The following is a 115,343-nucleotide window of genomic DNA, read 5'->3' as shown; positions in this document are numbered from 1 at the left end:
ACTACGTTGCATTTGATCTACGCGAATATGGTTGATCACAAAGTTATCTTCCAACATTTTTCGGGTTTCCTTGGATATATTGGTCATGGCATCAAAATCGTGGGCAGATTTCTGCCACAACCATTCGTATACCTGGTTTCCACGAAATGCCTTATCGCCCTGCTCCACAAAAAAATTGCGAAGCTGTTCCTTGGTCAATGCCCGTATGTCCTTTTTTTTGATTTCCACTTCTTAAAGATAAGCAAGAAAAAATCCCGCTGGCCATAAAGCGAACGGGATTCCTTTCCTATGTGATTTTGTTTTTATAGAATCAACATTGCATCCCCGTAGGAATAGAAGCGATAGCCTTCCAAAATGGCCTGCTTGTATGCTTTTTTGATTAAATCGTGACCTGCAAATGCAGAGACCATCATCAATAATGTTGATTTTGGCAAATGGAAGTTTGTGATCATACAGTTTGCAATACTGAACTCATATGGAGGGAAGATGAACTTGTTGGTCCAACCCTCGAAGGTGTTCAATGTATGCTCGGAAGATACCGCACTTTCCAATCCTCTCATAACCGTTGTGCCCACGGCACATACTTTTCTTTTATTTGCTTTGGCCGTATTTACGATCTCGGTGGCTTTCTCATCGATCACCAACTCTTCGCTGTCCATTTTGTGCTTGGACAAGTCCTCTACTTCAACAGGGTTAAAGGTTCCCAAACCAACATGAAGTGTTACTTCGGCAAAATTGATTCCTTTAATTTCCAAACGTTTCAACAAATGCTTGGAAAAGTGGAGACCAGCAGTTGGAGCCGCTACGGCACCTTCGTGCTTTGCATAAATAGTCTGGTAACGTTCCTCATCTTCCGGGGTTACCTCCCTCTTTATATATTTTGGAAGTGGGGTTTCCCCCAATTCCCTAAGCTTTCTTCTAAAATCGGTGTACGAACCATCGTAAAGAAAACGCAATGTTCTCCCTCTTGAGGTTGTGTTGTCTATAACCTCTGCAACCAAGCTTTCGTCTTCACCAAAATAAAGTTTGTTTCCTATACGGATTTTTCTTGCCGGATCCACCAACACATCCCAAAGACGCTGTTCTTGGTTAAGTTCCCTCAACAAGAAAACTTCGATTCTAGCACCGGTTTTTTCCTTGTTACCAAAAAGTCTTGCAGGAAATACCTTGGTATTGTTCAAGACCATTACATCGTCTTCATCAAAGTAATCAACAAGGTCTTTGAACATTTTATGTTCAATTTTTCCAGTATCCCTATGAACCACCATTAATTTGGATTCATCCCTGTGTTCCGCAGGATATTCTGCCAATAGTTCCTTAGGCAATTCAAAATTGAAGTTCGATAATTTCATGTGGACTTTTTTTCGGTTTTTTTAAAGAATGGCAAATATACAACCTCGCGATAGCGGATGTCAAGTAATTTGATGATTAAATGTGGTTTACAGTTCCTCAATGCCAAATCCCAGGATCTTGAGGTCTTTCCAAAAATCGGGATAGGACTTGGAAACCACTTCGGCATCGTTCACTATAAAATTCGCTTTGAGGGCCAATGGTCCAAAGGCCATCGCCATTCTGTGGTCGTTATAGGTATCTACGGAAACCCCGGTAAGTAAAGTTGGCTGGGCTTTAAGCGTCAAACTTTCGGCATCAATATCCACTGTAGCCCCAAATTTGCCCAACTCGGTCTGCAATGCGGCCAAGCGGTCGGTTTCCTTTATGGGCAGGGTATGTAATCCTGTGAGATGGCATCCTATGCCCAAACCAAGACATGTAACAGCAATGGTCTGTGCAATATCGGGGGCATTGGAAAGCTCGTACTCCAAGTGGGTTGACTTAACACCATTGGTTTTTTTGAGGAGAATGGTATTGTTTGAAAACGTGGTTTCCACACCAAAATCCGTATAGATTTCGGCCAAAACACTATCCCCTTGCAAGGAATTTTGTTTGTAAGAGGACAATTGTATCTCCGTACCCGCTTCGCACATGGCTACGATGCTGTAAAAATAACTGGCCGAGCTCCAATCGGATTCTACGACCAAAGTGGTGTCTGTCACAGCTTTTTTTGGAGAAACCTTGATGTTGTTTCCTTCAAAGGAAGTTTGCACCCCAATCTGTTCCAAAAGGGCCAGGGTCATTTTTATATAGGGAACAGAAGTGATTTTTCCAATCAGTTCCAATTCAAGACCATTTTCCAAACTGGGTGCCACCAACAACAAGGCAGATATATACTGGCTACTGATATTGGCCGGAAGAGAGACATGGCTCTTATTCAGTTTTTTTCCTTTAATTTTTAACGGTGGGTACCCTTCCGCTTTTTCATATTGAATATCTGCACCTAACGATCGTAGTGCTTCCACCAATACTTTTATGGGCCGTTCATGCATACGCTGCGACCCTGTAAGTACAACTTCCTTTCCTTCTTGAGAAGCAAAATAAGCGGTTAAAAACCGCATGGCCGTACCTGCATGATGAATATCCACCTCTCCCGTTGATTTGGCCAATCCCTTTTGCATTACTTCGCCATCATCGGAATTGGAAAGGTTCTCTATTTTGATGTTAGGGAACAGTGCCTGCAACAACAATGAGCGATTGGTTTCACTTTTAGAACCTGTGATCGCTATTGTTTTTTGGATTTTACTATCGTTGGGCGAAGAAAGCTGGAGTCTCAATTCTTTAGGGTTTGAATGAATTGTCAAAACTAGAAAAAACAGCCCTAATGTCCCTTTACTAGGACAACTTTATTTAAGCTTTTTGTTATTTTGATGGCGGTCGTGGTCGCGTTTGGTCTTTAGGTCCAATTTTTTGTCGAACGCTTGCTGTAAATCAATTCCCGTTTGGTTCGCTAAGCAAAGTACCACAAAAACCACATCGGCGAGCTCTTCACCCAGATCCTTGGCTTTATCGGATTCCTTTTCACTTTGTTCGCCATACCTACGAGCGATAATACGGGCCACCTCCCCAACCTCCTCGGTAAGCTGGGCCATATTGGTGAGTTCGTTAAAATAACGGACCCCGTGGTTCTTGATCCATTCGTCAACGGCTTTTTGTGCGTTTTCTATGTTCACCTTTACTTATTTTATGTCCTTATTTACCACAAAGGTAAGAACAACCTGATTATATCTTTTCAAAAACCAAATAGCTGTTATTTTGGACATTCACGGCATTTTCAAACAATTTTTTCACATAGGCATATCCCTCACTTGCATATTGAGTGTATTTTAATTGCAGAGCAAATTGAACCATAATCTGTCCCTTTGATTCCATACAATTAAAAAGCAAGGTCCCACTATTGCCCGGCAAACCTAAATTTATTGAAGAAGGAAGTTCTTTTACCCTGTACCCTTTGGGAACTGTGAAGTTTGCATAATACCTATAGGTTCTTAAATAACCGAAATCCACAGGGTAATACCTTGTTTCCGATTCGAAAGGGTTCTTTTTAAAATATTGAACAGTAAATGGGTTTACCAAAATTGTTTCACCACTATTACCACTTTCCACAGTGAACTCATAATGTTCCACCAATTGCTTTTCGTTCGATTTATCTTGATCTATTTGGTAATTATCTATCCTGAAATTATCCTCTTCGCTTTTCTCAATTTGATCCAAGTATTCCACTTCTGTCATTGAGGATAGATTCTCTCTTTTAAAATAGGCTTCATAACCTCTTGATATTTCATCAAAAACCCCGGTACTGGTGCCCGACTCAAAATCCAAATCAACTTGAAGCCTTATTGATCTAATATTTAATTTTTCCGGTTCAATATCAAACCAATAACTGCCTTCATCCATATCCATTACCCGGCCATAATAATTAAGACATCTATATGGAAGCATCCCAAAAGCTAAATTCTTTTCTGTGGCATCCAACAAATAAGTTGTTCCATCAATATCAACCTTGGCCACCAAATAATTAAAATCGGTCATCACCGGATGGCTCCTTTTAGGTAATCCATGCGCACGTGTGGACAACAACATCGCATCGGTTTCAATATCCGCGGCATTGAGCAAATTGATCAAGGTAATATTGATTTCTGCCACATTGCCTGATTTTTCATCAAAGGCCTGTTTCACACTATTATCCCAAAGCACTCCAAATTCTTCGTTCCAAGTGTAGTAAGACTGCACAAATCTATAGATGTTCTTTGCTCTGGTAAGTTTATCTTCGCTCCCCGCAAGAATATCCAAGGGTATATTTCTTTCGAAATAATTCTTCTTCCTTAATTGACCTCCTACATCATTATCTCCACGCAGTTTACGATCCACATCCCTCCATGACTTTGTATACTTAGTATCGATACCATCAAATCCCAATTCTTCAGACAATTCAAATTCGAGTTTTGACTTATAGTTACTTGCCCCAAGCATGTATTCTTCATTTTCCTTAAAGGCTGGAACATCCTGCATCACATATTTGAGTACCTCACAGTCCGCAGGTCTATCTCTCCTATGTGGCAAATAGAAACATCTTTTTGTTAGGGTCGCTTCATTTACATCTAATTTGAGTTCCCCGATCAAGGTTCGGTTATATACATAGTTTCCAGGAATCTTAGCATTATATTCCGAATGGACTTTTGGAATATCGTCTTGAAAATTCCATCCACTGAGATTATATAAAAAGGGTGATTGAATTTCATAGGTGTATTCCAACACCGACCCTTCTTGAACATTGGGAAACGTGAACCTTTTCTCGGACCAACGTTCATTGATATCCACATCATAAATGTTATTTTGGACCAAACTGATCTTTACTTTGCCATTGTGTGTGATTGCCTTAATATTACTGACCTTTTCAGTGGTATTTTCGGAATGATAATAGGGAATTTTAATTTCGGCCTCGGAAAACCCTTTTTTATTAAAAATTTTCTTTTTGGCGTAGTATTTTGTGATCAACATGACATATCCATTGCGGACCTCAAAATAATTTTCCCCTTTTTCATACAGATATACAGCATGAGCCGTAGTATCTTTTTCATATGATTCAAGTTCTAACTCAAAAATGGAGAGTTCTCCGAAACCTAAATCCATTTGCCCGTAGGATATTAAACATTGGAAAAGTAATATTGACAATATGAGTTTTTTTGCCATTCCCTACTGTTATTTATGATTTAGTAAAAACAATTTTTTCGGACTCTTTTTCGACTATGTGACGATACAACTCTTTTAAATCTTGATATGATCGGGCAGGCAGAATACCACTGTTGATACCCACCACTACATTAACGCTGACCACATTTTGATTCGCCTTAATATTGTATTTAAACTGCCCTAAATCATCTGGTAGTGCTACAGCAATAGGTTCCGGCAAAGACTCCACCACATATCCATCAGGAATATTTATATTAACTACATATCTATCCTCCCAAGGGAAGCCAAAATCAATAGGAAACTCTCTTTTATCCGCTTTGAACGGATTTTCCAACGTAGCAAGATGAAAAAGTGGTGAAACATACAATTTACCGGAAATAGCTTCAAAAGCACCCTCTTTTACAAAACCAAAAGATTGAACAACAGGTTTTGACAGATTGCCCTTGTTTTGTATCTCATAATCGGATATTTCAATGTCCCCTTGTTTTTTTTCCAAGGATTCCAAAAATGAGTCCTCTCCAACGCTGAAATACTTTTTACGGAAACTAAATGCATTATATACGGTGAATTGTTCTCTAATTTTACCTGAAACAAATCCATCTTCATGTACATCAACAGTCATCATGGTCACATCCAATGATTTCTTTTTGGGGATTAAGCCTACCTGAGCTGAACTCCCATCTTCTCGAATTAGCCTGCCGGTCCAGTTTAAAGCCCTTAAGGGCATAATGTTCGGAAGACTGTTTTTCTCGGTTGCATCGAAGAGTAGAACATTGTCTTGCATTTCCAATGCAGCAACCACATAGTTAAAACCATCACTTGTTGGAAATAATGGGATTCCATTAGATCTAGTACTTATTAAAACCGGATTGGCCTTTAGACCAGCATACCTAAACATAGAAGTCAGCATTAGGTTTATTTCTGCCGCATTCCCTGTTTCTTCTTTGTATGCCTTCCGCACACCCCCCGACTCACATGTAACTCCAACATAGTTGTTCCAGTTCATCTTGGTCTTTACGAATTCAAAAATTGTGATGGCCTTTTCTTCATCACTCCCCAACCCATTCAATAAGTTTTCCAAATCTTCCCTGAAATAATTGGTCTTCTTCAACTCATTGCCAAAATCATCATAATCGTAGATGGACTTGGCCACTCCTTCCCATGTTAAACTATAATTTTCATAGGGACTATTTGGAAATCGGGTCGCTGCAAGCTCAAACTTAATTGAAGTACGATAGTTATCTATATTGCTTGTATACTTTTCATCCAACAATGCTGGAATATTATCGGTTATCACATGGTGTATATTCTCCATAAATTCCACTTTGTCAGTGTGCTTGGTGGTACCTCTTCCAATATACCTGGCTCCCAAGTCCTTGGTTGTATAAGATATGTTGACAGACCTATTCTCCTTACTTTGATTCACTTCAATCGGATGTGAGCCCTTTCCATATTTTCGAAAAATGAAGTATTCTGGAATTTCCAATTTTATTTCTACATGATCTAAAGGGATTTGATATTGTAGCTTAAATTCATCCATATACCAATATATTGGTGATGAAACCTTGTACTCAATATCCAAAACACTTCCCTCTTTCACATTGGGCATTGTAATGGAAGCCTTGTTTCTGTATTTATTTACCTCTTCTTCGAAAATCCCATCTTTTTTAAGTTTTTCACTTACCAGTTTATCTCCCTCCATATTGAAAGTATAGCCTTTGATGGACGAGATATTTTCCTCCATACCACTAGCGGCATATAATGGCACCCCTAAAGTCGCCCATTCAAACCCATCTTTATTATAAATTTTAATCCGATAATTTACTTCCCGAATAAGACTCCAACCCAAATTGTTGTCGTAAGTATAATGTACCCATTCCTTTTTAAATAAAATGGCCGCATTGGCCTCTGGATCAAGATGGTGTTCCTTAGCCATTACTTCTTCTTTACTGACTTTACCAAACTTAAATTCGTTTGCAAAGCCAAACTGGACTACAATTAGGAACAAAAGGATAAATCTTATTTTCATTTCAATGGTTTGTTTAGTATGATTTTAGCGTTATCGTTACGGGCTACTTTTCTACGAAAATCCCGATAAAGTTTATAGTCTTCCTTGGAGTACCTTCCTGATTTAATCAGCAATTTTCTTTGGTATTTCAATACCCCTGGTTCCACTTGCTCCAAGGATGCATAATAAGAACCAAACTTGCTCTCAACCTCAATAGGATCCAGCAAATTTTCCGGACTAACGCCTTCAGGTAAGTAAATCACGTATTCATCTTCGTCCAAATACCCTCTCGAAATCACCATTTCCATTGATCGGTTCCTAACCCTGGTCGGCACCAACAAATTCCTATTGAAGGCATTTGGGGCAAGTATTAATTGTTCATTAACACTGGACAAGTAATTTTGGGCCTGCAATTGAATTCTTTCGGTAAATTCTATCTTTTGCTTATCATCTGTAAAAGTGATATCCCCCAGTGCAACGTTATTTATATAATCCCAATAGTTTTTATAGAATTCATCCTGATCTTTTCTGGATTCATCCTTTATCCGATATTTTTGATCGTATTGCGTTCCTTTTGAAAGAATTTCCACTTCACCTTCGATATTCCTTTCATTGGTTATATAATATTTACCTGTGGTTTTTTGATAATTCTTCTCATCGGGATTTGCTCTGGTTTTAATCAGTTCCCCTCCTTCAGGGGTAACCTTTAAAACATTCCGATTGTCAGTGAACATACCTAAATGGTTCATGGGTGTGGTTTGACTTGTGCACTCTAACCAAACATCCTCTCCATTTATTGGAACATTAAGAAATACATGGTTTCCCTGCATGGAAGGAAAATCACTATCCAAATTCCTTACTCGACTACCTCCATATACCACAGTATAATACGAATCCACACCTATGGCACTCAACAAAGCCTTGGTATAATTGGTCAACCCTTTACAGTCACCATATTTTACCCTATCCACATCTTGTGCACTTATGGGCATCCATCCTCCTATTCCCAATTGCACGCTTATATAGCGTGTATTACTCTGAACATATTCATAAACTATTCTTGTTTTTTCAAATGGGTCTTCTACCCCTTTAACCATATTATTGACCTTTGCAATGGTGTTTTGATCTAAATTACCTCTGCCAACAAGCAACTTTTCGTAAATCCATTTACCGAGTTCCTGCCAAGTATTGGCGGACCCATTTATACCTTCCAAATGAAAATTGCTCAATGCCACCTTAATTCCTGGTGCGAATTCTCTAAAGGCAGGCGACATGGGTTCCCTTTTTATTGCACCAATATTCTTTGCGGTATAATGCAATCTACTTTTGGTATTCTCCGATTCAATATTATGCCCTTCAAAATTTGATTCTTTATATCTGATATCAATATCACAGTCGACAGTATATATGAATTCACTTTTTTCTGTGCTCACCCCATAATCATCTAAAAAATACCAGGTGGGAGAGAAGGCAGTATTGGGAGTGGAATATGTTTTGGTAAATTCAATTGTATAAGGATACTCGGTCGGTGTATATTTAAGGTAAAGGACCCTAGAATCGGAATAAAGTGTTCCACCGCTAATCGCACTTTGGTCCAAAAAATCCTTTTTCTTGAACTTTCTGATTAACTCACCGTTCAAATTATAAACAAGGGCCTCAATTTTGGAGATCTTATCATTTTTCTCATAGAAGGCGTAGGCATGAACATCATCATTTCCTGCATCGTTAAAAACAGTCACCACCCGCTTGGAAGTAATCTCCATTTGATCCTGAGCGGTCACTAAGACGTTCATTTTATCCAAACGAACAACCGCATCGGCACCTGGCAAAAGGTCCTTGGGAATGGATGTTACACTATAGTTTTGGGAATAAATAAAATTAAAAAAAAGACAAAAAAAGATAGGCGCACGAAATCGCATTAAGTACAGTTACGGTTAGGTTAGTTAACGCTAATGTGATGAATTTCTTACAAAAAGTCAAAAAATATGATACAAAAAAAATATTATTCCTTATTTTTTGTATCCATTGTGATGGTGACGGGACCATCGTTAAGGAGTCCAACTTTCATATCTGCACCAAAAATTCCGGTGCCTACTTTTTTACCCAGTTTTTGTTCCAAAACCTGAACGAATTTCTCGTACATGGGTACAGCGAAATCGGGTTTCGCTGCCTTAATGTAAGATGGACGATTACCTTTTTTTGTGAGCGCATGCAACGTAAATTGACTAACCACGATGATATCTCCATCAACATCCTGAACGGAGCGGTTCATTACATCATTTTCATCATTAAAAATGCGAAGATTTAGAATTTTATTGGTCAACCAATCAATATCCTCTTGTGTATCGGCATCCTCAATACCCAACAACACCAATAGGCCCTTACCAATAGATGAAACAACTTTATCATCTACCGTTACACTCGCATTTGAAACTCGTTGCAGTACTGTTCTCATTTATCTTTCCCTATATGGATTATCCTCTTCCCCCGTCAACATTTGCACGTAGCTGCGATAACGGCTTGCGGCAATTTCATTATTCTCCAAAGCCTCTTTTACCGCACATTTGGGTTCATCCAAGTGGAGGCAATTATTGAATTTGCATTCCGATTTCAAAGCAAAAAACTCTGGAAAATAGTCTCCGATTTCATGCTTATCCATATCCACAATACCAAATCCTTTTATTCCAGGAGTATCTATAATCCGTGCATCAAAAGAAAGGTCGTACATCTCGGCAAAAGTGGTGGTGTGCTGCCCTTGCATGTGTTGCTCCGAAATTTCGGCGGTTTTTAACTTGAGGCCCGGCTCCAAGGCATTTACCAAAGTTGACTTACCAACGCCTGAATGTCCCGCGAACATACTTGTGTTGCCCAGCATCAGCGCTTTTACCTTGTCCACATTCTTGCCTTTCTTAGCTTCAATTTGAATGCACGTATAACCAATTTTGGTATATAAGTCCACTAAATGCTCAACTTCAGACTTTTCCTTTTCACTGTAAACATCCATTTTATTGAAAAGAAGTACTACAGGAATATCGTAGGCCTCTGCAGTTACCAAAAATCGATCTATAAAACTGGTAAACGTAGGGGGGTTGTTCAAGGTGACGAGCAGAAAAACCTGATCTAGGTTGGCCGCTATGATATGGGTTTGTTTGGAAAGTTTGACCGACCTACGGACAATATAGTTCTTGCGATCTCCAATTTTAGAAATAACACCAACCGTTTCGTCCCCAATATTTTCCAAATGGAACTCCACATGGTCCCCTACGGCAACCGGATTGGTACTTTTAATACCCTGTGTTCGGAACTTGCCCTTGATGCGACATTCGTAAAATTCTCCTTCCGAGGACTTTACGGTATACCAGCTCCCAGTTGATTTATAAACAGTTCCGTTCACTATTTGTTCATATTTTGATTACAAAGAAACAATATTACTGCTTTTTCGTCGTATATCTTTGTTAACAGTTTTAACGATCATTAACATTTTAATCATGAAAAAAATCATTTTGGCTGCCGTGGCGATGCTTGCAGCAACATTCACCATGAGTGCGCAACAGTACCATGTAGTAACCAGCGTTGAGTCAATCGTACCAAACGGACTGGGAAGATCTCGAATTATAAATGCCTTGGAAGACAAGGATTACAAAGAATTTACAAGTGTCCAAACTGAAGATGACAATACTCGAAACAAATCCAGCAGGAGCGAAATCCGTGTAAAGAATTTCGAAGAAACCAAACTTTTGAACTTTTATAACATTGGAGGTATCCGTTTTCAGAACATTGCAGCCAACGATGCCCTGATCACTTCAATGATCAACGACATGGTTTCCAATGGATGGGAACTGGCCTTTGTGGTAAGCGGTGTTGAAAGTGAAGGTGGAAAAGGTGACGGACAAGGTATTTTCATTACCCGTTACATCTTTAAAAAGTAAACGTGCCAAAATATAACCACGAATAAAAAAGCCCTCCATTTTGGAGGGCTTTTTCGTGGCAACAAGTTTCATTAATCCTTTATGTAGATTCTTCCGCCCACAAAGGTTTTTTTATGTACCGTTTCCGGGTTTCCGTACACATAAACATCACCACCGGCCTTTACATTGATGTCCACTAATTCCGAAGCAAACACATCAGCCTCACCGCCAGCGGAAATTTTCACATCGGTCGTAGCGGTCCTTAGTTCCCTTCCTTCAAAAATCCCCCCTGTATTAATTACAATTGATTGATTTTTTGCCAAACCAGAAGCTTGGACAATACCGCCAGTCACCGCTCTGATCTCGGCATAGTCCACATCCATTCCAATACGGATGGCCGCTCCTTCTTGGGCCCGGAGCTCAATTCTACTTTTTTGCACCATTTCGTTACAGGTAATCTGGGCACCTTCGTTTCCATCGATCACATCCAGGTCGGTGTAGTAGACTTCGATCATGGTATCCTCGCCCTGAAACTTTTTATCCAATTGCATTCGTAGTTTCAAGACCCCATTTTTGTTTGTCCATTTAATGTCATCAACATTCCAGCCTTTGATCATGATCTTGTTCTCATCAGACTGGATCAAGTTGACCTCGATCAAATCAAAAACTTTGATTTTGTTGAATTCCCCAACTTCCTTATCAATGATTCGTTGCGAAAACATAACCAAGGGAAGTAACAAAAGACTTAGTGTATATATTTTTTTCATGATAGAGTGTTTTTACTCCTGAAAGATGACCTGTTCACTCTTTTGTTACAGTTTAAAACAAAAAAACTATTTGCAGCCCCTAAATAAATCAAGGCCACAAATAGTTCTTGAATCAACCTGATTAAAAATCAGTCTAAGCGTTGATGATTTTTTCTTGGTGGTTAATGGACTCCTGGTGGATTGCCTTGAACATTTTCAAAACAAATTCCTCGCTCAATCCTCTTTGCTCACCTTCCAAGATCATATTGCCCAATATGGCGTTCCAACGATTGCTCTGGAGCACAGCAACGTTCTTTTGCTTTTTAAGCTCCCCTATTCCGTCGGAAACTTTCATTCTTTTTCCCAAAAGATCGATCAATTGGTTGTCCAACACATCAATCTGAGCCCTTAGGTTGCTCAAATTGTTCTTGTATTCGGCTTCCTCGTCTGTCTCTTTTCTAATGCGTAGGTCTTTCATAATCTGAACCAATGTTTTTGGGGTTACCTGCTGAGCGGCGTCACTCCATGCATTGTCCGGATCGTAATGCGTTTCGATCATCAAACCATCAAAGTTCAAATCCAAAGCCGTTTGCGATACATCAAAAATCATATCTCGCTTCCCGGTAATGTGGCTTGGGTCATTGATGATGGGCAAATCAGGAAATTTGGTTTGCAACTCAATGGCCAACTGCCATTCTGGAATATTACGGTATTTGGTTTTTTCGTAGGTAGAGAAACCTCTGTGAATCACTCCTAACTTTTCGATATTGGCAGAGTGCAAACGTTCCACAGCTCCCAACCAAAGCGATAAGTCCGGGTTTACCGGGTTCTTGACCAAAACGATCTTATCGGTCCCTTCCAAAGCATCGGCAATTTCCTGTACGATAAATGGGCTTACGGTAGAACGCGCTCCGATCCACAACAAATCCACATCGTGCTCCAAAGCTAAATCAACGTGTGTTCTGTTGGCCACTTCGGTAGCGGTTTTTAGCCCGGTCTCCTCTTTTACCTTTTGCAACCACTTTAATCCAATGGCCCCTACACCTTCAAAGTTCCCTGGACGAGTTCTTGGTTTCCAGATTCCGGCACGGTAATAGCTCACGTCGGTATCTTTAAGATCGTGCGCTATTTTCAGCACTTGGTCTTCGGTTTCCGCACTGCACGGACCTGCTACTACCAAGGGATGACCCAAATTCATGTCATCCAACCATTTCCTCATTTCCTTTTTGTTTTCCATAATACTCTCTATTTTTTTGTAAGTGGTATTCCTTTTAGTATTTGTTTTATTTTATTGGTATTACTCATTTCTTGGTGGACATTCTCGAAATCGTTGTCCAATATCAGTTGTTTGAACGTGGTTAGGTTCTGTATGTATTCTTCCAACGTTTCCACAACATTGTCCTTGTTCTGTTCAAAAATGGGTGCCCACATATCCGGGGAACTTTTTGCCAAGCGAACGGTGCTCTCAAAACCACTTCCCGCCATGTCAAAAATATCACGCTCATTTTTTTCTTTCTCAATAACCGTCTTTCCCAACATAAAAGAGCTAATGTGTGATAAATGGGATACGTAGGCAATGTGCTTGTCGTGCGCTTCGGGGTTCATGTACCGGATTCGCATCCCGATATCCTGAAAAATGGCCAATGCTTTTTCCTGAAGCTTGAAGGCTGTTTTCTCTACTTCGCAGATGATCATGGTTTTACCCGAATACAACCCTTCCAAAGCCGCCGTTGGCCCTGAAAACTCAGTACCAGCAATCGGGTGGCAGGCCATGAAGTTTCTTCGATTGGGATGGTCGGCAACTTGCTCACAAATCAATCGCTTGGTGGACCCGGCATCCATTACCACGGTTTCCTCACCAACCGCATCCAAAATTGTGGGCAATTCTGTAACCAGTACATTTACCGGGATTCCCACATAAACCATATCCGCGGTTGCCAAAACGCCGTAGTCTCCTTTTTTATCAATGATCTGAAGTTGCAGCGCTTCCTCCAAATGCGCATCACTTTTGTCCACCCCAACGATTTCCGCTTCGGGATGTAGCTTTTTTACATCCTTGGCAAAAGAACCGCCTATCAATCCAACTCCTATAATGACTACTTTCATAATCTAAAATCTTTCAATGGCTTCTTCAATCTTTTCTTCTTTCACACAAAGGGAAAAACGAATGTAGCCTTCTCCATTGCTCCCGAATATGGTTCCTGGCGCAATGAAAATGTCTTTGTCGTGCAATACCTTATCTATAAAGTCCTCTGAGGGTTCGGCACCTTTGGGCAGCTTGCACCAAACAAACATTCCCACCGCATTTTTATCGTAGGTGCATCCCAATTTATCCGCCAATTGAAACATCAACTCTCGCCGTTTGGTATACACCTTGTCCAATGCTTCGAACCACTCAGGCCCGCTTTGCAAGGCCGCGATCGCACCTTTTTGTATGCCATAGAACATTCCTGAGTCCATATTGCTCTTCACTTTCAGCACTGCGGTGATATGTTCTGCACTACCCAGTACCATTCCAACTCGCCAGCCTGCCATGTTGAAGGTCTTGCTTAAACTATTCAGTTCCAGAGTGCAATCTTTAGCCCCGTCGATGGACAAAATACTGGTGGGATTGCTGGAGAGGACAAAACTATAAGGGTTATCGTTCACCAAAAGGATTTCGTTTTCCTTGGCAAATTCCACCAAAGACTCCAGTTGTTCCTTGGTCGCCGTAGCACCTGTCGGCATATGCGGATAGCTGATCCACATTACCTTTACTTTGGACAAATCTTTTTTGGACAGTTCCTCCAAATCGGGGAACCACCCATTTTCAGCTTTCAAGTCATAACTAACCGGTGCTCCACCTACCAAATTGGTAACCGAGGTATAGGTAGGATACCCAGGATTTGGCAACAACACCTCATCACCTTCATTTAAAAAGGCCATACTAATGTGCATAATGCCTTCCTTGGAACCCATTAAGGGCAAAACTTCGGAAGATGGGTCTACGGTCACCTCAAATTTTTGCTGATAGAAATGCGCAATGGCCTCCCGAAGTTGTGGCAATCCTTGATAGCTTTGGTATTGATGTGCCCCCGCTTCGATAATGGAGTCCCGAAGGGTTTCCAGTACCTGCGGTGATGGTGCCAAATCCGGGCTGCCAATTCCCATGTTGATAATGGGCTTGCCATCGGCCATTAATCCCCTGACCTCTCTCAATTTTTTAGAGAAGTAATATTCCTGTATACTATTTAACCTATCTGCCGTTATCATTACAACAATGCATTTTTATATTCACCCAACACCTTGAAATCCTCGGCCATGATCTGCATCAACGATTTGGTTTTGGCAAAGTGCTCGTATTTATCAAAGGTTACATCCACAAAAAAGGCATACTTCCACGGGGTCTCTATCACAGGTAGGGACTGAATCTTGGTCATATTCATATTGCAGTCGCTCATCACATTCAATACCGTTGCCAAACTTCCTCTTTTGTGATCGGTTATAAATCGTAAAGAGGCCTTGTTGATCTCTTCCTCTGGCAGCACCTTGTTCTGTTTTTTAAGAACAATGAACCTGGTTGAATTATTAACAATGGTCTGGATGTTATCCGCTATAATTTCGAGATCGTACAATTCGGCTGCCTTTTTAGGAGCAATCGCAGCTATATGCCCAAGTCCTTCCTCCTTGATTCTTTTTGCTGTCTCGGCCGTATCCACACTCTCCACCAATTTGATCTGTGGGTGCGTTTTGAAAAACTCCTTGCACTGTAGCAATGCCATTGGGTGTGAATGTACCTCTTGGATATCATCAAAAGTTTTACCCTTCATAACCATAAGGTTATGGTGGATGTTCAAGTAGTGCTCCCCGATAACATGGATATTATTATGGTACACCAGGTTGTAATTGGGAATAATAGACCCTGCAATGGAGTTCTCGATGGCCATAATGCCCTTGTCGGCTTCACCCATCAATAAGCTATCGATAACGGCATCAAAAGAGCTACACTCGATCAACTCAATGTTATCTCCAAAAAAATCGGCGGCCACCTGATGGTGGTTGGAACCCTTTATTCCTTGTATGGCAACTTTTAATTCCATTGCAAAAAAAAAGTCCCGATGTATCGGGACTTTATAAATTGGTTATACTTAAAACGTATCTATAATAGTCCCGCTCCTCTCTCAAAAAAGAAGTAAAAATAAAAACGGTTCCAGAAATACGTGTTTGTCATCTCGTTGTTAATTGTCGGCTAATTTAGGTATTCAATTGGAAACACACAGACATTCCTAAATTTTTTTTGAATTTTCTCAAAAAAAGCATTTTTGCTGCACATTATTTTACAGAAATGATACTTTTTTACGAATTCTCATCTTGTCAATAATTTTGAAAAGATTCATAGAATAAAATCCTTGCTTTTGAAACTGAAGGATTAAAGCATCTAAAAGTGTATTTTTGGAATCATTAAATTTATTTTGAATGTCCATCACCGTACAAAACATCACAAAAAGCTTTGGCTCCCAAAAAGCATTGAACAATGTTTCGTTCACCATCAACAAAGGTGAAGTGGTCGGTTTTTTAGGTCCCAACGGCGCAGGAAAGTCCACTATGATGCGGATTTTGACCACTTACTACAAAGCAGATGAGGGTGAAGCCACTGTAAATGGTTTTGATGTGTTGAGCGCTGAAAAGAACGTTCAAAAAAGCATTGGTTACCTGCCAGAGCATAATCCGTTGTATTTGGAGATGTATGTTAAGGAATACTTGGCCTTTAATGCCGATGTTTATAAAGTGGACAAGTCCAAAATAAATGATGTCATCGAACAAACAGGGTTGTCTCCCGAGGCCCACAAAAAAATTGGGCAGCTATCCAAAGGCTATCGTCAGCGGGTTGGACTTGCGGCGGCCCTTTTGCACGACCCGGAAGTTTTGATTCTCGATGAGCCCACCACGGGACTCGACCCCAACCAATTGATTGAAATCCGAAAACTGATCCGAGAAATAGGAAAAGAAAAAACCATTTTACTTTCCACACATATTATGAAAGAAGTGGAAGCCGTTTGCGACCGGGTCATCATCATCAACAAGGGAGAATTGGTGGCCGATAAAAAACTGGAGGAACTTCGTGAAGCCGAAGAACAAATCATTGAGGTGGAATTTGATTATCGCGTAGAAGAACAATTACTGCAACAAATGCCCAATGTTTCCAAAGTGAAAAACACAGGTGGTTTTGTCTACGAAATCACTTTTGGCACTTCCAAGGATATGAGGCCCGCCGTATTCGATTTTGCACACGACAACAAACTCAAGACGCTTCAGCTCAGCAGAAAGAACAAAAACCTGGAGAGCTTGTTCACCGAACTTACGTCCTAACTTTCCTTTTATCCCAACAGATGGAACAACCATCCAAAATGGATGGAAAACCGTTTCAAATATGGTACTTTTGCAGGACAGAAGAAAACGGCCTCTATGAAGAATAACAACGCCAGATTGGAACTTTCCAAAGAAGAAATGAAGAGTTATGGGTATCAAGTTGTTGATGCCATAGTGGAACACCATGCCAACCAACACGAAAAATTACCTGTAGCCCTTGGCTCTCGGGAGGAAATGGACTCTTTGTTCTTGGAAGAGGCACCTGAAAAAGGTTCGGACCCTTCCCAAGTCCTGAACTTTGTTCTAGAAAAGGTAATGACCAACAGTGCAAACTTGGCTCACCCTAGATCATTTTCTTTTGTACCTGGCCCTAGCAACTACGTTAGTGTAATGGCGGATGCTTTGGCCACGGGTTACAACATCTTCTCCGGCGGATGGGCAGCCAGTCCTGCTGCGGCCGAATTGGAAATCGTGACCATTCAGTGGTTATTGAAGATCTTTGGTTTCCCCAAGAGAAAAGGGGGAGGTATTTTTACCAGTGGAGGATCCATGGCCAACCTTACCGCTGTGGCAACGGCCCGTAGGATAAAGTGTGGTGATGATTTCTCCAAGGCCGTTATTTATCTATCCGATCAAGCGCACTCATCCAACATTAAGGCCATTCGCGTGCTGGGCTTTAAAAAAGAACAGATCAGAATTATTCCTACGGATAGCGAGCTCAAGTTTTCGGTAAATAAATTGAAAAACTGTATTGCCAAGGACAGATTGGAAGGACTTTACCCCCTCTGTTTGATTGCCACCGCCGGAACCACTAATACAGGCACAGTGGACCCATTGGTGGAATTGGGAAAAATATGCAAGAAAGAGGATATCTGGTTCCATATTGATGGTGCCTATGGCGGAGCCGCTATTTTATCCCAAAAGGGCAAACAGGCAATGAAAGGCATTGAAAAAGCCGACTCGTTGACCGTGGATCCACATAAATGGTTCTTCCAGCCCTACGAAATGGGTTGCCTTTTGGTGCGAAACCACAAAAACTTGAGCCATACCTTTACCGAAAAACCTGAATATTTAAGGGATATCGAAGGGAATACTTCTGAAATCAATTTTTATGATCATGGGATACAGTTAACCAGAAGATTTAGAGCGCTCAAGTTTTATATGTCTCTGAAAACCTTTGGTTTAAAGGAGTTCCGTGATGCCATTACATATAATATTGATTTGGCGGAAGAAGTGGAAACAATGCTTCGTGGCAGTAAAAGTTGGGAGGTGGTGTATCCAGCTACCTTGGCGGTTATCAACTTCAGGTACCATCCCATCAACAAAAAATACTCGGAGAAGGAGCTGGACAAGATCAACCAATACATTTCGGGAAAAGTTATGGATTCGCGAAAGGCCATGCTTGTGACCACTATTTTAAATGGACAGATCGTGCTTCGGATGTGCCTCATCAATCCCAGAACAACGATGAAGGACATTACCGACACCTTTGACCTTTGTAAAAAATATGCACTTGAAATTGAGGAGCAGTTAGCGAGCAAAGTCTAAGCCATAACTTCAAAAAGAGCATCAATGGCCTCATCCAATATAGACTGTACCTTCGGGTCCGTAGAATTGATCAAGACCGCAACAACTTTTTGGCCATTCGGATACACAAAAAGATTGGTGTAAGCTCCTACGCTGTTACCAACGTGACCAACAAACGGCCTACCCTTTGAATCCTGACTCACCTGAAACCCGAGACCATAATATATGGGTTTGCCATCTATGGTTTGGGAAGTAAGCAACTGTTCGTAGGTTTCGTTCTTGAGTAATTTTCGCTCTAAAATGGCTTGTCCCAGTTTAGCCACATTGTCACAAGTCGACAAATACCCACCTCCGGCCAACTTATAAGTATTGTTAACCTCAACAGCCTCTTGAAAGTACAAAGAGCGCCTGGTATAGAACCGTGCTTTGGTCTTGACTGCCTTCGAACTGAAATCAAAATCCTCTGGAGAAAAGGTGTATTTTAATCCCAAGGGTGTCAAAATATGCTCTTTTACATAGTCCTTGAAAGGAATACCACTAGCTTCTTCCATGGCCAAGGACAGCAACACAAAATCAAAGCTATTGTAGAGGAAACTTGTACCGGGTTCAAAAAACAATGGGTCGTTTTTAAAGACTTCTATTCCATCTTTGATGGAGCATTCCAGGTTCAAAGCGTATTCCTTTCCACGATATCCTCGAATACCTGCAGTGTGGCTAGCCAATTGTCGCAGCGTGAAGTCGTATTTCTTTTTGGGGTAGTAAGTAACATAGGTATAAAGAGATTCGTCCAAATCCACAATACCATCTTCTACCATTTTACCCAGGGCCAATCCCGTGATACATTTGGAAATACTTGCCATACGGAAAACCGTATGTACTGGATGGACCTTAATCCTTTTATCAATATCAGCAAAACCATATCCGTTTTGAAGCAATATTTCTCCTTTATCCAAAATGGTCACGGCCAAACCGGGCACTTTTTTTTCTGCCACAAGATTGTTGAAAAGAACATTGGCTTTTTCCAAACCGTGCAATCCTTCCAAAGATTTCGACTTTGGGAATGGGACAAACAAGTTTCTGATATGTGTAAAAAAACTACCCAAACATTCGATTTGAAACTCGAAATTAATGAGAAATATGAAAGGGCATGAGGATTTATGTCATAGTTTGAAGGGAACTCAATCTTGGAATATCAATCTACCATTGAATAATTCCTCAACATTTACTTCATCAGGTCGATTTACGCTTATCACATCACCTGTCCCGCGAATTATGCCACTTAAACTTTGTTGTGGGTTGACAATCGCATCATTGGAGCCCCTATGGTTGATGGTCACACTTTCCGCGACCAATTCTTCCGCTTCAATCCTAGAATCTCCGGCGGCCACTGTTACATTAAAATTTTCGGTGGCTCCTTTAAGCTTGAAATAAGCAATACCATTGACCACTATTCGAACTGTGGAAGCATTCAAGTTCAAATCAAAGGACCCGTCCGTAGTCTCTGCATCAGGATTATTAAAGCTTTCTGACACCAAACTTAAACTGGGATAATTAAGGACACCATCGCTGGTAATGGGCATTCCTGTACTGCTGCGTATTTCAGAAATATTGGGGGAAGTAATATACACCGTTGTCAAACCATAATCCCGAACATAATTGCAGCTATTTTCATTTCTAAGTACCAGGCGATTGTCCTCCACCACAGCTGAAAAATCGTTCAAGAGGTATTCTCCTGTTTCCACCTCCACCAACTGATTATCGCCTTGCTTTAAAACTACATTCAGGTTTTCAAAAACTGTAATGGAACTAAACTGTGAAACATCCACTGGACGACGAACCATCTCACCGGCATTCTGAAAACAATCGGGAACGTTATCACCATTGCAGGAAATCAGTATGAGAAAAATAGCCGACGAAAAGAACTTAGCGACTGCGCTGGAAACATTTTTAAAACCAAATAAATTTCTTACAACTGACATCTCAATACTATAATCTTATACCTATTCCAAATTCAATGGCCTCTGCCTTGGCTCCGTGCGATTTTAAGGTAACAGCGCCGAATATCTTATCACCAAAATATCGCTTCAACCCGATTCGGTTATAGACCTTACCTTCAAAATCAAAAGGATAATAGACATAATACCCCAATTGGGCAATTACGCTCAATTTGTTCACAAAGAGTTCATGTCCCAAAAACACCCCTACCCTTTTATAGTCCGTATCAGGTGCAACATCCAATTCAGGAAACGATATTGATTGATATCGAATCAATTCCTTTAGAAAGTTGGAGAAGAAAATATCTGTTCCCAATTGAATGGCACTTCGTTTTCCCAAACGCTTATCTGCATAAGCAGAAACAATGGCAAAACCATATCTGCCCATATTGATTACATCGCTTTCGTTAGCTCCTCCCCTTAGTACTAAATTATAACGAATGGGTTCCTTGATTTTTTCTTTAGGTTCTGGTTTTACATACGCATATGCCGCATCCTTATCAAGATTATAGGTTAAGCCCACATTGAATGCAAATGTATTGGTGGAGGTATTCGGCGCCTTAAAATTGGCATTGGAATAGTGGATCAAAGACAATCCGGCCTTCACCCCCAGACCGGCAAAGAGGTTTTCCTTATGATAGTTCATCATCAATAAGGTGCTACTTAAAATGTGACTCCCGTAGGCATTGTTTCGAAAATTTTCATCCTTATGATAGGGATTGGTACTGTAAGCCAATCCTTGTGCTATTCTAAGTTGAAAATTTCGGTTGAAAAGGTAAAAATTGTAATGGCCATAAACGCCGTAAAGCTCACCTAATGTATCGTTGTTGGTGTTTTGATAAACAAAAGTATAGCCCGTATCCGGATATCCAAAATCGGCTTCCCACTCTTTATGTCCATAGGTTTTTCTGCTAACTCCCAATATAACACCCCCAGGGTGGTCCGTGATCAAATGGGAAATATCCGGGTTGTGCAAAAGTATGGAACCGTAAAATTGATTTACATCCAGCACAAAATCTTTTGGAACATCCGGGGTTTGGGACCTCCCAAAAAATGCAATCAAAAACAAGAATAGGCTAAGTAGGTACCTCATGGGGCACTAAAGTAGGAAATTAAAAAAGTTCCTTGGCTATTGCCTTTATATTATCTGATTTTCCCATGGAATAATAATGCAATACGGGCACACCTGCTTCTCGCAATTCTTTAGATTGTTGAATGGCCCATTCCACTCCTACCTGACGTACTTCTTTGTTGTTTTTACAGGCCTCAACAGCATCAATCAAATCTTGGGGAAGGTCTACCCGAAACACCTGTGGCAACAGCTGCAGATGTCGTTTTACAGCTATCGGTTTAATCCCGGGAATAATCGGAACATCGATGCCCATATCACGTGCTGCCTTAACAAAATCGAAAAATTTTTGGTTGTCAAAAAACATTTGGGTTACTACATAATCGGCACCCAGGTCCACTTTTTGCTTTAAACGTTTTAGGTCGGATTGCAAGGATGGAGCTTCCATATGTTTTTCGGGATAGCCAGCCACACCAATGCAAAAACTACTTAAATCATTTGACTCTATAGTATCATGCAAATAGTAACCTTCATTAATATCCTGTATTTGCTTTACCAATTCCGTGGCATATTGATGTCCACCTTTGGTGGGGGTAAAATACTTCTCCTCTTTTCGGGCATCTCCGCGAAGTGCCATTACATTTTCTATTTCCAAATATTGGCAGTCCACCAGAAGATACTCGGTCTCCTCTTTTGTAAATCCACCACAAAGCACATGGGGCACTGTATCAACATCATATTTATGCTTTAAGGAAGCACAAATACCCAAAGTACCAGGACGTGTTCGTGTCAATTTTTTGTCCAATAACCCATCTTTCTCCTTGTAGACATATTCCTCCCGAGAAGTGGTCACATCAATAAACGGAGGTTTGAACTCCATCAAGGGATCGATGTTATTGTACAACTCCTGAATGCTTTTTCCTTTTACGGGCGGTACAATTTCAAAACTGAAAAGCGTTTCTCCCTTGGCTTGTTTTATGTGATCGGTAATTTTCATCGCTTATGCATCAACAATATTGGGAGCAAGCCACTTTTGGGCTTCCTCCAATTTTATATTTTTTCGCTCAGCAAAATCCTGAACTTGGTCTTGCTTTATTTTTCCCAGTCCAAAATACTTGGCCTCTGGATGACCAAAATAGTAGCCGCTTACACTGGCAGCTGGCCACATGGCCAAACTATCGGTGAGTTTTACCCCAATTTTTTCCTCTACCTCCATCATTTCCCAAATGGTAAGTTTCTCCAAGTGGTCGGGACATGCGGGATAGCCAGGCGCAGGTCGAATTCCGCGATACCTTTCCTTGATCAACGCATCGTTGTCCAAGTCTTCGTCAACGACATAACCCCAGAATTTTGTTCGCACCTCTTTATGTAGATATTCTGCAAAAGCTTCTGCAAATCGGTCCGCCAGGGCTTTGATCATAATCGCATTATAATCATCATGGTTCTTTTCAAATTCAGCAGCCAATTCTTGCGTCCCAAATCCCGTACTTACACAAAAACAACCAATATAATCCTGAATTCCAGTATCCTTTGGTGCAATAAAATCGGCCAAGGCAATATTGGGAACCCCTTCGCGCTTTTTCAATTGTTGGCGAAGCGTTCTAAAAATAAAGGTTTCTCCTTCCTTGTCCACTTCAATATCATCATCATTAACCTGATTGGCAGGAAACAACCCGAATATGGCTTTGGCTTTCAGAAGTTTTTCATCCAAAATACGTTTTAAAAGTACTTGGGCATCCTCAAACAGTTCTTTGGCTTGCTTCCCGACCACCTCATCGGTCAATATATCCGGATACTTACCATGCAAGTCCCAACTACGGAAGAAAGGGGACCAATCGATAAATGCTTCCAATTTGTTCAAATCAAAATCTTCCCAGACCTCAATGCCGAGTTGATTTGGTTTTTTAATATCGGATGAGTTCCAATCGATCTGAAGTTTGTTTTTCCTTGCTTCCTCCAAGGTCAGGTACTCCTTTTGTTTTCCACGCTTTAAAAACTTCTCCCTAAAACTCTCATAATCCAACTTGATGGATTTTTTATACTTGACCGAAGTCTCATCCTGAAGCAAATTGCCCACTACCGTTACCGCTCTAGACGCATCATTGACGTGCACTACGGAATTACTGTACTGTGGATCTATTTTAACCGCTGTATGCGCCTTACTTGTTGTTGCACCACCGATCAAAAGAGGTACTTCAAAGTTTTGACGCTCCATTTCCTTGGCCAAAAAAACCATTTCATCCAAAGATGGCGTGATCAATCCGCTCAAACCAATAATATCCACTTGCTCTTCCTTGGCCTTATTGATGATTTTTTCAGGGGGCACCATCACTCCCAAATCCACAATTTCGTAGTTGTTACAGGCCAGAACCACGCTCACGATATTTTTCCCGATATCGTGCACATCGCCTTTAACGGTAGCCATGAGTATTTTTCCAGCTGCCTTGGCGTTTTTTTCTTTTGATGCCTCAATATAGGGGGTTAGGTAGGCCACGGCCTTTTTCATTACTCGCGCAGATTTCACCACTTGTGGTAAAAACATTTTTCCACTTCCGAACAAATCTCCGACCACGTTCATGCCTGTCATCAAGTTGCCTTCGATTACTTCCAAAGGTTTGGCAGCCTGTTTACGGGCCTCTTCAACATCTTCAACAATGTATTGGTCAATACCTTTCACCAAAGCTCTGGTAATACGGTCCTGAAGCGGTTCTTCCCTCCAAGACAGATCAACCTTACTTTCTTTAGCCGTTCCCACAACGGTCTCTGCAAATTCCAGTAAGCGCTCGGTAGCATCATCACGTCTGTTGAGCAGCACATCTTCTACGTGTTCCAACAAATCCTTGGGAATATTGTCGTATACTTCCAACATGGTCGGGTTCACGATTCCCATGTTCATACCTGCTTTAATGGCGTGGAACAGGAAGGCGGAATGCATAGCCTCGCGAACGGGATTGTTACCCCTAAATGAAAAAGAAACATTGCTCACACCTCCACTAACACTACAATAGGGTAGGTTTTCACGAACCCAACGGGTTCCCTCGATAAAATCGACGGCATTGTTTTTATGTTCGTCCATTCCTGTGGCCACAGGAAAAATATTGAGGTCAAAAATGATATCCTCGGGAGGGAAATTTACTTCGTTGACCAAAATATCATAGGAACGCTTGGCAATTTCAATACGGCGTTCGTAGGTATCTGCTTGTCCCACCTCGTCGAAGGCCATTACAATCACCGCAGCGCCATAACGCTTGATCAATTTAGCATGGTGTACAAACTCTTCTTTCCCTTCTTTTAAGCTGATGGAGTTGACCACACATTTTCCTTGCACTACTTGCAATCCAGCCTCAATGATCTCCCATTTGGAACTATCGATCATAATGGGAACCCTGGCGATATCGGGTTCTGAAACGATCAGGTTAAGAAATCTGACCATGGCCTCCTTGCCATCAATCAGACCATCGTCCATATTAATGTCGATGATCTGGGCGCCACCTTCCACTTGTTCGCGGGCAATGTCCAGTGCTTCATCAAACTTTTCTTCCTTTATCAGCCGTAAAAACCGCTTGGAACCTGCCACATTGGTCCGCTCCCCCACATTAATGAAATTGCTTTCCGGGGTTACGACCAAGGGCTCTAGGCCCGAGAGTTTTAGATATCGTTGTTCGTTGTTCGTTGCCATATACTTAAACTATGCTGGAGCCAGAAGTTTTCTCGGTTCATAATCCTTTACAACATCGGCAATGGCCTTGATATGTTCTGGAGTGGTGCCGCAGCATCCTCCAACAATGTTCACTAATCCTTTTTCTGCATATTCTTTAATCTGTACAGCCATTTGCTCAGGTGTTTCGTCATACTCGCCAAAGGCGTTGGGCAGTCCCGCATTAGGGTGAGCGGAAACTGCAAATTGCGACTTTGCTGAAACCACTTCCAAATGGGGCACCAGTTGTTTGGCTCCCAAAGCGCAATTAAAGCCTACGGATAAAATCGGGATGTGGGAAATGGAAATCAAAAAGGCTTCGGCGGTCTGTCCGGACAATGTTCTTCCCGAAGCGTCTGTAATGGTACCGCTGACCATTACGGGCACTTTGATATTGCGTTCATCTTTCACCTCTTCAATAGCGAAAAGCGCTGCTTTGGCATTAAGCGTGTCAAATATGGTCTCCACCAATAAAATATCGGCACCACCATCGAGCAGGGCCTCCACTTGCTGTTTGTAGGCGACACGCAGTTCGTCAAATGTAATGGCACGGAAACCTGGGTCGTTAACATCCGGAGACATACTGGCGGTCTTATTGGTCGGACCAATACTACCGGCCACAAACCTTGGTTTGCTCGGATTCTTTTGTGTGAATTCTTCGGCTACTTGCTTTGCAATCTTCGCTGATTCGTAATTCAGTTCATACACCAATTCTTCCATGCCGTAGTCTGCCATGGCTATGGTAGTACCAGAAAAGGTGTTGGTTTCGATGATATCCGCTCCGGCTTCCAAAAACTTCCGATGGACTTCTTTTACGGCCTCGGGTTGTGTTATGGACAACAAATCGTTGTTCCCTTGCAGGTCACTTGGCCAATCCTTGAATCGTTCCCCCCTAAAATCCTCTTCCTTGAATTTATAGCGCTGCAGCATGGTGCCCATAGCCCCATCCAGCACTAAAATCCGCTTCTTCAATATGTCCTCAATTTTTTCCATAGTATAATTTCCCTTCAAAAAAGGATGTAGCGAGATCAAGAAAGGTGTGTGGATACGGTACTGTATTCGTTCGTTATCCTTCCCCTTACAGGTTAAACTTCCTAAAGGTCTTGAAAAAATTCAAGACAAGGGTAGAATGTAGCACCTTCTCGAAGTCGAGGGTTGCTAAGGCTTCACAGGGTCCAATCCCTCCACCTTTCTTGATAACACTTTCAATTTATAAATGAACTGAACTGCAAAGAAACGGCACTCCTTAGTCAAAAGCAAAAAAAGCCCCTGAATTTTTAGAAATCCAACAATAAAAAATGGATTGATCGCTCAGTCAATTTTTAGTTTGATCATGTGATGTTTTTTAAATCATGATACCACCCGATACTTCGATACGCTGTGCATTGATCCATTTGGCATCTTCCGTGCACAGGAAAGCGACCACACCTCCGATATCATCAGGCTCACCGACCCTTCCCAGTGCCGTGAAATTGGTTACTGCTTTCCGCTTGGCCTCATTGGTCTTGTTCTCTCCTCCTCCAAAATCGGTTGCCACAGCACCTGGTGCGACCACGTTAGCCCTTATTTTTCTATCGGCCAGCTCCTTGGCCAAATATCTAGTGAACACTTCCACCCCTCCCTTCATGGCTCCATAGGCCGACGAATTTGGAAGGCTGAACCTTGCCAATCCCGAAGATATATTGATGATTCTAGCTTCATCATTAAGGTACGGAAGTGATTTTTGTGTGAGGAAGTAAACACCTTTTAAATGAATGTTCATCATCTCGTCAAATTGTTCTTCGGTAGTCGAAACAAACGGTTCATAGATTCCGGTTCCGGCATTATTGACAAGAAAGTCGATTTTGGAAGTTCCCATCCCTTCTTTGAGACCCTTTGCCAATCGCTCATAAAAAGCTTCAAAAGTTGTAATGTTCGATGTATCCAGTTGTAGGGCCAATGCCTTTTGTCCCAATTTTTGGATATTCGCCACCACATCTTCAGCCAGGTCTTTGTTGGTATGGTAAGTAAGGACCACATCTATTCCCTTTTTTGCGATTTTTAAGGCCATATCTTCTCCCAGACCACGGCTACCTCCTGTGATCAAGGCAATCTTAGTTGTTGTCATTTCCAAATATTTTGATTTGAAACAAATGTAAGGGTTAGTATCGCTTTTTTAAGGTTTAGGACGATAATTCCCAAATCAAAAAACACCCTCCAAAATTACTTCTGGAAGGTGTCTCAGCTTCTAAAAACAACTCATATTAATTGATGCTCTGCACGACTTCTTTTTTTGCCTCTTTCTTGGAACCATCAAATCCCTGCACACCTCCAACGGTGGTATACTTCATTACAAACCGTTTATCCGGGTTGATGATTTGATAGGCATACTGGCACATTACGGCCGCCTCGTGGAATCCGGACAGAATCAACTTTAGTTTACCTGGGTAGGTGTTGACATCACCAATGGCAAACACCCCTGGAAGATTAGTCTGGTAATCCTTGGCATTGTTTACCTTGATGGCGTTTTTCTCGATTTCCAAGCCCCAATTACCCAGTGGCCCCAATTTCGGAGACAATCCGAACAAAGGAATAAAGTAATCGGTCTCCACATAGGTGGATTCCTTTTCCTCATCATTATACTTGATGACCACGGCTTGTAGATCTTTTTTACCGTGTATTTCCTTTACTTCGGCTTTGGTGTACAATTGAATCTTACCCAGCTTGGCCAGTTCACGTGCCTTTTCAACAGAATCCAGGGCACCACGGAACTCATTTCTACGGTGCACCAAAGAAACTTCGGAAGCCACATCGGCCAAAAAGATTGCCCAGTCCAACGCCGAATCGCCTCCGCCAGAGATCACCACTTTCTTATCGCGGAACTGTTCCGGGTCTTTGATCATATATTCCACCCCCTTGCTTTCAAAGAGACCGATATTGGGAATCATGGGTTTTCTTGGTTCAAAAGAACCGAGTCCACCTGCAATGACCACTACAGGGGCATGATGCTGTGTTCCCTTATTGGTGGTCACGATATAGTACCCGTCTTCTTGTTTATCCAAAGTTTCGGCACGTTCCCCCAAGGTGAATCCTGGTTCAAACGGCTTGATCTGCTCCATAAGGTTATCAACCAAAGTACCAGCCAAAATTTCCGGGTACGCGGGAATATCGTAAATGGGTTTCTTTGGATATATTTCTGAACATTGTCCTCCAGGCTGTGGCAAAGCATCAATTAAATGACACTTGAGTTTGAGTAATCCCGCTTCAAAAACGGTGAACAATCCTGTTGGGCCTGCTCCGATTATAATGATGTCTGTTTTTATCATAATTCTCCTTTTAATTGCTCTCGACTATGCTCGAGCTGACATTTTTGATTAAACTTTCTCTAGCAATTCTTTTCCCTGATTTTGATATTTCTTTTGAACATCCAAGAGTTGTTGGCGATGGTTCACCACCTCTCCTATGATTATTATGGCAGGATTGGATAGCTGCTGCTCCCTTGCCTTGTCCTCAATAGAAGCAACAGTGCCAACTCCAATCTTTTCGTAATCGGTTGTGCCATTTTGAATGATGGCCACTGGTGTATCTTCTTTCCCTTCTTTCTTGAAAAGTTCCATAATTTCTCCAAGCTTGGACATCCCCATAAGAATGATTACTGTTGCGCTGGATTTTGCGGCCAATGCCACATCGGTTGAAAGCTTGTGTTCCTTGGTTGTTCCTGTAATCACCCAAAAACTTTCGGCAGCACCTCTTTTGGTCACCGGAATGTTTTGTGATGCTGGTACCGATACCGAGGATGAAATCCCTGGCACTACGGCCACTTCCACTCCGGATGCTGCGGCATATTCCATCTCTTCCGCTCCTCTTCCAAATACAAAAGGATCTCCGCCCTTCAATCTCACTACCTGTAATCCCTGTTGGGCTCGTTCAACAATCAAATCATTGATTTGATTTTGCTGATAGGAATAGCACCCCTTGCGTTTGCCGACAAATATTTTCTCCGCTTCCGGCGCATATTCCAATAGCTCTGGAGACACCAAAGCATCATACAGAACAACATCTGCATTTTGTAGGGTTTTGATTCCTTTTAGGGTTATCAAATCCACATCGCCGGGGCCTGCCCCCACAACTGTCAATTTTCCTCTATGCATGTTCCAACTCTAACTTTCTGAACGTTTCCAACCGTTCCAAAACGGTTTTGGCATCTTTCAAATAGCTTTTGGCAAAAGCTTCGGATGGTTCGTTCTTGTTTAATTGAAGGGCCACTTCTCCAAACCCGCCCTCAAAGGCTATTTTTCCTTCTTCCACATACAGCTTATCAAAATCCTTGATGATGCTTGCATGGGTATTGGTCTTTACTTTTTCAGCGGTCAGTAATGCTTTGGCTGAATTCACAATGGATTGATAGGAATAATAGATACTTGCCGCCCATTTTCCTTCTTTGATGGCCTCTTCGGCATTTTCTATCTTCTCTTGGCTTTCAAAGAACAATGTGGCCACTAAATCCACAATGACCCCTGCACATTCGCCAATACCTATCTCTTTTTTATACTTTTCCTCGTTGCCCCAGTCAATAAAATCGTCTTGGGTCAAATTATCCACATCGGTCAAAGGTTTAAGGAAGTCGTAGAAATAATGTTGTCCTTTTTCCTCGTAATAATCGGTAAAGGATGCTCCATTTCCGTTCGCTTCAAAATCGTCCAAAATAAGGCGCAATGCCTGTGGACCTCTTTTACTTGGAATCTTAGCTACTTTATCTGCAAATCTTGCTCGTCCGTCACCATAATTTCCACCTCCCAACAATACTTGAAGAGCGGGGGCCACCAACTTATCCTTCGTTCTTACCGACATTCCCTGAAAGCCGATATGCGCCATATTATGTTGACCACAAGCGTTCATGCAGCCACTGATCTTAATAACAACGTCTGGATTATTGATATACTGTGGGTATTCCGCCTTGATAACCCTTTCCAACTCATCTGCAATTCCTGTACTACTGGCAATACCAAGATTACAAGTGTCGGTTCCCGGACAGGCAGTAATGTCCAAAGCCTTGTTATAACCTGCTTCGGCAAAGCCCAGTTTTTTGAGTTCCTTATAAAAGAAAGGAACCAGTTTCTCCTTAACATAGGGTATCAATATGTTTTGCCTAAGTGACAAACGAATTTCACCTGCAGCATAATCTTGTACCAATTTGGCCAATTCACGAGCTTTATCCGTGTAGAAATCCCCTAATAGTACTTTGATTCCGATAGCCACATAGCCTTCTTGCTTTTGAGGCACCAAGTTGGTCGACTTCCAATGACTAAAAGCTTCTTGGTCTTCGATTGAAATCTCTGGAATTTCAACCTCGGCCACTTTAACTTTTGGGTAGTCTTCGAAATTGATGGGATAGGTTTGGTGGGGAACAGCTGTTTGTTCTTCTTCCAATAATTGTTTAAATCCATCCAACCCGATATCCTTCAGCAAAAATTTCATTCTGGCCTTGGCCCTACTCTTACGCTCCCCGTATCTATCGAATACACGGATTACACGTTCCATTAATGGAATAATTTTATCTGTGGGCAAAAAACTATAAAGCTCATCGGCGTGGCGCGGTTGTGAACCAAGACCACCGGCCAACATCACTTTAAATCCTCTTTCACCATTCTTTTCTTTGGCTATAAAACCAAGATCGTGCATGTAGGAAAGTCCTGTATCAGCATCACTCGCGGAGAACGAAACCTTGAACTTTCTTCCCATTTCCTGTCCGATCGGATTTCGTAGGAAATATTCGAAGACCGCTTGTGCATAAGGAGACACATCAAATGGTTCGTCCACATCGATTCCTGCAGTTTCGCTAGCGGTTACATTTCGAACGGTGTTCCCACAGGCTTCGCGAAGGGTTACCTCGTCCTTTTCGAGCTGTGCCCACAGCTCAGGTGTACGTTCCAAATCAACATAATGAATCTGGATATCCTGACGTGTGGTGATATGCAATCGTCCCCTGGAATATTCATCGGAAACATCGGCGATTCGAAGCAATTGATTGGAGGTGACCTTTCCATAGGGCAATTTAATACGAATCATCTGCACGCCCTGTTGACGCTGTCCGTAAACTCCACGCGCCAATCGTAGACTTCGGAATTTTTCCTCTTCTATATTTCCACCTTTGAACTGGCGGATTTTTTTCTCCAATTCAATGATGTCCTTTTCTACAACTGGGTTTTCTATTTCTGTTCTAAAACTTTGCATAATCTAGTTTTCCTATCGTTTTTATAGATAAATAATAAAATAAATCATCTTAAGTTATTTCATCCATCTACTTCATTTATCTATTGAAGATGAATGCCACACTCTCTGCTTTCTAAAGCTTTTACAGGATCAAAATATGTGCTGTTCTTAGGCAAATTATGTTCTTCCAAATAGCCATCCAAGTCTTCATCTGTCCAATAATAAAAAGGGCTGATTTTAAGAATACCGTCTTTACTATAACTCAAAATATCCTTTGAACTTCTTAATTCCGTTTGTCGTATTCTAATGTTGGAAAACCAAATATCCGGTTTAAAATCCACCAAAGCTCTGCGGAAGGGCTCAAGTTTAACAATCTCAGAAAATTCGGCATGTTCGGGCTGGTCTACTGAAGGAAAGCCTAAACGATGTTCTGTAAAGGCCCTTGTTTCTTTAGGGACGTAGGTGTTAAGATTAAGATTGAGCAAATTTGTCAAATATGCAGCATGCTCATAGGTTTCTGGCAAATTATAACCCGTATCACACCAAACCACATTGATATCAGGGTCTTCCATACTGAATGTATTCAGAAGCACCGCAGAGTATTTACCAAAGCTTGTTGTTACTATTCTTCTGTTTGACAATTGCAATGCCCAACTGATAATCTCTTCAGGGGGTATCCCTCTAAATTGCTTATTGTAATATTCCAAATCAATATTGAACGCCATAAAATATATAATCTATAGTTTTACTAGAGTTTTCAAAAATAAAATTAATTTTAGAACAAAAAGTAAAATAAACTTTAAACTTACTTTTATCCTATAGTTTTAGTAGATTAATAAAAAAATCCATTGCATTTTAAAATTTTGATAAAGATATAAGTCTGTTTAAACAAAAATCAAATAGAGAATTAGTAGTAAAAGAGCAAATAATAGAAAACCAACTATTCCATTCCAAAAATCATTATTTGTATTGGCGATATGATTTTTTGGTTTTTCCTTTAAGAATGAATCAAAATCTCTTTTCTTTTTTTCAAACAATAAGCTGACAAACTTGAAGAACAGATAACGGACATAGGCTCCTGAAATTTCCAAAAAAGCAGTAAACATTTTTAAATCCTTTAAGAATTAAGAGTGTCAGAGCAAATCGGCCAGTGTGTTGTTTCGGTACACCTCTAGAGCACTGTCCCTTACTTGAAGCATCAGTTTATGAACAGAGCACTCCTCTTCATCCGGGCAGTCATCACATTTTTCGTAGAAATTAAGACTAACGCAGGGCACCATGGCAATAGGACCTTCCAAAATGCGCATTACAGTAGTCATTAGAATGTCTTCGGGTTCCTTTATAAGGTAATATCCTCCACCTTTTCCTTTTTTGGATCCCAAAAGACCATTTCTTCGAAGGGTGAGCAAAATACTTTCCAAAAACTTCTGGGATATATTCTCATGCTTAGCTATTTCAGCAATTTGAATGGGTTCCCTATCCCTTACTTTGGCAAGAAATGTAAGTGCCTTTAAACCGTATTTTGTCTTCTTTGAGAGCATCATACGAATATAGGGAAAATTAACAATCTACCCCTCAAATCTAGAGGCTATAAACATTATTCCAAAGCCTGTTCAATATCCGCGATAATGTCGTCAATATGCTCCAAACCAACAGACACCCGCACCATACCATCGGAAATGCCAACGGCATTGCGTTCCTCTGTTGTCAGTTTGCTGTGGGTAGTAGAGGCAGGATGTGTCACGATACTTCGGGCATCCCCCAAATTGGCGGATAAAGACAATAGTTGAATACTATCAAAAAATTCGCGACCTGCTTCCAGACCCCCTTTTACCCCAAAGGCAACCACACAGCCACCTGCTTTCATCTGCTTTTTGGCAATTTCATGTTTCGGGTGTGATTTTAAGAATGGGTATTTCACCCACTCAATTTTATCGTGACCTTCAAGGTAGGTCGCCAACTTCAAGGCGTTTTCACAATGCCTATCCACTCGAATGGCCAAAGTTTCCAAACTTCTGGACAATACCCAAGCATTGAAGGGCGACAATGCGGGCCCGGTAATCCGCGAAAAACGATATACTTTATCCATTAATTCGCCACTACCTACCGTGATTCCCGCCAAAACCCGGCCTTGTCCGTCCATTAACTTGGTTCCCGAGTGAATAACCAAGTCCGCACCAAATTTTATGGGCTGTTGCAAATAAGGTGTCGCAAAGCAGTTATCGACCACAAAAATAAGGTCATGCTTTTTGGCAATGTTTGCCAACACCTCCAAATCCAACACGTCTACCCCTGGATTGGTCGGGGTTTCCGCATAAAGTATTTTAGTATTTGGCTGTATTAACCCTTCAATTGTTGATAGATCATTAGCATCGAAATAACTGGTTTCGATATTCCATTTTGGAAAAAACTGTGTGAACAAGGTATGTGTAGATCCAAAAATACTTTTAGATGAAACCACATGGTCACCAGCATCGAGCAAAGCGGCCAAAGTTGAAAAAACAGCAGCCATACCCGAGGCATAGGCAAAACCATTCTCCGCACCTTCCATCTTACATACTTTTTCTATGAGTTCGTTCGAATTGGGGTTGGAATATCTGGAATAGATATTACGTTGTTTCTCTTCCGCAAAGGATGCACGCATGTCCTCTGCATCTTCAAAAACAAAGCTTGAAGTCATGTAAATGGGGCTGGAATGCTCCAAATTTTGACTACGTTCCATTTGCGTTCTTATTGCCTGTGTCTCGAATTGTTTGTCTTTCTTGCTCATATCTTCTCTGCTATTCTTAAAATGTCACCAAATACACCTCTCGCCGTTACGGCGGCTCCTGCACCAGCTCCTTGAATCACCAAAGGATGCTCCCCGTAGGATTCCGTATAAATCTCAATAATGGAATCGGACCCTTTTACCTGTCCCAAAGCACTTTCTTTGGGCACCGAAATCAGTTTTACCTCCAAAATTCCTTTATCCTGCTGCAAATCTCCATGCAAGTCACCTACATAGCGCAGCACGTGACCAGACTCTTGCTTCTCTTTGATATCCTTGAAAATATTATCCATTTCCTCAATTCGCTCCATGAACTTTTCAAAATCCAAGGTTTGCAACTCTCCAGGAATCAGGTTTTGGACATCAATATCAGAAAATTCGTTCTGAAGATCCAATTCCCTGGCCAAGATCAACAACTTCCTCCCTACATCGTTACCAGACAGATCTTCTCTTGGGTCGGGTTCGGTAAAGCCCCTTCCCATCGCTTCCTTTACAATTTCTGAAAAAGAAACCTCTTTCTCCGAAAAGGTATTGAAAATATAGCTCAGCGACCCTGAAAACACTCCTTTGATTCGGGTAATGTTCTCCCCCGAAAGATGTAACAATTTGATAGTGTCAATAAGTGGAAGGCCTGCCCCCACATTGGTTTCGTAGAGATATTGTTTTTGATTTTTATCCAAAAGTTTTCGAACCGATCTGTATTTCTCAAAACTCAACGTATTTGCAATTTTGTTTGATGAAACCAAATCAAAACCATGCTCGATCAGTGTTTCGTATTGTTCTACAAATGTTTTGCTCGCCGTATTGTCCACCGCAATCAAATTTTCCAGATGGTGTTGTTTGGCAAATGCGGTAATATCTTCAATTTGATAGGGTTGGCCCTCTTTTTCCAAACGCTCTTTCCAATCAGAACCAACTCCCGAAGCATCCAGAAGTACTTTTCTTGAGTTTGCAACCGCAAACACTTTTAAATCGATACTTTTTCGTTCTTCAATGCTTTTTTCCGAGTCCAAAATCTGACTGATCAAGGTACCTCCCACATTACCGTGACCGAACAATGCCAAGTTGATTTTTTTGGCAATCCCGAAGATTTGCCCATGAATCACATTTATGGCTTTGTGCAGATCGGATTTTTTTACCACCATACTCACGTTCTTCCCCGTAACCGTGTTGTTAAAAAGCAATGGAATAACCTGATTCTTGGCTAAAGCATTGAACGGTTTGTGAAAGCTGCTCAAGTCCATTCCCACAATGGATATGACCGAAACATCTTTCACCACAGTAATTTGGTTAATATCTTGAGAGGAGTAATCGGTCTCGAATTCTTGATCGAGTACTTTTTTGGCCTTATCCGCTTCAGATTCATCCACAACCAAACCGATACCTCGCTCGGATGAACCTTGAGAAACAATACCTACGCTGATACCGTTTTGACCAAGGGCTCTAAAAATTCGCATATCCACACCAACTTTACCTAGCAATCCCCTACCCTCCAAATTGATCAGGGCCATATTATCCAGTACCGATAACGACTTTATTCCACCATTGTTGGTTTTTGGACCAATCAAGGTTCCTTCACTTTCATCGTTGAAGGTGTTGCAAATACGTAGCGGAATATTTTTCTCTATCAAAGGGATTATGGTCTTCGCGTGCAAAATATTTGCTCCAAAATTGGCCAACTCGTTAGCCTCACTGTACGATATCACATCTATTACCTTGGCATCTTTCACTAGATCAGGATTGGCGGTAAAAATACCATCTACATGGGTGTAATTGATCAACTCGCCAGCATCCAAAAAGTTGGCCAACAAGGCAGCGGAATAGTTACTTCCATTTCTACCCAAGGTAGTGGTTGTCCCTCCCCGGTTGGAACCAATAAACCCAGTAATTATTGGAATGGTATCCTTTTCCAGTTCATGGAAATACCGAAGCACATTTTCCTTGGATGTGCCTTGATCCACTTCCGCATTACTGAAATTATCATCTGTAGTGATTAATTTTCGAGAATCCAAAAGCTTTGCCTTTAATCCTGATGCGTTAAGGGCGGCCGTTACATATTTAGCTGACAATAGTTCACCAAATGACAAGACCTCATCCTTGGTCTTAAGACTGTAATCACCCGTTAAGGAAACCCCGCTCAATATTTTTTCAATGGCGGCCAGTTCTTCCTCAATATTCAAACCATCAAAATTATTTTTTTGATAGTCCACGAACTTCTTCAAGTCAGCTTTGAAGTCAGCCCCCTTGGCTGCCTTTTCCAATAAATTCTCCAACTGGTCGGTAGCCTTGCCACGAGCAGAGACCACTACTGCAAAGTGCTCTCCTTCTTTAAACCTTTTCTTGATGATGTTCAATACATGGTCAATACCTTCTCCGTTGGCCAAGGATTTTCCTCCGAACTTCAAAATTTTGATTCGTTCGGTATTCTTATGAAAAACAGTCTCCAACAATTTTTCCAATTGTTCAAACTCCATCAAAAAGGCATCATGACCATGCACAGATTGCACCTCACCATAGGTTACGTTGGTGTTGGCCTGTGCCAATCTTTTAAAGGTTTCTTTATTCTCCTCAGCGGTAAAAAACAAATCGGAGTTCACACCTATAATGTGAATTTTGGTATCACTTTCCTGCAATGCCTTGAAGGCTTCTTCCCCATTTCTAGTTATATCGATGGATTTCAGCAGTTGGTTCATCAACTTATACGCCGAAAGCTGAAAACGCTCCTGCAATTTTTTACCGTGGTGCATCAACCAAGATTCCACATTAAAAACCTTGAGTTCCTCGTTGGTACTTCTTTTAAATCTTTCCTTGAACGATTCTGGCGTGCGGTAGCAAAGCATTGCATGCATACGCGCATCGTGTACGGGCTGTTTGGAATTGACCAAAAATTGTTCTTGTATCTGACAGTTGGCAATCAACCAATCTGTCGATTTCCAATCGGATGCGACGGGTATCAAATGCTCCGTAATATTTGGGTCGATAGCAGTCATTTCCCAAGCAATGCCACCTCCCAAAGAACCTCCAATAATGGCAAACAGTTTGTTGATCTCCAATTGCTTCAACCCCCAGAGGAATATTCTAGCTATATCCCCTGCAACAAAATCCTTGTAGTTTTCGATGATAAATCCATCAAAGCCGTTCCCTGGAATATTGAAGGATAAAATGGTATACTTCTCGGTATCGATGCATTTTCCATCCCCGATCAAATCGGACCACCATCCATTTTCCCCTGCCACGTTGGAGTTACCCGTAAGCGCGTGGTTCACCAAAATAATGGGCGCGGTGTGCAAGGGTTTTCCAAAAACTTGATACGACAATTTTATGTCCTGAACGGACCCGCTCAACGTTTTAAAATCCGATATGGCCAAATGCCTTAAATCCATATAAACAACTATAGACCCACAGCGGGTCAAAAATTAATAAATAGTAAAGGTTATAAGAAAGAAGAGGGCAGAAACTACCTGAGATGTTATCTATTCCCAATGGGATAGAACGTAGCACCTTCTTGACAAGCGCCAAGGGTTGCTAAGGCTTCATCGGGTCTATTCCCTCCACCTTTCTTGATAACTAACAATACATTTTTGAACTTCGTGGGACAAATATACTGATGGAAAGGTTGATTTTCCTAATCTTTTGGAAAATTTTCATCAATCGGGTTTCCCCCACGAACTCTCATTTTTTTATTTCAATACCGTAAACTCAATGTTGGAGTCGGTAAAAACGGTATGTGTCTGTGTTTTGAAATCCGACTCGTCCGCCTTAAAGATGTTGTCCACATACGTTTGTGGGTTCAAATCGATAAGTGGGAACCATGTACTCTGGACCTGAATCTGTAATTTGTGCCCTTTTTTAATGGTATGGAACACATCCTGAAGCTTGATGTCCACATCGGTCTTTTGGTTGGGTGTAAATGGTTCAGGATCGGAAAAGCTATTTCTGAATCGACCACGAAGTACTTCACTACGCACCATTAAATGATAGTTGCTCATTTTAAGGTGGTCTTGCATTTCCTCGTTGGTCTCGGCATCAGCTGGGTGTACATCTATTACTTTTACGATCCAATCGGCAGCTGTACCTGTAGTGGCCACTTTTAATTTGGCCATAATATCTCCTGCCAAGGTCAAATCTTCATCCATCGCCTCGGTCTCAAAAACGAGTACATCGGAACGACGTGCCGCAAAACGTTGATCATCCGTCATGTATTTTCTTGGAGTGAAAACGGTCTTCACATCTTCGGAATATGGAACGGGTTTTTTTACGTTACTAACAAACTGAATTCCGGTAATTGCTTTAGGTTCAGAAGTGAGTTCTTGGTCATCGGACAGGTACATCGTCTTCTTCACTGCATTTTCTGGAGGCCAAACATCATATTTTTTCCATTCTTTTTTACCCGTATCAAACACATAGGCTTCGGGCAACCCAGAATCCATATCACCCTCTTCTTTTAGGAAATGGTTGAAGAACTTGGTCTCAATATCCTTCTGGTAGAACAACGAAATGGAATCCCCGAAATAGTAGTTGCCCACTACATTACGTTCTTTGTCCCGTGCCCAACCGCCATGGTCCCAAGGTCCAAATACCATGGTATTGTAGTTGCCTTCATTGTATTTTTCAATGTTTTTATAGGTTTCCAGCGGCCCGTATAGGTCCTCGGCATCAAACCACCCGCCTACGATCATAGTCGCCACACTGCTCTTCACATTTTTTAAATGTTGAATGAGCCCTCTACTCTGCCACATGGCATCATAGTTCGGGTGTTCTTTGAGCTCGTTCCAAAAGTAATCATCGGTCACTCCCTCCGGACGCATGGTCGGGGTATCGGCGGTTTCGTATTCAAAAAAGTGATCTAAATTTTCCAATGGGCCAGCATCCAAAAAGAATTGGTACTGGTCTTCCGTTGGCAAATTGGGTAAAGTATACCAAGCTGTATCAATCGGTGCATCGCCATTGGGACGCGGTGTTCCAAAAAGGGATGTTGCCCTGAAATAACTCAACAAATACGCCCCGTTATGGTGAAAATCATCAAAAAAGAAATCTCCGATACAAGCCTGCGGTGAAGCTGCTTTTAATGCTGGGTGTGCATCTACGGTAGCATAGGTGGCATAATGCCCGGGATAGGAAATACCCCATATTCCAACGTTTCCATTATTGTTTTCCACATTGTTTACCAACCATTCAATGGTATCGTAGGTGTCCGAACTTTCATCTACTTGTTCATCCGAGGTTTTATTGGGAATGTAGGCCCTCATATTTACGTAATGGCCTTCGCTGAGCCATCTCCCACGAACATCTTGGTACACAATGATGTTTCCCTCCTTCATCAAATGTTCGTTCGGACCTATTTTGGTCCTAAAATTCCCTTCTCCATAAGGTCTGGAACTGTAGGGAGTGCGCTGCATAATGATCGGATACTCCTTGGAAGTGTCTTTGGGCGAATAAATAGTAGTGTGCAGTTTTATTCCATCACGCATTTCAATGTCCACCTCTTTTTTGGTGTAGTTGTCGGCCACATAGGTATCGACTTCCTTTACTTCGGTCTTGACGGTTTTTTTACAGCTGACGGTTACCGTCAACATTAAAATACTCAACAACAGGACTCTAACTGAACTTCTCATTTTTACTCTTTTTTGATACGCTAAAGCTACTAAAGTTCATGATAGTATACCAATAAAAAAAGGAGCGAAAAAGCTCCTTTTATATTTCATTTATGTGGTTGTGTCAGAGGCCGAAAGCTTCTTTAACTTGATCAACCATATCCAGTTTCTCCCAGGTAAACAGTTCCACTTCTTTTTCGATTCTTCCATTATAGGGAGATTCAAAAACCTTGGTCACGGTTCTGGGCTCTTTGCCCAAATGACCATAGGCGGCAGTTTCCAAATAAATAGGGTTTCGCAGCTTCAGACGTTCCTCAATGGCAAATGGTCGCATATCGAAGAGTTCGGACGCTTTTTGTGCAATCTCGCCATCTGTCATGTTCACATTGGAAGATTTATAGGTGTCCACAAAAATGGATGTGGGTTCCACTACTCCAATGGCGTAGCTTACCTGTACCAGAATCTCGCCCGCAACTCCTGCAGCCACCAAATTCTTGGCCATGTGCCTCGCTGCATAAGCAGCACTTCGATCTACCTTGCTGGGGTCTTTACCGCTAAAAGCACCTCCTCCGTGAGCGCCTTTACCTCCGTAGGTATCCACCACTATCTTTCTTCCTGTCAGTCCTGCATCCCCATGTGGTCCGCCAATCACGAATTTTCCAGTTGGGTTAATGTGATATTTTATATTGTCCGTGAAGAGTTTTTGAATGCTCTCCGGCAGCAACTTTTTTACTTCTGGAATCAAAATATTGATGACATCGTCCTTGATCTTGGTCAACATCGCCTCATCAGCATCAAATTCGTCGTGCTGAGTAGAAACAACAATGGTATCAATGCGTTGTGGGACATTATCATCGGAATATTCAATAGTTACCTGGGCCTTTGCATCGGGACGCAAATATGGAATTCGGGTCCCCTCTCTTCTCAAATCGGCCAGTACTTCCAAAATCTTGTGTGAGATATCCAATGCCAAGGGCATATAGTTCTCCGTCTCCGTGGTTGCATAGCCAAACATCATTCCTTGGTCGCCCGCACCTTGTTCTTCTTTGGTACCGCGATCGACCCCTTGGTTAATATCCTGTGATTGTTCATGGATCAAAGAGATCACTCCACAGGAATCACCGCTAAACTTATATTCCCCTTTGGTATATCCGATTTTGTTGATGACTTCCCTTGCAATGCTTTGTAAATCCACATAAGTATGGCTTTTCACCTCTCCCGCCAACACTACCTGACCCGTGGTCACCATAGTTTCGCAGGCTACTTTGCTTTCAGGGTCAAAGGCCAAAAAATTATCCAACAAAGCATCACTGATTTGATCCGCAATCTTATCTGGATGTCCCTCACTAACGGATTCTGATGTAAACAAATACGCCATTTCTCTTTTTTAAAATGAAGATTTGACAAATGCGCTAAGAAGTTCCAAACCCTTGGTGAAGAGATGCCGGCGGTAGCTGACAAGAACTGCTTTAGCATTTTTCGTATACCTTTTTAAGGTAACCGAGGTTGCAATCAGTCAAATCTTTCCTCGTTTTGAAGCGCAAAAGTACATATTTGCAACATATTATAAAACTTTGTTCCAAGCTATTATTGGATAGGTCTTTTGAGCCGGTTTTTTTTCAATAAGTGGATATACTTTGTATATTGCGACGATTAGATTTCCCTGGTACAAACACTTAAAAACAATCACATCTTATGCATATTGCTGTGGCAGGCAACATTGGGGCCGGAAAGACGACGTTGACCAATTTACTTGCAAAACATTACAGGTGGGAGGCCCATTTTGAAGATGTGGTGGACAATCCCTATCTGGATGATTTTTATACACAAATGGAGCGTTGGAGTTTTAACCTCCAAATCTATTTTTTGAACAGCAGGTATCGGCAAATTTTAAAGATCAGGGAAAGTGGCAAAAATGTGATCCAGGACAGAACCATTTACGAGGACGCTCATATTTTTGCTCCCAACCTGCACGCTATGGGCTTAATGACCAATCGTGATTTTGAAAATTACAAAGGTCTTTTTGAGTTGATGGAGAGTTTAGTGCAACCACCGGACCTATTGATTTATTTACGGAGTACCATTCCAAACCTGGTAAAGCAAATACATAAGCGTGGTCGCGATTATGAAAACTCCATTTCCATTGATTACCTAAGCCGCTTGAACGAACGCTATGAAGCCTGGGTGAACACTTATGAAAAGGGTAAACTGCTCATTTTTGATGTGGACAATCTTGATTTTGTGGACAACCCAGAAGATTTGGGCGAAGTGATCAACCGCATTGATGGAGAAATTCACGGTTTGTTCGAATAATCTCGGTCAAGAACCCGTATTTTATCTTCAATTTTCAAACACTTTGGTTTTTTGGTTCAGTAATTGAACCCTGGATTTCCATTTCCCTCACTCAAACCGGCTTTTTACTCATTGGCGGTTTACTTCGGAACTTTTTCAAGGTAGTTTAGAGTCGGGATAAGCCCACTGCTATTAACTGCACCCTTACAAAGGTGAAAAAACTTGAAAATTATGGAACCAAAAAAGAATCCTCAACTGGATGTAAACCGAAATAGTCTACTCTACTTTTTTGTGGGAATGACCTTGGTTTTACTTATGGCCTATATGGCGTTGGAATGGAAAAGTTACTACCCAACATCGGATTGGGAGACAAGTCAAGTTAACCCTGACCTTCTGATTGAAGATGAGCCTCCAATTACATTTCAAAAGTTAGAGTTGCCCAAACCAAAAATTCAGACTCCACCTATAATTGATGTTGTGGAGGACGAAAAGGATATAGAAGAAACAGTAATAGAAGCGTCTGAACCGGACCAGAGCACCGAGGTTGCACCCATAGAAAGTATTGAGGTTGCCGAAGAGGAAATTACGGAAGAGATTCCCATTGTATTGGTGGAGAATGCCCCTATATTTCCTGGATGCGAAAAAGAGAAAACAGAAGAAGACAAAAGAGATTGTTTTCAAAAAATGATTCAAAAACATATCAGGAAAAACTTCCGTTATCCAGATCCTGCTAAAGAAATGGGATTACAAGGCCGAGTAAGTATCATGTTTACAATTGAAAAAGATGGAAATATTGATAATGTTCGACTTCGAGGACCTCATAAATCTTTGGAAGAGGAAGCTGCCCGAATTATTTCAAAATTACCAAACATGAAACCAGGTCAACAGAGAGGCATGCCTGTAAAAGTTTCATATTCCATCCCTATCACATTCAAATTAAACTAATTATGGCCAGTTTAAAAATGCCAACTTTCTGGCCACAACCATATAATGAGCAATCCAGAGCAAATAGAGATTCCAAAACAAACAGCAATTAGTTTGGCCAATCCTTTTGTGCCTAAGATCGCTGCCATAATCCCCTTGAACAATAAATTGGATAGAGAGGCCATAAGAATAAGTTTCCATCCAAAAGATGCATCCAAGCTTCCTCCCTTAATCAACTGGGATAGGGAAAGGGTAATGGCATCAACATCGGCAAGACCACTGATGATCGCTACTGCATAGAGGGCGTCGTTGCCGAACTCTTCTTTGGAAAAGGCCACTGCCAATAAGATGAATCCGTATAGCAGTCCAAAGATCAATGCGCTTTTGAATTGGGCAGGGTTTTTAGGCTCTGGCATTTCATCACCTTTTTCTTCCTTGTTTATAAGGTAGAATAAAAAGATGCTAACAATCGACAATATCAAAAACTCAAGGATCATAGGTAAAATGATCTGAGGTAAATTGTCGGGTATTACCACGCCTACCTCTATAAGTACCCTTACAAAGGAAACAGCAGAAGCAACAGTTATGATAAATGCCGCGATGGTATTAACAGATTTAACCTTGGAGGTCCTTCTTGCATAACTAATGGTGGTAGCTGTACTGCTGATCAAACCTCCTAAAATTCCATTGGAAATAATACCAGTTTTCTTGCCCACCAACTTGTAAATGAAATATCCCGTCACACTAATCCCGACAATTAGCACGACCATCAACCAGATGTTGTTTGGATTAAGTACATCAAGAGGACCATAAGTCTTGTTGGGCAAAATAGGAAGCACTATTAACGAAATACCGACAAAGGTCATAATGGCAGAAATGTCCTTATCCTTAAGCTTATCAATAAATCCGTGCATTTTATCTTTAACATAAAGTAGTATAGCCATTGCACCACCAACAATTATAGCTATTACCTGATTGCCCAATACAAGATAGGCTCCAAGAGCGAACATAAGCAAAGCCGCGACCTCAGTGGTCTGTCCAACATCAGTTTCATCAGATTTTTTGAGTTTAAGAATATTGGCCGTAATAAGCAGGGCTGCCAATGCAATACCAAAAGCGGGGAGGATAAAAGGGTTTTCGAAATCACGGGTCATAAAGCCAGTTACGGTACCCAAAACACCTATAAGGGTAAACGTACGTATCCCAGCCATTTTTTGACCAGTATGTTGCCGCTGAAGCCCTACGATTAGACCTAAGCCGAACGTAATACCCAAAGTAGTTAAATCCGAATAATCCATTGTCCCTAATATAAGCGAGTATTAAAAAGTCATAAACATTTTTACATCTTTTTTTTATAACTTAAATAAAAAAACCACGCCGATGGCGTGGTTTTTCCAGCTTTGCCTTAAAGCGAGAGCTAATTCTTTGCCTCAGCACTCTTATATTCTTGTATCATTTTTTCCAATTCTTCTTTGGTATCGGCAGTAAACTCATCTGTTTCCTCCACTACTTCTCCATTGCTATTGGTACTGGAAGTAACAATAGCTTTGTATGCTCCATCCGCTGTGTTACTGACCTCAACCCTAATCTGTTTTTCAACCGCCTTGGTTTCTTTCATCCCCTCTTCGGTAATGGTGATCATGGTTGCATCCTCTTTCAACATTCCCACTTCATCGGCGGGCGCTAGACTCACTAAACTAGGCGCTATGACCAGAGCAACAACAGACATCAATTTAAGCAAAATATTTAAGGAAGGACCCGATGTATCCTTAAAAGGATCACCAACAGTATCCCCTACAACGGCGGCCTTATGGGCATCACTACCTTTACGACCTTCGCTTTCGATCGTTTTTTTGGCATTGTCCCATGCTCCACCAGCGTTGGATTGGAAAATAGCCATCAGCACACCTGCTGTGGTTACACCGGCCAAAAGACCTCCTAACATTTCAGCGCCGCCAATAAATCCTACAGCTACTGGCACGGCGATAGCCAACAAACCTGGCAACACCATTTCTTTAATGGATGCTTGCGTAGAAATCGCCACACATTTTTGATATTCTGCTTTACCATCCGCGGCTTCAAAAATCTCCATGTCTTCCTTATTGGCCTTGGAAAGATCAGAATCATATTTACGCATTACCGCCAAGGCAGCTTTTAATTCCGGAATATCCTTGAATTGCCTGCGGACTTCTTCAATCATGGACATAGCAGCTCTACCAACAGCATTCATTGAAAGTGCAGAGAATACAAAGGGAAGCATACCGCCTACCAAGAGCCCTGCCATAATATCTGGCTGGGAAACATCGATGGATTTAACACCAGCTGTTTTCATAAAGGCGGCAAACAATGCCAATGCCGTTAATGCAGCAGATGCAATGGCAAATCCTTTACCAATGGCTGCTGTAGTGTTTCCTACGGCATCCAATTTATCGGTTCTATCACGAACTTCTCCAGGCAATTCCGCCATTTCAGCAATACCACCTGCATTATCCGAAATAGGTCCGTAGGCATCAACGGCAAGTTGAATACCCGTATTGGCCAACATACCTACAGCGGCAATCGCAATTCCATACAAGCCGGCAAAATAATGGGAAACCAAAATAGCCGCAGCAATCAATATGATCGGTATGGCCGTGGACATCATTCCCACACCAAGCCCTGCAATAATGTTTGTTGCAGAACCTGTTTCGGACTGACGTACAATGGAGTTGACCGGTTTTGTACCTGTACCTGTATAATATTCCGTTACCTTTCCTACTAGCAATCCAGCTACCAGACCAGCAATAGTTGCCCAGAAAACACCCATTGCCGTAAATTCTTTTCCACCTTCTACCCAAGTTTCAGGTAACATGGCGTTGATTATAAAGTATGATGCAACCAACATTAACGCTGCTGAACCAAACTCTCCTATATTCAATGCGGTCTGCGGATTTCCACCATCTTTTACTCTCACGAAGAATGTTCCGATGATTGACATGATAATCCCTACGGCAGCCAATGCCAATGGTAGATATACAGCTCCAAGTCCATCAAAAGCAGTTTGAAACTCCGGTAAACCGGCAAAAACGGCTCCTAAAACCATAGTACCGATTATGGATCCCACATAAGATTCGAAAAGGTCGGCCCCCATTCCGGCAACATCCCCAACGTTATCACCCACATTATCCGCAATGGTCGCTGGGTTCAATGGGTGATCCTCAGGAATTCCAGCTTCTACTTTACCCACTAAGTCAGCTCCAACATCGGCAGCTTTCGTATAGATACCACCGCCTACACGTGCAAAAAGGGCTATGGACGATGCTCCAAGTGAAAAACCAGAAAGCACATTGAGCACTTCGGCAATTTCCCAACCTTGTCCACTATAAATCATGAAGAGTCCGCTCAATCCAAGAACACCTAAACCTACAACTCCAAGACCCATGACCGCTCCTCCGGCGAATGCAACTTCAAGTGCCTTACCTAAAGAAGTTCTGGCGGCATTGGTTGTTCTTACATTTGCCTTGGTTGCGACTTTCATTCCGATAAATCCGGCAAGGGCCGAACAAATGGCACCAACAACAAAAGATACGGCCACCATTCCATTGGAACCAGCCTCATTACTTCCTTTGAAGAAAAGCAATACGGCCACAGCAATAACAAAAATGCTCAGTATTTTATATTCAGCCTTTAAGAATGACATTGCACCATCCGCAATGTTCTTGGCAATCCTTGCCATTTTTTCGTCTCCGACCTCTTGTTTAGAAATCCATACGTTCTTAATGAATACATAGAGAAGGCCCAAGACACCAAATACGGGCAAAAATTTTACGATTAAATCCATAGATTAGCTTGTTTAGAATTTTTTAATGCCCGCTAATGTAGTAAAATACGAAGTAATAAAAAAAATGCGCCTTTAATTATTAAAAGCGCATTTTTTTAAACTTATTGTTATGTAATCTATATAGTGTAGGCACGTCTCTTTTTATGATCACTTTCTTCATAGCGTTTCACACACTCGTGATAGATTTTGACCGCTTCATTAACGTCTCCCCAACCTCCAGTATCTACTTTCTTCTCCTCTAGGTCTTTATATACCTGAAAGAAGTGTTCGATCTCTTTTAATCTATGTGGGTTCAACTCACTGATGTCATCCCTTTTGCTCCAAATCGGGTCGGAAACAGGTACACAGATTATCTTTTCATCCGGACCTTTTTCATCCGTCATATGGAAAACACCGACCGGCTTTACTTCCACTACAACCATGGGATAGGTTGGCTCTGTGCAAAGAACCAATACATCCAATGGATCGCCGTCCAAAGCCAAGGTTTCCGGAATAAAACCGTAGTCCCCGGGATACATCATCGAGGAAAATAAGGTTCGGTCAAATCTAATTTTGTTAAGCGTAAAATCGTATTCGTACTTGTTTCTACTACCTTTGGGAATTTCTACTAGTACATCAAAGGTTATACGTGGTTTTTTAGACATGTTAGTGATATATTTATAATGCAAAAATAACCAGTATAACTGGAATAGGCCCCATAAATTGGAGGTTTCGTGTGAATTAAAAATTAAATCCGAAGGTTCCGGTTATCCCAAATGCCCTGGCATCTGGATTTTGAAGATAATTTCCTCTAAAATTAAAGTCTATCCGAAGTATTTTAAAAATGTTCCCTATACCAAAAGAATATTCCCAATACACCTGGTCTTCTGGCGCCATGAGGGGAATATTGGTAGGGGCACTCAAAGCGATATTTTCTTCGGACAATTGGCCCCACGCCCCTCTTAGACCCACAATTTCCCTGAGGTTGAGTTTACGCAACAATGGAATTCGAGAAAACAACCTTCCATTAAAGTTGTGCTCCAAGTGAACCGTAGCGTATGTATCGGTAACGAATTCATAAAAATCCAGATTCGGAAACACATTGTAAAGTGAGAACAATGTTTGGTTTCCGGGAACAACACTCAAGAGCCCCAATGGCACGGTTCCAAAAGTTTTACCCAATTCAACGCTGCTCGTCAATCTACCAAAACCACCTATTTGCCATGGCTGTTGGTACGAAAACTGGATTTTCTCATAATCGAAATCACTCTCTAAAAACCCATCTACACCTTTGGTGTATTTAAGCACCAGAGTACTGTAATCATCGTTGATGTCGGAGCGCTCCACGCCATATCCAATTGTACGTTTGCCCGGGGTATACACCACTGTGGTATTAAGGTCGAACTGTCTTATTTCTGATGAAATACCGGTTGGTGATGTGGGGTCTATATAATCCAAACTGAAAGCTTCCGGCAATGCCGAACTCAAGGTACGGAACGAGCCGCCTACATTGATCTTGAGATTTTTTACCGGTTCCATTTCCATGTTTAGTGTAGAGAGATTAATATTGGTCAAACGATTGTTGGAGCCTACGGTAACCAAAGAGGATGAAGCGATGCTCCTACCCATCACATCATTGGTACTGGTAAGGCTCAGCCCCAATTGTTCAATATCCCGACGATTTCCTCCAGAGATGATCAGACGGTTTTTTCGATCCAATAAAAATCTTCCTGAAAACCCATGCTTGAACTTCTTATCATCAAAACCATAGGCCATATAACCCTCCAAACGCCACATATCGTTCTGGCCATAATATGTTCTTGCGCCAGCTCTTAATCGAATACCTTCGGCATCGTTATAACCAAAAGTGCTGTAGATATCCCCAATGTCGATATTCCACTTATCGATTTCAACATAGCCCGAGCCCAAAATACTGACAATATCGTAGTAGGTCCTGAACTTGGGAACGGTCTTTAAGGTATCCAACAGCTTAAAGATCCCCGATTCATCGTCATTTAAGCTTTCCAATCTTGCATTTTTCCAGAAAACACTATCCTGCGAGAACACCCTAGGGTCATACGGATCTGCAACGGCCTTATAAAAATCTTCGGAACGTGGATTGTCAAAATTATAATTATCAAAAACCGTGGTTCGTTTGCCATACACCCCCCGAGAATCTTCCTTTTTGGAGAAACTGAAATCGCTTAACATGTAGTCTCGCCTCAACAAAAAAACCGAATCGCTGACCACATCAAAATCCTGTTCGATATAAATTTCCTTTACCCAGTTGATGTTGGCACTCTTAGTGACCTGCATGTTGATCTTTTTGATAGCGAAAGTGGTATCGTTTACCCAAAAATCGCCTTTAAAGGTGAGTTCGTTCTTTCGCCTAGGGTAATAAATAATGTTGTAACACCATTTGTTATCAATAAATGTGCTGTCGGACAACACATAATTGTATACATCTACCCCTGTTTTGGACAATGGACTTGTAAAACTCTTATCAAAAAACTTCAGGTAATTATCGTAAATGTCGTAATCTGAATAGAGGTCTTCCACAAATGCAGTTATTGACTGATTACCGCTAAATCCAGAATTTTTGTTGCCAAGGACATCCTCCTTCTCCTTATCCAGTACGTTATCGCCGTAAACTTTTGAAAATGTTTCGTTCAGAAACATGGGCAAATAGGTCTTCCCCGTGATTCTTGAAGTATCCAGGTCCTCGAACATGAATTCCAGCCCCTTAAAGAGTTTACTTTTGATCAGTGCACTATCTATGGCATTCAGATCAAACTCAATTTTTTCATACTTATCGTATTGGTACTGTTTGAACTTGCGCACGCCATTCTCCCGCTTTTTAGCCCATATTTTTCTCAGAATATCTATGGCCGGATTATTCTTCTTGGATTGTTTTCCTGTATATATGACCACTTCCTGAAGTTGCTCGGCAGATTCGGTCAACACGATCTCCATACCGTAGCTCACCTTTTGTTCCAGCGGAATTTCCTTGGTTTCATAACCGATGAAAGATACTTTTATGGTATTATAAGTTTCATCCGACTCCAGGTAAAAATGTCCATTGTCGTTGGTTATGGTGCCCTCAGAGGAGTTTACAAAAATTATGTTGGCAAAAGCGATGGGCATACCTGTATCATCGGTAACCACACCTTCGATTTTGGTTTGTGCAGCAACACTAACAATAAAGAGGAGAAAAAAAACAGAAAAGATTCTTTTCATAGGCAGGTATATGGGACAATGGGCAACCCTTAAAAGTTTACCCACTAAACTTAGGTCAAATTTGGTTCAAAGTAATTTCTAATCAAAAAATATTCCCTAAAAAAAGCCCCATCAACAAAGTTGACAGGGCTAATATACCTTACAAATATGGTTTTATAACTTATATAACACTTTCTTAACAGCCTTGATAACATCTTCATGATTTGGCAACCACTCTGCCAAAAGCACCGGTGAGTACGGTGCAGGGGTATCTGCAGTGTTCAATTTTACAATAGGGGCATCCAAATAATCGAATGCTTTATCCTGAACGTGATAAATAATTTCAGTGGCCACATTACCAAAAGGCCATGCTTCTTCCAGAATCACCATTCTGTTGGTTTTCTTCACGGAAGCCAAAATAGTTTCGTGATCCATTGGACGAACTGTCCTCAAATCAATGATTTCACAGCTAATCCCATCTTTCTCCAATTCATCGGCAGCCTTGTAGGCTTCTTTGATGATTTTTCCAAAAGAAACGATGGTCACATCCGTACCTTCTCTTTTAATATCGGCTACACCTAGTGGAATGGTATATTCCCCTTCTGGTACTTCTCCTTTGTCCCCGTACATCTGCTCAGATTCCATGAAAATTACAGGGTCGTCATCACGAATGGCCGATTTTAACAATCCTTTTGCGTCGGCTGGGTTTGATGGAACCACAACCTTAAGACCGGGAGTGTTGGCATACCAGCTTTCAAAAGCTTGAGAGTGGGTTGCGGCCAATTGTCCTGCAGAAGCTGTAGGACCTCGAAATACAATAGGACAGTTGAACTGCCCGCCGGACATTTGGCGAATTTTGGCAGCATTGTTTATAATTTGGTCAATTCCAACCAAAGAAAAGTTGAATGTCATAAATTCTATGATGGGCCTATTGCCGTTCATTGCCGAACCAACACCAATACCGGCAAAACCAAGTTCTGAAATCGGGGTATCGATCACCCGCTCTGGTCCGAATTCATCCAACATGCCTTTGGAAGCCTTATAAGCACCGTTATACTCGGCTACTTCCTCGCCCATTAAATAAATGGTATCATCTCTTCGCATTTCTTCGGACATAGCCTCGGCTATTGCCTCCCTAAACTGTAATGTTTTCATTAAATCGTACTAAATATTTATAGTCTGCTTAAAAACGCAAGCAAAAATAGCAAAAACTACCCGAAAATAGCTTGGGGAAAATCCAAAAAAAGAACAAAATTTATTATGCATGCATAATAAATTTCGGATTTTATAACTATATTTGGACACCTAAAGCTTAAGTATATATGAAGATTTTAGTTTGCATAAGCAACGTACCGGATACTACTTCCAAAATCAATTTTACGGAAGGCGATACCCAGTTTGACACAAACGGGGTTCAATTTGTTATTAATCCAAACGACGAGTTTGGGTTGACACGTGCAATGTGGTTCAAGGAAAAGCAAGGAGCTGCAGTTCATGTGGTTACCGTAGGAGGCCAACAAACCGAGCCGACCATTAGAAAAGCGTTGGCCATTGGAGCCGATGAGGCCATTCGGGTAAATGCAGAACCAAAGGATGGATTTTTCGTAGCCCAACAGTTGGCCGAGGTGGTAAAAAATGGTGATTACGACCTTGTAATTGCAGGACGGGAATCCATTGACTACAATGGTGGAATGGTACCAGGAATTTTAGCCACGCTTTTGGATATGAACTTTGTGAACACTTGCATTGGCCTGGAAATCGATGGAGACACGGCAACCGCAGTTCGCGAAATTGATGGAGGTAAAGAAACGATAAGTACATCACTTCCATTGGTAATTGGTGGACAAAAAGGATTGGTCGAGGAAAGTGACCTTCGTATTCCCAATATGAGAGGTATTATGATGGCTCGAAAAAAAGCATTAAACGTGGTTGAACCAGTTGATGCCGCACAGCCCACACAAGACCAAAAATTTGAAAAACCTGCGGCCAAAGGTCCCGTTAAGTTAGTGGATGCCGGAAATGTCGGGGAATTGGTCGAACTACTGCACAACGAAGCAAAAGTCATCTAAACAAGATTAAAAAATTATGTCAGTACTAGTATATACAGAATCCCTGAAGGGAAAATTCAAAAAAAATGCTTTCGAAGTGGCCTCTTATGCACATAAAGTGGCCCAAGATTTAGGCACGACCGTTACAGCGGTATCTTTTAACGCAGAGGACGATGCCTCACTGGGAACCTATGGGGTTTCCAAAGTTTTGAAGGTATCGGACGACTCGTTGGCCACCTTTAATGCCAAAGCCTATGCCAGTGTATTGGAACAGGCTGCCAAAGCAGAGGACGCCAAAGTAATTATATTGAGTTCCAGCGCGGACAGTAAGTTTTTGGCACCTATTTTAACAGCTAAATTAGCCGCTGGATACGTACCCAATGTAGTGGCTGCTCCAGAAAGCACTTCACCTTTTGTAGTAAAGCGAACAGCTTTCAGTAATAAAGGTTTTGCCATGACCGAGATTTCGGCAGACATCAAAATCATTGGTGTTTCCAACAATGCTTTCGGAGTAGTGGAAAACAATGTATCCGCTGCAGTTGAAGATTTCAGCCCATCGGTGGGTGATGATGCATTCACCGCCAAATCAGTGGAAGTGGACAGGGTAACCGGAAAAGTAACCATTGCCGATGCCGATATCGTGGTGTCTGGAGGACGTGGGCTTAAAGGACCCGAAAACTGGGGCATGATCGAAGAGTTGGCCGATGTATTGGGGGCCGCAACCGCATGTTCCAAGCCAGTTTCCGATATGGGATGGCGCCCACATAGCGAACACGTGGGCCAAACGGGAAAACCCGTGGCCAGTAATCTATACATCGCCATAGGTATCTCGGGAGCCATTCAACATTTGGCAGGAATCAATGCTTCCAAAGTAAAAGTGGTCATCAACAACGACCCCGAGGCACCTTTCTTTAAGGCTGCAGATTATGGAATTGTCGGAGATGCCTTCGAAGTAGTGCCCGAACTCATCGAAAAATTAAAAGAATTTAAAGCACAAAACGCTTAAATTTTGTTAATTTGCCCATTGCAAGGGGCTGTTCAGATAACTGGTAAAGCCACTTATTTGAATGGCCCTTTTGCTTTAGGAAGAGATTATGAGTTTAGTACGATTAAAAATAAAGGGAATATCATATAGCCAAACACAAAATGGCGCGTATGCCCTTATTTTAAATGAAGAGGAGGGAGACAGAAAACTTCCCATCGTTATTGGCGCATTTGAAGCGCAGTCCATCGCCATTGCATTGGAAAAAGAAATAAAACCGCCCAGACCTTTGACCCACGATTTGTTCAAAAATTTTGCGGACAGATTTAAAATTGTGGTCAAACAGGTCATCATCCATAAATTGGTCGATGGGGTATTTTATTCCAGTATTATCTGCGAGCGTGAGAACGAAGAGGAGATCATCGATGCGCGAACTAGCGATGCCATTGCCCTTGCCCTTAGATTCAACGCTCCCATTTTCACCTACAAGACCATTTTGGACAAGGCAGGTATCTTCTTAAAATTCTCCTCCAAAGAAAAGGAGGAAGATGACGACGATAGCATCATGGTCGATGAAATCCTTCAAGAGGGCGAAACAGTGGAAATAGAATCCGGTTCCGACACACATGGATACAGGGAAATGTCCCTACAAGAGCTTCACAAAGAATTGGACAAGGCCGTAGCCAGCGAAGACTACGAAAAGGCTGCCAAGTTGAGGGATGAAATTTCCAAGCGTAAATAAACAACCACTTACATGGCGAAAAAGACCCAAAGTTTACTGATACTTTTATTCATTTGTTCGGTCGCTTTCGGCCAAAGTTCATTGCCCGCAGATTCCCTTAACGTAGCCATTGGCTCCACTATCACGGATTCCATCCCACAACAGGAAGTGGCAGAAATAATACCCAACCAGGGATTTTCCATCACTACATTGTTACGCGGGGCTTTGGGAATGGCAATTCTTATATTGATATCATTTTTGTTTAGTTCCAATAGAAAAGCCATCAACTGGAAAACTGTGGGAATTGGAATATCCTTACAGGTTTTGATAGCCATTGGAGTGCTCAAGGTTCCCTTTGTACAATATATTTTTGAGCAAGTCGGGAGCATTTTTGTCAGCATCCTGGACTTTACCCGGGCCGGTAGCCAGTTCCTTTTCGAAGGACTTGTGGTGGACATGGACACCTTCGGCTATATTTTTGCTTTTCAAGTACTGCCAACCATTATATTTTTCTCCGCGTTGACCTCGGTACTTTATTATTTGGGAGTCATTCAAGTAGTGGTAAGGTGGATGGCATGGCTGCTTTCCAAAACATTGGGAATTTCCGGTGCGGAAAGCCTTTCGGTGGCCGGTAATATCTTTTTGGGCCAAACGGAAGCTCCATTGCTTATAAAGGCCTACTTGGAAAAAATGAACAAATCGGAGATCCTATTGGTCATGATCGGTGGGATGGCCACCGTAGCGGGAGCTGTTTTGGCAGCTTACATTGGATTTTTGGGAGGCGATGATCCCGAATTGCGATTGATATTTGCCAAACACCTTTTGGCTGCCTCCGTGATGGCTGCCCCCGGTGCTATCGTAATTTCAAAAATATTATATCCACAGACAGAAAAGGTCAACACCGATGTGGAGGTGTCCTCAGAAAAAATAGGTGCCAATATTTTGGATGCCATTGCCAACGGAACCACCGAAGGTCTTAAACTTGCTTTGAACGTGGGGGCCATGCTATTGGTTTTTGTTGCCTTTATAGCCATGATCAATGGAATTTTGGGCTGGTTTGGTGATGTAACCACCTTCAATAGCTGGATAGCTGCCAACTCTCCGTATCAAGAGTTTTCATTGGAAGCCATCCTGGGAACCGTTTTTGCCCCGCTTATGTGGCTCATTGGTGTCGCCAATGAAGATATTATGCTGATGGGGCAATTACTTGGAATTAAATTGGCCGCGAGTGAATTTATTGGATACATTCAATTGGCCGATCTTAAAAATGTGGCGAGCGGCGTACATTTCACTTACAATAAATCGGTAATCATGGCCACGTATATGCTTTGTGGTTTTGCCAACTTTGCTTCCATCGGCATTCAGATTGGCGGTATCGGCTCTTTGGCGCCCGGCCAACGTAAGGTTTTATCTTCTTTCGGAATGAAAGCCGTATTAGGTGGGTCTTTGGCCTCATTGCTGTCCGCAACCATTGCTGGGATGATTTTGGGATAGACTGGTGAAGGGTGAAAGGATAAAAATTAAAGGTGAAGGTGAAAGGGTGAAAAAGGTGAAAGGGTAAAGGGCAAATGGTTATGGGCAAGGTGTGAATACCGTGTCCTAAAATCCAAAAAGTAAATTATCAAAAAGTCAACCTCGTAATTTCAAACATAGTATTATGAGAAATTTTCGAGAGTTGAACGTCTGGAAAGACGGACGCATTTTGGTCAAAGATATTTACGGACTTACCAAACTATTGCTGGAATCTGAAAAATTTGGGCTGACTCCTCAAATACGAAGAAGTGCCATTTCCATTCCCGCCAACATCGCCGAAGGTTGCAGTAAATATTCCCAAAAAGATTTTGTTCGATTTCTTCAAATAAGTTTGGGGTCGGCATATGAACTTGAAACCCATCTTATTCTTTGTCAGGACCTGAATTTCCTTTCCGCCGATATTTCAAAAGCCACCATCAAAAATATTCAGAAGCTACAACGAAGAATTACGTCGTTAATAAAATATAATAAGTCAAACCATTGACCTATTGTCCTTTTAAGCATAACCATTTACCTTTAACCCCACTATGAAACAGTACCACGACCTTCTTAAACACGTATTGGAGCACGGCAACCAAAAAGGGGACCGTACGGGAACAGGGACCTTGAGCGTTTTTGGCTATCAAATGCGATTCGACCTCTCCGAGGGCTTCCCCATGGTGACCACCAAAAAGCTGCACCTTAAATCCATTATATATGAGTTATTATGGTTTTTAAAAGGAGACACCAATATTGCCTACCTCCAAGAGCACGGTGTGCGTATTTGGAACGAATGGGCCGATGAAAACGGTGACCTTGGTCCTGTTTATGGCCACCAGTGGCGCAATTGGAACAGTGAGGAAATAGACCAGATCGAAGAAGTGGTGGATACGCTAAAAAACAACCCGAATAGCCGTAGAATGTTGGTTTCTGCATGGAATCCCAGCGTTTTGCCGGACACTTCGGTTTCATTTGCTGAAAATGTGGCCAATGGTAAGGCCGCACTCCCACCCTGCCATGCCTTTTTCCAGTTTTATGTGGCCGATGGCAAACTTTCTTGCCAATTGTACCAACGAAGTGCCGATATCTTTTTGGGGGTGCCCTTTAACATTGCTTCCTATGCCTTGTTTACGTTAATGATGGCCCAGGTTTGTGGCTACCAACCCGGGGAGTTTATCCACACCTTTGGTGATGCCCATATCTACAACAACCATATGGAGCAAGTGGAACTGCAATTGAGCCGTGACCCACGCCCCTTGCCCACTATGAAACTAAACCCCGAAGTAAAGGATATTTTCTCTTTTACCTTTGATGATTTTGAGCTTTTGAACTACGATCCTCATCCGCATATTAAAGGGGTGGTTGCGGTTTAATTATCTTATTTTTAATTTTTAAACTGATTCAGTGAGTCTCCTTATATTTTCAAACACAAACTTGAATCCTATGAAAAATACTGCCATCACCCTTTTCGCAGCGCTATTATTTGCCAGCTGTGGGAACCCAACCAAAAAAGAAACCACCGAAAAAGAGGAAGTAACCGTGGAAAAAACAGTAGAAGAATCAGGTCCACAACTGCGTCATGTGGTGTTGTTCAAATTCAAAGAAACATCCAGCGATGAAGATGTGAAACAAGTGGAGGAGGCATTCAATGCCTTGCCATCAAAAATTTCTGAAATAAAAGGGTACGAATGGGGGATGAACAACAGTCCGGAAAACCTGAACAAAGGACTTACCCATTGTTATTTATTGACCTTCGACAGCGAAGCCGACCGTGACACTTACCTAACCCACCCAGATCACGTTGCCTTTGGCGATGTTGCAGGACCACATATAGACGATGTATTGGTGGTGGATTATTGGAACAAATAGCCCTATTCCCCTATCCAATAAATGAATCTGAACCAAATAACGGTCCCGTCCCTTGATCTATCGAAATCGGTTCCATTTTATGAAAAATTGGGACTGAAATTAATTGTAAAGGCCCTTCCCCATTACGCGAGGTTCGAGTGTCCTAACGGCAAGTCAACATTTTCATTGCACCAAAAGGAGGAATTACCTAAGGGTGAAGGCATTTATGTATATTTTGAGTGTGATAATTTAGATGAGCAGGTTGCATCTCTAAAACAAAAAGGAATTCAATTTGATTTGGAACCTACAGACCAAAGATGGCTTTGGAGAGAGGCAAGGCTAAAAGACCTTGATGGAAATCAACTTATCTTGTTCCATGGTGGTGAAAATAGGCTAAACCCACCATGGCGAATCGGCAATTAAAACTTATGAATGGACATTAAAGGTGTAATATTCGATTTTAACGGCACCCTATTTTTTGATACTCATTTACATAATGAGGCTTGGGATATTTTTTTGGAGAAATATTCTTTTGCGCTCACGAACAAGGAAAAAAATCAAAAGATACACGGTAAGAACAATGCCGAAATACTATCCAACTTGTTTAACAAAGAATTATCCAGTGCTGACATTGATGCATTGGCCCGTGAAAAAGAGGACATATACCAGTCCCTCTGTTTACAAGAAAAAATGGAGTTGGCACCAGGGGCATTGGACTTTTTGGAATTTTTGGACAAAAACGACGTTCCCTTTACCATTGCAACAGCTTCGGACCTTTACAATCTGAAATTTTATTTTGAGCACCTGGGACTGCAAAAGTATTTTGATCTAAATCATATCGTGTACAGTGATGGAACGATAAAGAGTAAACCTCACCCTGAAATCTTCTTAAAAGCAATGGAAGTCTTAAAAATTGACGCCAATGAAGCCTTGATTTTTGAAGATTCTGTATCTGGCATTATGGCCGCTGAAAATTCGGGTGCAAAAAAAATAATTATTGTAGATTCCGACAACAACGATTACAGTAAATGGAATTATGATGTAATCCGAAGTTTTAGGGAGATTGACATAAATATTTTCAAATAATAGCCTTCCTCCGAACGGTTCAAAAAGTAAACCACCATCGGCATGGAGATCCGATGATGGCTAAAACAATTTACACTTCCAATACCGCATTTTCTGCACCGGCATAATCGTTCCATTGGAAACCATCAGCCTCGGCATCATTGGTATAGTTGCCATCGATCAAATATCTGAACTCGTAGCTATTCTCTACAGGTAGATCGAACGTTCCTTTAAAAGTTCCGTTCTTCAATTTCTTTAAAGTGCTCTTCTTGGGATTCCACTTATTGAAATCTCCAACTACAGCCACTGTTTTAGCCTCATCTGCAGGAACGGTAAAAGTAACCTTGCAAACAGGCTTGCTCTTTAAGTATTGCTTTTTAATTGCCATGGTACCGAAAATTTTAATTTCAGGACAAAACAATACATAAAACTATTTATTTACAATAAGTTAGAATCGATTTATCAATTTGATAAAATCCACCTCACTACATAATCACTTTTATCAAATAAGATTGCCGTTTTTTGTCATTTATTACTTTGATGACCAACGTTTTAGAAGTGTTGCAACAACATCTATCTCTTCTTCTGTATTATAAAAATGAAAACTCAATCGAATACCACCGCCCCTCGGTGATGCCACCACATTTTCCTCCGTTAATTTATTAAAGAGTTTTTCATCTCCCTTGATATTAAAAATGGTGCTATGTTGTTTTCTTTTGACAACGGCCGGTTCCAACAGATCCAATTCCGAAAAAGCCGACATGGCCTTTTTTGACAATCTTTGAAGTTGGGCCTCTACATTTTCCAACCCTATTTCATCCAAAAAGTTAAGTGCAAATTCCAAACTCCCAAAGTTGAAAGAGTCCAAATGACCAGGTTCCAAAAACTTACAGAAGGTTATGCTGTTTCGTTTGGATGCATCGTTATCCACCGAGCCGTTCCCGATACCCTTTAGCTCAAATTGGTCCATTACCCCATCTTTTACAAGATAAAAGCCGTTACCGTAACCTGCCAAGAGCCATTTGTAAGCACTGGTTCCCAAAATATCGATTCCAGAATCTTCAAAATCGAAGGGCTCTGTACCACAGTATTGGGTCCCATCTGCCATGATCATCAGGTTGGGAAAGTCATTTTTTAATTTTTTCAGAAAATCAAAATCAATACGAACGCCATTTACCCACTGCACCAGACTAAGGGCCAAAATGTCGACACCTCCACTTTTTACCTTGGCATGGATGTTTTCTTCCATGTGCTCATCGGCATCCACATAATCCCGCTCAAAGCCCCGGGTCTCGAACGGCCAGTTGACACTTGGGTAATCTTTATTGACCAGTAGCACTTTTTTGTCTTTTGGCAAGCCCTCGAGCAACAAGTTGAATCCCAAGCTGAAATTGGGCACCAAGGCTACATTCTCTGGCTTACAATTAAAAAACTTCCCCACTGTTTTCTTTATTTCGGGCATGTGCGCAAAGCCTTTATTTTTCATTTCGCTCCCTCCAATTAGATAATCGAGGTCATGTCCCTGGCGCCACTCCATCAAATCTTCGCTCAGCAAGCCAGCAGAGGCGGTATTGGCATAAATACATTGATTAAGAACAGGGAATTTTTTTCTTAGGTTTTGCATGTCGGGATTTTTGGATACAATTCAATTATATTTGTTCATAAAGATAGCCATTCCATGTTGTCATTTGGTAAAAAGAAAAAACAGGAAATAGATTTGGAGCAGCACGAACTTTTGGAGCATGCCCATAAACGCATCAAACAAAAGAAAAGGTTGTATTACCACTTAGTGATTTTTTTGATCGGCAGTATTTTTCTGATTCTCGCCAACAAAGTCCTAAAGTATGGTGAAGCCTACGATTGGTCCATCTGGATTGTTTTGGTCTGGACCTTTTTAATCGCTCTGCACACCTATAATGTTTTTGTGACCAACAAATTCATGGGGCAAAACTGGGAGCGTGAACAACGTGAGCGATTGGTGAATCTTCAAAAAAAACGTATCGACGAAATCCAAAAAGAAATAGAAACGGATTTCCCACTTTCCAAAATCAATAAAAAAAAAGAAGATCAATGAAAAAATTGGTCATTATTGCCGCGGCGGCGGAAAACAATGCCTTGGGAAAGGACAACGAGCTGGTATGGCACTTACCCGATGATTTTAAGCGTTTTAAAAGTTTGACCTCGGGGCATAAGATCATTATGGGGCGAAAAACCTTGGAAAGTTTCCCAAAACCCTTGCCCAATCGTACCCACATCGCAATTACTAGAGATGAAGATTATACACCAAAGTTCCCTTGTACCATAGTGCACTCTTTGGCAGAGGCCATAGCTTTGGTAAAGGAAGATGAGACGGCATTTATAATTGGCGGGGGCGAAATTTACAAACAGTCCATGGACCGTGCCACGGATATTGAACTTACAAGGGTTCACGGCACTTTTGATGCAGATGCCTTTTTCCCTGAGATCGATGAAGAGCTTTGGGAGCTGGTAAAGGAGGAGTATCATCCAAAGGATGATAGGCACAAATATGATTTTTCTTATCTCTCTTACAAAAGAAGGTAACAACTAAAAGTCCAGAAAGGATACTTGAGCACTTGTCCGGTCGATCAACTCCTTGATTACCGAAACATCCGTATTGGTATAAAAAATATACTTGTCCCCCCCCTGCCCGTTTGAAAGTAAATTGCTACGTTCCAAGACAGCCTTGGTCTGACGCGCCACAGCCTCGCCTGAATCTATGATATTGATATTGCTGGGCAGCATCTCCTTCAACACAGGGATCAAATAGGGGTAATGGGTGCAGCCCAATACCAAACAATCAATATCCTGATCGAGCATGGGCTGTAAAAAGCCATCCAACAGTGTTTTCATTTCTTTGGATCGTATCTTACCTGCTTCAATGAGCTCCACCAATCCTTTTCCTTCTTGCTCCAGAACGGTTATCCCTTCAGCATAGAGTTTTGAGGTATTATGGAACAAACTACTGGAAAGGGTTCCCTTGGTGGCCAAAACACCCACTTTTTTTGTTTTGGTATGTAGTGCCGCAGGTTTGATCGCAGGTTCGATGCCGATAAAGGGAACATCGTAATGCGACCTAAGATGATCTATGGCATTGGTAGTGGCGGTATTACAGGCCACAAGAATAATTTTACAACCTTTATCGAGCAACAGCTCCGTGTTTTTGATGCTCAACCGCAAAATTTCTTCTTTGGATTTTTCGCCATAAGGGGCATTGGCGCTATCTGCCAAATAGATGGTATTTTCATAGGGGAGCGTTTTCACGACTTCTTTCCAAATGGAAGTACCTCCTACGCCTGAATCAAAAATTCCGATTGGTTTTGCCATACCTAAAAATAGCTCCTTAAATTTTTAACGCATAAAAAAACCGCTTTAATTAAAGCGGTTTTTCAAATATTGTAACATCACGGTTTAGAAACCAAGCTCCTGCTTAACTGCTGGCAAAAGATCTTTTCCTTTAGCCACGATCAAGCTTAGCCCAGGGCTAGCATCGATTACATAATCGTACCCTTCCGCAGCCGCTACTTTTTCGATGGCCGCTTTTGCTTTCTCGGAAATTGGCGCAAACAACTCTTGTTGCTTTTTTTGCATTTCCTGCATGGCAGCTTGCTCAGCTTCCTGAATGTTTTTTTCGAACCCTTGAAGCTCTACCGCTCTTTGTTCGTTCTCTTCCCTTGTTTTGGAAGTAGCTTCATTTTGGTATTGTGTATACTTGTTTTGAAGCTCTGTCATGGAGCTTTGGATATCCGCTCTGTAAGTTTCCTGTAATTTCTTCAATTCAGCCTGTGCAGCCTTCATCTCCGGCATTTCAGACAATAGTTGCTGTACATTGATGTGTGCAACCTTGCTCTGCGCGTTTACAAAACCCGTAGCCGCAACAAACAATACTAGGGCCACAGCAATCCTTTTTACATTTTTCATGATTCTCAACGTTACTTTTTTTACTTTAAATTTAGTGTTTCAATATAATCTATCCTATTGAATCCTTTTGTTGTTCTTGCGCTTTTTTTCGTTCTTCCAATTTGGCTTTTCTCTTGGCTTCGCGCTCTTCCAATAATTTTTTTCTTCTTGCTTCGTATGCTTTTTTACGCTCCTCGCGTTCCTTTAACTTTTGCGCTCTTATCTCCTCGGCTGCCTTTTCCCTTTCTTCCAAGGCTTCTGCTGCTTGCTCCTGTCTTTCCCTGAGCGCGTCGCTAATTTGGTCCTCGTCTTCTTTAAACTGCTCCAGGCGACTTTGTTCCTGTTGTTTTTTGTTGGATGCACTGATTTTTCTGGTGCGTCCTATCTCCCTTAAGACCAAGTCACTGATATCGTGTCTTTTTTCGGAGTACAACATTACAACATCTGCGGATTTATCAAAAATAAAATCGTATCTTTTATTGGCTCCGATTTTTTGTACCTCGTTGAAAACCTGGTCTTGGATTGGCTGTATCAACAACTGTTTTTGCAACACCAAATCTCCCTGTGGTCCAAAACGATCTTGCTGGTAGTCCAACATTTCCTTTTCAAGAATTTGGATTTCCTCTTCCCGCTCCAAAATAAGCTCATCGGTCAAAAGCACCTTTTCTGCCATCAAATCTTTTTTCATTTGATCAATGACGCTTTGTTTTAGCTCAATTTCCTGTTTCCACTTTTGAGCCTTGACATTTAATTGTTCGGTGGCGTCACGATACTCCTCAACATTTTCGAGAATGTACTCCATATCCACATACCCTATGCGCACTCCTCTTTGGGAAAACCCATAAAGGGAAGACATTATAACAACTAATGATAAAAGAACTTTGGTATTCATCTTTGATTCCGCATTTTACATAGAAAATATCGTGCCAAAATTACTAATTAATTTAAAATGAACCATTTACAAATTAGCTGCGCACATTTTTTCCATTAATTAAAACTGCTGCCCGATGATGAAGTGCGTTTGCCAGCCACTTGGTCCGACAGATCCTGGACGGGCATCGGTATCGAAGCCATAACCAAAATCAATCCCCAAAAGTCCGAATGCCGGCATAAATATACGTAGCCCCACTCCGGCAGATCTTTTTAATTGAAACGGATTATAGTTGTTAAAATTGTTGAAAGCGTTACCAGCTTCCAAAAATGATAGTGCGTAAATAGAGGCTGTTGGCTTTAAAGTAAGCGGATATCGCAGTTCCAAAGAGAATTTATTGTAGATCGTTCCCCCATCCTGTTCCAACCTGTTGGTAATTGGGTTGGTGCTATAAGGTGTGAGAGATTGGTTCTCATAACCACGTAGCTGTACCACATCCCTACCATCCAAAGTAAAGTTTCCTAGACCATCGCCACCTACATAAAAGCGTTCAAAAGGTACATCGCCTATATCGTGGTTATACGCACCTAAAAATCCAAATTCAGCATTGGTCCTTAAAGTAAGTTTACCTATTATGGACTGGTACCAATCTCCTTTGAATTTTATCTTGTAATACTCCAACAACTTGAATCGTTCCTCCTCCAAGCGCTCCAATTCATCGCTCAGTTGGGCAAACTCAAGTTCCTCCTCTGCAGATCCAGGCTCACCAATCTCAAAGAGGTCGCGGGTTATGCCGTCAATATCGTCCCTAAGTTGTCCGTAATCCTTATTGCTGAACAAAGAATAGGGCGGTGTGAATTTGGCTGTCAATTCAAAATTGGAACCAGAAGTTGGGAATATTCTGTTGGGCCCTTGGGAACTTCTTGAGATACCCAAGGTGTAACTCAACGAATTGGAACTTCCGTTACCAAAATTGAACAGTCCACTGTTATAATCGTTAAAATCATATAGCTGGTAACTCAATGAATGCGATATTGTGAAAAAATCGTCGGGCCATTGTACCCTTTTGGCCAAACCTGCAGAAACTCCTGTTATGGCAAAGCCTCGGGATTTATCCACATCCAACCTACCGTTTCGACCGTAGCCAGTTGCAAATTGTTGCGTTCTGGAAAGGGACAAATTAAACCTAACCGGTTTTTTACCGCCCAACCAGGGTTCTGAAAAATTCAAGCTATAAACCCGGAAAGTCCTACTGGCCTGCAAACGTAAGGCAAATGTTTGACCATCCCCCATAGGGACCGGCTTATAAGCTTCTTTATTAAAAATATTCTTAAGTGAGAAGTTGCTGAAAGAAAGTCCCAGCGTTCCGATGAAACCTCCACCACCAAAGCCACCTTGTAGTTCTATTTGACTGGAACCTGATTCCACAAGACTGTAGTTTATATCCACAGTCCCCGCATTAGGATCAGGGTTTTGGATATCAGGAACGATCTGCTCTGCATCAAAAAATCCTAGTTGACCCAATTCCCGTATGGTCCTGACAATATTGGATTTACTATATTTTTGCCCGGGTCTTGTTCGAAGTTCCCTAAAAATGACATGGTCATTGGTCTTGTCGTTACCCGAAACGGTTATATGGTCCAAGAAGGTCTCCTTACCTTCAATTATCCGTATTTCGAAATCGATAGTGTCATTTACAGCAGAAACCTCAACGGGATTGATGCTTGAGAACAGATAACCATTGTTCTGATACAAATTTGTCAAATCCTGTGCATCTGGATCGGAATCGTCTGCGATTCGCTCTTTGAGCAAAACACCGTTATAGGTATCCCCTTTTTTGATTCCAAGATATTGGCTCAACATCCTGTCCGTATAAACAGAATTACCAACAAAATCGATATCACCAAAGTAGTACCTATCGCCTTCTTCTACCTTTATAAATAGTTCAATGTTCTTTTCATCCAATTTCACGAAACTATCGGACAGCACCCTTGCATCCCTATATCCCCTTTCGGCATACGTGTCCACCAGATTGGAAAGGTCTTCCTCAAAGTCTGCTTCAATATATTTGGACTTTTTCCAAAAACGATACAACTTTTTCTTCTTGGTATTCTTCAGGGACTTTCTGAGTCTTTTGTTCGATAGCTTTTCGTTACCGATAAAGTTGATGTTCTTTATTTTTACTTTATCGCCTTTGCTCACATTGATCACCATGTTCTGAACATTGGCGCCTGTGGTATCCGCCGCTGTAGCGATACTTACCTTGGCATTGAGAAAGCCCTGCTTTTTATATTTGTTCTGAAGATAGTTTTTGGTGTTCGCAATTAAACTTTCGGTGATTTTCTTGCCCTTTTTAAGGTCGGTATCATCTATGATGTCCTCTACCTTTCGTTTTTTAACCCCATAAACAGTTACATTATTCAGGGTTGGACGTTCCGTAATATTGAGTTCTAAAAATATCTTGTCATCCTCGATCTTGGTGTAATACATTTCCACATTACTGAACAAATCAAGGTTCCACAACTTTTTGATCACCGCACTTATTTCATCACCCGGCACTCTAATGGGCTGACCAACACGCAAACCTGTATAACTCTTTACAGTTTGTTCGTTATAGCTTTGCAGGCCGGTAACGGTTAATCCACCCAATATATACTGCTTGCCCTCCTCAAAAGAGGTTTCTTGGGCAATACCCTGGGCTGAAAATAATAATAAGGGGATAATAAGGGCTGAAAGTATGTAGTTTGTGATACCCTTAGTTAAGTTGTTCGCTCGTTTTTCCAAATCGTCGTTCTCTATTTTGGTAACTTAATATGGCCTCTACCAAATGGTTTTCTCTAAAGTCGGGCCAAAATACATCAATAAAATATAATTCGGCGTATGCAATCTGCCAAAGTAAAAAATTACTTATCCTACATTCGCCACTGGTGCGAATAAGTAGATCTACATCAGGCAAAAAGTGCGCATAAAGATGTGTATTTATAACTGTTTCATCAATATTTTCGGGGGAAATTATGTTATTTTTAACTTTGGTCGCTATCTCTTGAACCGCCGTTTTTATCTCTTCTCGGGAGCCATAGCTCAATGCCAGCGTAAGGGTCATCCCCGAATTATTCTCAGTTTTGGACATCACCTCGGTAAGTTCTTTGTACACTTTTTTGGGCAGTGTATCTATCTTACCTATGGCCCTCAGCCTAATATTATGTTTGTTCAAGGTCTTCAATTCCCGTTTAAGGGCATTCACCAAAAGCCTCATTAAAGTATCTATCTCGGTTTTGGGACGATTCCAGTTTTCTGTGGAAAAAGCATAAAGGGTTAAAAATGGTATCTGGAGTTTTGCACAGCTCTCAACAGTTTGATTTACGGATTCCACCCCGTTCTCGTGTCCGAACATACGTATTTTGCCACGCTGTTTGGCCCATCTGCCATTACCGTCCATAATAATGGCCACGTGCTGTGGTAGTTTTTCTTTGTCTACGTCCTCTAGTGTGTGCATTTTACTGAAAACAATCCTGGCAGGGCTTACGTCCAAAGGTATACGTTAATGTTATACCTGAAAAAACGTACCAGTCATCGCTCAATATGTTCCCGAATCGGAATTGCTCAAAATTGGAACCTTCTGGGTTACTTGCGTCCAAATTGTCCGTAAAAGTATATCTGGCCCCAATTTCGGCACCAAGAATCAAGAATTGATTTAAACGATACTTAGCCCCAACCGTCATTGGAATTGCAAAACTACCTTCTTTTTGGTTAATATCCTGCATCTGAAGGGCATCAATATAATTAAAATCGTATCTAAAGTAGGTTACACCTGTGTATAAGTAAGGCGTGAAGGCGGGTCCGAGCTTATGGAGATTATATTCAACAAAGTTAATTTCCAGTCCAGCGGAGAACTCAAGGATCGAATTATCCACCAAATACCCCCTTTGTTGTCGGGATTGCATATGCGATTTGGTATCATCCGCGGTTACTTGGCCATAAAGAACGCTGGCCCTCCACGCATAGCGTTTTCCCTTGTTCCATTTAAATATTCCACCAAAGGCCGGGCCCGAAGGTAAAATGTAGTTGGTTCTTCCCACATCGCCTATCATATTGGCTCCACCGGCGAACACACCTATCTCGTAGGTCTGTGCACTTACCTTGATCACACAGCATAGAAAAACAGCCAAAACTATTCGCATACTTTCCAAAAAGTTTCAAGAATTAAGAGTAAAGGAAGGTCTATAGATTTATATTTAAAGTTGCTCTCCCTTGTTAAACAGTTTTTCACCCCTTTTATTGTTTTTGACGGCATCAATTGCGCCTATCTTCTCCCCAAAGCAATTTGTTGCGCAAGGTTTTTAAGAAACTTTCAGATTTATACTCGATCATTTTGATGGTAAAGTCCGCTTTTTTGATCCTGATTTCCTTATCGTTCGGAATATCGGCTATTCGCGAATCCAAAGACACCAAATGGGTTTGCTCCCGACCTGAAACCTTTAGCCTAATTTGGGTATTATCGGAAATCACCAAGGGACGTGCATTTAGGTTGTGCGGCGCAATGGGAGTTAACACCAATGATTTTGCCGAAGGGGCAATGACCGGACCACCACAGCTCAAAGAATACCCCGTTGAACCAGTGGGGGTGGAAACAATTAATCCATCGGACCAGTAAGAAGTTAAATATTCATCGTCAAGCCAAGTTTCCACGGTAATCATGGAGGTAGTATCCTTGCGACTAACGGTGATTTCGTTCAAAGCAAAGTTGAGTCCATTGAACTCATCCAGACCAGAGTTGAGCTCTACCTCCACCAAGGTTCGTTCTTCAATGGTATAGTGTCCAGCTTCGAACTCTGTGACCAACTTGCGTACATTTTCCTTTTTAAAAGTGGATAAGAACCCTAAACGACCGGTATTGACACCAACTATGGGTATACCGTAGTCCTTGATGTAAGTTACGGCCCGCAACATAGTGCCATCGCCACCAAAGCTCACGAACATATCAAAAGAAGCGTCCAATCCTTCGGATTGGGTAAATGTTCCCTTTACCTGTTCTTTGGTAATCTGAGCGACGAGTTTATTAAAGTTCTCCTCTACATAAACCTCGGCATCCAACTTCTTCAATTCGTCCAAAAGCTCCTCTACACAAAGCTGGTCCTCCTTCTGAAAAGATTGACCGTATATGGCTACCTTCATACTAAACGTTAAGATATTTTTCTAGATAGTCGGAACGTTGCTTCAAATCTTCCAAGAACTGATCGTCGCTGTTGCCGAACACAATGGTGTAGTTGTACCTCCGAAAAGTCTGGGCCACCTCGTTTAAGCTCTGCGTTCCTACCTTTAAGGTAATCTCCACAATATCGTTCTGCGAATCCGTAATGAAAGCCCCCAACAAACGAGCATTGTTACCCTCCACAATTTGCGCGATTTCGCTAAAAGAGTAATCCTTTATTCCAATGGAAACCACTAAAATAGCTCCTGGCTCCCTAAAGAAAGGGGTGTCGATAAATACGTCCACTACGTCTTCAAGGTCATAATACCCGATAATCAACCGGTCTTCATCCAAAACAGGTAGCACATTGGCCTCATTCCTAGAGAACATTTCCAGCACATCCAACCAAGCAGTTTCCTTGGTCACAAAAAAGTCCTCCATCTCAAACCTGAAATCGTCGACCTTTTTTTCAGGTTCAAAACAAGCTAGATCATTCTCGGAAAGCAATCCCAAATAGGTACCGTTCTCGGTAACTCCAACATGGGAAAATGTAGTTTCTTCAAAAAATGTAATCACATCTTTCAAAGTTTCCGATACTTCAAAAACGGGAACTGTATTGATTATTTTGTCTTGAATCTGCATAACATGTCTATTAGGTGCAAAATACTAATTTAAAATGGCAAAAGGCATGCCGAATTCTTATTTTTGACAATCTAAAAAAGAACTCCATGACAAAGTTGAGTGTCAACATAAATAAACTGGCAACTTTAAGAAATTCCAGGGGCGGCAACGTACCCAACTTGATTACTTCCACCAAGGACATTGAATCTTTTGGTGCGCAGGGCATTACCATTCACCCACGACCTGACGAAAGGCACATCCGTTACCAAGATGCAAGGGACCTCAAAAAAGTAGTGACTACAGAATTCAATATCGAGGGGAATCCCATACCCAAATTCGTTGACCTGGTACTCGAAGTAAAGCCCACACAGGTTACTTTGGTGCCCGATGCCGAAGATGCCATTACCTCCAACGCTGGTTGGGACACCATAAAGCACAAGGATTTTTTGGTGGATGTCATCAAAACCTTCAAGGAAAATGGCATCCGTACCTCTATTTTTGTGGACCCCGACGTGGAAATGGTCAAAGGGGCCGCGGCAACAGGGACCGACCGCGTGGAACTCTACACGGAAAGTTTTGCCGATGAGTTTGCCAAAGGCAACAAAAAAGGTGGTATTGCCCCATTTGTCGAGGCAGCCAAAATGGCACACGAAGTTGGCCTTGGCCTCAATGCAGGACACGACCTTAGTCTGGACAATATCAAATTTTTCAAAGAACACATTCCGCACTTATTGGAGGTTTCCATTGGACACGCCCTAATTTGCGAATCCATTTATCTGGGCCTCGAAAATGTGGTGAACATGTACTTACATCGATTGAAATAATGGAGATACTGCATTCAAAAATATTGGGCGAAGGGCAACCTTTCATCATACTTCACGGTTTTTTGGGCATGTCCGACAACTGGAAAACCCTAGGCACCCAATATGCCGAAAATGGCTTTCAAGTTCATCTGATAGATCAGCGCAACCACGGAAAAAGTTTTCATTCCGATGAGTTCAATTATGATGTATTGAGCGATGATGTCATCAACTACATGAATCATCATAATATAGATTCCGCCTATGTAATGGGACACTCCATGGGAGGGAAAACAGCCATGCAATTGGCCACTACACATCCGGACAGGGTGAAAAAACTGATTATCGCGGACATTGCGCCAAAATATTATCCCCCGCATCACGATTTCATCTTCAACGGTCTTTCTCATTTGGATTTTAACCAAATTTCGGACAGGCGTCAGGCTGACGAAGAATTGGCCAAACATATAAAGGACAGGGGAATTCGACAGTTTTTACTCAAAAACCTCTATTGGGTAGAAAAAGAAAAATTAGGATTTCGCTTTAATTTTGATGTGCTCAAAAACCGCATGGAGGAAATCGGTGAAAACATATTCCCCAATGCCATTTATGATGGTCCCGCCCTCTTTTTACGTGGTGACCGTTCGGAGTATATACAACCTAATGACTTTGCCGAAATTAAAAGACATTTTCCAAATGCTGAGATCGAAACCATTGATAAAGCAGGGCATTGGTTGCACGCGGAGAACCCGAAACAGTTCTACGAGAAGAGCTTTACGTTTCTGAATTCTTAAAATTCACCCCTTTTTATTATGCATGCATAATTTTTTCACCCTTTTAATTGTCTGTATGATAAATTTGATATAGATTTGATTCATTCCGGTTTACCATAAGAATTAACATAGACTAACTGAAACAGATTATTTGATATGAAAAAGTTTTATGCCTTACTTCCATTTTTAGGCTTATTCTTGATTGCATGCGAAGATGACACCCCAATAATTGAAACTCCCGAACCAACTCCCGAATATACGGCCGGCTCTGCAGATTTTAGCAAATATGTAGCTGTGGGTAGCTCTCTTACTGCAGGGTACTCCGACAATGCCCTTTTTATTGCAGGCCAGGAAGCATCATTCCCCAATATGTTGGCCAGTAATTTTGCACTAGTTGGCGGAGGGGACTTTTCGATTCCTTTTATGGCGGACAATTTGGGCGGCATGACATTGGCAGGAAACCAAATTACAGACAATAGATTAATTCTGTCTTTTCTTGGCGAAAGCCCTGCTCCCGTGCCAGTTTCAGGAACACCGGCCACTGAGGTCTCCAACAAATTATCTGGTCCTTTTAACAATATGGGAGTGCCAGGCACAAAAAGTTATGAATTATTGGCACCGGGATATGGAAGCGTGGCCGGCGTTGCAATGGGCACAGCCAACCCTTATTTCGCTAGGTTTTCATCATCTGAATCTACTAGAATAGTTGATGATGCTGCATCACAAGGTGCTACTTTTTTCACTTTATGGGCAGGCTCCAACGATATCCTACTTTATGCCGTAGGAGGAGGCACCGGCGTTAATCAGGCAGGAAACCCTGACGCAACCACCTATGCCAGGGAAGATATAACTGATCCAACCCTTTTTGCAGGTGCAATCAACGGTGTGTTGGGCGCCATGACCGCCAATGGAGCCAAAGGTGTTATTGCCAATTTACCCAATTTAACGGATCTACCTTATTTCACAACGGTACCACACAACCCAATTCCATTGGATGAAGCAACTGCAGCCTCTTTAAACAGCATGGAAGCATATGGTGCCTATAATGCAGGTTTGATGCAATTGCAGGGACTTGGCCTTATTTCAGCGGAGGAAGTGGCAAAACGAACTATCACTTTTTCAGCTGGTGAGGGAAATGCTGTGGTGATTCTGGACGAAGACCTTACCGACTTAAGCGCTTATGGATTGGACAACCTGAGACAAGCTACGGCAGATGACCTTTTGGTACTTACCGCTAGCTCTTTTATAGGAACGTTAGCCGACCCCAATAATCCAGCTTCGGTGAATGGAGTTGGTGTCCCTTTGGCCGACCAATGGGTATTGACACCGGAAGAACAGGCCATTGTAGAAACTGCACTGAATACTTTTAATCAAACTATCGCCGGTTTGGCTACCTCCTACGACCTTGCATTTGTTGATGCCAATGCATTGTTGAGCAACCTGAACACCAATGGTGTACCACTAAGTGACGGTAGCGTTGTTACCGCAGAGTTTGCTACGGGAGGAGGATTTTCCCTAGATGGTGTTCACCCAGCACCAAGAGGCTATGCCATTGTGGCCAATGCCTTCATTGATGCCATCAACGAAAAATACAATTCGAATTTGCCCGGCGTTAATCCATTGGATTACACTGGACTTTATATTGACTAAACAAACATTATTTTCTTTATCTTAAAGGCACCGAAACTCGGTGCCTTTTTTTATTCATAAAACCTTAAACATACCCATGAAACTTATAATAAGATTATTGTTAAATGCACTCGCGGTTGTTATACTTTCCTATGTATTACCGGGGGTAGGCGTAGATTCAATGCTAACCGCAATAATAGTTGCCATCGTGCTTAGTGTACTCAACTTTTTGGTAAAACCCATTTTGGTTATTCTTACCTTACCCATTACTGTACTTACCTTGGGGCTTTTTCTTTTGGTGATCAATGCAATAATAATTTTGTTAGCTGCAAACCTCATTGACGGGTTTTATGTGAGTGGTTTTTGGTGGGCCATAATTTTCAGTCTACTACTGGCATTTTTGCAAGCCATTTTGCACTCCATTTTAAAAGAAGACCAATAGAAATCATTTTGTTTGAAAGTCAAGGGTTTAAAAACTTGTCAGCAACACAAAAAAGAGTTACTTTTGCATCCCATTTTTAGAAAGCAAATTAGGTAGGAAATGAATATAACCAAAGAGCAGATTGACGATCTTAATGCAGTAGTAAAGGTTGCCATAAGCAAAGAAGACTATCAGGATAAAGTAGAGAAAATCCTAAAGGATTATAGAAAGCAGGCGAACATTCCTGGTTTTAGAAAAGGACAGGTTCCCATGGGGCTTATCAAAAAGCAGTATGGCAAAGCTGTTCTGGTAGACGAAGTAAACAAATTGCTACAGGACAATCTGAACAAATACCTTACAGAAGAAAAATTAGATGTTTTGGGCAATCCGCTTCCAAAACAACAAGACGATTTTGATTGGGACAAAGATAACCTTGATTTTGAATTTGAATTGGGCCTGGCTCCAAGTTTCGACGTAAACTTGAAGACTAAAAAAGCGGTTACCCAATACAAAATTGTAGCCGATAAAAAAATGATCGAGGAGCAAGTTGAGCGTATTCAAAAGCAATACGGAAAACTGATCTCCAAGAAAGAAGTTGGCAAGAAAGATGAAGTTACCGGTTTCTTTGCGAATGAAGAAGAAGAAATCGACCACAAGGCAACCATTGAAATGGACAAAATCAAGAGCAAAAAGGCTGTTGATGCCCTTGTTGGAAAAAAAGTGGGTGACACCGTTACCCTTTCCACAAAAGGTCTTTTCAAAGAAGATTATTTGCTTCCTGCCGCTTTGGGCATTGCAAAAGATAAAGCAGATGGCCTTAAAGTCGATGTAACCTTTACCATTGAGGAAATCAATGAAAGAGAACCAGCTGCTTTGGACCAAGAACTTTTTGATAAATTGTTCGGTGAAGGTAAAGTAACTTCGGAAAAGGAATTAAAGGACAAGATCAAAGAAGATTCGGAGAAACAGTTTGAGCAGCAAGCCGACCAAAAATTGCTGAACGATATCACCGAAAAATTGATTGATGAGACCAAATTCGAGCTTCCTTCCGAGTTTTTGAAAAAGTGGATTCAAATCAGTGGAGAAAATCCATTGACAGAAGATGAAGCCAAGGAAGAGTTCGAAAAATCAGAAAAGGGACTTCGTTACCAATTGATCGAAGGTAAGATCATCCAAGAAAACGATCTTCAGGTCCAGTTTGATGAATTAAAGGAATTCGCCAAAGGATTTATTAAATCCCAAATGGCGCAGTACGGCCACTTGGACCCAAAAGAGGAAGAACTGGAAAGCGTTGCCGCCAGAGTAATGAGCAATCAGGACGAAGTTAAAAGATTGTCCGAACAGTTGATGAGCCAAAAACTTTTGGACCTTTATAAAGAAAAGGCCAACCTCAAGGTGAAGGAAGTCTCTTATGACGACTTCATCAAGGAAGCATACAGCTAAGGCTTCGCTAAAAGAAAATTAAGTATCTTTACGGTGCCGGAACGCTAGTTTTTCGGCACCTTTTTTTTAAGATAAATCGAGTCAAATCCTATGGATTACGGAAAAGAATTTAAAAAATACGCTACCCAACATCATGGTATCAACAGTATGTACTATGACAAGATCATGAGTACCATGTATCCCATGAACATGACCCCGAACATTATCGAGGAAAGACAACTGAACGCTGTTGCCATGGATGTCTTCTCCAGATTGATGATGGACAGAATTATTTTTATGGGAACCGGGATCAATGATCAGGTAGCCAATATTGTACAGGCACAGTTGCTTTTCTTGGAAAGTGCCGATGCCTCCAAAGACATTCAAATATACATTAACTCCCCAGGGGGAAGTGTGTATGCCGGATTGGGCATTTACGACACCATGCAATTTATAAAACCTGATGTAGCGACCATTTGTACAGGAATAGCTGCATCCATGGCAGCCGTATTACTTTGTGCCGGACACGAAGGTAAACGAAGTGGGTTACCTCATTCAAGAGTAATGATCCATCAACCACTGTCTGGAGCACAGGGTCAGGCCAGTGATATTGAAATTGCAGCCCAAGAAGTGCTCAAGATCAAAGACGAACTTTATCAAATAATTTCCAAGCATACAGGTCAAACTTTCGACAAAGTCTACGAAGACAGTGATCGTGATTTTTGGATGAGGGCGCCAGAAGCCAAAGAATATGGTATGATTGACGAAATATTGATCAGAGAGAAGTAAGAATCACCACAATTGATTAAAAAACAACCACTTAACATAGAACAAATCCATTTTATTTACGTTATTGTTGGTTGAAGATTAAAATTTTATGGCAAAGGAAAATTTGGAATGTTCTTTTTGTGGAAGGAAAAAACCGGAAACCAATTTATTGATTGCCGGCCTTGATGCGCATATTTGCGATAGATGTATAGAACAAGCCCATAGCATTGTAGCAGAGGAGTCCAAGCAAACAAAAAATCAGGATCTATCTTCAGAATTGGTTTTGAAAAAACCTATGGAAATCCGCGATTTCTTGGACACTTTTGTAATTGGACAGGAAAGAACCAAAAAAGTAATGTCCGTTGCGGTATACAACCACTACAAACGATTGTTGCAGCCGAAAGGCAAGGATGATGATATAGAAATCCAGAAGAGCAACATTGTTATGGTGGGGCAAACTGGTACGGGTAAAACACTTATTGCCAAGACCATAGCCAAAATGCTCAATGTACCCTTGGCCATTGTGGATGCTACTGTTTTAACGGAAGCGGGATACGTAGGTGAAGATGTGGAAAGCATTTTGACACGTTTGCTTCAAGCTGCGGATTACAATTTGGAAAAAGCAGAGCGCGGTATAGTTTTTATTGATGAAATCGACAAGATCGCCCGTAAAAGTGACAACCCTTCCATTACTCGCGATGTTTCAGGAGAGGGTGTACAGCAAGGATTACTGAAACTTTTGGAGGGAACAACGGTAAACGTCCCACCTAAAGGAGGTCGCAAACACCCAGACCAAAAGTTCATCGAGGTAAATACCGAAAACATTCTATTTGTAGCGGGAGGCGCTTTTGATGGTATCGAACGTATCATCACCAAACGTTTGAATATGCAAGCTGTTGGGTATAGTGCATCCAAAGCGGAAGAAAACCTGGACCAAGAAAATATCCTTCAGTACATTATACCAAAGGATTTAAAGGAATTTGGACTTATTCCGGAAATTATCGGAAGACTTCCCGTACTTACCCACATGAATCCTTTGGATGCCAAAACGCTCCGCGCCATTTTAACCGAACCCAAGAATGCCATCATAAAACAATATGAAAAACTGTTTGCCATGGATGACATTAAGTTCACCATTACCGATCAGGCATTGGATTATATTGTTGAAAAAGCGGTAGAGTATAAACTTGGGGCACGTGGTTTACGCTCGTTGTGCGAAGCCGTATTTACCGATGCCATGTTTACATTACCAAGTGGTGATGAAACAGAGTTCAAGGTAACCAAGGACTACGCAGAGAAAAAACTATCCTACGAAACGGTCAAAAAATTAAAGGCAGTTTCTTAAATCACCTTTTTGGTGATGTTTTCCAGTAGTTCTAAACTCACTTCCGAGATTATTTTTTCGTCGGAGTATAAAGTATGTCCAAAATTGGGGACGATTTTAAGATTGGCTCCTACACGTTGGGCCCATTTTAAACTGGGTTTTGATTTATCGCACTCGCCATAAATCAATTGTATGTCCGAAACTGCTGTTTCTTCCTCCGTATCTATCCCCGTAGCAGAAATTGCAGTTATGGATTTGGCCGGCAATCCCTTTAAAGATGCCTTGTAAGCAACCGTTGCACCCGCTCCGAATGCCAAATAATGGGCTTTTTGTGTTTCTTTTTTAATTAGGTTCGAAACAGCCCTGTCAATCCCTTTTTCACGAAAGGCCTTATCAATGTTTTCTTCTGAAGAGATGGAAACATCCACATTCCCCAATTGCTGACAATCGTGGAACACGATATCGTAATATTGCTGAAGGTAACCAAAATATGAGGCTATCCATAGTCCCTTTTTAGCTCCCCACTTATCTGAAATAACAACAAGTTTCTCTGCCATGATTTTTTAATGGTTTGGTGTTTATAAAGATTTGATTGGGGGAATTTCATCAATAAACGTTGCAAATCCATTTTTATTTGTTCAAAAGAAACGTTTTTACGACGAATGGGAGCAACTTACGAAAACGTTTTCGTAAACTCTCGATGAACATCAAATTTAAAGGATATACTACTTTATTAAACATTCATTTGGAGTAGTTCCTCGATGCAATCACGCTCATTGGACAGTCTTGGAATTTTGTGCTGTCCGCCCAATTTATTCTTGGATTTTAGCCAGTTATGAAACAAATTTTCTCGGGCTACGTGTACCTTTGGCATTTTTAGGGTAATGTTATTGTAGCGCTTAGCTTCATAATCGGAATTCAAGGATTTAAGCGCATTGTCCAACATTTCGGTGAAGTATGCGATATCCTCAGGTGGTTTCCTAAACTCAATGATCCATTCGTGCGCACCCTTTTCCTTTCCGGTCATAAAAATAGGAGCTGCCGTGTAATCCATGATCTCTGCCTCGGTTTTCAGACATACCTGCTTTAGGGCTTCTTCTGCATTTTCAATGATCAGCTCTTCACCAAATACATTAATATGATGTTTGGTTCGCCCTGTAATTTTAATACGATATGGATTTTTGGATGTGAATCGGATGGTATCCCCGATTTTGTAACGCCACAGTCCTGCATTGGTGGTAATGACCATAGCATAGTTTATCCCTAATTGAACCTCCCAAAGTGGAATTGCGTGGTCGCCTTCCCCATTTACATCAATCGGGATAAATTCATAAAAAATACCATAGTCCAACATGAGCAATAGCTCATCGGAATTATTTTGGTCTTGAATTCCAAAAAATCCTTCAGAGGCATTATAAGTTTCGTAGTAGTTGAACTTTTTTCGGGGCAACAGTTTTTTGTACTGATTTTTATATGGCGTAAAACTAACTCCTCCATGGAAGTATACCTCCAGATTCTCCCATACCTCAAACAAATGGTTCTTACCGGTTTTCTCCAAAACCTGGTTGAGCAAAACCAACATCCACGATGGAACACCGGCCAAACTGGTTACATTCTCTCGTATGCTTTCCTCAATAATGGCCTCTAGTTTAGATTCCCATTCCGTCATAAGAGACACCTTATTGCTGGGCGTACTGCTATATTCGGCCCATAGCGGCATATTATCGATCAATATGGCGGAGAGATCTCCAAAAAAGGTTCCATTGTCTTCATAGAGTTCCTTGCTTCCGCCCAATCTAAGACTTTTACCTGTGAACAATTGGGAATTCTCATTGTTGTTCAGGTACAAACACAACAAATCCTTGCTGGATTTATAATGGCAATCCTCCAAAGCCTCGGTACTTACTGGAATAAATTTGCTCTTTGCATTGGTGGTACCGCTACTCTTGGCAAACCATTTTATGGAAGTGGGCCAAAACAAGTTCTGCTCTCCCCTACGCGTTCGCTCGATCAGCGGCGCAATATCCTCATAAGTTACAATGGGCACCCTGTTCCTGAATTCATCGTACTTCGGAAGATCCTGAAATCCGTACTGTTTCCCGATCATGGTATCTTTGGAAAAGTCCACAAGCTGGCGCAATACCTCATCCTGCACATCCAAAGGATACTTTAAAAAAAGCTCTATTTGATGGTAGCGCTTTCTTAATAACCAAGAAGCTATGGAGTTGAATAATGGTATTGGCATTTTAGGTATCTTTAACCAAAGAAATTTAGGTTGGCGTAACTGCTAAAATAGCTTTTCTAACACTCATTTTCAAATAAGATAAACACATTCATTTTAATATGTTATACGAAGGAGTCCTGAGAAAGATGCGAACGGAAATAGGAAACCCCATTCAATATTTTTTGGTTTTCGAAAACGATTTTATCAATATGAACCAAGGGCTGGACAAGGAGCTTCAGATAGATTTCATAAAATACCAATGTTTGAACTGCGGAGAAGATAAACCTATATACCGACAAGGGTTTTGTAAATCCTGCTTTTTTGAAACGCCCCGCGCCGGTGACTGGATTATGAAACCTGAATTGAGCACTGCCCATTTGGGCAAAGAGGACCGCGATCTTGAGTTTGAAAAAAAGATGCAGCTACAACCGCACATTGTATATTTGGCAAATTCCAGCAATATAAAAGTGGGTGTTACCCGTAAAGCGCAAATACCTACACGTTGGATAGACCAAGGAGCGCATGAAGCCATCGAAATCGTGGAAGTGCCCAACCGTTATTTGGCAGGTATTACCGAAGTAGCTTTAAAGGAACATGTAAGCGATAAGACCAGTTGGCAAAAAATGCTGAAAAATGATCTGGAGGATGTGGATTTAGTGGAATGGCGAAACAAGTTAAAGTCGAGCATTCCTGACGAGGCCATAGATTATTATTTGGATGATAAGGAAGAAACCCATTTGGAATTTCCCGTATTGCGCTATCCCGATAAGGTAAAGAGCCTCAATTTGGACAAAACACCAAGTTACAAAGGTGTGCTTAAGGGTATTAAAGGGCAGTATCTCATTTTTGAGGACAACACGGTATTTAATGTAAGAGGAAGTGAAGGATATTATGTGGGGATAAATTTCAGCTGAGTTCCGGGATTCCCGCACATTAAGCCTCTAACCTCAACAAACACAGTGCATGAGCGAAAAAATCAAACTTACCGAAGCGATTTCCATTGGAATTGGCGGCATGGTGGGTGGTGGTATTTTTGCCGTATTAGGGTTGGCCGTGACCCTGTCCAAAGGTGGGACGCCCTTAGCCTTTCTTTTTGCAGGGATCTTGGCACTGATCACTTCCTATAGTTATGTAAAGCTTTCAAAAAAATATGCCGACAGGGGCGGTACGGTAAAATTCATCAACCAAGGGTTCGGGAGAACTGTATTTAGTGGTGGCATAAATAATTTGCTTTGGGTAAGTTATATCATTATGCTATCTCTTTATGCTTCGGCCTTTGGCTCCTATGCGCCCAACTTGGTTCCGATAACCGGTAGCGAACTGGATTTTCATATCTATGCAAGCGCTATCATTGTATTGGCTTCCATTATCAATTATTATAGCATCAAGGTGGTGGGTATGATAGAATCCTATGCCGTAATCATTAAATTGGTTATTCTGATTTCCTTTATCGGTGTTGGTTTGTATGGTTTGATAGGTAATCCCAATCTGGAGCAATTATCTCCCGAAAACTGGGAAGCCCCCTTGCAGCTATTGACCGGGGGCATGGTAATTTTTGTGGCCTATGAAGGTTTTGAGCTTATTGCCAACTCGGCTCCGGACATCGAAAATCCAGAGAAGAACATTCCCAGAGCCTACTATATTTCCATCATTTTTGTGGTGCTTTTGTATATCATTATAGCCGTGGTCACTGTGGGGTCACTTCCTTTTGATACCATCAAGACTGCCGAAGATTATGTATTGGCGGAGGCCGCCAAACCCATGTTAGGGCAAGCTGGCTTTACTATCATCACCATTGCTGCCCTCATTTCCACTTTCTCTGCTATTAACGCTTCCATTTATGGCGGAAGCCGGGTGAGTTATGAAATTGCGGAGGAAGATGAACTTCCACACCAATTCACCTACCAATTATGGAACCAACCCATTGGGCTTCTCATAACCGCGATTCTAACACTGGTCCTGACCAACACCTTGGAATTGGAAAGTATATCAACGGCGGGTAGCGTTGGCTTTCTGTTGGTTTTTGCAACGGTCAACTATGTTGGCTTCAAGCTTTCAAAGGATACCAAAGGTTTAAAGTCCATTCCCATCGCCGGCTTTGTGCTATGCCTTATTGCCATGATGGTCTTACTACAGCAACAGTTTTCATCAAACAGAATGGGGGTTATTGTTGCCATTGCCATTATCGGAAGCTGTTTTTTCATTGAGTATATCTATAAGAGAATGAAAAAGAACGAGCACTAACCTTCTCCTCTTTTTTTTTCTGCTACAACTCAATAAAAAAGCTTATTTTCAGTGGGTTATCTGTTTTTACCACCGCCAAACCACTAAAACCAACCTTACATGAAAAACTTTCCGAATGCCTTCGTCATACTGCTCGGCGTTATAGCTATGGCTTGGATATTTACGTATTTGATTCCTCAAGGGTCCTATGAAAGATTACTTGATGAAGAAACGGGCATTACAAGGGTGGTCAAGGATTCTTACCAACAAATAGATGCTGAGAGCCCTTCGTTTCTCGATCTTCTCGTTTCCATTCCCCAAGGAATTTCCGGGAGAGCGGACCTAATTATTCTTATACTTTTGATCGGAGGTTGTTTTTACCTCATTGAAAGAACAGGGGCCTTTAACCAAGGACTGGTAAAATTAGTTTCTTCCCTTGAGGGTAAAGAAGGCCTGGCCTTAATACTTCTAGCGACACTTTTTATAGCAGGGGGAGCAACCATTGGTCTTCAAGAAGAAGTGGTCGCCCTGACCCCTATTCTTCTATTATTTGGCAAGAGTTTGGGATATAATGGTTTTACCATGCTCTTTGCCAGTTATGGTTCCACGGTTGTTGGCAGTTCCTTTGGCGCTTCCAATCCCTTTGGGGTTATTTTGGCACAGAAAGAGGCTGCACTACCTTTACTTTCCGGTAGTTCGTTGCGACTTATTGTGCTTTTGATAGCATCGATCGTTTGGATACTTTATCTTCTTTATTATGCCAAGAACAATAGGATAGAAAAAGTAAAAATGCCTTCACAGGGCAACTCATTAAGCCAAAGCAACAAAATAATCCTACTGCTGTTGGGTACAACTTTTTCCATCGTGATTTTTGGAATTATTCAGTTTGAATGGGGATTTAGTGAGATGTCCGGTTGCTTTTTTGCTCTTGGCATTGTATGTGGACTGATCGCAAAAATGGGCTGGAACAAAACTGGCGAAACCTATATTGCAGGGATGAAAGAAATGGTATTTGCCAGCATCGTAATCGGTTTGGCCAATAGTATTTCCATTTTGTTGACCAAAGGAATGGTCATGGACAGCATTGTTTATGGTCTCTTTGGTCCTCTACAAAATTTTCCCCCAGCGGTATCCGGAGTACTTATGATGGTTTCACATACCCTACTGCATTTTCCTGTACCCAGTTATTCCGGACAGGCAGTTTTAACCCTTCCCATATTGGTCCCTTTATCCGATTTAATCGGATTATCCCGTCAAATTTGTGTATTGGCCTATCAATACGGAGCTATAATGGCGGATATGATCGTTCCCACCAATGGTGCATTAATGGCTGTAATTGCCCTAGCAAAAATACCCTATAACAAATGGTTCAAATTTGCGCTAAAACCTACCTTGCTCATGCTGTTGATTGGGGCATTCACCATTATATTTGCCGTAGCTACAGGCTATAACTAGTATTTATGAGGTAGAACCATATCCGAATAACCGACCATGCTCAAGTTTTTTAGAAAAGTAAGAAAGGAATTGATTGCCGATAAAAAAGTCAGCAATTACATTTTATACGCCATAGGGGAGATTGTATTGGTAGTCATAGGCATCCTGATTGCCTTGGCCATCGACAATGCCAATGATCAAAGCATCAAAAGAGAGAAAGAACAGATTTACCTTATCGGCCTGAGAGATGAATTCAGAACCAGTAAAATCAAATTAAAAGAACTCATTACATTCAACAAGCAAAGCTATGAGGATTCCAAAAAAATTGTGGCCTACATGGAAAACCCGGATGCTTTACTCAACGAACAGGAACTTGCCAACTTATTGTACAATGCTTTTGCCTTTGACATTTCTTTCAATCCGAACAACTCCTTATTGGAAGAAATGATCAATTCGGGAAGTTTGAAGGATATCTCCAATCCACGTTTGCGGATTTTGCTGACCAATTGGATCTCGAATATAGAAGACATTTCCCAACAGGAAACAATGTTGGACAAAGAAAGGAATAAGATTATTGATATGTTTCGCACCGAAAAAAACAGCATTAAAACCATCTACGACCTAACAGGGGTTTCCAAGGAACTAGGACTTCCTGTGAGTTCGGAAAGCGCAAGCAATCGTGACATTTTATTATCAAAAGAATTTGAGAACAATATGCTCATGTTCATCCTGACCAGCATAAAAACCGAAACAGCACATTATAATCCCTTAATGCAAAGCATGGAAGAAATTCTGAAAACCATTGATGGGGAAATCAAGGAATAAAAAAGGGCGATTTTAAATCGCCCTTACTTTTTTAGTTTACGGTATCTTTTTTCTTTTTGCCGAGCAGTCCGCCCAAAATGGATTTGGCTGCATTTTTCACCTCATCCTTTTCTGTTTTGCTCGTATCCGTTGTTACGGTGTCCTTCTTTCCTCCCAGTATATTGCCAATGGCCTCTTTTACGCCACTCGATTTAGTCTTGGTGGTATCGCTCTCCTCCTTTTTAAAGACATCTGATAAAAGATCTTTGGCTTTATCCTTGCCCTGGTTCACCAATTTGTTCTTTTGCATTTCCACTAATTTGGAGGTCAAGGTCTTTACACTTGATGTTAGGTCGGTACTAACGGATGGATTTGCAAAACTACCCCCAATATTGGCCGTAACCGGAACGGTCACCTCCCCCATGCTTTGGTCGTTCATCTGGGCAATCAATTTGTTTACCTCAGCACCCAAATATTTGGCCGGAACATCCAAGGTTGCCTTGTATTGCATTTGTTTGTCAAAGGTATGGCTACCATCAACGTTAATATTGATATCCTTGTACTTTAAAGTGAAGGGTTTCACCTTTACCGCTCCGTTATCAAAAGTCAATGCCGTTTTGAGCCCGTCCAAATTAATTTGCTCGGTATCCAAAAAGTTCAGCTTACTGTCCAAAGAAGAAACCAACGGTGCTTTTTGAGCATCCAATTTTGGGGACAATAGTTCCGCCAGCAAGTTCCCGGATATGGTGGCCAAGTTTGGCGTAAAATCATCTTTAAGGTTACCTGCAATCTTAATATCGGAATTTAGTTTGCCCTGCAGTGCACTGGCCAAAGGCGTTAATACCTTGAACAATTCCAAACCTGCAAAGGATTCCCCTATATTAAAATTGTTCATACCAAGATTAAGGTCGAATGTGGAATTCTCTTGCTTGGTGGATACTGCTCCCGATAATCCCAAGGTACCACCGAATAAGTCCGAGGTGAGATTTTTTACGGTAGCCGTTTCATCTTTGATGATCAAGGTTCCCTTTACGTTTTTTAGGTTAAGGTTATCATAGACGACCGTATTGGCAGTAGCTTCCACAGTGCAATCCAAAAACGAAGGGATTTTTATGCGCTCCTCACCTTTTGCGGTGGAACCTGTTTCTTCTTCTGTGGACTCAGGAGCTTCTTCGGTTTCCTCGACCATAAAATCATTCAATGCAAAGTGATTCGAGTTCAATGTAAACCTTCCTTCAATATTTTCATCATTGAACATAAAGCCCAGCAAATTGGCGAGCGTTCCCTTGGCGTCAAAATCAGTGCTTCCCGTTTTCCCTTTGAAGGAATCCAGGGTTACGGTGTTCGGGTTAAACGTAACGGCTGCCGCATTGATGGCGACAGGATTTTTAAGCTCCTCCGAAGCATACTCGAAACCGGAAACGGATGCCTTTCCGCTTGTTGTGGTATTCTGGTATTGCTTTTTCTCCAAAGAAGCCATATCAAAAGCCGTGGTTACGTCGGCATTTAAAACCCCTTTAAGGTTATAGCCGTTCGGCACAGGGTAAGCTTTTGAAATGTTTGCCAAGTTAATTCGTCCGTCCATATGGGCATTTACCTTGGTGTTGCCCATCAATTCCCTGATCTTGGCATTCAGGTTGAACTTATCCTCATCGATAATAAAAGAGAGCCTATTGATGTTGACGTAGGTGTCCTCCGTAATGCCTGTCTCGTTATTGATTTCGGTATCGATATACACATTACGCACCGATTTGGGCAAATCAGGATATTTGAAGGATGCATTTTCAGAGTTGATGGCGATTTTGAAAGTTGGGATATGTTCGTCATCGACCACGCCCTTGAACTCCCCTTTCACTTCAAAATTTCCGGTTGTTTCCACGTTCTCAATATTGGAGGCGTAGGCTTCGGGAATCACGGCCAAAAAGTTTTTAAAATCGGAGGATGGCGTTTTAAATGTAATGTCCACTTCCTGATTGTCCTCGTTTACTTTTACAAAACCGTCAAAGACCAAAGGCAATTGGTTCACAAGGGCTTTGTTCTCCAAAAAGGTGTATTTGTTCTCGCTCAAATCAATACCAATTAGGGCATCCAAATTGATTTTGTTCTTGTTCAAGTATTGGGTGCTGTCCATCTCAAAGGACACCAGGGCATCGGTCAGTGTTTTTAATTCTGATTTCTCCAAAGACAGGTCACCGGTTCCAGAATGATTCATCTCGGATATGTCCAAAAGCATCCCGCTGCCCAAATCTTCGTAAATAATTGTTGAATTGGTAATGGCATACGAATCCATGTTCAAGGTGAAGTTTTCACTGGATTCTTCAGATGGTGTTGAAGTTGATGCTTCACTTTCCTTTGCAATATCGTAATTGGCATTACCCTCTGCGTCCGCCTTTATGTGCAGCTTAGCACCATCAATGTTCAAGGTTTTGATGACAATCGGCTCATCCGCGGATTTGAATAATTCCTTAATGGCCAACGACAATGCTATTTTGGAAGAGGCAAACAAAGTATCTCCTTCAAAAGGGGACTTGTTGACCAATGAAAGCTTGGTCAATTCCACATTTGCATTTGGAAAACTTCTGAGGAGACTAAGGTCTGCTTCTTCAAAATCCAAAGTGGCATTGATGCTATTGTTGACTTTGGTCTTGATGACATCTTCAATTTTACCTTGAAGAAATAGAGGGACGGCAATTACGATTGCTAGTAGGATAAGTAGGGTTATTCCGGTAATTTTCAGGACTTTTTTCTTCATACTTGTATGTTTTACAACAAATTAAAGGAGAAGTTGTCAATCCAAAGAAATTTCTTCCCCTATTTTTAAGTTAAATCTTTTTCGCATTAGATATACGAAGAAATAGAGCAAAGGGGTGTCGAGAAGCGCGATCATTATCTTAAAAATCACACCGCTGATCAGTAATCCGTAGAATTTGTCCCAAGGTAGCACTCCAAAAATACATAAGAGTCCCACCACCGTAAAAGTGTCTATAAACTGGGACGAAAAAGTCGAAAAATTATTCCTGAGCCACAGCATCCTTCCATTGGTTACCCGTTTCCAAAAATGATAAATGGTGATATCGATATACTGAGCTCCCAAATAAGCCAACATGGAGGCCAAAACTCCCAAAGGTGACAAACCAAACACGGTTGTGAAGGTAGCGTCATCTACAGGTGATGTGGGGATAGCACTGGAATAGTTGGCGATCAAAATGATGCCCATCGAGAAAAATGAGGCGAAAATCCCAGCGGTAACGACCTGATTGGCTTTTTTCTGGCCATAGATTTCAGAGACCAAATCAGTAATCAAAAAAGTTATGGGATAGGGCAGAATACCCACAGAAAGTTCAAAAAGCGGAGCTCCAAATACAGTGACCTCTCCAAAGGGGTTCCAAGAGAAAAATTTTTGAAAGATAAGATTGGACACCACCAAAGAGGTGATGAACAATGCCCCGAGATACAGATATATGGAAAATGCTAACTTCTTGTCCTTTTGCGTCATATGTGTCTTAAAAGCCCCTAGAAGGAACTATTATGGCAATCTATTTAATAGTTAAGCTAAAGGGCATTTTAGCCTGGACACCCTTTTGTTTGGTAAATTGTTTGAACTCCTTTAAAACCTCATAGGCCTCGGTTCCTATCTCCTCTTGAATAATGGATTTCCCAATTTTGGTCTTTATCGACCCAAAGTCTTCCATAAACCGTTCAAAATCGGATTTGTATTTGGGATATTTTCTAATCCCATAGTCTTCCACTCCGGCCATTTCTGCTGCCGCTGCAATGGCATCATCCAAGGTGCCCAGTTCGTCCACCAGACCAAGTGCTTGGGCATCCACCCCGCTCCAAACCCTGCCTTGTGCCACTTCGTTAACACGTTCGACCGACATGTTTCGGCCCTGGGCCACCCGATCCAAAAAGGTTTCGTAGGTTTCCTCGATACTCTCCTGCATTACGCTGCGAAAGGAATCGGTCATGGGTTCAAAAAATGAATAATCCACCGAGTTTTGGTTGGTACCTACCTGTTCGGCATTTATGCCAATATTATCTGCCAGTTGGTTCACGTTCGGAATAGTTCCAAAAACTCCTATGGAGCCGGTTATGGTAGTAGGCTCTGCAAAAATCATATCGCCCCCTACCCCAATATAATAACCGCCTGAGGCCGCCACATTGCCAAAAGAAACCACCAGTGGCTTTTCTTCTTTGGCCAGTTGCATTTCCCTCCAAATGATATCGGAGACCAAAGCACTGCCTCCCGGAGAATTCACCCGAAGCACAATGGCTTTTACGCGCTCATTGTCCAAAGCTTTGTGCAATGCATCCACAATAAGGCCTTGTCCTATATAATTTTTTCCGCCTTCACCGCCCAAAATTTCTCCTTGGGCGTAAATAACGGCGATTTTATCGGAGCCTTTATGGATTTTTCTTTTGTTGGCCTTTTGCACGTAGTCCATAAGCCCAACATAATTCAATTCGTCATCTTCGCTCAACCCGATTTTTTCCTTGAGCAAGTTCTCGTATTGATCAAAATATAAGGTACCATCCAACAGACCTGAGGCAACAGCGTACTCCGGGGTTCTTCCTCCAAGGGTGTCAGCAATTATGTTCAAGTTTTGGGGCGTAATGTTTCTGGATTCGGAAATATCATCCACGATAACGCTCCAGATAGAAGTAATCAATTCCTTTATTTGGGTGCGGTTCTCCTCGCTCATCGTATCGGAAAGAAAGGGCTCAACAGCACTTTTATACTTACCATGGCGAATGACCTCCATTTTTATCCCGGATTTTTCCTGCAGCTCTTTATAAAAAAGCACTTCCGTAGCCAGTCCCTTAAAATCCAGAACACCAACAGGGTTAACATACACCTCATCCGCTGCACTGGCCAAATAATAATCCCTTTGCGCATAGACATCGGCGTGGGCCAAGACAAACTTGCCTGTGGATTTAAAATCCAACAAAGCCTTTCGTATTTCGCGGGTCTGTGCAACTCCGGCCTGTAAAAACCCCGTTGTAAGGCTAATACCTTCAATATTATCATCGTTCTTTGCTACTTCAATAGCGTGCAAAATCTCATCCAGACCGAGTTCAACACCCCCAAAGGCAGCAAAAGGGTCAGTTTCATCTTTTCCCGTATAATCCAGAATAGGTGCAACAAAACTAAGTTCCAACACAGAGTTTTTCTTAACCACGACACCATCATCCGCACTACCAATTAGGGCCATAAATATGAAGAACATGCCAACGACTATCATAAATGCCACTAAGCTCCCCAAAATTGAGGCAAGTAGGTTTCTTAAAAACTTCATTCAATAAAATTTAATACGCTTCAAATATAACCATTGTAGTATTGTTTTGTTTACTTTGTTTCTTCGATTATGGTCACAAAACAAAAGGTATATCTTTCTTTGGGCAGCAATTTGGGAAATCGTCTTGCGAACCTCCAAAAAGCCATTTTTCGTTTACAGGAAAAAGCAGGAAAAATCTTGGATATTTCCTCGGTGTACGAAACCCCCGCCCTAGGTTTTGAAGGAGATCAGTTCCTTAACATCGTTGTTTCCGTTTTAACACCGCTTGCCCCATTGGAATTATTGGGAACCATTTTACAGATTGAACGGGATTTTGGTAGGATTCGTTCCGTGGATGGCGGGTACACATCCCGTACCTTGGACATTGATATCATTTATTATGGCAATGAAATCATCAATAATGATGATTTGGTAATTCCCCATCCAAAAATGCAACATAGGAAGTTTGTTTTAAAGCCACTAAGCGATATTGCCCCTCAATTTTACCATCCAGTACTGCATAAGGACACCCGTAACCTTTTACAGGAGTGTAGGGACAAAAGCCAACTTACCAAAACAAAGCACAAATTGTTCAAGGATAGGTCCGGACTATTCTCCCAGTTACAATTGATTGCCATAGAAGGGAATATTGGTGCAGGAAAAACCACCTTATCCAAAATGATCGCCAGTGATTTTAATGCCAAATTGGTATTGGAACGTTTTGCGGACAACCCCTTTCTCCCCAAATTCTATGAGGACCAGGCACGCTATGCATTTCCTTTGGAAATGTCCTTTTTGGCCGATAGGTATCAGCAATTTATGGACGACACCTCTCAGTTTGATCTTTTCAAGAATTTTATGGTAAGTGATTACGACATTTTTAAATCGCTGATCTTTGCCAAGGTAACGCTGCAGAAAGAAGAGTACAATCTATACCGAAAGGTCTTTAGCTTTATGTACAAAGAGGTGAAAAAGCCTGAGATTTACCTGTATCTCTATCAAAATACCGAACGGTTATTGGCCAATATAAAAAAAAGGGGACGTGATTATGAGCAGAACATCGACCCTGTTTACTTGGAAAAAATCAATCGGGGCTATTTGGATTTCATCAAGAGCAACCCCAATCAAAACAGTATAATTCTGGATATGGGCGAACTCGATTTTGTAAATAATCCGGCCGATTACGAATTCATTTTAGAAAAGCTCGAAGACAATATACTTTCATCAAACATTTAAGAGAATTTTTGGAAAATGTTTGGATATAACGAATGGTTTTATTTTATTAGCAACCTCAATTCGAGAAACTAACTAACTCAGACTTTATATATGGCCCTGTTTTTCAGGGCCTTTTTTATTTTTCAGCGTTTTGTTTGGACCAAACATCCCAAACCACTACCCCCGTACTTACTGAAATATTCAAGGAATGCTTGGTGCCGAATTGGGGAATCTCCAAAACAGTATCACTGGCCGTGACCACCTCTTGCGATACCCCTTTCACCTCGTTACCAAAAACCAAAGCAATGGTTTCATCCGAATTGATTTGGAAATCATTCAACATCACCGCCTTTTCTGCCTGTTCAACAGACACGATTTGAATACCCTTTTGCTTTAACTCCTCTACCAACTCCAAAGTATCCTCACGGTACTCCCAATCTACACTTTCGGTGGCGCCCAAAGCTGTTTTACGGATATCTTTATGTGGAGGAGTGGCCGTAATGCCGCACAGATAAATTTTCTGAATCAAAAAAGCATCAGCGGTACGGAACACGGAGCCAATATTGTTCAAACTGCGAACATTGTCCAAAATAATAATGATCGGCGATTTTTTGACCTCCTTAAAACTGGCCACATCCAATCGGTCCAGCTCGCTATTTTCAAGTTTTCGACTCATTTTTTAAACATTGGGGTGAAAATATCAACAAAAATTTTTGATGGTCGATGAAAACAATATATTCGTTTTCATCCCAATTTTGGGCAAAAGTAACAGAATTAAATCGCTTTGGCAGCCAAGAAAAAGAATAAGAAAGTTACCCCGTTGATGCAACAGTACAATGCCATTAAGGTAAAACATCCTGATGCACTGTTGCTGTTCCGCGTAGGGGACTTTTACGAGACCTTTGGAGAGGATGCAGTGAAGGCCGCCAAAATATTGGGCATCATCCTTACCCATAGAAACAATGGGGGAGACAAGACCGAATTGGCAGGGTTTCCGCATCATTCTTTGAACACCTATTTGCCCAAATTGGTAAAGGCCGGGCAACGGGTGGCCATTTGCGACCAGCTGGAAGACCCCAAACAAACGAAAAGCATTGTAAAGCGGGGCGTAACAGAATTGGTGACACCGGGCGTTGCCCTAAACGATGACATACTTAACGCAAAGAGCAACAACTTTTTGTGTGCCGTACATTTTGGACGCAACAAATTGGGAATCTCCTTTTTGGATATTTCCACAGGTGAATATTTGACCTCGGAAGGCTCGGTGGAACAGTTGGATAAACTGCTACAGAATTTTTCACCGAACGAAGTCTTGGTATCCAAAAACCATAAAAAGGATTTTGTGGAGTGCTTCGGCAACCAGTTCCACAGTTTCTTTTTGGAGGATTGGATTTTTCAGGAGGATTATGCCCATGAGAGTTTAAACCATCATTTTGGGACCACCACCCTAAAAGGATTTGGAATAGATCATCTCAATCACGGAATCATTGCTTCGGGCGCCGTACTGCACTACCTCTCCGAGACACAGCACAGCCGATTACAGCACATCAACAAAATTAAGCGAATTGCGGAGGAGGAATATGTGTGGATGGACCGTTTTACCATTAGAAATCTGGAGCTTTACCATTCCTCGCACCAAAATGCGGTCACCCTGCTGGACATTATCGACAAGACCATTTCCCCAATGGGTGGACGATTGCTGAAGAGGTGGTTGGCGCTTCCCTTAAAAAATGTGGAAAAAATTCATCAACGACATCAGGTGGTGTCTTATTTAAAAAATGAAGATGAACAACTGAACAAGATCCAGGGGCACATCAAACAAATGGGCGACCTGGAACGGTTGATTTCCAAATTGGCCACCGGGAAAATCAATCCCAAAGAGGTGGTTCAACTTAAAAATTCATTGGAAGCTGTTGTCCCCATCAAACAACTGGCACAAAACAGCACCAACGATTCCTTACAGGATATTGGGGAGCGCTTGAACGATTGTGACGCACTCCGCTCAAAAATAAAAGAAGTCCTTAAGGAGGAGGCTCCTGTCAACATTGCCAAAGGCAACACTATTGCAGAGAGCTATTCCGAAGAATTGGACGAATTGCGCGGACTCGCTTTTTCCAGCAAGGACTATCTCGACAAAATGCTGGAAAGGGAAACCAAAGAAACTGGGATCACTTCTTTAAAAATTGCATCGAACAATGTATTTGGCTATTACATCGAGGTAAGGAATACCCACAAGGACAAGGTTCCCGAAAGCTGGATACGCAAACAGACCTTGGTCAACGCAGAGCGTTATATTACAGAAGAGTTAAAGGAATACGAGTCCAAGATTTTGGGGGCCGAAGAACGGATTTACCAACTGGAACAACAGCTTTTCGAACAATTGCTCGTTTGGATGCAGGAATATATTGCCCCCGTACAGCTCAATGCATACCTCATCGCCCAATTGGACTGCCTTTCGGGGTTTGCACAATTGGCCAAGGAGAACAACTATGTTGCACCAGAGGTGAATGATTCCACCACAATCGACATTAAGGAAGGCAGGCACCCTGTTATTGAAAAGCAATTGCCCATTGGCGATGCTTATGTGACCAATGATGTACTCTTAAACCGAGAGGAACAACAAATCATTATGATTACAGGGCCCAATATGAGCGGTAAGTCGGCCTTGCTACGGCAAACCGCACTTATTGTGTTATTGGCCCAAATGGGAAGTTTTGTGCCTGCGGCAGAGGCCAGTTTAGGTGTGGTGGACAAAATATTCACAAGGGTCGGGGCAAGCGACAACATTTCGATGGGCGAATCGACCTTTATGGTTGAAATGAACGAGACCGCCTCTATTTTGAACAATCTCTCAGAACGTAGTTTGGTGTTATTGGATGAAATTGGCCGTGGAACCAGTACCTATGATGGGATTTCGATTGCCTGGGGCATTTCGGAATATCTGCACGAACACCCTGCTAAAGCAAAGACATTGTTCGCAACGCACTACCACGAACTTAATGATATGACCAATACATTTTCCCGTATCAAAAACTACAACGTTTCGGTAAAAGAGTTGGAGGACAATGTGCTTTTCTTGCGGAAATTGGTGCCTGGAGGTAGCGAACACAGTTTTGGAATACACGTGGCGAAAATGGCGGGAATGCCCCAACAGGTGATTCAAAAAGCAAACAAAATCCTTAAAAAACTTGAAAAATCACATGCCAGTGAAGAAGTAAGCGACAAGCTACAGGCCACCCAAAATGAAATGCAGTTAAGTTTTTTCAATTTGGACGATCCTTTATTGGAAGAAATCAAGGAGGAAATTTTGCACTTGGACATTGATACCCTGACTCCTGTGGAGGCGTTGATGAAATTAAACGAGATCAAGCGATTGCTTGGAAAAAAGAAAAAGGCTTCTTCCTAAAAAAATTCTTTTATTTTAATAGAAATGTTATAAATTTGCATCCGCGCTTGGGAAAAGTGCAGCGTTCTTTAATATGCGAAAATAGCTCAGCTGGTAGAGCATCACCTTGCCAAGGTGGAGGTCGCGGGTTCGAATCCCGTTTTTCGCTCGACTTTGACTCCGCTCAGTCACCACGGGTGGAGTTTTTTTTTACATACAAGTCCTGCTCGAGTGGTGGAATTGGTAGACACGCCGGACTTAAAATCCTGTGGGCATTATTGCCCGTGCGGGTTCAAGTCCCGCCTCGAGTACAGAAAAACCCTATAAACACAATGTTTATAGGGTTTTTTGTTTTTATAAGTAACAGAATAGCCACAAACCTTCTTGTATGCTATCGTTTATTACATGTTTAGGTAAACGTTTTTGACAGTTCACAATGAACCTTTTTACCCTCTCGCACTACGATATCGACTACTTCTTCAATATCTTTTTCGGAAGTTCTGAAGTTAACAATACAAGCTCTCAAACAATATTGTTGGTTGACAATCGCATTGGATATAAACACTTCGCCTCCAGCTTGCAATGCGTTTAATAAGGTTTCATTTAATTTGTTTAGATATTCAAGGTTTTCTGCTCTATCTTTTGGTTTATACCTAAATGTTGTAATACTTAAATTTTGTGATATTGCTTCCAACTCTGGGTTATTATCAGCCAGATCATACAACATTTTTGAGAGTTGAATGTCCTCACTAATCAATTTTCTATAACCACTACGGCCCAACTGTTTAAGGGAGAGCCATACTTTTAACGCTCTAAAACCTCGTGAGTTTTGGAGTCCGTATTCATAGAAGTTTTGTGCAACCTCATCTTCGCTTTTACTGAAATTGTAATATTCAGGATGTGAACTAAAAGTATCGGTTAGATGACATGGGTTTTTCACCAATGTGCACCCCGCTTCCAGTGGACTGTATAACCATTTATGGGGATCCAGTGCTATGGAATCCGCTTCCTCGATTCCTTCAAATACGTGTTTAAGTTCTGGAATAATCGCCGCTGGCATCCCATAGGCACCATCTATATGAAACCATATATCATATTTTTTACACACAACCGAAATCTCGTTCAAATTATCCACAACGCCCGTGCTGACATCTCCGGCTGTACCAACTATCATTAAAGGGGTGAAATTGTTTTCAATATCTTCTTTTATTGTCGATTCCAGAATCGACGTCTCCATTTTATTTGACACATCAGTGGGAATCCAACGTATCGAATTAGTACCTAAACCAAATAAAACAACCGCTTTCTCTATCCATGTATGTGTTGCTTTGGAACAGTAAACGGTAAATTGGTTTTCTGAATTTTGAATCCCACATTCCTTAACACTCAATGGAGCTTTAGCCGTTCTTGCAGCTAAGAACGCAGTAAAATTTGCCATATTTCCACCACTTACCAAAATACCGCCGTAATCTGATGGAACACCTATAAATTCTCTCAACCATTTTATGGTTTGTTTTTCGATTTCAGTGGCAATTGGACTTAAAATATGTGCCCCAACATTCGGGTTGACCGATGCAGCTAGCAAATCTGCCAAGGCCCCAATCGGAGCTGCGGAAGAAGTGATATACCCCATGAATTTCGGATGGCCATTAAAAAGTGAATTGTTCAAAAGCAGTTCGGTGGCCTGAGCAATCAACTCGGAAGCTTCACTTCCATTATCCGGCAAAGAAGTGGTTCCTATAACTTTTTGAATTTCAGACGGACTTCTGTTATAGGTAACCGGTTTTTTATCAATCTGATTCATAAAATTTGAGATGTCATCTATCAGTTGATAACCAATTTGTCTAAACTCTTCTCCATCTATCTCAATGGGATTGGTTCTAGGGTTTTTCATCTAGTTGTCTTTTAAGAAAATTGATTTGGGCCTTACTTGATTTTTCAAATAACCTACTCGGATAATTCAACAATCCGAAATGACCTCCAGAAATATCAACCCATTCTTTGGGCTGCATAATTAAGCTAAATATTTTGGCTGTAATATTTGGGTTCGCACCTGCCATTTCATCATTTTTTGCAACAATCATTAGAATGGGTGCTTTTAGATGTGCTGCACATTGACTCAAATGAAACTCTTCAGGAGTTTCTGTGTTGGAAAATGAGACCACGTTTTGCCAGTTTGTTCCAAAGCGTCCTCCGTACTCCATAAACCACCGGAATGCTGTTAATTCCTTTAATGCAGAAGGATTGTTGATCTGATCATGCGAAACGACCGCCACTCTTTCAGTTGTAGAATAAGGCAACCCCAAGATGTCATCTTCCAACAACGTTTCTTTTGCAAAGGTATAAAGAGCACTGTCCCTATCCTTTAATGGATAATGATCTCCAAAAGCAGGAACCATAGCTATAATGGCTTTGACCCTCTCGTCTACTGAACCAACTAAAAAGGCTTCACGTGCACTCATGCTCGACCCCCATACCATAATTTTATTTGTATCTATTTCGGGCTGTTTAAAGACAAAATCAATTGCATCGATATAGCCTCTGGATTGGACCCAAAAGTTGATTTCCTGACGTGGTTCCCCATCGCTAATACCCAGGTTTCTATGATCATACAACAGTACTGCAAAATCAGCTTTCCTAAAGCGTTCAGCATATTTGTCTGCGATCATCCCATGGATTGTGGTTGTAAAACCATGGGCCATTATCACAACAGGATACTTTTTGGAAGATATTTTTTTGGGCAAATACAATCGTCCTCTTAATATAACTTGTTGCGATATAAACTCAATTGCTCGGAACATACTGCTGTCTTTAAATAAACTCAAAAGCCAGAATGTACCATTGCAACCCTGGCTTTTAGAATGGAAATCAAAAGTGGTACTTGCTAAGCTTCTGATTTTTTCAGTGGTGAATGATGTTCGTGAACCATTTTCCAACCATCATTTGTTTTAACAAAAAGCAGGGTGATCTGATCGTTCACAATCACTAGATCCTCTCCAAATTTTAAATGAAAATCTGAATGAAAGGTTACATTGGCCACATCTCCATAAACGGCAATTTGTAGATTTTTGGCTTCAAACTTTAATACTTCTGTTGCCGAACCAAATACATTGCGTTCATGAGATTCGTTTGCTTCTCCTCCATTCCTTGGCTCACCATTCTTAAATTCAGTGAATTTTGGCCCATAGGCATGAAATGCAATTAGTTTATCGATGTCCCCATCCTTTATACTTTGGGCAATCGCTCCAAAAGTATTCATGACTTCTTGTTTGGCTTCCGGGAATTCGTCATTTATCAGGTCGACTTGAGCGTTAATGTACGAAAGCGATAAACCATAAACCGCTATCAAGGTTAATGTGAGTTTTGTTTTCATAATGTGATGTTTGTTTAAATGAATGATGTAAAATTCACTTAAAACCAAGACACTTGACTTTCAGAAAAGTTCAAAAAACATTCTAAAACGTCCAAATATGGCTCCTGTACTCAATCTTTCGTTATTTGCGTTCTATACTGATGTGGAGGAAGGTCGTATTGTTCTTTGAATGATTTTATAAAGTGAGATGAATTTATAAAACCACAATCATAGCTTATTTGATTGATATGTAAGTCAGTCCCAATCAATAGTTTTTTAGCATATTCGAGCCGTTTAAACTTGATCCATCTCGAAGGTGTTGTACCATAAATATGTTTAAAATCCCGTTTAAAAGCAGACAAACTTCTACCACATAATTTGGCAAATTCTTCAACCTTTAAATTAAAAAGGAAATTTTCGGACATTACCTTTTCAATATTGCCACCTGTTTTTTTTGTCCTGGAGTTTGAAATTTTGAACTCTGACCTATGGGGACGCATTCCAGTAACAAACTCTTCCATTTCTGCCAGTATTGGGTAGGTGTCGCCTGTCCAAAACAGATGGTCACTGCCTTCAAATTCAACAAGCTTGGAATTAGGTATTCGTTCAGCAATGTATCTGCCTTCTTGTACCCGTATTTCAATGTCATCCTTTCTGAATAGTAGAAGTGTTGGAACTTCAATTGAACCCAGAATGTCTGTCACATCTATTTGCGTACATTGCTTGTGTAGTATTAAGGCCGCTTTAGGACTTGCCCCTGAACGTAAATAACTCGCCAGCCAATCCATGAACCCATTATCGTGTGCAAGGGAGGGTACCAGTGTTCTTAATTCATCCAAGTCACCATGGGCCCAATTATCTTCTATTAATTTATTTGAAACTTCACGCTCTTCATCTGTAGGGGCCCACGGATAATTTTCTGAATATCTTCGTTTGGCAAAAATACCAAAACCCATTACCCCTAAAGTACGTTCTGGATAATTTAAAGAAAACAATAAGCTCACAGAACCTCCTTCAGAGTGGCTAAACAAAAATGCTTTTCCAGAATGTGTAGCATCCATTACCGCATTGATGTCATCCATTCGTTCTTCCATTGTGGAATAATCATCAGTACGGTCTGAAAGTCCAGTCCCTCTTTTATCAAATAAAATAAGTCTAGAAAATAAGGCGAGTCTGGCCAAAAAAGCGGCCAATCTTGGTTCTGCCCACATCATATCAATATTCGAGACCCAACCAGGAATATAAATGATGTCTACTGGACCATCGCCCACTACCTGATAAGCAATGTTAAATTCACCACTTTTAGTATAATTGGTTTTTGGTTTCATAAATAATTATTCAATCACCAAGCAGTTACGCATCTTTTATTTGAACTTTGCCTTACATTCAGTGAAGAACTCTAAAAAGTATTTATGGTTGAAGGTAGAAATATTTTTGTAACATATAGCAAATCAGTTCAATGGGTGATGATTTGATCTATCATTAACTACTGTTGGTATTTGATGCGTATCTTTCACTGATCGAATATCGATAATTCAGAAAATAACTATTTGTAGTCTCAGGGATACTCAAACCAAGCACTATGTATTACTCGAACAAGGATATTATGGAAATGGACAAGGTTGTCCGTCTAAAAATCATCAATTCCATAACAGGAATCAAGCCTGCCAACCTGATTGGAACCATAGACCATGATCAAGTGACCAATTTGGCTGTTTTCAGCTCTGTGGTTCATTTGGGTAGCCAACCACCACTTTTGGGCTTTATAGCCAGACCAAAAACGCAAGATTCCGGACATACGCTCCGTAATATTGAGGAAAAAGGCGTGTACACCATAAATCATATTCACCCTGAATTTATTGAACGGGCCCATTATACCTCCGCTAAATTTGACAAGAATATCTCAGAGTTTGATCGGTGTGGGTTCTCGGAAGAATATATCGATGCTTTCGAGGCTCCTTTTGTAAAGGAAAGTTTAGTGAAAATCGGACTTCGTTTAAAAGAAACGGTTCCTATTCCTTTGAACGGAACCACATTGGTGATTGGGGAAATAGCCCATCTTGTATTGCCTGACACGGCCATGGAGACCGGAGACATTAATCTGGAGCATCTTCAAAGTACCGGTATTTCCGGACTCAATAGCTATTATGAATTAAAAAAAGTGGCCCAACACCCCTATGTGAGAATCGGGGAGGTTCCGGATTTTGATAAATGAATCGTTAAAGTGACATAAAATCCCTTTTAATCAATTGATTGTCAGTTTTTTATTGTTTTTTAGAAAAAATCCGTTAAAACCAACTTAAAAAAACCCAACCAGTAACGGCTGGGTTATTCATCGGTTTAATCTGATAATTCCCTGTTACATTTCAATCCAAAAGTATTTTTCCATTAAATTAATGTTGGGACGAAGTCTTAATTGTATAGTCTTGGACACTAGTTCCAACCAAAGGGCTTTTACCTGCTGTTTCAACTACAATGGGACCGGTAGTTGTATTTCCATTTGCTGGCAAAGTTGCTGTGAAAGAAATCGTCGAATCAGTCCAAGAATATGTATGGTTGTGTACGTTACCGCTGGACACAACATCTTGTTCAATACCATTGAGAAATAACTTACCCTTAGTTTTTCCAAAATTCACTCCTTTAATGGTATAGGTCTGTCCCTTTGTCAATGTATTATGGGTAACCTTCTCAACACTAAGAATAATAGGCATAGTTGATATATACGATTCTAGTTGGTTAACCAATAGCTTATATTCCACATCTTGATCAATTGAACTCAAGTCACCCGCATATTTTTTAATCCAACTTGGTACCACAAATAAGAAAGTATCCTTATGTATAGCCAAATCAGTATTCTTACTTGTTGCTGTGAAACAAGGCGAAAATTTAACAACTTTCATTGTCTCAGATTCATCTAAATAAAGATAGAGAACACTAACAATTGGCAATCCCAAAAGGTATTCGCACACAAAAAGGATATTCCCAATCTTATCTGTTTTTTTGGTCCTGTTGTAAGAGAAAGTGGCCTGTTTTCCCATAGCATTCAAAGTTGCCAAAAGTGCACCAGCTCCAATCCCATCCGTTAGTGCCACACCTAAAACAGCTTCCACAAATTTTATATTTATACTTACAGTGTCCTTTTCCATGGTGTAAGTCATATCTTCACGGTGAACATTGACAAACATACCACTTCGATTCACAATGTTTTCCAGTGGAACATAATCGTAAATCGTATAGTAATCAGTTGGTTTGTATGGCGGGGTTGCCCCAGGTTTTGTAGTACTGGTTATTGCCTTTGTCATTGCAGCAAAAAACACGGCCACTTCTTCAAACAAATCTTTCGCACTCGAATCTATATTTGACGTTATAGGTTCTGTTGAAGAAAGCATTATGTTTCCAGTTTCATTAAAAACATAATGTTTGACGGTGGGCTGATTGTATTTCTCCTCAGCAGATAATGGAGGGGCAATACTTCTTGTGGGCCACTTCACAGGAATTTTAGGCTTTTTATTGGAATCATGTGCATTGAAACTTGAGACCCCAAAAACATTTTCCTCCCTGTTTTTACCCTGGAAAATTTCTGTCCATGCACTATCATTCCTTGGAGGTACCGGACCAATGGCAGGGTCACTATGACCAAAGATTCTTGTATCATCCCAAATCTGATTTCGCTTTGCCGTTAAACAAACATCAGCCGAAAATTGGGCTATCCCTTCACCACATGTGGAAATGAATATTTCTCCTGGCGCTTCATTGTCCTCCATATTTTCGTTAATCAGTAATAAAAAATACGGTGCGTCGATGTCAATTGATCCAGGCTCACCATTACCAATTTCCTCGTTGTTACCATGAGCAACAACAATAATTGTGGAACCTTCTTTAAGTTCCAAAGTTTGAGATTTGATATCATTCCAATAATAGATACCATCTGGTTTCCCCCATTTAGGATTTAATTTTACCGATAAAATGTCTTGATCCGAAGACATGAATAATAAATAAAGCATGGCAATGTTTGATTAGTTAGTTAATAATTTGTGCTTAATAAAGAGAATTATTGTGGGGGAAGAATCTAAAGTTAGGATAAATATTTCATTAAGTTCGATTTACACTGTATTTTATTGTAGTATTTTACTTAAATATGTTAATATTTTTTCAACACAATCGATATCTCAGTGTTTTATTGAACATTTTTAATTAAACAAACACTCTTTATACTTTCTGAAGAATTGGGCTTCTCGTTAAAATCAGCGATAGACCCATAATTGAGGTTTTGAATACTTTGTTGAGGTTTAACAATGGAATATGTTGTAAAGAACCCTAAAGCTTGGAATATCTATAACTTCTGATCACCTTCAAGATCCATTCTACTTACTCATTCAATTTCGCTTCCCCTCCACAACAATACCTTTCCACCCCATCAAGGCATCATACGTACCGGATTCATTCTCGACGAATTCGAAAGATTCCGCTGCTTTGGGGTTTTCAAAAAACACCGTAGGAGTTTCTGCTTGTAGCGTTCCTATCTTTTCACCATCCTGAAAAATTACAAGGTAATCCCCTTCTACTTTCACATCCAATACCAATCCATCAAAATCAGCAAAAGTATAGGAACCCTCGTACCGCTCAAGCACTTCCTTATCCAATACAATTGCTTTTCTATGGATTTCCTTGGGATATTCCACCGGTTCAGATTTTAATATCTTCACTATATCCTCAATGGTATCAAAAAAGGGCATTTGATCGTAATTGGCCAATACTACAAAGTCAAAATCATTTACCAGATCACTGTATACCTGGGCACGTATACCTTTTGAACCTCCATCTTTAGCTATGGTCCCATTCTCGTTTTTTAAAAACGAAGCGTAGGGTTCCTGCTTTACATGATCCATAAACTTCTTCAAATCATCCACTGTGGAAAACAAGCGAGCCGTTCGGAATTCATCCCGCTGAATATTAGCCACCTCAACCACCAAACTATCCTTTAACACATGGTTCTGTGCCATATTTTTAACCCGGTTTTCTTCAACAAAAAAATGTGCTCCACTGCCATCCATTCCAATTGGCTCAAAAATTTCGTCAACAACACATTGGGCAAATGGTTTTTGGTAAGCTTTTGATATGATGTTATATAAAATCTCGTAACCAATATTGGAATATTGTACATCGGTACCTGGTTGAAACAAAAAGGGCTGTTTTTTTGCAAACTCCACAATTTGATCGGATGTCAAACTATACTCCTCCCCTTCAAGATCCATTAATTCCCGTGGCAGACCAGAAGAATGGTCCAATAACATTTGCAGCGTAATATCTTTCCCTTTGGGAAAATCCTCAAAAAACATATCCAAGGTCTGGTTTCTGTGCAGTTTATCTTCAACCTCTAATTTGGCCACCAAATAATAGGTCATCAATTTGGAAACGGAATGGATATCGAACTGTGTACTATCGGTAACATAAGTAGAACTTTGAATATCACTATCCAAGTTGTAAGCCTTCTTTAAAAGCAAGGTATCTTGTTTGTACGCCAATACTACTCCATTGAACTTTTGCAAGCCGGTAAGTTTAGAAAAATAGGTGTCCAACGAATCCCTTACCGACTCCATTTTTGGGGACAAACCCCCATTTTTTGGAGCATTTTCCTGTTCAGCACAGGCCAAGCACAAAATCAGACTGAAAACAATCAAACAATATCTCATGGTTTAGTTTTGGTGCAAAGAAGAAACAATTCCGGGTAAATTAATTGTAAAAATGGAAACCTTACTGATGACGCAACATAAACTCGGGTAGGTTGTTAAAAAACTGTAACGGCTTTACCCCGCATACTTTTTTAAAATCATTGATAAAATGAGGCTGGTCAAAATACCCATAGTCGTAACTAAGTTGAGTAAGTGAAACATCAGGGTTTTTGGACTTATATTTTACCAAATCCAATATTCTTACTGTTATGATGAATTTTTTCAGGGGGTACATCACTTCTTTTTTAAACACCTTGCCCAAATACTGCCTTGATCGGTTAAAATGTTCGCTCAACTGGTTCACCGTGACCTTTCCTTCATTTTTGTACACATATTCGCAGATTTCGCGAACCAATTCCATGGAAGGCGTCAAGGAAAACTGCATTTCCTCCATAAATCTCTCTGCCAAAGCAAACTGGTCATCTGTATTATCCAGTTCAAAAACTTGTTGGTAAAATCCTCCCCACTGATCGTTCAAACCATTGATATCCACCACGCCAGAACCATGTAGTGATGAGAAAAAGTGAGCGTTTGCCCAGGGCTGTAGTTTTATGGTAAAGAAGGTAAGGGAATCCTTTGCTTTGATCTTGTAAGGCGGCCTTACCTGGTGGATGGTAAAAACCTTACTGTTTATGGGAACTTCCTGTACTTCCGATCCATAATAAAAAGTACCTGCAGCCTCCTTGAAAAAGACCAGATCATAGCAGCAATCATCAATTACGGGTATAGGGCGTTGCTGATCTCCCTCTCCAATATGGATGTAATAGCATTCCCTGAACAAAATGTCCAGAGGCATTTTAGGATGATAAACGCTTATAACCACTTCTAAAAAATCAAGGCCCAAACAAAAAGTTTGAGCCATAACACCTTACAATTCCATTACATTACGTAAGCAGGTTGCCATCTTCGTCCCACTCGGCAATAATGCCGCGCTTACTCTGATCCACACATTTGGCCAACCATTCTTCGTCGTATGACACACCGTGCTGTTCCAAAACATCATCCGGCACACCGTCCCATACATTTGGCTGATTACCCTTATAGCCGATTTCCTCTATCCCGATTTTACTGGTATAAAAACCTGTCATGGTCAGGTTGCGCACCAAGGAGAAAAAGTTCACCTCGAAGGGCCGTTCGTTGCTGGGCGTTTCGGGATCGTAAAAGGCAATCCCGTCCAAAATGGCTTTTTGTTGCTCTTCGGTGGCTGTTTTAAACTCCACACCATACTCCGTATTGCTTTTGTGGTCCAACCACATGATTCCACCACGGATATCGGGCTGGAAGGCCTCATTGTCCTTGCACATAAATTCTATAAAACCGACCACATCGGCATCGGAAGCGGCCTTAAATTCTTCGGAGGGCGGCAAAATAAGATCGCAAAGTACGGTAAGGGTCTCCATCTCATGTGGATTCAAAAATTGCTCGTCCTGCAGTTCATTGATCAGTTCGGTTTCCAACGGCACCCTGCCCGGATAGGTGATCTTTGGTGCTTCCACCAATTCTTCTGCTCCTGTTGAGGGTTTACAGCCATGTACGGCCAATCCACCGGCCACGGAACCTAGTACTATCGATTTTAAACTCTTTCTTCTGTCCATGTCCTTAAATGTTTTGTTGTTTCAATTGCTCCACGATGTATTCCGAAGCTCTCATGGAAAGTGCCAAAATGGTCCACGTGCAATTCTTGTCCGCTTGCGAAACAAACGGTCCGGCATCCACTATAAATACGTTGTCAACCTCATGCAACTGCTGGTACTTATTGGTTACCGAAGTCTTAGGGTCATCTCCCATACGGGTAGTACCCACTTCGTGGATGATGTTACCCGGGTTGTGCAATCCATAATTGGTATCCTTGCCCGGTTTATCACCCAAGGGTTCACCTCCCATGTTGATCAAGATTTCTTCAAAAGTATCCTGCATGTGTTTCGCCTGGTTGATTTCATACTGGCTCCATTTGTAGTGGAAACGCAACACGGGGATACCAAACTCGTCTACCGTAGTTGGGTCTATCTCGCAGTAATTCTCTTTTCGGGCGATCGATTCACCTCGGCCGGCCATACCCACAACCGCTCCGTAATATTTTTTGGCATCGCTTCGTAGCACATCACCATAACCGCCCACCTTGGTTCCAAAGAACTTGTTGAACTCATTGGCATTGAATCCGAAACCGTAACTGGGCATTCCCATACCGCCCCACACTTCAATATGGTAACCGCGAGGGAAATCCAATTTGGAGTTGTCGCCCCACCATGGAGAATATACATGCATACCTCCCACACCATCTTCGTTGTAGGAAACTTTACGGTTCATTAAATCGGGAACAAAGGCAGCTCTATCCGCACCGGTGGAATCGTGAAGGTACTTCCCAACAACATCGCTGCTGTTGCCCAATCCATTGGGGTGCTGCTTGCTCTTGGAGTTCAAAAGGATTCGTGCCGTACTACAGGCGGAAGCTCCAAGAACCACAACCTTCCCTTTTAATTGATATTCTTTTCTGTCTTCTTTATTGATATAAGAAACCCCTGTGGCCCTACCTTCATCATCCGTGGTCACTTCACGAACCATGCAATTCACAAAAAGATCTATTTGACCACCATTTTTCTGGGCTGGGAAAATCAAACAGGTACCTGCTGAGAAATCGGCATATACCTGACAAGCTCGATTACATTGTCCGCAGTAGAAACACACGCCACGATCTTCGTTTATCTTTTTGGTAAGCATCGACATTCTGGATGGGTATACCGGAATGTTGCTCTTCCGCACCCCTTTAATATAAAAAAGCTCATGCAACCTTGGTTTTGGTGGTGGTAAAAAGAAACCATCGGGATCATTGGGCAACCCTTCGTTGGTACCAAAAACCCCGATCATCTTGTCTACCTTATCATAATAAGGTTTAATATCATCATAACTTATGGGCCAGTTATCGCCGTGACCATCCACATCTTTGTGCTTAAAGTCCTTGGGGCCAAAACGAAGCGAGATCCGTCCCCAGTGGTTGGTTCTACCTCCCAGCATTCTCGAACGGAACCACTCGAATTGGGTACCATCTTTTTGGGTATAGGGCTCTCCTTCAATATCCCATCCACCATAAGCGGCATCGAAATCGCCAAAAGGTCGGAAACGTGTACTGGCTCCCCTACGTGGACTTTGGTACGGCCATTTTAATTGGGTCTGGTATTCTGGCTTCGCCGGGTCAAAAAATGGTCCAGCCTCTACAACGGCAACTTTAAGCCCAGACTCTGAAAGCACTTTGGCGGCCATACCACCCCCTGCTCCCGAACCTACAATAATGGCATCGTAAACCGTGGAATTTTCAATAATTTGCATTGATATCAGTTTGGTTTAGTTTAAATAGTTTTAAATCAACCCATTACCTCCAATCCAAAAAGGTCTGTATTGATTCTATGTACATCTTATACGTTTTAAAGATACCTTTTCTGAAAATAAATTCTGATACTTTTTCAACTTTTCCTTTTAAAAAGCTACCCTAAAAACTCATTAAAATGGCCGATATTTGGAAAACAAACCATCTTAAACCTTTTAATGATCATGGGAAGATTTTTTACCCTTACCGTACTTTTTCTAATCACTTTCAACTCCTTGCTGGCCCAAAAGGGAAACAACTCCACATTAAAGATCAAGGATATTATGCAGGGCAATGACTTTGTTGGCCATAGACCGTCCAACGCCTATTGGTCCACAGATGGATCAACACTGTATTTTGATTGGAATCCAGATAGAGCGCTAAGTGATTCCCTCTACGCTTATTCCATAAGCAACAAAAACATAGAAAAAATAGGTTTTTTAGAGGCAAATGCACTTCCCTCTTCCAGGTTGACCTATAACCAAGCCAAAACAAAGGCTGTTTACTCCAAAAATGGCAATATATTTTTATTGGACCTTGCTACTTACGAATCCAAACCCATAACCAAAACCCAAGAACGGGAGAGCAACCCCCATTTTACCGATAATGGAAAAAGCATAGCTTTTGTGAAAGGGGGCGAGCTTTATACTTGGAACATAGCCAATGGTCTATTGGAGCAAAAAACCCAATTTGTAAAATCCAAGGACAAAGCGCCCAAACGCAACACTAAAAATGAATGGCTGTACCAAGACCAATTGGATATTTTTAATGTTTTGCAAGAGCGAAAAGCAAAACGTGATGCTGGTGATAGTATTAGAAAAAAGCTGGAATCTTTGGAACCCTTGGAGATTGAAACCAAGGGAAAAAGGGTCATAAGTCTTCAAATGAACCCTTCAGGATCTTATATCACCTACGTTTTAATGGACCGTCCAAATTCCAAGGGAACCATTGTACCGCATTTCGTAACCGAGTCTGGTTATACCGAAGATCAGAACACTCGCTCCAAAGTAGGAGACGAGCCCACACAATACGAAATGTTTGTCTATGACGTGGAACATCGAAAAAACTACCCTGTGGTACTGGATAATCTGGAAGGTCTGGACTATGTGCCCGAGTACACCAAAGACTATCCGGACAAACCCTATACAAACGAGGACCGTATCGGTTTTATAAATGGGCCTACATGGAATGCCGATGGCTCCAAGGGCATTTTGGACATTCAAGCGAACGATTATAAAGATAGATGGATCGTGTTGCTTGACCCTAAAACGGGCAAAGTGGAACAATTGGACCGCCAACATGATGAAGCATGGATTGCTGGCCCAGGCATAGGCAGATGGGGCGGTGGTTCCCTCGGATGGATGCCCGATGATAAAAGCATTTGGTTCATGTCCGAAAAAACAGGGTATTCCCATTTGTACACCATGAACCTAAGAAGTAAAAAAGCAAAAGCCCTTACTTCCGGTGAGTTTGAAATTTATGGTGCCTCTCTCTCAAAAGATAAAAGCAGATGGTATTTCACATCCAACAAAACCCATCCGGGCGACCGTCAATTTTATAGCATGTCCTTAAAAGGGGGCAAATGGGAAAAATTGACGAACATGGTGGGCAGAAATGACGTCGTGCTTTCTCCGAATGAGGATAAAATGGCAATTCTATATTCGTATTCCAACAAGCCCACTGAACTGTACATTCAAGACAATCCCATAAAAACCAGTGAACCTACCCAAGCAGAACAAATTACCAAGTCCAATACAGATGACTTCAACGCTTATGATTGGAAAGACCCTGAAATTATAACGTTCAAGGCATCGGATGGTGCGGAAGTTCACGCTAGACTGTATCAACCAGAGGCTTCCGCAAAAAACAAAGCGGCCGTGATTTTTGTACACGGGGCGGGGTATTTGCAGAATGCACACAAGTGGTGGAGCTCCTATTTTAGGGAGTACATGTTCCACAATCTTTTGGTGGACAACGGCTATACCGTACTCGATATTGATTATCGTGGAAGTGCGGGTTATGGTAGGGATTGGCGTACGGGCATTTACAGGCACATGGGCGGCAAAGATTTGTCGGATCAGGTAGATGGTGCCAAGATGTTAGTGGATGAATATGGAATCGACACGGATAAAATCGGTATTTATGGAGGTTCCTATGGCGGGTTTATTACGCTGATGGGCATGTTCAATGCACCAGATACCTTTAGTGCAGGAGGTGCGATCAGATCTGTTGGGGATTGGGCAGCTTACAACCATGGGTATACCGCAAGAATCTTAAATACCCCCGCTACGGACAGTTTGGCCTACAAACGCAGTTCGCCCATTTATTTTGCAGATGGATTGGAAGGTGACCTTTTGATTCTGCACGGAATGGTGGATGACAATGTTCATTTTCAGGACATGGTTCGACTTTCCCAACGTTTGATTGAACTCGGAAAGGAAAACTGGGAAATGGCCGTCTACCCTGTAGAACGACATGGTTTTGTGGAACCGAGCAGTTGGACCGACGAGTACACCCGTATTTTCAAATTGTTCCAAAAATCGCTTTTGGGGAAAGAATAACGTATTCCTAGGCGGGATGAATCTGAAAACTTTCAACAAAAAAACATATCTTCCTGCCTGAAAATTAACAAACAAGCTAGATGAAGGCATTGTTGAAAGCACTTGGCCCTGGCCTATTGTTCGCCAGTATGGCCATTGGCACCTCACACTTGGTGCTATCCACAAAAGCAGGGGCGCAATATGGATGGGTTATGGTGATCCCCATTATTTTGGCCAATTTGTTGAAGTATCCTTTTTTCGAGTTTGGAATTCGGTATACCACAGTTACGGAAAAAAGCCTGATTGAGGGATATACCAATTTGGGCAAGACATATTTGTGGATATATGCCTTTGTTACCCTGATTTCCACTTTTACCATCTTGGCAGCGCTTTATGTGGTAACGGCTGGACTGTTTATGAATCTGTTTGAAGTCACTTCGGTCGGTGCCGGCATTGTGTCTTTGGGATTGTTTGTTTTTATCAGTTTATTGTTGATCATCGGTAAATACCGGTTTCTTGAAAACTCTTTAAAAGCAGTGATCACCATTCTTTTTATTGCCCTGCTGGTCACTACGGTAATGGTGATCCAAAAAGGTCCCGTGCCCCATGCAGTATCCTATCAACGTCCTGAAATTTTTAATGAGGTAGGTATTTTGTTTCTAATAGGGCTTGTTGGATGGATGCCAACAGCAGTGGAAGCATCGGGCTGGGTTAGCCTCTGGGGTATGGAAAACCTGAAAACCATGAAGAACAAGCCGACACTTAAAATTGCCCTCCAAGAATTTAACGTGGGCTACATTTTAACGGCAGTTTTGGCCTTGTTCTTTATGATTATCGGCTGGATGACCTTATATGGCACTGGAACCGAACTTAGTGGCAACTCGGTAGTTTTTGCCGACCAATTGGTCAATCTGTTTACTGCCCATATTGGAAGTTGGGCCTACTTTTTTATAGCCGTAGCAGCTTTTGCGACCATGTTCAGTACTTGTATGACGGCACACGATGCCATCTCAAGGGTAAGTTTGGATGTCCTTCAAAAACTTTACCCCAAAAAGAATATCTACAATAGAAAACATGCCTTTGCCTTAATGGTCATTGCCATGGCTTGGATCAATTGGATAGTAATCAGTCTTTTTAGTGCAAACATGGGGGATTTAGTTGGGCTGGCCACTTTTGTATCTTTCGTTTTTGCGCCACTTTTAGGATGGATGAACCTAAAAACGGTAACAGGGAAAGATGTTGTAGAACAATATAGGCCAAAAATAGGCCTACGTGCACTCACGTATAGCGGGATTGTTTTTCTATCGTTATTTGCCTTATACTATTGCTGGGAACTAATGATGTAAGTTAATCGAAGAGTACGTTGTCATTGAGCACTACCACCAAAGAACGTTGGTTTTGTTTGTGCAATGTTTCCAAACAGAAGACCCCATTTGTGCAATTGTTCAATAGTTTATCCTCACCATAACCAATGGAATACAATATACTGTTGGCGGGAACACCATTTTCCAATAAATACCTTTTAATGGCGTCCGAACGTCCCTGGGTCAGTCTAAAATTAGTACTGCTACCTCCTCTACTATCGGTATAAGTCTCTATTCGCAGTTGGGCCTCCGGGAATGCTTTTATAAAATCGACAACCTTGTTCAGTTCTTTCTCAATTTCATAGGTTAATTGCGTAGAACTGGTATCAAAATAAAAGTCATCCATTTTTACCACCTTTTGGCCTTCCCGTTCTTCCACCAAATCGTCGTACAAGGCTATTTCAATATCAAAGGAACCGTTTTGTAATTCATCCAGTTCTTCTTTATTGAATCGCTCAATGTATCTTGAATATCTTTCTTTAGTAGCTTCCATCACCACTTCGGTCTCCTCGGGAATTTCCAATCGATATTGCCCATCTTCGTCAGAAATGGTCTCGGCCAACTTATTACCATCCATATCCCAAAGGCTAATAACAGTATTTGCAACCACATTGGGCCGGCGATTGGCATTGACCACCTCACCTTTAAACGTAATGGTCTTAAGACCAGGTTTTTCATCCACCTTAAAACCGTAAATATCGTCCTTTCCTTTACCTCCTGGACGATTGGAGGCGAAATATCCCAAGAGACCTTCTCCCTCGTTTCGTATGATCAACCCAAAATCATCAAATTCAGAGTTTATCTGATCGCCTAGATTAATAGGGATTCCAAAATCGCCACCTTCCATATTTGCCTTGTAAATATCCATTCCACCGAGACCGTAAAACACATCAGAGGCAAAATAAAAGCTGTTCTCGAATATAAAGGGAGCTATTTCGTTACCAGATGAATTGATTCGTGGTCCCAAATTGATGGGTGCGGACATGACCTGCCCATTGTTGGTATACACAAAGTAAATGTCCGTTCCTCCATAGCCATCCTCAAAATCGGCGGAGAAATAAAGTCTTCCATTGGTATCATCATAAAAAGGATAATAGAATGAGGTGCTCAAATCCTTAAGCAACAACTGATTGCTTCCCCCTATGGTCTGCTTGGCTATGGACAAAGCATTTTTTCCGTTGGAATCGAAGGAAAGCTCTCCATTTTGGGTATTGGACACCACATAGAACACACTGTTCAAGGCTGATGAATACGATGGTGTCGCCTTATGATAATCGGTATCTTCCAAAGCTTCAAAAACATGCAAGGACATAATTTGACCGGATGGCTGTATTTCCGATTCGTAAATATTAAAATACCCCTCGTTACCGGGTTCGTACCGTAGTTTTTTATTTACTTGACGACCCGTGGAAAACAAAAGCTTATTGTTGTAAAAACTTGGGGCGAAATCCGTTTGTGGGCTATTGGCCTCCAAATTAAAGATCGCGTAGTCCAACTCATTATCTTCCGCGCCATTTTGCATCAACTGTTCATTGAACTCAATGTTCTCCATAAGTTCTTTTGGGAAACTTGAGGAAATACTGGTCAAAAAGTCCTCCTTTCCTTCAAAGTCCGGAGTTTTGGCAAGGCTTTGCAACATTTTATTGTAATGGTGGCCATCCATCAAGGTATCCTGATCAAAGATTTCCATGTACGCTTCGGAGGCTTTTTCAAAATTATTGGTTTCATAATAAGCATCCGCAAGGTTTAAAAACTGTTGTTTGGTCAGAGTTCCTTCGTTAAGCTGTTTTTCATAAGCACCAACTGCTTTTTGGTACTCGTATTGAAAAAAGAAAACATCGCCTTCGGATTGTTTATTTTGGGCAAAGCAGAAAACCACGCCCAAAAGGGATGCCCATAATGTTAATTGTATTTTTTTTACATGGTTCATGTTAGAAAAATCTAGGGGAATCAATCTGCTTTCCTTTATTTTTTGACTTCTTGTTCTTTGATTTATTGTTTCCGGAACCAAAACCGCCTCTTCCAATATAAAATTTTAAAATGGCTTCGTGCGAACCACCGCTATATTCTCCCAGCCCATTGGTGTTATAATCATAGGAATATCCAATAAACATAGCGTTGGATATCTGGAACCCTGCCAATCCGCTCACAGCATTGTCGAATCGGTAAGAAGCTCCAACGGTCAATGCATCTATAAACTGGAAATTGGCAGATAGGTTGACCGTTACCGGAGATCCGCCCAAGTAATTCAATAAAAATGCCGGTTTAAATTTGGTCTGCTCTCCCAACTCGAACACATACCCTCCAATAAAGTTGAACTGCATATTGTCTTCCACAATAGTGGCCACTTCATCATTGTAAAGGGCATTGGTCAAAAAATTGGGTGCCGAAACCCCTAAATACCAATCTTCTTCGTGGTACATAAATAGTCCTGCCCCAACAGTTGGATAGAAGTTACTATAATTCCCTCCCAAAAGTGAAGGGTCAGAACCCTGCTCAAATGTACCTTCTGAATAATCCACGCTCAGAGATGACCCTCCGGCATTCAATCCAAAGGAAAGTTTGGTATCTTCCGACAATTGAATCTCATAAGAATAGGCCACATCAAAATAGGTTTGTTTGGAAGGCCCGAGTACATCGTTTACGATATTGACCCCCAATCCCATTTTTTCATTGTTAAAAGGAATGTTGGCACCACCGCGAATGGTTGTTGGCGCTCCGGGGATATCTACCCACTGGGCGCGGTACAACCCGATAATCTCCGGTGTCTCAACAGTACCCACATAGGCGGGGTTAAAACTACCGATATTGTACATGTACTGGGTATACTGGGGTTCCTTTTGTGCCTGTGCAAGCTCTATGGCCATAAAAAGCACAAGTAGAACAATTCTGTATTTTAAAAAAACTGTTGTATCTGGCATTTTAGTTGTTCCTTACAATTTGAATCCATCCTTTTACCACATCCGTTCCATCGCCATTTAGGTCCAGGATATAGAAATACGTACCCTTGGGCAACTGTCCGTTCTTTCCAGTGCCATCCCAAGAACTATCGTATCCATTCATTTGAAAAACGCTGTTTCCATAGCGGTCAAACACTTCAAATGTATTGTTTGGATATTGTTCGTCACCTACCAATGTCAATGTATCATTAAAGCCGTCATTATTGGGCGAAAAGATATTACAAATGGTTCCTGGATCTTCACATTGGCTTCGGTTTACTTGAACCTGAACGGTAGATGCATTGTTATCGGTAATTGTAGCATCTGCCGGGAAGGAAGAAATCAAGCTTGCCGTGTTCTCCAATATTCCACTTTCGATTACAGTCACTCTTATCTCCAATGTAACTACCTCCTCTGGACCGAGTGCATCAATGGTCCATTCTCCCGTATTTTGATCATAAGTTCCTTTGGAAGGAGTATTTGACAAAAGTTCAAATCCACTATCCAAAACATCACCTACCACAATATCCAATACGTTATCCATGGTAGTGTTTTCCAAAGTAATCGTAAATGTTATCTCGTCGTTCAGTAACACTTCTTCATCATCCACTTCTTTGGTAATGGCCAAATCAATATCCTCAGGGTTACAATCCGGTGTCAAGAATGGATCACATGGATCCAAAGGGTCTGTAGCATTTTCAGGAACAGCCACTGTGCTTGTGTCATCGACCACCAATACTTCTTCCCCATCCGTTAAACCATCACCATCGGTGTCAGGATTAGTGGGGCTAGTACCCAAAGTAGCTTCTTCCCCGTCCGTTAGGCCATCACCATCGGTATCCACAACACAGTCACTTACCGAAATGGTTACCTGTACCGAGGTATCTGTACAAGGTGCTTGCGCAACATTTGTAGTATATTCGAACACATAACTTCCACTGGGCAATCCCACAAAATCCACAGCGTTATCCGAACCAATGGTCAAAGTGCCACTGGATGGGTCGGTGATAATGGACCATGTTCCTGCATCCGCTCCGGTAAGCAAATCGTCCAAATCAATAACGTTCGGACCACCAGCCCCCGCAACATTGCACGCCACGGTATTGGAAGGTGTACCTGCAGTAGGTGCAGCATTGATTGTGGCTACAACTTCCACACGCTCTGTTTCACAACCATTGGCCGAAGCGGTTACATAAAACGATGTGGTTTCGGATAAGGTATTTGTTGTAAATGTCGCGTTGGTTCCCACAATAGCACCCCCTGTTGGAGCATCGTACCAGGTATAGTTAATCGTACTATCATCCGATACGGAAGCGCTCGCTGTAAGCGTCAAAATAGATGGACCACAGCCGGCATCTCCGTTGGCAACATCAATGGTAGGTGTAAAATTCCGAACCAAGGTTATGGGCAATATAGGACTGGCACAATCGTTGGTTTCATCATAAAAGAATCCATAATAAGTCCCCGGTTCCACCACATTACTACTGATCAAGTGTGCCCCGGTTTCTGTGGGGATATTACTTGTACTCCAAGTGAGGGTTGTGCCCGCAGGAGCTGTAGTACTGACCAAATAATCGTTTAAATCCGCATTTACTTCGTCGCAAAATTCAATGGTAGTATCAGTACCATTAAACTGGGGCGCCGTGTTCCCAGCATTACAAGGAAGTGAGCAATCGATGACTGTAATGGTCAAATCCACCGACTGGTCCACACATGGTGCCTGGGCAGTATCCGTGGTATAGGTGAACACATATTCCCCTAGGGGTTGACCATCAAAATTAATAATGTTGTTCGCATTGATAGTTATAGAAGATCCTGTTTGTGCACTGGTTACTGTCCATGATCCGGAATCTTGACCAGTAATTCGATCATCCAAATCAATAATAGTAGTGCCCCCGCTTTCTGTAGTGTTGCAGACGGAAATACCATTAGTATTGCCTGCATTGGGCTCCTCGTTCACAACCAAAGTAACGGTAACCGAATTTGGACTGGTACAATCGTTCAAAGGATCATAGAAAAATCCATAATAGGTGCCTGCAGTGGTTACTACATTGCTCGCTAAATAATCTCCGGTCACCGAAGTATCGGAATTGGTACTCCAACGTAATTCTGTAGTGACAGGTGGAGTGGTATCCACATAATCGTTAAGGTTTTGACTAAAATCCCCCAATGCGGTTACACAGAATTCAGTATCCAAACCATTAAGGACTGGGGATGTGGTTGCCAAACAGGAATCATCGTTATTGATGGTAATTGTAGCAGTATCTGAAATATCCACTGATAAAGAAGTCCCACCCAAATTATCCATAGAAACCGACAAAGTTTCATTTACTTCAATTAAGGCATCTGCAATGGGGTTCACATCAAAAGTTTGTGTTTCCCCTGCATTTCCGACAAAATTGAGTGTCAATCCATTTACTTGAGTATAATCTATTCCGGCAATAGCTGTACCATTGGTCGTGGACACTTGAACCGTAAAACCACCATCCACTGCATTATCTAAAGTTGCTGAAACCGTGATAGCTCCATCATCCTCATTTCCACTAGTATTTGCAATGGTAACTGCTGCTGAATCATCATTGGTAATGGTTCCCGTAGCCGGGGAACCGCTTACACCGACCCCGTTGGTAGGGGTGCCAAGGGCCACCGTAAAGGTCTCGTCGCCCTCCACTATCGCATCGTCCGTGATCGGAACGGTGATGTTCTGCACCTCGCTGGCCGTGCCCGTGAAGTTCAGCGTGCCACCGGCGCTGTCATAGTCCGTACCGCCGCCCGTAGCCGTGACGTCGGTGAATGTGTACGCGACGTCCGTGCCGCCCACAACCGCATTGTTCAGCGTGACCGCGAAGACAAGGTTGCCCCCGTCCTCCGCGACACTCGCATTGGTTATCGTAAGGGTGGCGCTGTCCTCGTCCGTGATCGTGCCCGTGGCCGGGGAACCGCTAAGACCTACCCCATTGGTCGGTGTACCAAGAGTCACTGTAAAGGTCTCGTTGCCCTCCACTATCGCATCGTCCGTGATAGGAACGCTGATGGTCTGTACCTCGCTGGCGGTGCCCGTGAAGTTCAGCGTGCCACCGGCGCTGTCATAGTCCGTGCCGCCGCCCGTAGCCGTGACGTCGGTGAATGTGTACGCGACGTCCGTACCACCGACCACCGCATTGCTCAGGGTTACGGAGAAGACAAGGTTGCCCCCGTCCTCCGCCACACTGGCGTTCGTTATGGTCAGGGTAGAAGTGTCGTCGTTGTTTATCGTATAGGTCGTCGTGGTCTGCGCCCCTAGCGTCGCGTCGCCGGTGGCCGTGCCCAGTGCAAGGTCGATCGTCTCGTTGGGCTCCACATCCGCATCGTCCGTGATGGACAGGGTCGGTATCGCGATGGCCGTGCCGGCCGTGCCGTCATAGGTGCCCGCA

Annotated in this window: 95 protein-coding genes, 2 tRNA genes and 2 riboswitches (1 of these 99 running past the window's edge); of the genes, 34 read left to right on the top strand and 63 right to left on the bottom strand. The window is 41.6% G+C overall.

All coding sequences use genetic code 11. From position 1 onward, the window contains the following. The 9 genes from rlmN to rsgA form a co-directional block, all read right to left on the bottom strand. On the bottom strand, positions 1 to 228 hold the 5' portion of the coding sequence (gene rlmN, locus J0X13_RS13350; protein WP_207071892.1) for a dual-specificity RNA methyltransferase RlmN. Its footprint begins 813 nt before the window's first position; 228 of the gene's 1,041 nt are visible here — the first part of the coding sequence; it begins with the start codon at positions 226 to 228; the stop codon falls past the left edge of the window. Positions 229 to 302: 74 nt separating this feature from the next. Beyond that, positions 303 to 1,352 carry a tRNA preQ1(34) S-adenosylmethionine ribosyltransferase-isomerase QueA gene (queA, locus tag J0X13_RS13345; protein ID WP_207029893.1) on the bottom strand — a complete coding sequence of 350 codons (1,050 nt, stop codon included), beginning with the start codon at positions 1,350 to 1,352 and terminating at the stop codon, positions 303 to 305. Between the two features lie 87 nt (positions 1,353 to 1,439). Next, positions 1,440 to 2,669, bottom strand: a complete 1,230-nt coding sequence (locus J0X13_RS13340; protein WP_207071891.1) for a 3-phosphoshikimate 1-carboxyvinyltransferase — start codon at positions 2,667 to 2,669, stop codon at positions 1,440 to 1,442. Between the two features lie 69 nt (positions 2,670 to 2,738). Then, positions 2,739 to 3,065, bottom strand: a complete 327-nt coding sequence (locus J0X13_RS13335; protein ID WP_207071890.1) for a nucleotide pyrophosphohydrolase — start codon at positions 3,063 to 3,065, stop codon at positions 2,739 to 2,741. 49 nt (positions 3,066 to 3,114) lie between these two features. Further along, on the bottom strand, positions 3,115 to 5,025 hold the full coding sequence (locus J0X13_RS13330) for a DUF3858 domain-containing protein (protein WP_207071889.1): 1,911 nt from the start codon (positions 5,023 to 5,025) through the stop codon (positions 3,115 to 3,117). Between the two features lie 73 nt (positions 5,026 to 5,098). Further along, complete coding sequence (locus J0X13_RS13325) at positions 5,099 to 7,114, bottom strand: DUF3858 domain-containing protein (RefSeq protein ID WP_207071888.1); 2,016 nt, start codon at positions 7,112 to 7,114, stop codon at positions 5,099 to 5,101. Then, the gene (locus J0X13_RS13320; RefSeq protein WP_207071887.1) at positions 7,111 to 9,012 is read right to left on the bottom strand and encodes a DUF3858 domain-containing protein; all 1,902 of its coding nucleotides are present in this window, start codon (positions 9,010 to 9,012) and stop codon (positions 7,111 to 7,113) included. The genes J0X13_RS13325 and J0X13_RS13320 overlap by 4 nt, the downstream gene beginning before the upstream one ends. A gap of 83 nt (positions 9,013 to 9,095) precedes the next feature. Then, positions 9,096 to 9,548 carry a D-aminoacyl-tRNA deacylase gene (dtd, locus tag J0X13_RS13315; RefSeq protein ID WP_207071886.1) on the bottom strand — a complete coding sequence of 151 codons (453 nt, stop codon included), beginning with the start codon at positions 9,546 to 9,548 and terminating at the stop codon, positions 9,096 to 9,098. After that, positions 9,549 to 10,487, bottom strand: coding sequence for a ribosome small subunit-dependent GTPase A (gene rsgA, locus J0X13_RS13310; RefSeq protein WP_207071885.1), 939 nt, complete (start codon positions 10,485 to 10,487; stop codon positions 9,549 to 9,551). Positions 10,488 to 10,581: 94 nt separating this feature from the next. Between rsgA and J0X13_RS13305 the strand changes: the two genes are divergently transcribed. Continuing rightward, positions 10,582 to 11,022: a hypothetical protein gene (locus J0X13_RS13305; protein ID WP_207071884.1), complete on the top strand. Its 441-nt coding sequence runs from the start codon at positions 10,582 to 10,584 to the stop codon at positions 11,020 to 11,022. A gap of 71 nt (positions 11,023 to 11,093) precedes the next feature. On the opposite strand, the gene J0X13_RS13300 is transcribed toward J0X13_RS13305, so the two are convergent. The 5 genes from J0X13_RS13300 to J0X13_RS13280 form a co-directional block, all read right to left on the bottom strand. Next, positions 11,094 to 11,768: a head GIN domain-containing protein gene (locus J0X13_RS13300; protein WP_207071883.1), complete on the bottom strand. Its 675-nt coding sequence runs from the start codon at positions 11,766 to 11,768 to the stop codon at positions 11,094 to 11,096. A 133-nt stretch (positions 11,769 to 11,901) separates the two neighbouring features. After that, entirely contained in the window at positions 11,902 to 12,984 is a 1,083-nt protein-coding gene (locus J0X13_RS13295) for a bifunctional 3-deoxy-7-phosphoheptulonate synthase/chorismate mutase type II (protein ID WP_207029902.1), read from the bottom strand. Between the two features lie 8 nt (positions 12,985 to 12,992). Next, positions 12,993 to 13,853 (bottom strand): prephenate dehydrogenase, encoded by an 861-nt coding sequence (locus tag J0X13_RS13290; protein WP_207071882.1) that lies wholly within the window; start codon positions 13,851 to 13,853, stop codon positions 12,993 to 12,995. Between the two features lie 3 nt (positions 13,854 to 13,856). Next, complete coding sequence (locus J0X13_RS13285) at positions 13,857 to 14,999, bottom strand: pyridoxal phosphate-dependent aminotransferase (protein WP_207071881.1); 1,143 nt, start codon at positions 14,997 to 14,999, stop codon at positions 13,857 to 13,859. Next, positions 14,999 to 15,826: a prephenate dehydratase gene (locus J0X13_RS13280; protein ID WP_207071880.1), complete on the bottom strand. Its 828-nt coding sequence runs from the start codon at positions 15,824 to 15,826 to the stop codon at positions 14,999 to 15,001. Before J0X13_RS13280 ends, J0X13_RS13285 begins: the two co-directional genes overlap by 1 nt. Positions 15,827 to 16,202: 376 nt before the next feature. Between J0X13_RS13280 and gldA the strand changes: the two genes are divergently transcribed. Further along, positions 16,203 to 17,096: a gliding motility-associated ABC transporter ATP-binding subunit GldA gene (gldA, locus tag J0X13_RS13275; RefSeq protein ID WP_207071879.1), complete on the top strand. Its 894-nt coding sequence runs from the start codon at positions 16,203 to 16,205 to the stop codon at positions 17,094 to 17,096. Between the two features lie 96 nt (positions 17,097 to 17,192). Continuing rightward, positions 17,193 to 18,644, top strand: a complete 1,452-nt coding sequence (locus tag J0X13_RS13270) for a pyridoxal phosphate-dependent decarboxylase family protein (protein ID WP_207072064.1) — start codon at positions 17,193 to 17,195, stop codon at positions 18,642 to 18,644. Here the strand turns inward: J0X13_RS13270 and J0X13_RS13265 are convergent. From J0X13_RS13265 to metK, 16 genes are all read right to left on the bottom strand, one after another. After that, positions 18,641 to 19,666, bottom strand: coding sequence for a serine hydrolase domain-containing protein (locus J0X13_RS13265; protein ID WP_242535731.1), 1,026 nt, complete (start codon positions 19,664 to 19,666; stop codon positions 18,641 to 18,643). The two genes, J0X13_RS13270 and J0X13_RS13265, sit on opposite strands and share 4 nt — an antisense overlap. A gap of 135 nt (positions 19,667 to 19,801) precedes the next feature. Beyond that, entirely contained in the window at positions 19,802 to 20,602 is an 801-nt protein-coding gene (locus J0X13_RS13260) for a head GIN domain-containing protein (protein ID WP_207071877.1), read from the bottom strand. Positions 20,603 to 20,609: 7 nt separating this feature from the next. Continuing rightward, positions 20,610 to 21,710 (bottom strand): acyloxyacyl hydrolase, encoded by a 1,101-nt coding sequence (locus J0X13_RS13255; RefSeq protein ID WP_207071876.1) that lies wholly within the window; start codon positions 21,708 to 21,710, stop codon positions 20,610 to 20,612. A 19-nt stretch (positions 21,711 to 21,729) separates the two neighbouring features. Then, positions 21,730 to 22,683: a methylenetetrahydrofolate reductase [NAD(P)H] gene (gene metF, locus J0X13_RS13250; protein ID WP_207071875.1), complete on the bottom strand. Its 954-nt coding sequence runs from the start codon at positions 22,681 to 22,683 to the stop codon at positions 21,730 to 21,732. Between the two features lie 3 nt (positions 22,684 to 22,686). Beyond that, positions 22,687 to 25,365, bottom strand: coding sequence for a methionine synthase (metH, locus tag J0X13_RS13245; protein WP_207071874.1), 2,679 nt, complete (start codon positions 25,363 to 25,365; stop codon positions 22,687 to 22,689). A 9-nt stretch (positions 25,366 to 25,374) separates the two neighbouring features. Further along, entirely contained in the window at positions 25,375 to 26,376 is a 1,002-nt protein-coding gene (locus tag J0X13_RS13240) for a homocysteine S-methyltransferase family protein (protein ID WP_207071873.1), read from the bottom strand. Positions 26,377 to 26,446: 70 nt separating this feature from the next. Beyond that, a riboswitch (SAM riboswitch) is annotated at positions 26,447 to 26,586 on the bottom strand. Positions 26,587 to 26,728: 142 nt separating this feature from the next. Continuing rightward, positions 26,729 to 27,490 carry an SDR family NAD(P)-dependent oxidoreductase gene (locus J0X13_RS13235; RefSeq protein ID WP_207071872.1) on the bottom strand — a complete coding sequence of 254 codons (762 nt, stop codon included), beginning with the start codon at positions 27,488 to 27,490 and terminating at the stop codon, positions 26,729 to 26,731. Positions 27,491 to 27,626: 136 nt separating this feature from the next. After that, entirely contained in the window at positions 27,627 to 28,688 is a 1,062-nt protein-coding gene (locus tag J0X13_RS13230) for an NAD(P)/FAD-dependent oxidoreductase (protein WP_207071871.1), read from the bottom strand. 48 nt (positions 28,689 to 28,736) lie between these two features. Further along, entirely contained in the window at positions 28,737 to 29,513 is a 777-nt protein-coding gene (gene cobA / locus J0X13_RS13225) for a uroporphyrinogen-III C-methyltransferase (protein WP_207071870.1), read from the bottom strand. Further along, the gene (locus J0X13_RS13220) at positions 29,506 to 31,596 is read right to left on the bottom strand and encodes a ferredoxin-like domain-containing protein (RefSeq protein WP_207071869.1); all 2,091 of its coding nucleotides are present in this window, start codon (positions 31,594 to 31,596) and stop codon (positions 29,506 to 29,508) included. The genes cobA and J0X13_RS13220 overlap by 8 nt, the downstream gene beginning before the upstream one ends. 80 nt (positions 31,597 to 31,676) lie before the next feature. Next, positions 31,677 to 32,300: a phosphoadenosine phosphosulfate reductase domain-containing protein gene (locus tag J0X13_RS13215; RefSeq protein ID WP_207029918.1), complete on the bottom strand. Its 624-nt coding sequence runs from the start codon at positions 32,298 to 32,300 to the stop codon at positions 31,677 to 31,679. Between the two features lie 408 nt (positions 32,301 to 32,708). Continuing rightward, entirely contained in the window at positions 32,709 to 33,116 is a 408-nt protein-coding gene (locus tag J0X13_RS13210) for an RrF2 family transcriptional regulator (protein ID WP_207072063.1), read from the bottom strand. 56 nt (positions 33,117 to 33,172) lie between these two features. After that, positions 33,173 to 34,345, bottom strand: a complete 1,173-nt coding sequence (locus J0X13_RS13205) for a trans-sulfuration enzyme family protein (RefSeq protein ID WP_207071868.1) — start codon at positions 34,343 to 34,345, stop codon at positions 33,173 to 33,175. Beyond that, positions 34,342 to 37,725 carry a bifunctional aspartate kinase/homoserine dehydrogenase I gene (gene thrA / locus J0X13_RS13200; RefSeq protein ID WP_207071867.1) on the bottom strand — a complete coding sequence of 1,128 codons (3,384 nt, stop codon included), beginning with the start codon at positions 37,723 to 37,725 and terminating at the stop codon, positions 34,342 to 34,344. Before thrA ends, J0X13_RS13205 begins: the two co-directional genes overlap by 4 nt. Positions 37,726 to 37,808: 83 nt before the next feature. Further along, a riboswitch (SAM riboswitch) is annotated at positions 37,809 to 37,912 on the bottom strand. A 110-nt stretch (positions 37,913 to 38,022) separates the two neighbouring features. Further along, positions 38,023 to 39,957, bottom strand: coding sequence for a CocE/NonD family hydrolase (locus J0X13_RS13195; RefSeq protein WP_207071866.1), 1,935 nt, complete (start codon positions 39,955 to 39,957; stop codon positions 38,023 to 38,025). Positions 39,958 to 40,060: 103 nt separating this feature from the next. Further along, complete coding sequence (metK, locus tag J0X13_RS13190) at positions 40,061 to 41,314, bottom strand: methionine adenosyltransferase (protein WP_207071865.1); 1,254 nt, start codon at positions 41,312 to 41,314, stop codon at positions 40,061 to 40,063. 317 nt (positions 41,315 to 41,631) lie between these two features. Between metK and J0X13_RS13185 the strand changes: the two genes are divergently transcribed. Both J0X13_RS13185 and J0X13_RS13180 read left to right on the top strand, forming a co-directional pair. Then, on the top strand, positions 41,632 to 42,249 hold the full coding sequence (locus J0X13_RS13185; protein ID WP_207029924.1) for a deoxynucleoside kinase: 618 nt from the start codon (positions 41,632 to 41,634) through the stop codon (positions 42,247 to 42,249). Positions 42,250 to 42,459: 210 nt separating this feature from the next. Next, positions 42,460 to 43,173 carry an energy transducer TonB gene (locus tag J0X13_RS13180; protein WP_207071864.1) on the top strand — a complete coding sequence of 238 codons (714 nt, stop codon included), beginning with the start codon at positions 42,460 to 42,462 and terminating at the stop codon, positions 43,171 to 43,173. 11 nt (positions 43,174 to 43,184) lie between these two features. Here the strand turns inward: J0X13_RS13180 and J0X13_RS13175 are convergent, their stop codons facing one another. The 5 genes from J0X13_RS13175 to J0X13_RS13155 all read right to left on the bottom strand — a co-directional run bounded on the left by J0X13_RS13175 (position 43,185) and on the right by J0X13_RS13155 (position 51,322). Then, the gene (locus tag J0X13_RS13175; RefSeq protein ID WP_207071863.1) at positions 43,185 to 44,450 is read right to left on the bottom strand and encodes an MgtC/SapB family protein; all 1,266 of its coding nucleotides are present in this window, start codon (positions 44,448 to 44,450) and stop codon (positions 43,185 to 43,187) included. A gap of 119 nt (positions 44,451 to 44,569) precedes the next feature. Further along, complete coding sequence (locus J0X13_RS13170; protein ID WP_207071862.1) at positions 44,570 to 46,972, bottom strand: sodium-translocating pyrophosphatase; 2,403 nt, start codon at positions 46,970 to 46,972, stop codon at positions 44,570 to 44,572. Between the two features lie 116 nt (positions 46,973 to 47,088). Then, positions 47,089 to 47,616, bottom strand: a complete 528-nt coding sequence (locus tag J0X13_RS13165) for an inorganic diphosphatase (RefSeq protein WP_207071861.1) — start codon at positions 47,614 to 47,616, stop codon at positions 47,089 to 47,091. A 76-nt stretch (positions 47,617 to 47,692) separates the two neighbouring features. Next, on the bottom strand, positions 47,693 to 50,188 hold the full coding sequence (locus tag J0X13_RS13160) for a DUF5686 and carboxypeptidase-like regulatory domain-containing protein (RefSeq protein WP_207071860.1): 2,496 nt from the start codon (positions 50,186 to 50,188) through the stop codon (positions 47,693 to 47,695). A 153-nt stretch (positions 50,189 to 50,341) separates the two neighbouring features. Further along, entirely contained in the window at positions 50,342 to 51,322 is a 981-nt protein-coding gene (locus J0X13_RS13155) for a pyruvate dehydrogenase complex E1 component subunit beta (protein ID WP_207071859.1), read from the bottom strand. Between the two features lie 167 nt (positions 51,323 to 51,489). On the opposite strand from J0X13_RS13155, the gene J0X13_RS13150 reads away from it, so the two are divergent. From J0X13_RS13150 to J0X13_RS13110, 9 genes are all read left to right on the top strand, one after another. Further along, a complete protein-coding gene (locus tag J0X13_RS13150) occupies positions 51,490 to 52,236 on the top strand; it encodes an electron transfer flavoprotein subunit beta/FixA family protein (protein WP_207071858.1) in 747 nt (248 codons plus the stop codon). 16 nt (positions 52,237 to 52,252) lie between these two features. After that, entirely contained in the window at positions 52,253 to 53,221 is a 969-nt protein-coding gene (locus tag J0X13_RS13145; protein ID WP_207071857.1) for an electron transfer flavoprotein subunit alpha/FixB family protein, read from the top strand. A gap of 88 nt (positions 53,222 to 53,309) precedes the next feature. Beyond that, complete coding sequence (locus tag J0X13_RS13140) at positions 53,310 to 53,939, top strand: bifunctional nuclease family protein (RefSeq protein ID WP_207071856.1); 630 nt, start codon at positions 53,310 to 53,312, stop codon at positions 53,937 to 53,939. A 12-nt stretch (positions 53,940 to 53,951) separates the two neighbouring features. Next, the gene (locus tag J0X13_RS13135; RefSeq protein WP_207071855.1) at positions 53,952 to 55,412 is read left to right on the top strand and encodes a NupC/NupG family nucleoside CNT transporter; all 1,461 of its coding nucleotides are present in this window, start codon (positions 53,952 to 53,954) and stop codon (positions 55,410 to 55,412) included. 163 nt (positions 55,413 to 55,575) lie between these two features. Next, a complete protein-coding gene (locus J0X13_RS13130) occupies positions 55,576 to 55,935 on the top strand; it encodes a four helix bundle protein (RefSeq protein WP_207071854.1) in 360 nt (119 codons plus the stop codon). Positions 55,936 to 55,978: 43 nt separating this feature from the next. Further along, positions 55,979 to 56,803 carry a thymidylate synthase gene (locus J0X13_RS13125; RefSeq protein ID WP_207071853.1) on the top strand — a complete coding sequence of 275 codons (825 nt, stop codon included), beginning with the start codon at positions 55,979 to 55,981 and terminating at the stop codon, positions 56,801 to 56,803. A 70-nt stretch (positions 56,804 to 56,873) separates the two neighbouring features. Beyond that, positions 56,874 to 57,299: a Dabb family protein gene (locus J0X13_RS13120; RefSeq protein ID WP_207071852.1), complete on the top strand. Its 426-nt coding sequence runs from the start codon at positions 56,874 to 56,876 to the stop codon at positions 57,297 to 57,299. Positions 57,300 to 57,320: 21 nt separating this feature from the next. Then, complete coding sequence (locus J0X13_RS13115) at positions 57,321 to 57,701, top strand: VOC family protein (protein WP_207071851.1); 381 nt, start codon at positions 57,321 to 57,323, stop codon at positions 57,699 to 57,701. 9 nt (positions 57,702 to 57,710) lie between these two features. Next, positions 57,711 to 58,364, top strand: a complete 654-nt coding sequence (locus J0X13_RS13110; RefSeq protein WP_207071850.1) for an HAD family hydrolase — start codon at positions 57,711 to 57,713, stop codon at positions 58,362 to 58,364. A gap of 70 nt (positions 58,365 to 58,434) precedes the next feature. Here the strand turns inward: J0X13_RS13110 and J0X13_RS13105 are convergent, their stop codons facing one another. After that, entirely contained in the window at positions 58,435 to 58,731 is a 297-nt protein-coding gene (locus J0X13_RS13105) for an isoamylase early set domain-containing protein (protein ID WP_207071849.1), read from the bottom strand. A 144-nt stretch (positions 58,732 to 58,875) separates the two neighbouring features. Then, a complete protein-coding gene (locus J0X13_RS13100; RefSeq protein ID WP_207071848.1) occupies positions 58,876 to 59,967 on the bottom strand; it encodes an aminotransferase class V-fold PLP-dependent enzyme in 1,092 nt (363 codons plus the stop codon). A 54-nt stretch (positions 59,968 to 60,021) separates the two neighbouring features. Between J0X13_RS13100 and J0X13_RS13095 the strand changes: the two genes are divergently transcribed. Together J0X13_RS13095 and J0X13_RS13090 are read left to right on the top strand one after the other, a co-directional pair. Beyond that, positions 60,022 to 60,417, top strand: a complete 396-nt coding sequence (locus J0X13_RS13095; protein ID WP_207071847.1) for a 2TM domain-containing protein — start codon at positions 60,022 to 60,024, stop codon at positions 60,415 to 60,417. Then, positions 60,414 to 60,905, top strand: coding sequence for a dihydrofolate reductase (locus tag J0X13_RS13090; protein WP_207071846.1), 492 nt, complete (start codon positions 60,414 to 60,416; stop codon positions 60,903 to 60,905). Before J0X13_RS13095 ends, J0X13_RS13090 begins: the two co-directional genes overlap by 4 nt. A 3-nt stretch (positions 60,906 to 60,908) precedes the next feature. On the opposite strand, the gene murI is transcribed toward J0X13_RS13090, so the two are convergent. From murI to J0X13_RS13050, 8 genes are all read right to left on the bottom strand, one after another. Continuing rightward, complete coding sequence (gene murI, locus J0X13_RS13085) at positions 60,909 to 61,688, bottom strand: glutamate racemase (RefSeq protein ID WP_207071845.1); 780 nt, start codon at positions 61,686 to 61,688, stop codon at positions 60,909 to 60,911. Positions 61,689 to 61,772: 84 nt separating this feature from the next. Next, a complete protein-coding gene (locus J0X13_RS13080) occupies positions 61,773 to 62,282 on the bottom strand; it encodes an OmpH/Skp family outer membrane protein (RefSeq protein ID WP_207029942.1) in 510 nt (169 codons plus the stop codon). 49 nt (positions 62,283 to 62,331) lie between these two features. Then, entirely contained in the window at positions 62,332 to 63,153 is an 822-nt protein-coding gene (locus tag J0X13_RS13075; protein ID WP_207071844.1) for an OmpH/Skp family outer membrane protein, read from the bottom strand. Positions 63,154 to 63,252: 99 nt separating this feature from the next. After that, positions 63,253 to 65,916 carry a BamA/OMP85 family outer membrane protein gene (locus tag J0X13_RS13070; protein ID WP_207071843.1) on the bottom strand — a complete coding sequence of 888 codons (2,664 nt, stop codon included), beginning with the start codon at positions 65,914 to 65,916 and terminating at the stop codon, positions 63,253 to 63,255. Then, entirely contained in the window at positions 65,888 to 66,628 is a 741-nt protein-coding gene (gene uppS, locus J0X13_RS13065; RefSeq protein WP_207071842.1) for an undecaprenyl pyrophosphate synthase, read from the bottom strand. The genes J0X13_RS13070 and uppS overlap by 29 nt, the downstream gene beginning before the upstream one ends. Before the next feature lies 1 nt (position 66,629). Further along, on the bottom strand, positions 66,630 to 67,313 hold the full coding sequence (gene porG / locus J0X13_RS13060; protein ID WP_207029946.1) for a type IX secretion system protein PorG: 684 nt from the start codon (positions 67,311 to 67,313) through the stop codon (positions 66,630 to 66,632). 112 nt (positions 67,314 to 67,425) lie between these two features. Beyond that, the gene (locus J0X13_RS13055; RefSeq protein WP_207071841.1) at positions 67,426 to 68,307 is read right to left on the bottom strand and encodes an NAD kinase; all 882 of its coding nucleotides are present in this window, start codon (positions 68,305 to 68,307) and stop codon (positions 67,426 to 67,428) included. Between the two features lies 1 nt (position 68,308). Beyond that, positions 68,309 to 68,965 (bottom strand): CBS domain-containing protein, encoded by a 657-nt coding sequence (locus tag J0X13_RS13050; RefSeq protein ID WP_207071840.1) that lies wholly within the window; start codon positions 68,963 to 68,965, stop codon positions 68,309 to 68,311. A gap of 86 nt (positions 68,966 to 69,051) precedes the next feature. Between J0X13_RS13050 and J0X13_RS13045 the strand changes: the two genes are divergently transcribed. The 7 genes from J0X13_RS13045 (at position 69,052) to clpX (ending at position 76,102) form a co-directional block, all read left to right on the top strand. Further along, complete coding sequence (locus tag J0X13_RS13045; RefSeq protein WP_207071839.1) at positions 69,052 to 69,768, top strand: pyridoxine 5'-phosphate synthase; 717 nt, start codon at positions 69,052 to 69,054, stop codon at positions 69,766 to 69,768. Further along, positions 69,768 to 70,538, top strand: coding sequence for an alpha/beta fold hydrolase (locus tag J0X13_RS13040; RefSeq protein WP_207071838.1), 771 nt, complete (start codon positions 69,768 to 69,770; stop codon positions 70,536 to 70,538). Before J0X13_RS13045 ends, J0X13_RS13040 begins: the two co-directional genes overlap by 1 nt. 135 nt (positions 70,539 to 70,673) lie before the next feature. After that, positions 70,674 to 72,167, top strand: a complete 1,494-nt coding sequence (locus J0X13_RS13035) for an SGNH/GDSL hydrolase family protein (protein WP_207071837.1) — start codon at positions 70,674 to 70,676, stop codon at positions 72,165 to 72,167. A gap of 76 nt (positions 72,168 to 72,243) precedes the next feature. Further along, positions 72,244 to 72,588, top strand: coding sequence for a phage holin family protein (locus J0X13_RS13030; protein ID WP_100817295.1), 345 nt, complete (start codon positions 72,244 to 72,246; stop codon positions 72,586 to 72,588). Between the two features lie 99 nt (positions 72,589 to 72,687). Next, positions 72,688 to 74,010, top strand: a complete 1,323-nt coding sequence (gene tig / locus J0X13_RS13025) for a trigger factor (RefSeq protein WP_207071836.1) — start codon at positions 72,688 to 72,690, stop codon at positions 74,008 to 74,010. A 90-nt stretch (positions 74,011 to 74,100) separates the two neighbouring features. After that, the gene (gene clpP, locus J0X13_RS13020) at positions 74,101 to 74,778 is read left to right on the top strand and encodes an ATP-dependent Clp endopeptidase proteolytic subunit ClpP (RefSeq protein ID WP_207029953.1); all 678 of its coding nucleotides are present in this window, start codon (positions 74,101 to 74,103) and stop codon (positions 74,776 to 74,778) included. Positions 74,779 to 74,866: 88 nt separating this feature from the next. Continuing rightward, a complete protein-coding gene (gene clpX / locus J0X13_RS13015) occupies positions 74,867 to 76,102 on the top strand; it encodes an ATP-dependent Clp protease ATP-binding subunit ClpX (RefSeq protein ID WP_207071835.1) in 1,236 nt (411 codons plus the stop codon). Here clpX and J0X13_RS13010 read toward each other — a convergent pair. Together J0X13_RS13010 and J0X13_RS13005 are read right to left on the bottom strand one after the other, a co-directional pair. Continuing rightward, positions 76,099 to 76,638 carry a hypothetical protein gene (locus J0X13_RS13010; protein ID WP_242535730.1) on the bottom strand — a complete coding sequence of 180 codons (540 nt, stop codon included), beginning with the start codon at positions 76,636 to 76,638 and terminating at the stop codon, positions 76,099 to 76,101. The two genes, clpX and J0X13_RS13010, sit on opposite strands and share 4 nt — an antisense overlap. Positions 76,639 to 76,814: 176 nt before the next feature. Beyond that, complete coding sequence (locus tag J0X13_RS13005; RefSeq protein WP_207071834.1) at positions 76,815 to 78,326, bottom strand: GH3 auxin-responsive promoter family protein; 1,512 nt, start codon at positions 78,324 to 78,326, stop codon at positions 76,815 to 76,817. A 98-nt stretch (positions 78,327 to 78,424) separates the two neighbouring features. Between J0X13_RS13005 and J0X13_RS13000 the strand changes: the two genes are divergently transcribed. From J0X13_RS13000 to J0X13_RS12985, 4 genes are all read left to right on the top strand, one after another. Continuing rightward, the gene (locus tag J0X13_RS13000) at positions 78,425 to 79,219 is read left to right on the top strand and encodes a DUF2797 domain-containing protein (protein ID WP_207071833.1); all 795 of its coding nucleotides are present in this window, start codon (positions 78,425 to 78,427) and stop codon (positions 79,217 to 79,219) included. A gap of 49 nt (positions 79,220 to 79,268) precedes the next feature. After that, positions 79,269 to 80,549 carry an APC family permease gene (locus J0X13_RS12995; protein ID WP_207071832.1) on the top strand — a complete coding sequence of 427 codons (1,281 nt, stop codon included), beginning with the start codon at positions 79,269 to 79,271 and terminating at the stop codon, positions 80,547 to 80,549. Positions 80,550 to 80,648: 99 nt separating this feature from the next. Next, positions 80,649 to 81,983, top strand: a complete 1,335-nt coding sequence (locus tag J0X13_RS12990; protein ID WP_207071831.1) for a YfcC family protein — start codon at positions 80,649 to 80,651, stop codon at positions 81,981 to 81,983. A 36-nt stretch (positions 81,984 to 82,019) separates the two neighbouring features. Further along, a complete protein-coding gene (locus tag J0X13_RS12985) occupies positions 82,020 to 82,787 on the top strand; it encodes a DUF6090 family protein (RefSeq protein ID WP_207071830.1) in 768 nt (255 codons plus the stop codon). Positions 82,788 to 82,818: 31 nt separating this feature from the next. Here J0X13_RS12985 and J0X13_RS12980 read toward each other — a convergent pair whose 3' ends face one another. From J0X13_RS12980 to sppA, 3 genes are read right to left on the bottom strand one after another with little or no spacing between them, the layout of a single operon-like run. Next, positions 82,819 to 85,518, bottom strand: coding sequence for an AsmA family protein (locus J0X13_RS12980; RefSeq protein WP_207071829.1), 2,700 nt, complete (start codon positions 85,516 to 85,518; stop codon positions 82,819 to 82,821). A gap of 36 nt (positions 85,519 to 85,554) precedes the next feature. Next, positions 85,555 to 86,262: a queuosine precursor transporter gene (locus tag J0X13_RS12975; RefSeq protein ID WP_207071828.1), complete on the bottom strand. Its 708-nt coding sequence runs from the start codon at positions 86,260 to 86,262 to the stop codon at positions 85,555 to 85,557. Positions 86,263 to 86,302: 40 nt separating this feature from the next. After that, positions 86,303 to 88,063, bottom strand: coding sequence for a signal peptide peptidase SppA (sppA, locus tag J0X13_RS12970; RefSeq protein ID WP_207071827.1), 1,761 nt, complete (start codon positions 88,061 to 88,063; stop codon positions 86,303 to 86,305). Between the two features lie 69 nt (positions 88,064 to 88,132). Here sppA and folK point away from each other — a divergent pair, with 69 nt between their 5' ends. Next, complete coding sequence (gene folK, locus J0X13_RS12965) at positions 88,133 to 89,278, top strand: 2-amino-4-hydroxy-6-hydroxymethyldihydropteridine diphosphokinase (RefSeq protein ID WP_207071826.1); 1,146 nt, start codon at positions 88,133 to 88,135, stop codon at positions 89,276 to 89,278. A gap of 115 nt (positions 89,279 to 89,393) precedes the next feature. On the opposite strand, the gene J0X13_RS12960 is transcribed toward folK, so the two are convergent. Beyond that, positions 89,394 to 89,933, bottom strand: a complete 540-nt coding sequence (locus tag J0X13_RS12960) for an RNA methyltransferase (RefSeq protein ID WP_207071825.1) — start codon at positions 89,931 to 89,933, stop codon at positions 89,394 to 89,396. A 147-nt stretch (positions 89,934 to 90,080) separates the two neighbouring features. Here J0X13_RS12960 and mutS point away from each other — a divergent pair, with 147 nt between their 5' ends. The 3 genes from mutS (at position 90,081) to J0X13_RS12945 (ending at position 92,953) form a co-directional block, all read left to right on the top strand. Next, positions 90,081 to 92,663, top strand: coding sequence for a DNA mismatch repair protein MutS (mutS, locus tag J0X13_RS12955; RefSeq protein WP_207072061.1), 2,583 nt, complete (start codon positions 90,081 to 90,083; stop codon positions 92,661 to 92,663). 75 nt (positions 92,664 to 92,738) lie between these two features. Next, a tRNA-Gly gene (locus J0X13_RS12950) sits at positions 92,739 to 92,811 on the top strand. Positions 92,812 to 92,867: 56 nt separating this feature from the next. Beyond that, positions 92,868 to 92,953, top strand: a tRNA-Leu gene (locus J0X13_RS12945). Positions 92,954 to 93,051: 98 nt separating this feature from the next. On the opposite strand, the gene J0X13_RS12940 is transcribed toward J0X13_RS12945, so the two are convergent. The 4 genes from J0X13_RS12940 to J0X13_RS12925 all read right to left on the bottom strand — a co-directional run bounded on the left by J0X13_RS12940 (position 93,052) and on the right by J0X13_RS12925 (position 97,322). Beyond that, the gene (locus J0X13_RS12940; RefSeq protein ID WP_207071824.1) at positions 93,052 to 94,536 is read right to left on the bottom strand and encodes a pyridoxal phosphate-dependent decarboxylase family protein; all 1,485 of its coding nucleotides are present in this window, start codon (positions 94,534 to 94,536) and stop codon (positions 93,052 to 93,054) included. Beyond that, the gene (locus J0X13_RS12935; RefSeq protein ID WP_207071823.1) at positions 94,523 to 95,443 is read right to left on the bottom strand and encodes an alpha/beta hydrolase; all 921 of its coding nucleotides are present in this window, start codon (positions 95,441 to 95,443) and stop codon (positions 94,523 to 94,525) included. The genes J0X13_RS12940 and J0X13_RS12935 overlap by 14 nt, the downstream gene beginning before the upstream one ends. Positions 95,444 to 95,526: 83 nt before the next feature. Continuing rightward, entirely contained in the window at positions 95,527 to 96,015 is a 489-nt protein-coding gene (locus J0X13_RS12930) for a YybH family protein (protein ID WP_207071822.1), read from the bottom strand. Positions 96,016 to 96,125: 110 nt separating this feature from the next. Next, positions 96,126 to 97,322, bottom strand: coding sequence for an alpha/beta fold hydrolase (locus J0X13_RS12925; protein ID WP_207071821.1), 1,197 nt, complete (start codon positions 97,320 to 97,322; stop codon positions 96,126 to 96,128). A gap of 254 nt (positions 97,323 to 97,576) precedes the next feature. Here J0X13_RS12925 and J0X13_RS12920 point away from each other — a divergent pair, with 254 nt between their 5' ends. Further along, complete coding sequence (locus tag J0X13_RS12920; protein WP_207071820.1) at positions 97,577 to 98,209, top strand: flavin reductase family protein; 633 nt, start codon at positions 97,577 to 97,579, stop codon at positions 98,207 to 98,209. Positions 98,210 to 98,387: 178 nt separating this feature from the next. On the opposite strand, the gene J0X13_RS12915 is transcribed toward J0X13_RS12920, so the two are convergent. The 5 genes from J0X13_RS12915 to J0X13_RS12895 all read right to left on the bottom strand — a co-directional run bounded on the left by J0X13_RS12915 (position 98,388) and on the right by J0X13_RS12895 (position 105,050). Continuing rightward, the gene (locus J0X13_RS12915; RefSeq protein WP_207071819.1) at positions 98,388 to 99,998 is read right to left on the bottom strand and encodes a hypothetical protein; all 1,611 of its coding nucleotides are present in this window, start codon (positions 99,996 to 99,998) and stop codon (positions 98,388 to 98,390) included. 372 nt (positions 99,999 to 100,370) lie between these two features. Continuing rightward, positions 100,371 to 101,687 (bottom strand): serine hydrolase domain-containing protein, encoded by a 1,317-nt coding sequence (locus J0X13_RS12910; protein ID WP_207071818.1) that lies wholly within the window; start codon positions 101,685 to 101,687, stop codon positions 100,371 to 100,373. Between the two features lie 61 nt (positions 101,688 to 101,748). Further along, positions 101,749 to 102,522: a helix-turn-helix transcriptional regulator gene (locus J0X13_RS12905; protein ID WP_207071817.1), complete on the bottom strand. Its 774-nt coding sequence runs from the start codon at positions 102,520 to 102,522 to the stop codon at positions 101,749 to 101,751. Positions 102,523 to 102,610: 88 nt separating this feature from the next. Next, positions 102,611 to 103,321 (bottom strand): gluconate 2-dehydrogenase subunit 3 family protein, encoded by a 711-nt coding sequence (locus tag J0X13_RS12900; RefSeq protein WP_207071816.1) that lies wholly within the window; start codon positions 103,319 to 103,321, stop codon positions 102,611 to 102,613. A 4-nt stretch (positions 103,322 to 103,325) separates the two neighbouring features. Beyond that, positions 103,326 to 105,050 (bottom strand): GMC oxidoreductase, encoded by a 1,725-nt coding sequence (locus J0X13_RS12895; protein ID WP_207071815.1) that lies wholly within the window; start codon positions 105,048 to 105,050, stop codon positions 103,326 to 103,328. A gap of 222 nt (positions 105,051 to 105,272) precedes the next feature. Between J0X13_RS12895 and J0X13_RS12890 the strand changes: the two genes are divergently transcribed. Next, complete coding sequence (locus J0X13_RS12890; protein WP_207071814.1) at positions 105,273 to 107,648, top strand: prolyl oligopeptidase family serine peptidase; 2,376 nt, start codon at positions 105,273 to 105,275, stop codon at positions 107,646 to 107,648. Positions 107,649 to 107,728: 80 nt separating this feature from the next. After that, positions 107,729 to 108,973, top strand: coding sequence for an NRAMP family divalent metal transporter (locus J0X13_RS12885; RefSeq protein WP_207071813.1), 1,245 nt, complete (start codon positions 107,729 to 107,731; stop codon positions 108,971 to 108,973). Position 108,974: 1 nt separating this feature from the next. On the opposite strand, the gene J0X13_RS12880 is transcribed toward J0X13_RS12885, so the two are convergent. The 3 genes from J0X13_RS12880 to J0X13_RS12870 form a co-directional block, all read right to left on the bottom strand. Beyond that, complete coding sequence (locus J0X13_RS12880) at positions 108,975 to 110,921, bottom strand: OmpA family protein (RefSeq protein ID WP_207071812.1); 1,947 nt, start codon at positions 110,919 to 110,921, stop codon at positions 108,975 to 108,977. Between the two features lies 1 nt (position 110,922). After that, a complete protein-coding gene (locus tag J0X13_RS12875; RefSeq protein WP_207071811.1) occupies positions 110,923 to 111,912 on the bottom strand; it encodes a PorP/SprF family type IX secretion system membrane protein in 990 nt (329 codons plus the stop codon). A 1-nt stretch (position 111,913) separates the two neighbouring features. Continuing rightward, a partial coding sequence (locus J0X13_RS12870) for a Calx-beta domain-containing protein (RefSeq protein WP_207071810.1) occupies positions 111,914 to 115,343 on the bottom strand: 3,430 nt, incomplete at its 5' end.

The organism is [Muricauda] lutisoli (nom. illeg.) (assembly GCF_017313105.1).
In the GTDB taxonomy this organism is placed as follows: domain Bacteria; phylum Bacteroidota; class Bacteroidia; order Flavobacteriales; family Flavobacteriaceae; genus Flagellimonas; species Flagellimonas lutisoli.
This window is presented reverse-complemented; position numbering and strand designations above follow the sequence as displayed.

What these genes read in the sequence shown, in the direction of transcription:
- J0X13_RS13010 (WP_242535730.1), bottom strand. Translation starts at nt 76,638, where the DNA reads ATGGCAGAGAAACTTGTTGTTATTTCAGATAAGTGGGGAGCTAAAAAG.
- J0X13_RS13050 (WP_207071840.1), bottom strand. Translation starts at nt 68,965, where the DNA reads ATGCAGATTCAAGACAAAATAATCAATACAGTTCCCGTTTTTGAAGTA.
- J0X13_RS12900 (WP_207071816.1), bottom strand. Translation starts at nt 103,321, where the DNA reads ATGGACAGAAGAAAGAGTTTAAAATCGATAGTACTAGGTTCCGTGGCC.
- J0X13_RS12905 (WP_207071817.1), bottom strand. Translation starts at nt 102,522, where the DNA reads ATGCCTCTGGACATTTTGTTCAGGGAATGCTATTACATCCATATTGGA.
- J0X13_RS13260 (WP_207071877.1), bottom strand. Translation starts at nt 20,602, where the DNA reads ATGTCAGTTGTAAGAAATTTATTTGGTTTTAAAAATGTTTCCAGCGCA.
- queA (WP_207029893.1), bottom strand. Translation starts at nt 1,352, where the DNA reads ATGAAATTATCGAACTTCAATTTTGAATTGCCTAAGGAACTATTGGCA.
- J0X13_RS13220 (WP_207071869.1), bottom strand. Translation starts at nt 31,596, where the DNA reads ATGCAAAGTTTTAGAACAGAAATAGAAAACCCAGTTGTAGAAAAGGAC.
- J0X13_RS12880 (WP_207071812.1), bottom strand. Translation starts at nt 110,921, where the DNA reads ATGAACCATGTAAAAAAAATACAATTAACATTATGGGCATCCCTTTTG.
- J0X13_RS12915 (WP_207071819.1), bottom strand. Translation starts at nt 99,998, where the DNA reads ATGCTTTATTTATTATTCATGTCTTCGGATCAAGACATTTTATCGGTA.
- J0X13_RS13230 (WP_207071871.1), bottom strand. Translation starts at nt 28,688, where the DNA reads ATGATAAAAACAGACATCATTATAATCGGAGCAGGCCCAACAGGATTG.
- J0X13_RS13075 (WP_207071844.1), bottom strand. Translation starts at nt 63,153, where the DNA reads ATGAATACCAAAGTTCTTTTATCATTAGTTGTTATAATGTCTTCCCTT.
- J0X13_RS13195 (WP_207071866.1), bottom strand. Translation starts at nt 39,957, where the DNA reads ATGAGAAGTTCAGTTAGAGTCCTGTTGTTGAGTATTTTAATGTTGACG.
- J0X13_RS13005 (WP_207071834.1), bottom strand. Translation starts at nt 78,326, where the DNA reads ATGCCAATACCATTATTCAACTCCATAGCTTCTTGGTTATTAAGAAAG.
- J0X13_RS13320 (WP_207071887.1), bottom strand. Translation starts at nt 9,012, where the DNA reads ATGCGATTTCGTGCGCCTATCTTTTTTTGTCTTTTTTTTAATTTTATT.
- J0X13_RS13120 (WP_207071852.1), top strand. Translation starts at nt 56,874, where the DNA reads ATGAAAAATACTGCCATCACCCTTTTCGCAGCGCTATTATTTGCCAGC.
- J0X13_RS12935 (WP_207071823.1), bottom strand. Translation starts at nt 95,443, where the DNA reads ATGTTCCGAGCAATTGAGTTTATATCGCAACAAGTTATATTAAGAGGA.
- J0X13_RS13115 (WP_207071851.1), top strand. Translation starts at nt 57,321, where the DNA reads ATGAATCTGAACCAAATAACGGTCCCGTCCCTTGATCTATCGAAATCG.
- J0X13_RS13145 (WP_207071857.1), top strand. Translation starts at nt 52,253, where the DNA reads ATGTCAGTACTAGTATATACAGAATCCCTGAAGGGAAAATTCAAAAAA.
- J0X13_RS12930 (WP_207071822.1), bottom strand. Translation starts at nt 96,015, where the DNA reads ATGAAAACAAAACTCACATTAACCTTGATAGCGGTTTATGGTTTATCG.
- tig (WP_207071836.1), top strand. Translation starts at nt 72,688, where the DNA reads ATGAATATAACCAAAGAGCAGATTGACGATCTTAATGCAGTAGTAAAG.
- J0X13_RS13165 (WP_207071861.1), bottom strand. Translation starts at nt 47,616, where the DNA reads ATGTCTAAAAAACCACGTATAACCTTTGATGTACTAGTAGAAATTCCC.
- J0X13_RS12890 (WP_207071814.1), top strand. Translation starts at nt 105,273, where the DNA reads ATGGGAAGATTTTTTACCCTTACCGTACTTTTTCTAATCACTTTCAAC.
- J0X13_RS12980 (WP_207071829.1), bottom strand. Translation starts at nt 85,518, where the DNA reads ATGAAGAAAAAAGTCCTGAAAATTACCGGAATAACCCTACTTATCCTA.
- J0X13_RS12985 (WP_207071830.1), top strand. Translation starts at nt 82,020, where the DNA reads ATGCTCAAGTTTTTTAGAAAAGTAAGAAAGGAATTGATTGCCGATAAA.
- J0X13_RS12895 (WP_207071815.1), bottom strand. Translation starts at nt 105,050, where the DNA reads ATGCAAATTATTGAAAATTCCACGGTTTACGATGCCATTATTGTAGGT.
- J0X13_RS12920 (WP_207071820.1), top strand. Translation starts at nt 97,577, where the DNA reads ATGTATTACTCGAACAAGGATATTATGGAAATGGACAAGGTTGTCCGT.
- J0X13_RS13095 (WP_207071847.1), top strand. Translation starts at nt 60,022, where the DNA reads ATGTTGTCATTTGGTAAAAAGAAAAAACAGGAAATAGATTTGGAGCAG.
- J0X13_RS13330 (WP_207071889.1), bottom strand. Translation starts at nt 5,025, where the DNA reads ATGGATTTAGGTTTCGGAGAACTCTCCATTTTTGAGTTAGAACTTGAA.
- J0X13_RS12995 (WP_207071832.1), top strand. Translation starts at nt 79,269, where the DNA reads ATGAGCGAAAAAATCAAACTTACCGAAGCGATTTCCATTGGAATTGGC.
- J0X13_RS12940 (WP_207071824.1), bottom strand. Translation starts at nt 94,536, where the DNA reads ATGAAAAACCCTAGAACCAATCCCATTGAGATAGATGGAGAAGAGTTT.
- J0X13_RS13185 (WP_207029924.1), top strand. Translation starts at nt 41,632, where the DNA reads ATGCATATTGCTGTGGCAGGCAACATTGGGGCCGGAAAGACGACGTTG.
- J0X13_RS12960 (WP_207071825.1), bottom strand. Translation starts at nt 89,933, where the DNA reads ATGAGTCGAAAACTTGAAAATAGCGAGCTGGACCGATTGGATGTGGCC.
- metK (WP_207071865.1), bottom strand. Translation starts at nt 41,314, where the DNA reads ATGGCGTATTTGTTTACATCAGAATCCGTTAGTGAGGGACATCCAGAT.
- dtd (WP_207071886.1), bottom strand. Translation starts at nt 9,548, where the DNA reads ATGAGAACAGTACTGCAACGAGTTTCAAATGCGAGTGTAACGGTAGAT.
- sppA (WP_207071827.1), bottom strand. Translation starts at nt 88,063, where the DNA reads ATGAAGTTTTTAAGAAACCTACTTGCCTCAATTTTGGGGAGCTTAGTG.
- J0X13_RS12885 (WP_207071813.1), top strand. Translation starts at nt 107,729, where the DNA reads ATGAAGGCATTGTTGAAAGCACTTGGCCCTGGCCTATTGTTCGCCAGT.
- J0X13_RS12925 (WP_207071821.1), bottom strand. Translation starts at nt 97,322, where the DNA reads ATGAAACCAAAAACCAATTATACTAAAAGTGGTGAATTTAACATTGCT.
- J0X13_RS13325 (WP_207071888.1), bottom strand. Translation starts at nt 7,114, where the DNA reads ATGAAAATAAGATTTATCCTTTTGTTCCTAATTGTAGTCCAGTTTGGC.
- J0X13_RS13140 (WP_207071856.1), top strand. Translation starts at nt 53,310, where the DNA reads ATGAGTTTAGTACGATTAAAAATAAAGGGAATATCATATAGCCAAACA.
- porG (WP_207029946.1), bottom strand. Translation starts at nt 67,313, where the DNA reads ATGCGAATAGTTTTGGCTGTTTTTCTATGCTGTGTGATCAAGGTAAGT.
- J0X13_RS13040 (WP_207071838.1), top strand. Translation starts at nt 69,768, where the DNA reads ATGGAGATACTGCATTCAAAAATATTGGGCGAAGGGCAACCTTTCATC.
- clpX (WP_207071835.1), top strand. Translation starts at nt 74,867, where the DNA reads ATGGCAAAGGAAAATTTGGAATGTTCTTTTTGTGGAAGGAAAAAACCG.
- mutS (WP_207072061.1), top strand. Translation starts at nt 90,081, where the DNA reads ATGCAACAGTACAATGCCATTAAGGTAAAACATCCTGATGCACTGTTG.
- J0X13_RS13155 (WP_207071859.1), bottom strand. Translation starts at nt 51,322, where the DNA reads ATGAAAACATTACAGTTTAGGGAGGCAATAGCCGAGGCTATGTCCGAA.
- metH (WP_207071874.1), bottom strand. Translation starts at nt 25,365, where the DNA reads ATGGCAACGAACAACGAACAACGATATCTAAAACTCTCGGGCCTAGAG.
- J0X13_RS13100 (WP_207071848.1), bottom strand. Translation starts at nt 59,967, where the DNA reads ATGCAAAACCTAAGAAAAAAATTCCCTGTTCTTAATCAATGTATTTAT.
- J0X13_RS13130 (WP_207071854.1), top strand. Translation starts at nt 55,576, where the DNA reads ATGAGAAATTTTCGAGAGTTGAACGTCTGGAAAGACGGACGCATTTTG.
- J0X13_RS13270 (WP_207072064.1), top strand. Translation starts at nt 17,193, where the DNA reads ATGAAGAATAACAACGCCAGATTGGAACTTTCCAAAGAAGAAATGAAG.
- J0X13_RS12975 (WP_207071828.1), bottom strand. Translation starts at nt 86,262, where the DNA reads ATGACGCAAAAGGACAAGAAGTTAGCATTTTCCATATATCTGTATCTC.
- J0X13_RS13045 (WP_207071839.1), top strand. Translation starts at nt 69,052, where the DNA reads ATGACAAAGTTGAGTGTCAACATAAATAAACTGGCAACTTTAAGAAAT.
- murI (WP_207071845.1), bottom strand. Translation starts at nt 61,688, where the DNA reads ATGGCAAAACCAATCGGAATTTTTGATTCAGGCGTAGGAGGTACTTCC.
- J0X13_RS13255 (WP_207071876.1), bottom strand. Translation starts at nt 21,710, where the DNA reads ATGAGGTACCTACTTAGCCTATTCTTGTTTTTGATTGCATTTTTTGGG.
- metF (WP_207071875.1), bottom strand. Translation starts at nt 22,683, where the DNA reads ATGAAAATTACCGATCACATAAAACAAGCCAAGGGAGAAACGCTTTTC.
- J0X13_RS12910 (WP_207071818.1), bottom strand. Translation starts at nt 101,687, where the DNA reads ATGAGATATTGTTTGATTGTTTTCAGTCTGATTTTGTGCTTGGCCTGT.
- J0X13_RS12990 (WP_207071831.1), top strand. Translation starts at nt 80,649, where the DNA reads ATGAAAAACTTTCCGAATGCCTTCGTCATACTGCTCGGCGTTATAGCT.
- J0X13_RS13080 (WP_207029942.1), bottom strand. Translation starts at nt 62,282, where the DNA reads ATGAAAAATGTAAAAAGGATTGCTGTGGCCCTAGTATTGTTTGTTGCG.
- J0X13_RS13000 (WP_207071833.1), top strand. Translation starts at nt 78,425, where the DNA reads ATGTTATACGAAGGAGTCCTGAGAAAGATGCGAACGGAAATAGGAAAC.
- J0X13_RS13110 (WP_207071850.1), top strand. Translation starts at nt 57,711, where the DNA reads ATGGACATTAAAGGTGTAATATTCGATTTTAACGGCACCCTATTTTTT.
- uppS (WP_207071842.1), bottom strand. Translation starts at nt 66,628, where the DNA reads ATGCACACACTAGAGGACGTAGACAAAGAAAAACTACCACAGCACGTG.
- J0X13_RS13300 (WP_207071883.1), bottom strand. Translation starts at nt 11,768, where the DNA reads ATGAAAAAAATATATACACTAAGTCTTTTGTTACTTCCCTTGGTTATG.
- J0X13_RS13290 (WP_207071882.1), bottom strand. Translation starts at nt 13,853, where the DNA reads ATGAAAGTAGTCATTATAGGAGTTGGATTGATAGGCGGTTCTTTTGCC.
- J0X13_RS13105 (WP_207071849.1), bottom strand. Translation starts at nt 58,731, where the DNA reads ATGGCAATTAAAAAGCAATACTTAAAGAGCAAGCCTGTTTGCAAGGTT.
- J0X13_RS13215 (WP_207029918.1), bottom strand. Translation starts at nt 32,300, where the DNA reads ATGGCGTTCAATATTGATTTGGAATATTACAATAAGCAATTTAGAGGG.
- J0X13_RS13090 (WP_207071846.1), top strand. Translation starts at nt 60,414, where the DNA reads ATGAAAAAATTGGTCATTATTGCCGCGGCGGCGGAAAACAATGCCTTG.
- gldA (WP_207071879.1), top strand. Translation starts at nt 16,203, where the DNA reads ATGTCCATCACCGTACAAAACATCACAAAAAGCTTTGGCTCCCAAAAA.
- J0X13_RS13055 (WP_207071841.1), bottom strand. Translation starts at nt 68,307, where the DNA reads ATGAAGGTAGCCATATACGGTCAATCTTTTCAGAAGGAGGACCAGCTT.
- folK (WP_207071826.1), top strand. Translation starts at nt 88,133, where the DNA reads ATGGTCACAAAACAAAAGGTATATCTTTCTTTGGGCAGCAATTTGGGA.
- J0X13_RS13150 (WP_207071858.1), top strand. Translation starts at nt 51,490, where the DNA reads ATGAAGATTTTAGTTTGCATAAGCAACGTACCGGATACTACTTCCAAA.
- J0X13_RS13295 (WP_207029902.1), bottom strand. Translation starts at nt 12,984, where the DNA reads ATGGAAAACAAAAAGGAAATGAGGAAATGGTTGGATGACATGAATTTG.
- J0X13_RS13035 (WP_207071837.1), top strand. Translation starts at nt 70,674, where the DNA reads ATGAAAAAGTTTTATGCCTTACTTCCATTTTTAGGCTTATTCTTGATT.
- thrA (WP_207071867.1), bottom strand. Translation starts at nt 37,725, where the DNA reads ATGGATTTAAGGCATTTGGCCATATCGGATTTTAAAACGTTGAGCGGG.
- J0X13_RS13180 (WP_207071864.1), top strand. Translation starts at nt 42,460, where the DNA reads ATGGAACCAAAAAAGAATCCTCAACTGGATGTAAACCGAAATAGTCTA.
- clpP (WP_207029953.1), top strand. Translation starts at nt 74,101, where the DNA reads ATGGATTACGGAAAAGAATTTAAAAAATACGCTACCCAACATCATGGT.
- J0X13_RS13280 (WP_207071880.1), bottom strand. Translation starts at nt 15,826, where the DNA reads ATGGAATTAAAAGTTGCCATACAAGGAATAAAGGGTTCCAACCACCAT.
- J0X13_RS13135 (WP_207071855.1), top strand. Translation starts at nt 53,952, where the DNA reads ATGGCGAAAAAGACCCAAAGTTTACTGATACTTTTATTCATTTGTTCG.
- J0X13_RS13030 (WP_100817295.1), top strand. Translation starts at nt 72,244, where the DNA reads ATGAAACTTATAATAAGATTATTGTTAAATGCACTCGCGGTTGTTATA.
- J0X13_RS13240 (WP_207071873.1), bottom strand. Translation starts at nt 26,376, where the DNA reads ATGGAAAAAATTGAGGACATATTGAAGAAGCGGATTTTAGTGCTGGAT.
- J0X13_RS13205 (WP_207071868.1), bottom strand. Translation starts at nt 34,345, where the DNA reads ATGAGCAAGAAAGACAAACAATTCGAGACACAGGCAATAAGAACGCAA.
- J0X13_RS13170 (WP_207071862.1), bottom strand. Translation starts at nt 46,972, where the DNA reads ATGGATTTAATCGTAAAATTTTTGCCCGTATTTGGTGTCTTGGGCCTT.
- J0X13_RS13175 (WP_207071863.1), bottom strand. Translation starts at nt 44,450, where the DNA reads ATGGATTATTCGGATTTAACTACTTTGGGTATTACGTTCGGCTTAGGT.
- J0X13_RS12875 (WP_207071811.1), bottom strand. Translation starts at nt 111,912, where the DNA reads ATGCCAGATACAACAGTTTTTTTAAAATACAGAATTGTTCTACTTGTG.
- J0X13_RS13160 (WP_207071860.1), bottom strand. Translation starts at nt 50,188, where the DNA reads ATGAAAAGAATCTTTTCTGTTTTTTTTCTCCTCTTTATTGTTAGTGTT.
- J0X13_RS13235 (WP_207071872.1), bottom strand. Translation starts at nt 27,490, where the DNA reads ATGACAACAACTAAGATTGCCTTGATCACAGGAGGTAGCCGTGGTCTG.
- cobA (WP_207071870.1), bottom strand. Translation starts at nt 29,513, where the DNA reads ATGCATAGAGGAAAATTGACAGTTGTGGGGGCAGGCCCCGGCGATGTG.
- J0X13_RS13305 (WP_207071884.1), top strand. Translation starts at nt 10,582, where the DNA reads ATGAAAAAAATCATTTTGGCTGCCGTGGCGATGCTTGCAGCAACATTC.
- J0X13_RS13210 (WP_207072063.1), bottom strand. Translation starts at nt 33,116, where the DNA reads ATGCTCTCAAAGAAGACAAAATACGGTTTAAAGGCACTTACATTTCTT.
- J0X13_RS13125 (WP_207071853.1), top strand. Translation starts at nt 55,979, where the DNA reads ATGAAACAGTACCACGACCTTCTTAAACACGTATTGGAGCACGGCAAC.
- J0X13_RS13285 (WP_207071881.1), bottom strand. Translation starts at nt 14,999, where the DNA reads ATGATAACGGCAGATAGGTTAAATAGTATACAGGAATATTACTTCTCT.